Origin of the sequence: Streptomyces sp. C36, assembly GCF_040932295.1 — a bacterium.
In the GTDB taxonomy this organism is placed as follows: Bacteria; Actinomycetota; Actinomycetes; order Streptomycetales; family Streptomycetaceae; genus Streptomyces; species Streptomyces triculaminicus.
Window position 1 is genome coordinate 396462 of the sequence record NZ_JBFQGI010000005.1, and the last position, 115343, is coordinate 511804.

Below are 115343 nucleotides of genomic sequence, written 5' to 3' on the forward strand. Positions count from 1 at the left end.
GATAGCGGAGTCGTCCGGGCTGATGCCGAGGCTGACCGAGTACGTCCTGGAGACCGCGCTGTGCCAGGTCGCCAAGTGGCGTGCGATGGGCCTGGAGGTGCCGGTGGCCGTCAACGTCTCCCCGCGCGACGTTCACACTCCGGGGTTCGCGGGTTCGGTGGCCGCCCGCCTTGCCCGGCACGGCGTCCCGCCGGGGGCGCTGCAGCTGGAGATAACCGAACACGTCCTGCTCGAGGACCCGCAGCGGGCCGCCGACACCCTCGCCGGGCTCACCGGCCACGGCGTGAAGATGTCCCTCGACGACTTCGGCACGGGCTATTCGTCCCTGGTCCACCTGCGACGGCTGCCGGTGAGCGAGCTCAAGATCGATCGCTCGTTCGTCGCCCGCCTGGCGATCGACAACGAGGACGCGGAGATCGTCCGCTGCACCCTCGACCTCGCCCACTCGCTGGGGCTCCTCGTCGTCGCGGAGGGCGTGGAGGACGACGAGACCTGGGAGCGGCTGCGCGACCTGGGCTGCGACGCGGTCCAGGGCTGGCTGGTGGCCGCCGCGATGCCGCCGGACGAGACGACTGCCTGGCTGCGGCTGCGCAGCACCTCCGGCTGGCGCCGGGAGGACGAGCCGCTGCCCGCCACTGCCGACGAGCCGCTGGCCGCCACCGCCGACGAGGACGCGGACCAGCCCGTCACCTAGGCCGGCGGGAGTCGACGCAGGCAGCACGCAGGGAGCACGCAGGTGGGTGGGAGCCGTCCCCCGGCCGGGGCCGGAGGAGGGATTTGCGGCCTTCGGGAGGACCGGCCGGACCGGCGCGGGGAAACCGTTTCGCAGGCACGCTCCCCGGCGCCATAGGATTGGGGCGAAAGCCGTACACCCAATCCACCCACCCTTGAGGATCGCTGCATGCCTGGCATCACGCGCGAGGAGGTCGCTCACCTCGCCCGGCTGTCACGTCTGGAGCTGAAGGCCGAAGAGCTCGACCACTTCGCCGAACAGCTCGACGTGATCATCGGCGCGGTCGCCCGCGTTTCCGATGTGGCCGACGAGGACGTACCGCCGACCTCCCACCCGCTGCCCCTGACCAACGTCATGCGGGCGGACGAGGTCCGCCCGTCGCTGACCCCCCAGGAGGCGCTCTCCGGCGCCCCCGCACAGGAGCAGCAGCGTTTCAAGGTGCCGCAGATCCTGGGGGAGGACTGACCCGCATGAGCGACATCATCAAGCTCACCGCAGCCGAGATCGCCGCCAAGGTGGCCTCCGGCGAGATCACCGCCGTCCAGGTCGCCGAGGCCCACCTGGCCCGTATCGACGCCGTCGACGAGAAGGTGCACGCCTTCCTGCACGTCGACCGCGAGGGCGCGCTGGCCCAGGCCCGCGAGGTCGACGCCAAGCGCGAGCGCGGCGAGAAGCTCGGCCCGCTGGCCGGCGTCCCGCTGGCGCTGAAGGACATCTTCACCACCAAGGGCGTCCCGACCACCGTCGGCTCCAAGATCCTCGAAGGCTGGATCCCGCCGTACGACGCGACGCTCACCAAGCGTCTGAAGGACGCCGACGTCGTCATCCTCGGCAAGACCAACATGGACGAGTTCGCCATGGGGTCCTCCACCGAGAACAGCGCCTACGGCCCCACCGGCAACCCCTGGGACCTCACCAAGATCCCCGGCGGCTCCGGCGGCGGCTCCTCGGCCGCGCTCGCGGCCTACGAGGCCCCCCTGGCCATCGGCACGGACACCGGCGGCTCCATCCGCCAGCCCGCCGCCGTCACCGGCACGGTCGGCGTCAAGCCCACCTACGGCGCGGTCTCCCGCTACGGCATGGTGGCCTTCTCCTCCTCCCTCGACCAGGGCGGCCCCTGCGCCCGTACGGTCCTGGACGCGGCCCTGCTGCACGAGGTCATCGCCGGTCACGACCCGCTGGACTCGACCTCCATCGACGCCCCGGTCCCGCCGGTCGTCGAGGCCGCCCGCAACGGCTCCGTCGCCGGCATGCGCGTCGGTGTCGTCAAGCAGTTCCGCGGCGAGGGCTACCAGGCCGGTGTCATCCAGCGCTTCGACGAGTCCGTGGAGCTCCTCAAGGAGCTGGGCGCGGAGATCGTCGAGCTGGACTGCCCGTCCTTCGACCTGGCGCTGGCGGCGTACTACCTCATCGCGCCGTCCGAGTGCTCCTCGAACCTGGCCCGCTTCGACGCCATGCGCTACGGCCTGCGCGTCGGCGACGACGGCACCCGCTCGGCCGAGGACGTCACCGCCCTGACCCGCGAGGCCGGCTTCGGCCCCGAGGTCAAGCGCCGCGTCATGCTCGGTACGTACGCCCTGAGCTCCGGCTACTACGACGCGTACTACGGCTCGGCGCAGAAGGTCCGCACGCTCATCTCGCGCGACTTCGACAAGTCGTTCGAGCAGGTCGACGTGATCGTCTCCCCGACGACCCCGACCACCGCCTTCGCGATCGGCGAGCGTGCCGACGACCCGATGGCGATGTACCTCGCGGACCTGTGCACCATCCCGACCAACCTGGCCGGCAACTCCGCCATGTCGCTGCCCTGCGGCCTCGCGCCCGAGGACAACCTGCCGGTCGGCCTGCAGATCATCGCTCCCGCCATGAAGGACGACCGGCTCTACAAGGTCGGTGCCGCGGTCGAGGCCGCGTTCACCGAGCGCTGGGGCCACCCCCTGCTCGAGGAGGCACCGTCGCTGTGAGCACCGACAAGAAGAGCGCGCTGACCAAGGCCAAGGGCTTCAAGAAGTCCAAGGCCGGTACGTACCTGTCCATCGGCACCACGCTGTTCGGTGCGGTGAGCGTGATCAAGCAGGCGAAGAAGGCCCGTGGCGAGCAGGACACCCTCCAGCTCGTCGACGCGGTCGTCTCCGCCGCCGCCATCGCCACCGGCGTGGCCCTGCTCGTCCGCGAGCTGCGCCGCATGAACAGCGACGACGTCCTCGCGGGCTGAGCCGGGACTGAGAGGTTAGTTTTCCGTGACCGTCACTGAACTGGTGTCGTACGAGGAGGCGCTTGCCACCTACGAGCCCGTCATGGGGCTCGAGGTGCACGTCGAGCTCGGCACCAAGACCAAGATGTTCTGCGGGTGCTCCACGGAGCTGGGCGCCGAGCCCAACTCGCAGACCTGCCCCACCTGCCTCGGCATGCCCGGCTCCCTCCCGGTCGTCAACGCCGTCGGCGTCGAGTCGGCCGTGAAGATCGGTCTCGCGCTGAACTGCGAGATCGCCGAGTGGTGCCGCTTCGCCCGGAAGAACTACTTCTATCCGGACATGCCGAAGAACTTCCAGACCTCCCAGTACGACGAGCCCATCGCCTTCAACGGCTACCTGGACGTCCAGCTGGAGGACGGCGAGATCTTCCGCGTGGAGATCGAGCGCGCCCACATGGAGGAGGACACCGGCAAGTCCACGCACGTGGGCGGCGCCACCGGCCGTATCCACGGCGCGTCCCACTCCCTGCTGGACTACAACCGCGCCGGCATCCCCCTCATCGAGATCGTCACCAAGCCGATCACCGGTGCGGGCGAGCGCGCCCCCGAGGTCGCCAAGGCGTACGTCGCCGAGCTGCGCGAGCTCATCAAGGCGCTCGGCGTCTCCGAGGCCCGCATGGAGATGGGCCAGATGCGCTGCGACGTCAACCTCTCGCTGATGCCGAAGGGCGCCGAGAAGTTCGGCACCCGCAGCGAGACCAAGAACGTCAACTCGCTGCGCTCCGTCGAGCGGGCCGCCCGCTTCGAGATCCAGCGGCACGCCGCGGTGCTCAACGCCGGCGGCACGATCCTCCAGGAGACCCGGCACTTCCACGAGGAGGACGGCTCCACGACCTCCGGCCGGATCAAGGAAGAGGCCGAGGACTACCGCTACTTCCCCGAGCCGGACCTGGTGCCGGTGGCCCCCTCCCGCGAGTGGGTCGAGGAGCTGCGGGCGGGCCTGCCCGAGCTGCCGCGCGTGCGCCGCAACCGGCTGCGCGAGGAGTGGGGTGTCTCCGAGCACGACATGCAGTCGATCCTCAACGCGGGCGCGGTCGACCTGATCGTCGCCACGATCGAGGCCGGTGCCGACGCCGCGTCCGCCCGTAAGTGGTGGATGGGCGAGCTGTCCCGCCGCGCCAACGAGGCCGGCGTCGACCTCGCCGCGATGGAGATCACCCCCGAGCAGGTCGCCCGGGTGTGCGCGCTGGTCGCCGAGGGTTCCCTCAACGACAAGCTGGCCCGCCAGGTCATCGAGGGCGTGCTCGCGGGCGAGGGCGCCCCGGACGAGGTCGTCGAGAAGCGCGGCCTGAAGGTCGTCTCCGACGAGGGCGCGCTGGGCACGGCCGTGGACGAGGCCATCGCGGCCAACGCTGGCATCGCCGACAAGATCCGCTCCGGCAAGGTCGCGGCGGCGGGTGCGCTCGTCGGCGCGGTCATGAAGGCCACGCGCGGCCAGGCGGACGCGGCCCGCGTGCGCGAGCTCATCCTCGAGCGGCTCGGCGTCGAGGGCTGACCCTCCCGCGCCGTCGGTACTCGGTACGCAGCGAAGGCCGTCCCCCTTGTGGGGGGCGGCCTTCGCCGTACGTTGACGGCGAGCGGGCCCCGGTGCACCGGGACGGCCGAGATTTGCCGGTACGTACCCCATGCGGGAAAACGGTCCGGCATGATCGCGGCAGTGGGGCCTGTCAGGGTGCCCGCACACGACGTGTTGGGGGTAGCAATGCGACGGTTGAGCACAGGACTGGCCGCGCTCCTGCTCGCGGGAGCCGGCCTGCTGGCGACGGTGCCCGCGGCGCAGGCCACGCCGGCCGGGCCCGGCGCGCCGGCCGCTTCCGCGGCGGCCTGCGGCACCGGCTGGGGGAGCGTGCCGAAGGTTTCCACCGACAGCCGGTACGCGCCGCTCAGGGACATCAGGACCGGTAGCCACGGCTGCTACGACCGCATGGTTTTCGACACTCTCGGGCCGGACACCGGCGCCCCGATCGGCTACCACGTGCGGTACGTCGACCAGCTGCGGCAGGACGGCTCCGGGGACGTCATCCCGGTGAGCGGCGGGGCGATCCTCGAGGTCCGGGTCGCGGCGCCCAGCTACGACCCGCGGACCGGTCGGGCCACCTACGACGGCACGGTGCGCAAGCCCCTGCCGGAGGTGCGTCTGAACGGATACCGGACGTTCCGCGACACCCGCTTCGGCGGCAGTTTCGAGGGCGACACCCAGGTGGGCCTCGGCGTACGCGCCCGGCTGCCGTTCCGCGTGTTCCAGACCGGCAACCACATCGTGGTGGACGTGGCGCACGGCTGGAACGGCTTCGCCTGACGGGAGGGGCGCCGGATACGAAGGGTGCAGAAAGTCCCCTTTGTGGCTTAACCCACAAAGGGGACAAATGATCTTTTCCGGCTGTCACAGTGGGGCGCCAGGGAACCCCTGAGGGGTGACCTTCGCCCAGTTGCTCAGCGGTCGAAACCACGGGTCATGTCCCGGAGATCGACGCGAAACCCGGGAAGCGGCCAGATGACCTCACTCGCCCGGTGGTGCCTGCGCCGCCGATTCGCCGTCATCGTGCTGTGGCTCGTCGCCCTCGCGGGCACGACGGCCGCCGCCACACTGACGGGGGCGGCCTACTCCAACGACTACGGCGTCCCCGGCACCGAGGCCGCCCGCGCGACCGCGCTGATGGAGAAGGCGTTCCCCGGCGAGGGCGGCGACGACAAGATCGTCTGGCACACCGACCAGGGCACCGTCCGCGCCGCCGACGTCGAGGCGCGCATGACCGCCACCCTGCGCAAGGTCGAGACGCTGCCCGGCGTGAGCTCGGTCAGCGGCCCCTACGGCGCCGCCGGCGCCGCGCAGATCAGCCCCGACGGGCACACCGCCTACGCCTCGGTCGCCTTCGCGACCCAGGGCGGCGACCCCGACAAGGCCCAGGTCGCCCAGGTCGTCGAGACCGCCGGCAAGGCCGCCCGCGCCGACCTCCAGGTCGCCCTCGGCGGCAGCGGCATCGCCACCACCGAAGGCAAGAGCGGCCACCTCAGCGAGATCATCGGCATCGCCGTGGCGGCGGTCGTGCTCTTCGTGGTCTTCGGCTCGCTCGCCGCCTGCCTGCTGCCCATAGCGACCGCTCTCGTCGGCGTGGGCACCGCCGCCATGACGACGGTCCTGCTCGGCCACCTGATGAAGGTCGCCGACTTCGCCCCCATGCTGGGCACGCTCATCGGGCTCGGCGTCGGCATCGACTACGCCCTGTTCATCGTCACCCGCCACCGCAAGGGCCTGCGCCAGGGCCTGCCGGTCGCCCTCGCCGCCGAGCGGGCGGTGGCCACCACCGGGCGCGCCGTGGTCTTCGCGGGCGGCACGGTGTGCGTGGCCCTGCTCGGCATGCTCATCCTGCGGCTGAACTTCCTCACCGGCGTCGCGGTCGCCGCCTCGCTGACCGTCGTCCTGACCGTCGCCGCCTCCATCACCCTGCTGCCCGCCCTGCTGGGCCTCATCGGCTCCCGGGCGCTCAGCCGCCGCGAACGCCGCAGCCTGGCCCTGTCGGGGCCGAGCCCGGACGCCCCCACGGGCCTGGCCGCCCGCTGGTCGGCCTTCGTCGAGCGCCACCCCAGGCTGCTGGGCACCGTGGCCGCGGCCGTCATGCTGACCCTGGCCCTGCCCACCCTCTCCCTCCACCTGGGCACCTCCGACCAGGGCAACAACCCGGCGAGCTCGACCACCCGCCAGGCGTACGACATGCTCGGCCGCGGCTTCGGCCCCGGCGTCAACGGCCCGCTGACCCTCGTGGCGCCGCTCGACAGCGCCTCCGACCGGCTGGCCTTCAACCGGCTCCCCGACGCCCTGCGCCACACCCCCGGCGTCGCCGCCGCGAGCCCCTCCACGCTCAACGGCAGCGGCGACACGGGCGTCATCACCGTCGTCCCCACCACCTCGCCGCAGTCCCGCGAGACCAGCGACCTCGTCGACCGCCTGCGCGACAACGTGCTGCCCCGGGCCACCGCGGGCAGCGGCCTGGACGTCCACGTGGGCGGCATGACCGCGAGCTACGACGACTTCGCCGGCGTCATCCTCGGCAAGCTCCCGCTCTTCGTCGGCACCGTCGTGGGCCTCGGCTGCCTGCTGCTCCTGCTGGCCTTCCGCAGCATCGGCATACCGCTGAAGGCGGCGGCGATGAACATGGCCGCGGTCGCCTCCTCCTTCGGCATCGTCGTCGCGATCTTCCAGTGGGGCTGGGGGAGCGAGGCGCTGGGCCTGGGCGGGGCCGGCCCCATCGAGCCCTTCCTGCCGGTCGTGATGGTCTCGGTCCTCTTCGGGCTGTCCATGGACTACCAGGTCTTCCTGGTCAGCCGGATGTACGAGGAGTGGCTGGCGACCCGCGACAACTGCCGCGCGGTGCGGGTGGGCCTCGCGGAGACCAGCCGCGTGATCAACTCCGCGGCCGTCATCATGATCTCGGTGTTCCTGGCCTTCGTGCTCAGCGGCGACCGCGTGATCGCCATGTTCGGCATCGGCCTGGCCGCCGCCGTGGCGCTGGACGCCTTCGTGCTGCGCACGCTGCTGGTCCCCGCCCTGATGCACATGCTGGGCGGCGCCAACTGGTGGCTTCCGGCCTGGATGGACCGGGTGCTGCCGCGCATCAGCATCGAGCCGGCCGAGGAGCCGGCGGCGACGCCCGCACCCCTGCTGGAGCCGGTGGCCATACCGCTGCGGTCCCTGCCGGGGGAGCACCCGGACGTTCGTACGGGCGGGATCCCGGCGGAGGAGGTCCGCGCCGACTCGCTGGCGCGGTGACACGGCGGGCCGGGGAGCCCGCGGCCTCAGCCCTGCCCCCCGGCCTCAGCCCCTGGCGTCCCGGCCGCAGCTCTGCCCCCCGGCCTCAGCCCCTGACGTCCCGGCCGCGGCCCTGACCTGCCGGCCTCAGCCCTGCCGGGGCCGGATGACCACGTGCCCCGAGTCCAGGTCGATCGGGCCCTTGGCCGGATCCCCGTCACCGACGTCCTCGCGGGTGAACTCGAGACGGTTGCGCTCTTCCTCGGTGCGTTCCCGCCCCGGCGCGAACACCTCGTCTATCACGTTGAACATCAGGACTCCCGTCCGTCATGTCACCTTCAGGCGGAGCAGCCGGTCGTCCTGTGGCCCGGGCCTGCCCCGTCCGTCCGTGTTGCTCGTCGTCAGCCACAGTCCGCCGTCGTCTGTAGGGACAACCGTGCGAAGCCGCCCGTAGTTCCCCACGAGGAACGCCCGGGGCACCGCCACGGGCCGCGATCCCCGCAGCGGGACGCGCCACAGGCGCTCCCCGCGCAGGCCGGCCATCCACAGGGAGCCGGCAGCGTAGGCGAGGCCGCTGGGGGAGGCGTCGGAGGGGCGCCACTGCTCGACGGGGTCGACGAAGCCCGGCCTGCCCGCCTTGCCCTCGGCCCGGGGCCAGCCGTAGTCGCGGCCCGGCTCGACGAGGTTGAGCTCGTCCCACGTGTCCTGGCCGAACTCCGACGCCCACAGGCGCTTGTCCGCGTCCCACGCCAGGCCCTGCACATTGCGGTGGCCGTAGCTGTAGACGACCGAGTCGGCCCGCGGATTGCCGTGGGCCGGTTCGCCGTCGGGGGTCATGCGCAGGATCTTGCCGCCGAGGGAGGCGGGGTCCTGGGCGAGCTCGCGCCGCCCGCCCTCGCCGGTGCCGGCGTAGAGCATTCCGTCGGGGCCGAAGGCGATGCGCCCGCCATTGTGGACGGTGCCCTTGGGGATGTCGCGCAGGACGGTGTCCGGCGGCGTCAGCTGCTCGCCCGCCGGGCGCTTGTCGTTGACCAGCATGCGGGCGATGCGATTGTCGGACTCGGTGGTGAAGTACGCGTACAGCGTGCGGTCTTCGGCGAAGCGCGGAGAGACCGCCAGGCCCAGCAGCCCGCCCTCGCCCGCCGCCGCGACCCCCGGCACCGAGCCCACCTCGGTCCGCCGCCCGTTCCCGGCCGCGATCCGGACGATCCTGCCGGTGTCGCGCGAGCCCACCAGCAGGTCGCCGCCGGGCAGCGTGGTCACGCCCCAGGGGGAGGGCAGCCCGGTGGCGAGCGTACGGACGACCTCGGCCGAGCCCTTCGCGGGCGCCCCGGCGGACGCGGACGCCGTCCCCGACGGCGATATCCGGCTCTCCGGTCCGCCGCCTGGCCTCCCGCCGCCGTCCGAACAGCCCGTGGCGGCGATCAGCAGCGCGGCGGCCACGGCGGTCGGGCGGCGTCGTGAAGGGCGCACGGTGAGGGTCCTCTCGCCTCGGCGGCGTGCATCACGCGTCCTTCATACACCCCGGCCCGCTCAGTCCCAGGACCCCATCGCCCTCGGCAGGGCGGCTATCTCGGCGAAGTCCTCGCGCGTCAGCCGCAGTCCGGCGGCCTCGGCGTTCTGCACCGCCCACCGCGCCTTCTTCGTGCCCGGCACCGGCACCACATGCCGGCCCTGGGCCAGCACCCAGGCCAGGGCGACCTGGGCCGCGGTGGCGTCGTGGCGGTGTGCCACCCGGCGCAGCCCGGCGACTATCGGCTGGTTGGCGGCCATCATCTCCGCCGTGAAGCGCGGGTGCCGCGCGCGGACGTCCTCCGGCTCGAAGCCCTGGCCGGGAGTGAGGGTGCCACTGAGGAAACCATTCCCCAGGGGCATCGCGGCCAGCAGTCCCACCCCGCGCGACGCGCACCACGGCACCAGCCGGTCCAGCGGCTCCCGCGACCAGACCGACAACTCCGCCTGCACACAGCTGACGGGGAAGACCTGCTGCACCCGCTCGAGCTGGCGGATCGTCGCGTCGTACATCCCCGCGCCGGAACGCGGCCCGGAGCGCGGCCCGGAACGCGCCCCGGCGCCGGGCCTGCGCGGGGCCCGCGCGCCGATCGCGCACCACCCCAGCGCCCGCACCTTCCCGGCGGAGACCAGCTCCGCCATCGCCCCCCAGGTCTCCTCGACCGGCACCTCCGGATCCGGCCGGTGCAGCTGGTAGAGATCGATCACATCGGTCTGCAGCCTGCGCAGCGAGGCGTCGCACGCCCGCTTGACGTAGCCGGGCCGGCCGTTGGCGACGATGTGCGACTCGCCCACCAGCAGCCCGCACTTGGTCGAGACGAAGGCCTCCGACCGCCTCTCGCGCAGCACCCGCCCCAAGAGCAACTCATTGGTGAACGGCCCGTACATGTCGGCGGTGTCCAGCAGGGTGGCCCCCGCGTCGAGGGCCGCGTGGATCGTGCGCAGCGCGGTCTCGCCGTTCTGCTGGGAGGCGGTGTACGCCCAGTGCATGGGCATGCACCCGAGGCCGATCGCCCCCACTTCGAGCGCCGTCGCACCGATTGTCCTGCGGTCCACCGGCCGTACCCCTCCCGTTCCTCGCCCCCAAAGTAACCTCTGCCTCCGGGGCCCCTTCGCATAGCCTCCAGACATGAGCGCAGATCACAGCGGTTCCGCCGCCCTCCCCCTGGCCTGGCTGCCGATCGAGCCCGAGGAGATCGAGGGCCTGCCCGAGGGGCTCCGGTACGCCCACTGGAACGGCGGGCCCGACTACCCCACCGATCCGGCCGAGTGCTCGTTCTACTGCGTGCCGTACCTCAAGGGCACCGCCGTCTCCGCGCGCCCGCTGCCGGAGATGTCCCGGCTGCGGGTGGTGCAGACGCTCACCGCGGGCGTCGACGACATCCTGCCCGCCGTCCCGCAGCTGCCGTCCGGCACGCTGCTGTGCAACGCCCGCGGGCTGCACGACGCCAGCACCGCCGAGCTGGCCCTGGCGCTCACCCTCGCCGCCCTGCGCGACATCCCCGGCTTCGTCCGCGCGCAGGACGCGGGGGAGTGGCGGCAGGAGTTCCGCCCGGCGCTCGCCGACAAGTCGGTGCTCATCGTCGGCTACGGCTCGATCGGCGCGGCCATCGAGGACCGGCTCGTTCCCTTTGAGTGCGCGCGGGTGGTGCGCGTCGCGCGCTCCCCGCGCACGACAGCACGCGGCCCGGTGCATCCGGTCGCCGCCCTGCCTCAACTCCTGCCCGACGCCGACGTGGTGATCCTCGCCACCCCGCTCACGGACGAGACCCGGCACCTGGCCGACGCCGCGTTCCTCGGCCGGATGAAGGACGGCGCGCTCCTGGTCAACATCGCGCGCGGCGCCGTCGTGGACACCGAGGCCCTGCTGACCGAGCTGGAGCGGGGCCGGCTGCGCGCCGCCCTGGACGTCACCGACCCCGAGCCCCTTCCCGCCGGTCACCCGCTGTGGAAGGCACCCGGAACCCTGATCACCCCCCATGTGGGTGGACCTTCCTCGGCCTATCTGCCCCGGGCCAAGGCCCTCCTGCGCGATCAGCTGGCCAGATTCGTACTGGACGAGCCTCTGCGAAATGTCGTAGCCACCGCGTAGCCGTTCCGGGCCGCGAACGCCCCGCTACCACGTAGAGACATCATTCGGCTGCGCTCCGTATCCGTAATCCGGTAGCTAGTTACGCTATGTATATGAGCTATGTCCCTGAGTGACGAGTCTGGTGTATCGTCCCGACGGGGGCTGCGCCGCGCACCGTACGGACGCAGCGATGTACCGGCACTCGAGGGGGGCGACGGGCGATGCACGGCCAATGGACGATCTACCCGACGCGGCTCAGGCGCGGACCACGACCGCACGGCACGGCGACCCCGGTCCTGTGGCTCCCATGGCTCGGTCTGCCCCGGACGGCGGCGCGGTGAGCGCCCCCGGAGCGGCGCTGGCCCGCCGGCCCGCCCCCGCCGGAGGGCCGGGCGTGCTCTCCCAGCTCCTCCTCGCCGTGATCTGCGGCGGCTACGCCACGGGCGCCGCCTTCGGCTGGGGCTCGGCCGAGCTCGCCACCACCATGGGCGACTTCGGCCTGAGCGGCGCCGCCGGCCTCGCCGCCGTCTCCTGCTTCTGGTACGGGCACACCCGCAGCACCCGCTTCCGGCCCGCCTGGCTGCTGTTCGCCGCCTCCTCCGCGATGGCCGGCTTCGGCAACGCCGTCTGGGGCTGGTACGAGGTCGTGCTGAACCGGCCCGTGCCGAGCCCCTCCCCGGCCGACTTCTGCTTCCTGCTCTTCGCGCCGCCCGCCATCATCGGCCTGCTGGTCCTGGCCCGCCGCCCGGTGACCCGGGCCGGCTGGGTCTGCCTGGGGCTCGACTCCTGGCTCATCGGCGGCTCGCTGCTGACGCTCTCCTGGAGCCTGGCCCTCGCCCACACCGCGCACTTCGCGGGCGAGACCGTCGCCCACGCCGCGCTCTCCCTCGCCTATCCGCTGCTGGACATCGTGCTGGTGTCCATGGTGCTGGCGCTGCACTTCAGGCGCTCCTCGGCCAATCGCTCCGCCATCAACACCGCCATCGCCGCCCTGGCCCTGACCGTCCTGTGCGACGCGCTGTTCACCTCACCGCTGCTGCGTGACCACTACCGCTCCGGCCAGATCCTCGACGCCGGCTGGTTCGCGGGCTACCTGCTCATGGCGTACGCGCCCTGGGTGGCCCGCGAGGAGGGCGAGGAGACCCCCGGCAGGCGCCCGCGGCCCCTGCCGGCCTCCAGCCGGCCCATCGCCGGCTCGCTCGCCGCCCTCACCCCCTACCTCGCCGCCGCCGTCTGCACCCTGGGCATCCTGTACAACGTCCTCGACGGCCACCGCGTCGACCGCGTCGTGCTCTTCACCGGCTGCACGGTCGTCCTGGCGCTCGTCGTCCGCCAGGGCATCATGCTGCTCGACAACATCTCCCTCACCCAGGAGCTGGCCCAGAAGGAGAACCACTTCCGCTCCCTGGTGCAGGGCTCCAGCGATGTCATCATGATCGCCGCGCCCACCGGGATACTGCGCTACGTCAGCCCCGCCGCCGCCGGGGTCTACGGCCGTGACGCCGAGGAGCTCGTCGGCTCCGAGCTCGCCTCGCTGATCCACCCCGAGGACCTGGGCCGCGTCGTGCACGAGGTGCGCCGCTTCCTCGCGGCCCCGCCCGCCGAGGAGCCCACCACCCGCATCGAGTGCCGCTTCCGCTCCGGCGGCGGCGACTGGCTCAACGTCGAGTCCACCGTCAACCGCCACCACGGCGGGCTGATCTTCAACAGTCGCGACGTCACCGAACGGGTCCGCCTCCAGGCGCAGTTGCAGCACACCGCCGAGCACGACACGCTCACCGACCTGCCCAACCGCGCCCTGTTCACCCGGCGCGTCGAGCAGGCCCTCGCCGGCCGCAGAGTCACCGACGCCGGCACCGCCGTGCTCTTCATCGACCTCGACGGCTTCAAGGCCGTCAACGACACCGTCGGCCACCAGGCCGGCGACGAACTCCTGGTGCAGGCCGCCCGCCGGCTCCAGGACTCGGTACGGGCCGGGGACTCCACCGCCCGCTTCGGGGGCGACGAGTTCGCCGCGCTCATCATCGGCGACGGCACCCGCGACGCCGCCGCCCGCGAGTACCGCATCCTGGAGATCGCCGACCGGCTCCGGCTCACCCTCTCCCAGCCCTACCTCGTCGAGGGCGGCACGGAGGTCCGCGTCGCCGCCAGCATCGGCGTCGCCTTCGCCGAGCCCGGCATCACCCCCGGCACCCTCATGCGCAACGCCGACCTCGCGATGTACCGCGCCAAGCAGGCCGGAAAGGGCCGCGTGGAGCTCTACGCACCCCAGATGCAGGCCGACGTCGTACGCCGCGCGGAGCTGGCCACCCGGCTGCGCACCGCCCTGCACGACGGCGAGTTCGCGCTGCTGCACCAGCCGGTCGTCGAGCTGGCCACCGGCGGCATCACCGCCGTCTCCGCGCAGGCCCGGTGGCGCTCGGCCCAGGGCATCCTCTTCACCCCGGACGAGTTCCTGCGGGTGGCCGAGATGGACCGCGGCGACGAGAGCGCCCGCACCGCCGAGCTCGGCCGCTGGACGCTGGAGAAGGCCGCCGAGCAGGCCGGCCGGCGCCGCCGCGCGGGCCACGCCGTGCCCGTGTACGTACGGCTGCCCGCCGCCCGGCTGCTCGACAAGTCGCTGCCGCCCAAGGACATCGAGGCGATCGTCCTGCGCCACGCCCTGCCCGCCGGATCGCTCGTCCTGGAGCTGTCCGGCAGCGACCCGCGCGTCCCGCTGGACGAGCTGGAGCGACGCCTGGCCTCGCTGCGGCGCTTCGGGGTGCGCATCGCGCTCGACGGCTTCGGCAGCGGCTACGCCGCCATGAGCGCCCTGCGCCGGCTGCCCATCGACGTCCTCAAGCTCGACCGCGGCCTGGTCGACGGCGTCGTCGAGTCCCCCCGCCTGCACAAGATCACGGCGGGGCTGCTGCGGATCGCCGGGGATCTCGGCATGCAGTCCGTGGCCGACGGCGTGGACGTCCCCGAGCAGGCCCTCGCCCTGCGGGCCATGGGCTGCACCCATGGGCAGGGCGCGGCCTTCGCCGGAGCCCTCGACGAGCACCGGCTGCGGCACGCCCTCGAATGCGGTCCGTACGCACTTCCGGGCGATCCCCCGAACGGCGGAAACGAGGTGCTCGTAGGGGGTGCGCTGCCCGTACGATCCGGGGCCGTGGGCGGTGCCGGAGCGCTCGCCCATGCTCCATTGCGCTCAAATAATGAGACGCCCGTCCCACCCACTTGACACTTCAGGTGTGCCGGAGGGAGGGTCGATCCCATGCGCACCCGAATTCTCGTACTTGGAAAGCGCGTCGGCTGAAGCAGGCCGCTCATGAAGCCCCTGCTGACCACCCCGACGCGCTCCCCTCGCTTGCCTTACGGCACGAGGGGTTTTTTGTTTGCCGAACCTTCTGCCGAACCGTCGAATCCGAAGCCTTCGAGAAGAGAATGTCGATGACAGAGCAGGCCACCGGGGCCCATCATCCGCAGCCGCGGCCCCGCAGCGGCGCGGCGCACCAGCAGCCCGCCACCGTCGAGCACGTCACGGGTGCGCAGTCCCTCATCCGCTCGCTCGAGGAGGTGGGTGCCGACATCGTCTTCGGCATCCCCGGCGGCGCGATCCTCCCCGCCTACGACCCGATGATGGACTCCTCGAAGGTCCGCCACGTCCTCGTCCGCCACGAGCAGGGCGCCGGCCACGCGGCCACCGGCTACGCCCAGGCGACCGGCCGGGTCGGCGTCTGCATGGCCACCTCCGGGCCGGGCGCCACCAACCTGGTCACCCCCATCGCCGACGCCCACATGGACTCCGTCCCGCTGGTCGCCATCACCGGGCAGGTCTCCTCCAAGTCGATCGGCACGGACGCCTTCCAGGAGGCGGACATCTGTGGCATCACCATGCCGATCACCAAGCACAACTGGCTGGTCACCGACCCCGCCGAGATCCCGCGGACGATCGCCGAGGCCTTCCACGTCGCCTCCACCGGCCGCCCCGGCCCGGTGCTCGTCGACATCGCCAAGGACGCCCTGCAGGCCCGGACCACCTTCGTCTGGCCGCCGCACACCGACCTGCCCGGCTACCGGCCGGTCACCAAGCCGCACGCCAAGCAGATCCGCGAGGCCGCCAAGCTGATCGCCCAGGCCGAGCGCCCGGTGCTCTACGTCGGCGGCGGCGTGATGAAGGCCAGGGCCACCGCCGAGCTGAAGGTCTTCGCCGAGCTGACCGGCGCCCCCGTCACCACCACCCTGATGGCGCTGGGCTCGCTGCCCGACAGCCACCCCCAGCACCTGGGCATGCCCGGCATGCACGGCTCGGTCGCCGCCGTCACCGCGCTGCAGAAGGCCGACCTGATCGTCGCCCTCGGCGCGCGCTTCGACGACCGCGTCACCGGCAAGCTGGACTCCTTCGCCCCGTACGCCAAGATCGTCCACGCCGACATCGACCCGGCGGAGATCGGCAAGAACCGCGTCGCCGACGTGCCGATCGTGGGCGACGCCCGCGAGGTCATCGCCGACCTGATCGTCGCCGTCCAGGCGGAGCAGGCCGAGGGCCGGGCGGGCGAGGCCGCCCGCACCCGCTACGCGACCTGGTGGACCGACCTCGACCGCTGGCGCACCACCTACCCCCTGGGCTACGACCAGCCCGAGGACGGCAGCCTCTCCCCGCAGCAGGTCATCCAGCGCATCGGTCAGCTCGCCCCCGCGAACACCATCTACACCTCGGGCGTCGGCCAGCACCAGATGTGGGCCGCCCACTTCATCGACTACGAGCAGCCGCGGACCTGGCTCAACTCCGGCGGCGCCGGGACGATGGGCTACGCGGTGCCCGCCGCGATGGGCGCCAAGGCCGGCATGCCGGACCGTACGGTCTGGGCCATCGACGGCGACGGCTGCTTCCAGATGACCAATCAGGAACTGGTCACCTGCGCGCTGAACAACATCCCCGTCAAGGTCGCCATCATCAACAACGGCGCCCTGGGCATGGTCCGCCAGTGGCAGACCCTCTTCTACAACCAGCGCTACTCCAACACCGTGCTGCACACCGGTGACGGCGTCTCCAACGGCGGCACCGCCACCGGCCCCGGCCAGGAGCCCGCCGGCGGCACCCGGGTGCCCGACTTCGTCAAGCTCGCCGAGGCCATGGGCTGCGTGGGGCTGCGCTGCGAGGACCCCGCCGAGCTCGACGCCGTGATCGAGCGGGCCAACGCCATCAACGACCGCCCGGTCGTGGTCGACTTCATCGTCCACCAGGACGCCATGGTCTGGCCGATGGTCGCCGCCGGCACCTCCAACGACGAGATCCTGGCGGCGCGCGGCGTCCGGCCGGACTTCGACGGCATCGACGACGACTGACCCGCCGCGACGAGAAAGCCGAGAGACCGATCATGACCAAGCACACGCTCTCCGTCCTGGTGGAGAACACCCCCGGCATCCTCGCCAGAGTCGCCGCGCTGTTCTCCCGCCGAGGATTCAACATCGACTCGCTGGCCGTCGGGGTGACCGAGCACCCCGACATCTCCCGGATCACGATCGTCGTCAACGTCGAGTCGCTGCCCCTGGAACAGGTCACCAAGCAGCTCAACAAGCTCGTCAACGTGCTGAAGATCGTCGAGCTGGAGGACAGCGCGGCCATCCAGCGCGAGCTCGTCCTGGTGAAGGTCCGCGCCGACAACGAGACCCGCTCCCAGATCGTCGAGATCGTCCAGCTCTTCCGCGCCAAGACCGTCGACGTCTCCCCGGAGGCCGTCACCATCGAGGCGACCGGCGGCAGCGACAAGCTGGGCGCGATGCTCAAGATGCTGGAGCCGTTCGGCATCAAGGAGCTGGTCCAGTCCGGCACGATCGCCATAGGACGAGGCGCCCGCTCGATCACCGACCGCAGCCTGCGCGCCCTGGACCGCTCGGCCTGACCGGGCCGCCGCCCGTCGCACCCCGATCCCCCTACCCCTTCCCCCCGCCCGCCCGTCATACGGTGGGGCGTACCACCGGACACACCGGAAACAAGGAGAAATTCCACGTGGCTGCCGAGCTCTTCTACGACAACGACGCCGACCTGTCCATCATCCAGGGCCGCAAGGTCGCGGTCCTCGGTTACGGCAGCCAGGGCCACGCCCACGCGCTGTCGCTGCGCGACTCGGGCGTCGACGTCCGCGTGGGCCTGCACGAGGGCTCCAAGTCGAAGCAGAAGGCCGAGGAGCAGGGCCTGCGCGTGGTCACCCCCGCCGAGGCCGCGGCCGAGGCCGACGTCATCATGATCCTGGTTCCGGACCCGATCCAGGCCAAGGTCTACGAGGAGTCCGTCAAGGACAACCTCAAGGACGGCGACGCGCTGTTCTTCGGTCACGGCTTCAACATCCGCTTCGGCTTCATCAAGCCCCCGGCCGGCGTGGACGTCTGCATGGTCGCCCCCAAGGGCCCGGGCCACCTGGTGCGCCGTCAGTACGAGGAGGGCCGCGGCGTTCCGTGCATCGTGGCCGTCGAGCAGGACGCCTCCGGCTCCGCGTTCGCGCTGGCGCTCTCGTACGCCAAGGCGATCGGCGGCACCCGCGCCGGCGTCATCAAGACCACCTTCACCGAGGAGACCGAGACCGACCTCTTCGGCGAGCAGGCCGTGCTGTGCGGCGGCGCCTCCGCGCTGGTCAAGGCGGGCTTCGAGACCCTGGTCGAGGCCGGCTACCAGCCGGAGATCGCGTACTTCGAGTGCCTCCACGAGCTGAAGCTGATCGTGGACCTGATGTACGAGGGCGGCCTGGAGAAGATGCGCTGGTCGGTCTCCGAGACCGCCGAGTGGGGCGACTACGTCACCGGCCCGCGGATCGTCACGGACGCCACCAAGGCCGAGATGAAGAAGGTCCTGGGCGAGATCCAGGACGGCACCTTCGCCAACAACTGGATGAAGGAGTACCAGGCCGGCCTGCCGCAGTACAACGAGTACAAGAAGGCCGACGAGGACCACCTCCTGGAGACCACCGGCAAGAAGCTGCGCAAGCTGATGAGCTGGGTCGACGACAAGGAGTAGTCCGCCCGCGGCATTCGGCCGGACGAACGAACGGCACCGGGCCGGGGCGAAGGCCCCGGCCCGGCGCCGTTCCGCCGCGTCCGCCGCCGTGTCCGCCCTTATGTCCGGCGTGTCCGGCCACCGCCGGGTGACGTTTGGGCATCGGCACAGGCCGGGGCCGTGTCCACCGATACACTGCGCAGCACAACGCGTCAGGCTCACAGCGTCGTGCGTCTTCCACGCGGCTGCCCCCTTCACCGCCTTCGGCCGTCGGGACGGCCGTCCTCCCCGTGGCCTCACCGGCACGGGCGGGGCCCCACTGGACTAGTGAGGACTGAGACCCTGTGAGCATTGCTTCGTCGCGCAAGCCCGTCGTACTCATCGCCGAAGAGCTCTCGCCCGCCACCGTCGACGCGCTGGGCCCGGACTTCGAGATCCGGCACTGCAACGGCGCCGACCGCGCCGCGCTGCTGCCCGCCGTCGTCGACGCCGACGCGATCCTGGTCCGTTCGGCCACCCGGATCGACGCCGAGGCCATCGCGGCCGCCAAGCGGCTGCGGGTCGTCGCCCGCGCGGGCGTCGGCCTGGACAACGTCGACGTCTCCGCCGCCACCAAGGCCGGCGTCATGGTCGTCAACGCCCCGACCTCCAACATCATCACCGCCGCCGAGCTCGCCTGCGGCCTGCTGATCGCCACCGCCCGCAACATCCCGCAGGCCAACTCCGCCCTGAAGAACGGCGAGTGGAAGCGGTCGAAGTACACGGGCGTCGAGCTGTCCGAGAAGACCCTCGGCGTGGTGGGCCTCGGCCGGATCGGCGTGCTGGTCGCCCAGCGCATGGCGGCGTTCGGCATGAAGATCGTCGCCTACGACCCGTACGTCCAGCCCGCGCGCGCCGCGCAGATGGGCGTCAAGCTGGTCGCCCTCGACGAACTGCTCGAGGCCGCGGACTTCATCACCGTCCACCTGCCCAAGACCCCCGAGACGCTCGGCCTCATCGGCGACGAGGCGCTGCGCAAGGTCAAGCCCTCGGTCCGCATCGTCAACGCCGCCCGCGGCGGCATCGTCGACGAGGCGGCCCTGGCCGACGCGCTCAAGGAGGGCCGCGTCGCGGGCGCCGGCCTGGACGTCTACGCCTCCGAGCCGTGCACCGACTCCCCGCTCTTCGAGTTCGACAACGTGGTCGCCACCCCGCACCTGGGCGCCTCCACGGGCGAGGCCCAGGAGAAGGCGGGCATCGCGGTCGCCAAGTCCGTACGGCTGGCGCTCGCGGGCGAGCTGGTGCCGGACGCGGTCAACGTCCAGGGCGGCGTGATCGCCGAGGACGTCAAGCCCGCGCTGCCGCTGGCGGAGAAGCTCGGCCGCATCTTCACCGCGCTCGCGGGCGAGGTCGCGGTCCGGCTCGACGTCGAGGTCTACGGCGAGCTCACCCAGCACGACGTGAAGGTGCTCGAACTCTCCGCGCTCAAGGGCGTGTTCGAGGACGTCGTCGACGAGACGGTGTCCTACGTGAACGCCCCGCTGTTCGCCCAGGAGCGCGGCGTCGAGGTCCGCCTCACCACCGGCTCGGAGTCCCCCGACCACCGCAACGTGGTCACCGTGCGCGGCACCCTCTCCGGCGGCGCCGAGGTCTCCGTCTCCGGCACGCTGGCCGGCCCCAAGAACCTGCAGAAGATCGTCGCCGTCGGCGACCACGACGTCGACCTGGCGCTCGCCGACCACATGGCCTTCTTCCGCTACGCCGACCGCCCCGGCGTCGTCGGCACCCTGGGCCGCCTCCTCGGCGAGGCGAGCATCAACATCGCGGGCATGCAGGTCTCCCGCACGTTGGAGGGCGGCGAGGCCCTGGTGGCCCTCACCGTCGACGAGTCGGTCCCGGCACCGGTGCTCACCGAGATCGCCGAGGAGATCGGCGCGGCCTCGGCCCGCGCGGTGAACCTCACGGACTGACCCCCACCACGACACCACCGGGCCCGGCCGCACCCCAAGGGGACGCGGCCGGGCCCGGCGGCGTTCATGCGGCGTACGGTCCTCAGTCGTCGTCGGCCCCGTGCCGGCCGGCGGGCTAGCGCGTCGACGGGACGAAGGGGACGACGTCATCGCCCCGGGGGATCGTGATCTTCGGGTCGGCGCCGTAGCCCGAGTACTCCTCGACCGTGCGGATCTCGCCGCTGGAGGTCTGCGCGACCTCCTGGGCCTTGACGACGAGGTCGTCCTCGCCGATCCACAGGTCGATCTCGGCCTTCACATGGTGGGCCGTCTTGCGGTCGCTCGCGAAGTGGTCGCGCACGGCCTCGCTCAGGACGTCGCCCTTGTACTCCTCCATCTCCAGGGGGACGACCGTGCCCTTGAAGTGGGTGGTGGGGCGCCCGTTCACGGTCTCCTCGCCGGCCTTTTCGAGGTTCTTGGCCGTCGCGAGGGATCCGATCATGTTCGGCAGATAGCCCTCGGACCGCTTCTTGATCTCCGGGTCGACGGGGTGCCGGGCGCCGGCCGGCGGGTCGTTGTCCATCTTCACCCACTTGTCGCCCGGGACATCAGCCTTCTCCATGACGTAGAAGGCGTCCGAGGTGCGTAAGGTCCGGCTCGCGCTGGCGGGCCCGGATCTGTTCCAGTGCTTCACCTCGTTGAGCTCGGGCTTCCGCTGGAAGGCGAGCTCCTCGCGGGAGCTCGGCTCCTGTCCGGAGCCCTCCGTCGAGCGCTTCGTCCGGTACGAGTTCTGCTGCGTGGTCTTGAGCGCCGCGGCCTTCAGCGCGGCATGCGGGGTGCGCTCGCCGCCCTCGTCCGTGCCGCCGCAGGCCGTAAGGCTCAGTACGAGTGCGGCCCCTGTGGCCGCTGTGACGTAACTGCGGATCGCCTTCATGGCGTCTTCCGCCCTTCGCGGTAGGTGATGGATCGTCACCGAACGTACCCGACCGATCGTCCTGTTCTGTGGGCGGGGCCACGCGCCCCGCCCGGTCGTACTCTTCCGTCATGGGCGCATGGGGACAGCCGACGGATCCGCCCTACCGCCGGATCGCGGCCGAGCTCCGTGAGCGCATCGCGTCCGGTGAGGTGGGGGCGGGGGAGAAGGTGCCGTCCACGCGGGGGATCGCGCGGGAGTGGGGGGTGGCGACGGCCACCGCCGCCAAGGTGCTGGAGGTCCTGCGGCAGGAGGGGCTGGTGCGGGCGGTGCCCGGGGTGGGTACGGTCGTCCGCGCGCCCGGCGCGGGCCCCGAACCGGAGCCGGACTTACGCACGGCGCGACGGCGCGTCCGGCGGCGCGCGGGGGAGCCCGCGCTGTCGCGGGAGGGCGTGGTGCGTACGGCCGTCGCCATCGCCGACGCGTACGGATCGGGCGCGCTGTCCATGCGCGCTCTCGCGGCCGAACTCGGCGTCTCCACGGTGGTGCTGTACCGGCACGTACCCGGCAAGGACGAGCTGGTCGCCCTGATGGCCGACGCCGTCTTCGGCGACGTCGAGCTCCCGGCGCGCGCTCCGGCCCACTGGCGCGGGCGGCTGGAGGCGGCCGCGCGGATGAGGTGGGGGCTCTATCGCCGTCACCGCTGGCTCGCCACGACGGCCTCGCCGGCCCGGGCCGACGCCCACGCGCGGTGGGCGATGGAGCCGCTGCGTGAACTGGGCCTCGACTCGGCGGTGTTGGCGCACATCGCGGTCATGTGGTCGTCCTTCGTGCGCGGTCTCGCCGTGAATGCGGCCGTGAACCTGGAGGACGCGGTCGGCGGCCCCGGTGACGAGCCGAGCCCGGAGGCGGTGTTCGCGTTCGGGCTGGCCCGGCTGCTCGACGGCCTGGAGCCGGTCGTGGCGCGGGCGGGAGCACGGCCGCGCCCCCGCCCGGAGGGACGGGGGCGCGCCTGGCGGTGACGCGGGGTCAGTTCCGGACGGGAACCGCCGTGGCGGCCGGTTCGGCGGCGGCGGTGTCCGGGGTGCGGGCGCGCCGGCCGGAGGCCAGGGCCAGGGCGGCGGCCAGGACCAGGAGGGCCGCGCCGCCGACGGAGGCGACGACCATGCCGTGGGTGAAGGCCTCGCGGGCCGCGGTCAGGACGTTCGCGCCCGCCGCCTCCGGCAGCCGGGCGGCGACCCCCGCGGCGCCGCCCAGCGTCTCGCGCACCGCGCTCACGGCGTCGTGGGGGAGGTCCGCCGGCAGCGCGTCGGTCACGTCGCGCCGGTAGACGGCGGTGCCGAGGGAGCCGAAGACGGCCATCCCGAGGGCGTTGCCGAACTCCTGGCCGGTCTCCATCAGGGCGGCGGCCGAACCGGCCTTCTCCGGCGGGGCGGTGGCCAGCGCCATGTCCGCGGCCGGGGCCATGACGGCGACGATGCCGCAGGCGATGAGGGCGGCGCCGGTCAGGGCGGTGGCCAGGGAGTCGGTGTCCGACAGGGCCAGCACGCCGTACCCGGCGGCGCCGGCGAGGAAGCCGCAGGCGATGACGCGGGCCTTGTCGGCCTTCCGGGCGACGGTGGTGGCGAACGGGGCGACGACGCTCACCGCGAGCGAGGGGACGAGCCCCCATAGGGCGGCCTCCAGCGGGCCCATGCCGAGGACGCTCTGCAGGTACTGGGTGGTGAAGTAGGCGGATCCCATCATGCCGACGGAGGCGAGGGTGTTGAAGGCGACGCCCAGTCCGTAGGCGCGGTGGCGGAACAGCTCGCGGCTGATCATCGCGTGCCGGACGGTCCGCTGCCGGCGGACGAAGGCGTAGCCGGCCAGCAGGCCCGCCGCGACGCACGCGCCCATCGGCACGCTGAAGCCGTCGGCCGCGATCTGCTTCAGGCCGTAGATCACCGGGAGCACGGCCCCCATGGACAGCGGCACGCTCAGCAGGTCGAAGCGGCCGGGCCGCGGGTCCTTGGACTCCGGTACGAGCACGGGGGCGAGGACGAGCAGGAGCAGCATCGCGGGCACGTTGATCAGGAACACCGAGCCCCACCAGAAGTGCTCGAGCAGGACGCCGCCGACCACCGATCCGAGCGCGATGCCGCCCGCCATGGCGCCGGACCAGATGCCGATCGCCGTGCTGCGCTGCTTGTCGTCGCGGAACAGGGTGCGCACCAGCGCCATCGTGGAGGGCATCAGGGTCGCGCCCCCGATGCCGAGGACCGCGCGGGCGGCGATGAGCATGCCGGCGCTGTCGGCGTAGGCGGCCGCCACCGAGGCGGTGCCGAAGGCCGCGGCGCCGAGGAGCAGCAGCTTGCGGCGGCCGATGCGGTCGCCGAGCGAGCCCATCGTGATCAGCAGTCCGGCCAGGGCGAAGGCGTAGACGTCGAAGATCCACAGCTGCTCGGTGGCGGTGACGTCGAGCGATTCGCTGATGACGGGGACCGCGTAGAAGAGCACGGACACGTCCATCGAGACCAGGAGGAGGGGCAGCAGGAGGACGACGAAGGCCGTCCACTCCCTGCGCCCGGCGAGAGGTGCGCCGGAGTTCGTCATGGCCACGACTATACGTATGTATTAAACGCTTGTCTATGACGCTTGTATAAGACGCCTGTCATGGACGGTTGTACGGCGCAGGGTTAGGGTGCCCGCATGGGACACCGCGAAGATCTGCTCGAGGGCGCCAAGCGCTGCCTGCTGGAGAAGGGCTGGGTCGGCACGACCGCGCGCGACATCGTCGCCGCCTCCGGCGCCAACCTCGCCTCGATCGGCTACCACTACGGCTCCAAGGACGCCCTGATGCTGGAGGCGTTCATGAGGATGACCGAGGAGTGGGGCGACGAGATGGGCCGCAGCCTGGCCGCCGGTGCCGCGGGCGCCGACCCCGGGGAGCGGGTGGCCTCCGTCGTCGACGCCGTGATCGAGGGCTTCTCCGTCAATCGCCCGTTCTGGCAGGCCCAGCTGGAGGTGATGGGACAGCTGGACAAGCACCCCGAGCTCAAGAAGAGGTTCGCCGAGGTCATGCCCGCCGGCCGGGAGGGGCTCGTCGCCCTCTTCGAGGGCGTGGCCGACACCGAGGTGAGCGAGGAGGCCGCGCGGACCGCCGGTTCCCTCTACCACTCGCTCTTCATCGGTCTGTGGGTGCAGTGGCTCGTCGACCCGTCGTCCGTGCCGAGCGGCGGGGAGGTCGTCGAGGGCATGCGCCGCGCGCTCGCGGGTACGGTGCTGACGGCGGACGGCCAGGGTGGTTAGGGCGTGTCCGATGGGTCGGCACGGGCCCTGCCATCGGACACGCCCTAATACGGTTGCGCGGCGGTGAGTTGAGGGGGCGTACTGGACGTAAGCGGGATGAATTCGCTGTACTGGTTGCCCAAGGACACCAGTCCGTCCGGGAGGTTCACATGGCCGTGACCGACACCCCCTCCACCACCCCTGCCGCCCCCGTCTTTCCGCAGGACCGCACCTGTCCCTACGACCCGCCCGCCCAGTACCCCGAGCTGGCCGCCCGCGGCCCGGTGGGACGGATGACGCTCTACGACGGCCGCGAGGTCTGGGCGGTCACCGGGCATGCCGAGGCCCGCGCGCTGCTGGTGGACCCCCGTCTGTCGTCCGACCGGAAGAATCCTTCCTTCCCCGTCCTTCTGCCGCGCGCCGAGGCCCAGGCCGAGCTCGAGTTCCCGCTCATCGGCGTCGACGACCCCGAGCACGCCCGGCAGCGCCGCATGCTCATCTCGCAGTTCGGCCTCAAGCGCATCACCGCCATGCGCCCGGCGATCCAGGCCGTCGTCGACGGCCTCATCGACGCCATGCTCGAACAAGGGTCCGGCGCCGACCTCGTCGCCGCCTTCGCCCTCCCCGTGCCGTCGATGGTCATCTGCCGGCTGCTGGGTGTCCCCTACGCGGACCACGACTTCTTCGAAGGCCGCTCCCGCGCGCTGCTCACCGCCCCGACCGCCGAAGGGCTCCGGGCACCGAGGGAAGAGCTGACCGACTACCTCCACCGGCTCGTCGACGCCAAGGAGCACGGCACGGCCACCGCCGACGGCGGACTGCTCGACGAGCTCATCACCGAACGACTCGCCGAAGGCCGGCTCGACCGCGACGAACTCGTCCAGATGGCCCTCATCCTTCTTGTCGCCGGCCACGAGACCACCGCCAACATGATCTCCCTCGGTACCTACACACTCCTCGAACACCCCGACCAGCTCGCCGCCTTGCGCGCCGACCCCGCCCTGATGGCGGGCGCCGTCGAGGAGCTGCTGCGCTTCCTGTCCATCGCCGACGGCATGGTGCGCGTCGCCCTCGAGGACATCGAGCTCGCCGGCCACACCATCCGCGCGGGCGACGGCGTCCTCCTGCCCACGTCCGTCATCAACCGTGACGCCGCCGTCTACGACCACCCCGACGCCCTCGACGTCCGGCGTGTCGCCCGCCACCACGTGGCCTTCGGCTACGGGGTCCACCAGTGTCTGGGCCAGAACCTGGCCCGCGCGGAAATGGAGATCGCCCTCACCACCCTCATCACCCGCATCCCGACGCTCCGCCCGGCCCTGGCCCCCGACGAGCTGGTCGTGGGCCCCGGCGGCATCGTCAAACCCGGCAGCACCCTGCAAGGTCTCTACGCCCTCCCGGTCACCTGGTGACCGAAGAACGGAGCACGATCATGCGCGTCACCATCGATTCCGGCATCTGCATCGGATCCGGCATGTGCGCCCTCACCGCACCCGCGGTCTTCGACCAGGACGACGACGGCTACGGCAGCGTCCGTCCCGGCAGGGAGGACGGCGCGGGAGAGCCGATGGTGAAGGAGGCGGCGCGCGGCTGTCCCGTCCAGGCGATCACGATCGCCGAGGACTGACCGGCACCGACCCGGCGGCGGCGCCCTACGTCCGGGAGCGCAGGCGCGCCGCCTTGAGCGTCATGTGGAGCAGCAGACGGTCCTCGCCGTCGTCCAGATCGAGCCCGGTGAGCTGCTCCACCCGGCCCAGCCGGTAGTAGAGCGTCTGCCGGTGGACGCCGAGCGCCGCCGCCGTGCGGCCGGCCTGGCCCGCGCAGTCGAGGTACACCTCCGCCGTCCGGGCCAGCTCGGTGTGGGCCGGCTCCAGGAGCGGCAGCACGGCCTCGTCGGCCGCGTGCTCGGCCGGCAGACCGGTCAGCACCCGGTACGGGCCGATCGCCGCCCACTGGGCCACCGGCCCCAGTTTCCGGTCCGCGACCGCCGCCCGCGCGGCGGCCAGGCCCTCCGCCCAGGCGTCCGGCAGCTCGGCCAGCCCCCGCCGGGGCGTGCCGATCCCGGCCGCGGCGGTCCCCGCCGCGGCGTCGCCCCGACCCGCGCGGGGCGAGCGCAGCAGCCGGTCGGCGGCCGCCTGCGCCGGGGCGGGCGAGCTGGTGGCCCGCAGCCGGACGAGGGCGGCCAGCGCCGCCGACCCGCCGGGGAGCACGCCGGGCACCGCGCACATCGCGGCGACCCCCGACTGGGCGGCCAGCGCCGAGCCCGTACCGTCCGGGCCCGCCTGGTCGTCCCCGTCGCCGTCCGCGGCCGCGCGCCACGGCGCGACGGCGACCACGGCCAGCGGCCCGTCGGCCGCGCTCCCCAGGGCCTCCCGCAGGGCGCCGCGCGCCGCCTCGCGCCCGGCCGGCCGGGCCGTCAGCAGGTCCCGCAGCAGCTCGCCCAGCTCCGCCCCGGCCCGGGCCTCGGCCGCCAGCAGGGCGCCGATGCGCGCGGCGGTCTCCATGGCCTGGGCGAGCCGGGGATCGGCGAACGGCACCTTCAGGTCCAGCCCCGCCAGGTGCCCGTCGTCCAGCAGCCACACATAGCCGTGCACCACGCCCCGGTGCCGTACGGGCAGGCAGATGCGGCCCTTGAACACTCCCGCCGCCGGGTCCGGCGGGATCCGCAGCGGCGCCTGCGCCCGCGCGATGCCGAACGCCTCGAACCACGCCCGTACCGCCGCCGTCGACCGGCGCTGCAGGATCGAGCGCGTCCGGACGGGGTCCATCATCATCTCGAGGTCGTCGTCGCCACCGTGGGCGCCGAACGCGATCAGCCCGAAATCCCGGTCCTCCAGGGTCGCGGGAGCGCCGAGGGCCGCCGAGATCTCGTCCACCAGCTGTTGATACTCGCCACGCATGCCGCCCCGCACTCCCTTCGGTATTCACCGGTCTTCATTGTCATACATTTGTCTGAGATCCCGGCCACCGATGCGTGACAGCTGTCGATGGCCCGCGAGGTGGCGTGAACTCTACGTTTCACGATGAGTTACTTATGCCGTCTCCCCAGGTGGGAGCGGCCGTCATCGTGGAGGTGCCCCGTGCTGGGTCCCGTGATCCTCGCTGCGTCTCGCAGCGACCGCATGCGTCGTTTCGTGTCGGCCGCCCCGGGCACCAAACAGGTCGTCGACCGCTTCATCGCGGGCGAGACCGTCGATGAGGTCGTCCCGATCGTCGAGGACGCCACGGCCAAGGGCCTCGAGGTGACCCTGGACGTCGTGGGCGAGGACATCACGACGGTCGAGCAGTCCCACGCCGCCCGCGACGCCTACCTCGAGCTGATCGGTCGGCTCAAGGAGCTGGGCCTGGGCGAGCGGGCCGAGATGTCGGTCAAGCTCTCCATGTTCGGCCAGGCGCTGGAGGGCGGCCACGAGCTGGCGCTCGCCAACGTCCGTCCCGTCGTCGAGGCCGCCGCCGCCATCGGCACCACGGTCACCCTGGACGCCGAGGACCACACCACCCTCGACTCGATGTTCGCCATCCACGAGGAGCTGCGGAAGGACTTCCCGCAGACCGGCTGCGTCATCCAGGCGTACCTCTTCCGCACCGAGGACGACGCCCGCCGCCTCGCCGCCGCCGGCAGCCGGGTGCGTATCGTGAAGGGTGCGTACAAGGAGCCCGCCTCCGTCGCGTACCAGGACAAGGCCGAGATCGACAAGGCGTTCGTCCGGATCGTCAAGATCCTCATGGGCGGCCTGGGCTATCCGATGATCGGATCGCACGACCCGCGTCTGATCGCGATCACCCAGGACCTGGCCCGGCAGGCAGGGCGCAAACTGGACGAGTACGAGTTCCAGATGCTGTACGGCATCCGCAGCGACGAGCACGTCCGCCTGGCGGCCGAGGGCCACCGGATGCGCGTCTACACGGCGTACGGCACCGACTGGTACGGCTACTTCATGCGCCGCCTGGCCGAGAAGCCCGCGAACCTGCTGTTCTTCGCCCGCTCCATCCTCACCAAGGGCTGAGCCCCCCTCTCCCGACCACCCTCGAAAAGCCCCGAAGGAGACACGGAACCCATGGACGCCGTGACCCAGGTCCCCGCGCCGGTCAACGAGCCGGTGCACAGCTACGCCCCCGGCTCCCCCGAGCGCGCCCGTCTCGAGGCCAAGCTCAAGGAGCTGGCGGCGAACCCGATCGACCTGCCGATGACGATCAACGGCGAGAAGCGGATGGGCGGTGGCGAGCCGTTCAAGGTCGTCCAGCCGCACAACCACGCCGCCGTCCTCGGCACGTTCAACAACGCCACGCAGAAGGACGCCCAGGACGCGATCGACGCGGCCCTCGCCGCCGCCCCGGCGTGGCGCGCGATGTCCTTCGACGACCGCGCCGCGATCATCCTGCGCGCCGCCGAGCTGCTGTCCGGCCCCTGGCGCGAGACGCTGGCCGCCTCCACCATGCTGGGTCAGTCCAAGACCGCCCAGCAGGCCGAGATCGACACGCCCTGCGAGCTCGTCGACTTCTGGCGCTTCAACGTGCACTTCGCGCGCCAGATCCTGGCCGAGCAGCCGGTCGCCAACTCCGCCGGCGTGTGGAACCGCAGCGACCACCGCCCGCTCGAGGGCTTCGTCTACGCGATCACGCCCTTCAATTTCACCGCCATCGCCGGCAACCTGCCGACCGCCCCCGCCCTCATGGGCAACGTGGTCGTCTGGAAGCCGTCTCCCACCCAGACCCACTCCGCCGTGCTGCTCATGCAGCTGCTGGAGGAGGCGGGCCTGCCCAAGGGCGTCATCAACCTGGTGACCGGCGACGGCATCGCCGTCTCGGACGTGGCCCTGAACCACCCCGAGCTGGCCGGCATCCACTTCACCGGCTCGACCAAGACCTTCCAGTACCTGTGGAAGACGGTCGGCAACAACATCGAGAAGTACAGGTCCTACCCGCGCCTGGTCGGCGAGACCGGCGGCAAGGACTTCGTGGTGGCCCACCCGAGCGCCGACCCGGCGATCCTGAAGACCGCTCTGACCCGCGGTTCCTTCGAGTTCCAGGGCCAGAAGTGCTCGGCCTCCTCCCGCGCCTACGTCCCCCGCTCCATCTGGGAGAACGGCTTCAAGGAGGAGTTCGCGGCCGAGGTCGACGGCATCACCATGGGTGACGTCACCGACCTGTCGCACTTCATCGGCGCCGTCATCGACGACCGCTCGTTCGCCAAGAACAAGGCGGCCATCGACCGCGCCAAGGCCGACCCGACCTGCACCATCGTCGCGGGCGGCAGCTACGACGACTCGGTCGGCTACTTCGTGCGCCCGACCGTCATCGAGTGCACCGACCCGGAGAACGAGGTCTTCACGACCGAGTACTTCGGCCCGATCCTGGCCGTCCACGTCTACGAGGACGCCGACTTCGACGCGATGCTGGCCCAGATGGAGTCCGTCTCGGCGTACGCCCTGACCGGCTCGATCATCGCCCAGGACCGCTACGCGGCGGCCGACGCGATGGAGAAGCTCCGCTTCGCCGCGGGCAACTTCTACATCAACGACAAGTCGACCGGCGCCGTCGTCGGCCAGCAGCCCTTCGGTGGCGGCCGCGCCTCGGGCACCAACGACAAGGCGGGTGCCGCGAGCAACCTGCAGCGCTGGGTGTCGACCCGGTCGATCAAGGAGACCCTGGTCCCGCCGACCGACTACACCTACCCCCACATGGGCTGATCAGCCCTCAGGTGAACCCCGCCCCCGACCGGCCCCTCAGCCGGCCGGGGGCGGCGTCGTTCCCGCGGGCCGCGTCGGCCGCCTCGGCCCGCCGCTCAGGCAGTGCGGCGGGATGACGCCGGCGTGGCCCCGGAGACGGCCTCATGGCGGGTTTATCGCGTTCCTGCCACGAGCGGATTCACCCGGTCGTCTCAGATAGTAGGAAGTCCGAGTAATCCTGCAGACATTCACGGCGCCCCTGTCCTAGCGTGGACATCAGCCGAACCCTCCGCTCCATCGAGCGACGCGGTCGCGGCCCGTGCGACGAGCGCAGGTGACCCCTGCGGCACCGGCCCCCGCCTCTTTCCTCCGGCTGTTCGACCGACCCTCCCGGGACACCACAGGACCTCCATCGCACCCGCGCGCCCGCGCGCGCTTCACCACGAGGAGACGTGACCGCCATGGCCGACACCGCCGTCCGCAGGATCCGCCGCGCCGCCCGTACGTCCGCCGGCGCCGAGCGCAAGGCCGACCGGGCGAACGCCGCCGCCGCGCTCCAGCGCGCCCTCGACCGTCGCGACAACGGCGGCGTGACTGGTCACTGACCCGCGGCCCCACCGGTCCGCGGCCCGGCGGCACCGGGCTCCGGCCCGGCCTCCCCGCCGGTGGGCGTTCCGGGCTCCGGCCCGGGACCCGCACGCCGCCCGGAGCGGACGACCGTGAAGTGGTCGATGCGCGCCCCGCTCTCCGCCAGCGCCGTCACCCGCAGCCGGGGACGGCGCCCCGGCTCGGACTCGACGGCCAGGAACGAGTAGCCGGTGTAGCGCACCCGCGACCACTCCACCCGCTCCGGGCTCTTGACGCGCCCCTTGGCCCAGAAATAGCTGGGCACGCTCTCGACGCTCCTGACGTGCCCCTCGTAGCTGTCGGCGGCGGGGAAGTCGTACAGCGTCTTCCCCGCGCCGCCCGCGGTGACGTACACGATGCCGTCGTGGGCGGGGTCCACGCTCTCGCCGATGGGCACCTCCTTGCCCACGCGCGTTCCCTTTATCGCGTCGGTGCGCTCGTAGACGTGGTTGTGGCCGTTGATGACGAGGTCCACCTGATGCTTCTCGAACAGCGGCAGCCACGCGGCGCGCACCCCGCCGTCCGAGGCGTGGCCGCGCGTGGTGGAGAAGGCGCAGTGGTGGAAGAAGACCACCAGGAAGTCGATGTCCGGCAGCTCGCGCAGCTCCCGCAGCCGGCGGTCGAGCCAGGCGGTCTGCCGGCCGCGGCTGTAGCCGGCGTTGGCGGCGATCTCGTACGAGACGTCGTTGGCGTCCAGCGCGACGACGCCGACGTTGCCGTAGGCGAAGGAGTAGACGCCCGGCGCGTGCCGCGGGTCGAAGCCGTTGTCCGGCAGCGCCCAGCGGGCGCTCTGCCCCCCGTAGCCGTTGGGGGAGTACCACGCCTCCATGTCGTGGTTGCCGGTGGTCACCATCCAGGGCACCCGGGCCGCCACCGATTCGGTCTGGGCCAGGAACTGGTCCCACACCCGCGCGTCGTAGACGTCCGTGGGCTTGCCCGCGCCGCTGTCGTCGGCGTAGCAGATGTCGCCGGCGTGGAGGTGGAAGGCCGGGTTCTGGCCCAGGATCAGCTGGTCGTTGGCGAGGGCGTGGTAGCTCACGCCCTGGTCGCCGAAGGCGGTGAACACGAACGGCTCGGGGCGTGAGGGGGCCGTGGTGAAGGTGCCGAGGGCGGCGAAGCGCCGGGGGTCGGCGGGGTCGTGGCCTTCGTGGCCGACGCCGTAGTAGTAGGTCTGGCCGGGCCGGAGGTCGTCCAGGGCCACGTGCAGATAGACCTGGTCGACGGCCGGCAGCTTCTTCGTCAGGGCCGGGGTGTGCAGGTCGCGCACCTCGGCGGGGATCCGTTCGCCGAGCTCCCAGGGCCGCACCCCCACGCGCACGTGCGGGTGCCGGACCGCGAACGGCACCTGCCAGGAGATCCTCATCTGGGTGCGCGGGTCGGCGCCGAAGGCCAGATGGCGGCCGAAGGGCGCGACGAGCGAGCCGTCGACCCTCGCCGTGGCGGGGGCGGTGACCAGGGTGGGGGACGGCGTCCGGGCGTACGCGGCCGTACCGGCGCCCAGCAGGCCGGTGCCCGTGACGGCGCCCGCCGTGGCCGCGCCGGCGCGCAGCATTCCGCGCCGGGTGAGCCTGGTGCGCAGATACTCGTGCTGTTCCGCCATCGTCATCCGGCTCGCCAGCCGGTCGGGGATTCCTACCCGTGGTGTGTCCATGCCGGGAAGGTCCCAGGAAACCCCGCCGGGGACACCCGCTTCGGCCGAACGTGGCCTGTCCGGATGGCATCGTGTCCGCGATATGGACGGTACGTGTCATCCATCGGGACGAGGGAGTACGGTCCCGGTATGTCTCGCAGCATTCGTCTCGCAGTGATCCCCGGTGACGGCATCGGCCCCGAAGTCGTGGCCCAGGGCCTCAAGGTCCTCGGCTCCGTGCTCCCTTCGGACGTCAAGCTCGAGACCAGGGAGTACGACCTCGGAGCCCGCCGCTGGCACGCCACCGGCGAGACCCTCACGGGCGTCGAGCTCGACTCCCTCAAGCAGCACGACGCGATCCTCCTCGGCGCGGTCGGCGACCCCTCCGTGCCGTCCGGCGTGCTCGAGCGCGGGCTGCTGCTCAAGCTGCGGTTCGCCTTCGACCACTACGTCAACCTGCGCCCCGCGAAGCTGTTCCCCAATACGGCTACCCCGCTCGCCGGCCGGCCCGACATCGACTTCGTCGTCATCCGCGAGGGCACCGAGGGCCCCTACGTCGGCAACGGCGGCACGATGCGCACCGGCACCCCCCACGAGGTCGCCACCGAGGTCAGCGTCAACACCGCCCTCGGCGTGGAGCGCGTGGTCCGCGACGCCTACGAGCGCGCCCGGTCCCGCCCCCGCCGCAAGCTGACGCTCGTTCACAAGAACAACGTCCTCGTCCACGCCGGCCACCTGTGGAAGAACATCTTCGACCGGGTGGGCCAGGAGTACCCCGAGGTCACCACCGACTACCTGCACGTCGACGCCGCGACGATCTTCTTCGTCACCGACCCCGGCCGCTTCGACGTGATCGTCACCGACAACCTCTTCGGCGACATCCTCACCGACCTCGCCGCGGCCGTCACCGGCGGCATCGGCCTCGCCGCCTCGGGCAACATCAACCCCGACGGCACCTTCCCCTCGATGTTCGAGCCGGTCCACGGCTCCGCGCCCGACATCGCCGGCACCGGGAAGGCCGACCCGACGGCCACCGTGCTGTCCGTGGCGCTGCTGCTGCGCCACCTCGGCTTCGAGGCCGAGGCGGCCCGTGTCGAGACGGCCGTGGCCGAGGACGTCACCGCGCGGGACGGCTCGTTCCGCACGACGGACCAGATCGGCGACGCGCTCGTATCGCGCGTACTCGCCGCCTCCGTAACCGGCTGATCCGTCCGCCCGCACGTCTCCCGTCGCCACCCGTGGAAGAGCGGCACCCGCCGCCTTCCACGGGCGTGCCGTCGCGCGGACCGGATGCCACCATCGATTCCCGGCCGCGCATACACATTTTCCGTCGGGCCCCTCACGAGCGATAATCGAACGTGGGGCCGCGATATGAGGCGAAGCTCGGACGTCCTCGTACATACGGGACGGAGTGAGCGCGGTCCGCCACACACCAAGGTGAAGGACACGCATTCATGACGACGCCCACGATCGAGCTCAAGCCCTCCTCGCACCCGCTGTCCGCCGCGGAGCGGGAGAAGATCCTGGCCAGCCCCGGCTTCGGCCGCCACTTCACCGATCACATGGTGACCATCAAGTGGACCGAGGGCCGCGGCTGGCACGACGCCCAGCTCGTTCCGTACGCGCCGCTGTCGATCGACCCGGCGAACATGACGCTCCACTACGCCCAGGAGATCTTCGAGGGGCTCAAGGCCTACCGCCGCCCCGACGGCTCCGTCGCCACCTTCCGGCCCGAGGCCAACGCCCGGCGCTTCCAGTCGTCCGCACGCCGGCTGGCCATGCCGGAGCTGCCGGAGGAGCTGTTCATCGAGGCCTGTGACGTCCTCGTCCGCCAGGACGAGGCCTGGGTGCCCGCGCACGGCGGCGAGGAGTCCCTCTACCTGCGCCCGTTCATGATCGCGACCGAGGTGGGCCTGGGCGTGAAGCCCGCCAACGAGTACCTCTTCATCGTGATCGCCTCCCCGGCGGGCGCCTACTTCCCCGGTGGCGTCAAGCCCGTCTCCGTCTGGCTCTCCGAGAACTACGTCCGCGCCGTCCCCGGCGGCATGGGCTTCGCCAAGACCGGCGGCAACTACGCGGCCTCGCTGCTCGCCCAGGCCGAGGCGGCCGAGAAGGGCTGCGACCAGGTGGTCTGGCTCGACGCGCTCGAGCACAAGTGGGTCGAGGAGATGGGCGGCATGAACCTGTACTTCGTGTACGGGGACAAGATTGTCACGCCCGAGCTGACCGGCTCGCTGCTGGCCGGCGTCACCCGTGACTCGCTGCTCACGATCGCCAGGGACCTCGGCTACACCTCCGAGGAGGGCCGGATCTCCACCGAGCAGTGGAAGCGCGACACCGAGAACGGCGCCCTCACCGAGGTCTTCGCCTGCGGCACGGCCGCGGTGATCACCCCGGTCGGCTCGGTGAAGTCCGCGGGCGCCGAGTGGACCCAGGCCGACGGGCAGCCCGGCGAGGTGACCCTGAAGCTCCGCAAGGCGCTGCTGGACGTCCAGACCGGTGCGGCCGAGGACGCCCACGGCTGGATGCACCCGCTGGGCTAGCGGACGGACGCCATGACAGCCGTTCATGAACGGCCGCGGTGAGCGGCCGTCATGAGCGGCTCTCATGTGGGGTGGACCACGGCGGGCGGCGTGTCGGCCGTGCGCCGGCCGTGCGCCTGCCGCGTGATCGCTGTGTGCTGCCGTGAGCTTGTCTTGAGCTTGTCGTGAACACAACGCACGCAAGTACGCGTGATCGTTGCCGTCCACACCCTTGTCCGAAACCCGGCCGTTCCGCCACCGTGATCGACCATGGGACAGGGACAGCCACAGGCGCAGTCGCAGCATTGGAAGAAGATCTGGGTCGGCTCGGCCGGCAACATGGTCGAGTGGTTCGACTGGTTCGTCTACGCCAGCTTCGCCACGTACTTCGCGGGATCCTTCTTCCCCGAGGGCAATGACACCGCCAAGCTCATGAACACCGCCGGCATCTTCGCCGTCGGCTTCTTCATGCGGCCCGTCGGCGGCTGGCTGCTGGGCCGCGTCGGCGACCGGCGCGGCCGCAAGGCGGCGCTGACGCTGACCGTCAGCCTGATGTCCGCCTCCGCGGTGCTGATCGCCGTCGCCCCCACCTACGCGGTCGCGGGCTACGGCGGCGTCGCCGTCCTGCTCGTCGCCCGGCTGCTGCAGGGGCTGTCGGTGGGCGGCGAGTACGCGGCCAGCGCCACGTACCTCACCGAGGCCTCCGCACCGGGCCGCCGCGGCTTCGCCTCCAGCTTCCAGTACGTGTCGATGACCGCGGGCCAGATCCTGGGCCTGGGCATCCAGATCATCCTGCAGCGCACCCTCACCAGCGGCGAGCTGCACAGCTGGGGCTGGCGCATCCCGTTCGTCGTGGGCGCCCTGGGCGCGGCCGTCATCTTCTACCTGCGGCGCAACATGCTCGAGACCGAGGCCTTCGAGGAGGAGACGGACGAGGAGAGCGACGCCCAGGCCTCGGAGCGCGGGACGATCCGGGCGCTGCTGCGGCACAAGCGCGAGGCGTTCCTGGTGATCGCGCTGACCATGGGCGGCACGGTGGCGTACTACACGTACACCACCTACCTGACGAAGTACCTCTCGAACTCCGCGGGCCTGCCCAAGCAGACGGCGACGCTCGTCAGCTTCTGCGCGCTGATCGTCTTCGCCTGCCTGCAGCCGCTGGCCGGCGCGCTGTCGGACCGGATCGGACGCCGCCCGCTGCTGATCACCTTCGCCGTCGGCTCGACCTTCCTCACCGTGCCGATCATGACGATGCTCCGGCAGGCGGGGTCGTTCTGGCCCGCCCTGGGGCTGTCGCTGCTGGCGCTGGTGGTGGTCACCGGTTACACGTCGATCAACGCCTGTGTGAAGGCGGAGCTGTTCCCGACGGGCGTACGGTCCCTCGGCGTGGCCCTGCCGTACGCGATCGCCAACGCGCTGTTCGGCGGGACGGCGGAGTACGTGGCCCTGTGGTTCAAGAAGTCCGGTCTCGAGTCGGGCTTCTACTGGTACGTGGCCGGCTGCGCGGCGGTGTCGCTGGTCGTCTACCTCACCATGCGCGAGACGCGTGACATCGACCTGAAGCGGGTGGGAGGCATGCCCGACGGGCGCCCGGACGCGGACAAAGTGCCCGCATCCTGAGACTCGCCCTCATCGGGGGCCGGACCTGTGCCAGCATGCCCTCATGCTCCCGTTCGCCACGATTATTGGCAGCAGGCGCGCCGGTCCGCAGTGACCGCTTCGCACCACCCCGTACGAAGCGGACACCGTCGTCCCAGACCCGCGCGCAGACCTCTCGCACCCGCGAGAGGTTTTTGCGTTTCCGGACCACCCGCACCGGAGGCGCAGGGCGAGGGATCATAGGGGGACGGTGGAACCGGTCATTCCGGTAGACCGACATCCTCACAGGAGTCAGAGCAGCATGATGGACGCAACCGACGAACGCGACGAGCGCCTCGATCACGGCCGCGACAACGGCCGCGACAGCGGTCTCGGCGCCGGTCTCGATGCCGGCCTCGACGACGCTTTCCATGTCTTCGACACCACGCTGCGCGACGGCGCCCAGCGCGAGGGCATCAACCTCACCGTCGCGGACAAGCTGACCATCGCCCGCCACCTGGACGACTTCGGCGTCGGCTTCATCGAGGGCGGCTGGCCCGGCGCCAACCCCCGGGACACCGAGTTCTTCCGGCGCGCCCGCGAAGAGATCGACTTCCGGCACGCGCGGCTCGTGGCGTTCGGCGCCACCCGCAAGGCGGGTGTGCGCGTCGAGGACGACGCGCAGGTGGCCGGGCTGCTCGACTCGCAGGCCCCCGTCGTCACCCTGGTGGCCAAGTCCCACGACCGGCACGTCGAACTCGCCCTGCGCACCACGCTCGAGGAGAACCTCGCGATGGTGCGCGACACGGTCGCCTACCTGCGTGGGAAGGGCCGCCGCGTCTTCGTCGACTGCGAGCACTTCTTCGACGGCTACCGCGCCAACCCCGGCTACGCCACCGAGGTCGTCCGCGCCGCCCACGAGGCCGGAGCCGACGTCGTCGTGCTGTGCGACACCAACGGCGGCATGCTGCCCGCCCAGGTCGAGGCGGTCGTCCGCACGGTGCTCGACAACACCGGCGCCCGCCTCGGCATCCACGCCCAGGACGACACCGGCTGCGCCGTGGCCAACACCCTCGCCGCCGTGGACGCGGGCGCCACGCACGTGCAGTGCACCGCTAACGGCTACGGCGAGCGCGTCGGCAACTCCAACCTCTTCCCGGTCGTGGCCGCACTGGAGATCAAGTACGGACGCCGGGTGCTGCCCGCGGGCAAGCTCGCCGAGATGACCCGGATCTCGCACGCCATCGCCGAGGTCGTCAACCTCACGCCCGCCACCCATCAGCCGTACGTGGGAGTCTCCGCCTTCGCCCACAAGGCGGGGCTGCACGCCTCCGCCATCAAGGTGGACCCGGACCTCTACCAGCACATCGACCCGGAGCGGGTCGGCAACACCATGCGGATGCTCGTCTCCGACATGGCCGGCCGGGCCTCCGTCGAGCTCAAGGGCAAGGAACTCGGCATCGACCTGGGCGGCGACCGCGAGCTGATCGGCCGCGTCGTCGAGCGGGTCAAGGAACGCGAGCTGGCCGGCTACACCTACGAGGCCGCCGACGCCTCCTTCGAGCTGCTGCTCCGCGCCGAGGTCGAGGGCAGGGCGCGCCGCTACTACCGCGTGGAGTCCTGGCGCGCCATCGTCGAGGACCGCCCCGACGGCACCCACGCCAACGAGGCGACGGTAAAACTGTGGGCCAAGGGCGAGCGCATCGTCGCCACCGCGGAGGGCAACGGACCCGTCAACGCACTCGACCGCGCACTGCGCGTCGCCCTGGAGCGCATCTACCCCCAGCTCGCCCCCCTGAAGCTGACGGACTACAAGGTCCGCATCCTCGAGGGCAGCCTGGGCACCGGCTCCACCACCCGGGTCCTGGTCTCCACCAGCGACGAAAACGGCGAATGGTCGACGGTGGGCGTAGCCGAGAACGTCATCGCGGCATCGTGGCAAGCGCTGGACGACGCGTACGCGTACGGACTGAGGCGCGCGGGAGTGGAACCGCAGGAGTAGGTCTTGGCGGGGTCCGGGGCGAAGCCCCGGTTACGGGAAGGGGCGGGGTGGGGGGAGACGAACCCCGGCTCACCTACCGGTCGAACTCCGCCCCGAACCCGGCCCCCAACAGGTCATACGCCCGGTCCGCATCCGCATGCGCCTCGAGCAACGCCTCGCCGGCCCCCCGCCCGTCCGCCAGCTTCCGCCAGTTCTCCCGCGCCAGCCGCTGATGCACGGTGATGATCTGCGCCGCCGCCAGCCCGGCCGTCAGCGCGTCGCTTCCGCTCGCCTCGACCAGCGCCCCGGCCAGCAGCTCCTCGTCGCGGCCGGAGTAGCGGACCAGGCGCGCGAGGAGGCTGGGGGTTGTGTAGACCATGTCGTTGAAGGCGCGCACCGTGGCGTTGTCGTTGAGGCCCGTGATCGGGTCGTGGGCCTCGAGGCGCTCGTGGAAGTGCGCGCGGAGCGCGCCCAGCGGGGACTGGCCGGCCGTCCTGCCGCTCACGACGCGCGCGGCCTCGCCCTGGTGGTCCGCGATGCGGTGCAGGACCAGGTCCTCCTTGGCCGGGAAGTAGCGGAACAGCGTCGGCTTGGACACCTCGACGGCCGCCGCGACGTCCGCGACGGAGACCTGGTCGAAGCCGCGCTTGAGGAACAGCTCGACGGCGGTGTCCGACAGCGCCTGGCGCGTGCGCTGCTTCTTGCGTTCCCGTAGCCCTGGCTCGTCACTCACACCTTCACTCTAGCAGGTGACGTTACCCAGAATCTTTTGTTACTCGGTTGCGTTTTCGGCGGGGCGGGTCTTTCATGGGTGCATGACTTCCACCGACGCGATGACCGACATGTCGACCCATGAGCCGATCGACGAACTGACCGGCGTACGCGCCGACGGATCCGCCGACGCATCCGCCAACGCATCCGCCGACGCGCGGACCGACGTGCTGATCGTGGGCGCGGGGCCCACCGGGCTCACCCTCGCCTGCACGCTCGCCCGGGCCGGAGCGGCTGTTCGGATCATCGACAAGTCCACCGCGTTCCACCGCACTTCGCGGGGCAAGGGACTCAACCAGCGCAGCCGCGAGCTCTTCCACGACCTCGGGGTGGAGGAGCGGGCGGCGGCCTTCGGCGTCGAGCGCATCGCCCTGCGCAAGTACCGCGGCGGCGTCGCGGTCGCCGACTCCGTCCCGTTCGCGGACCGGGTGGCCACGCCCGACGCCCCCTACGCCGGCGGGCTGCTCATTCCCCAGTGGCGCACCGAGCAGGTCCTGCGCGACCGGCTCGCCGAATTCGGCGTCGAGGTCGAACTGGGCTGTGAGCTCACGGGATTTACCCAGGACGGGGACGGGGTCGTCGCGACGCTCGCCGACGGGCGGCGCGTCACGGCCGCGTATCTGGCGGGCTGCGACGGCGGCCGCAGCCCGGTGCGCAAGGCGCTGGGCGTGGGGTTCGAGGGGGAGACCGACGCCGAGGAGTGCATGGTGATCGGAGACGTCCGGGCCGACGGGCTCGACCCCGCCTACTGGCACCAGTGGTTCGACGAGGACGCGGCGATCATGCTCTGCCCGTTCAAGGGCACCTCGCACTGGCAGTTGCAGGGCGCGCCCGAGCGCGACGCCGAGGGGCGGCCCCTGCCGCCGTCGCTGGAGAGCTTCCAGCGGCTCTTCGACCAGTGCGCGCGGATGCCCGGAGTGCGGCTGTCCGACCCCACGTGGTTCTCCACCTACCGCATCAACGTCCGCATGGCCGACCGCTTTCGCGTCGGGCGGGTCTTCCTCGCCGGCGACGCCGCGCACGTCCACTCGATAGCCGGCGGCCTGGGCATGAACACCGGCATCCAGGACGCCTTCAACCTGGGCTGGAAGCTGGCGCTCGTGGTGCGCGGTCTGGCCGGGGCCGGGCTGCTGGACACCTACGAGGAGGAGCGGCTGCCGGTCGCCGCGTGGACGCTCGACGTCACGAACGAGCGGCTGCGCGCGGTGCTCGAGGGGGTGCGGGAGGCCGGCGTGGGAACGGAGGTCGGGCTCACGGACGACGTCACCACGCTGGGGGTCGGCTACGGCTGGGGCGACCTGGCGTGGGGCGGTCCGAAGGCGGGGGAGCGTGCGCCCGACGCGCCCTGCCGGGACGCCGCGACCGGCGAGGACATACGGCTCTTCGACGTCTTCGCCGGCCCGGAGTTCACTCTGCTCGGCGTCGGCCCGGACAGCGCCAAGGCCCTGGCGGAGGCGGAGGAGAAGTGCGCGGGCCTGCTGGCCACGCGCCTCGTCGACGACCATGAGGGCCATGTGCGACGCGGGTACGGCATGGACGGTGACGGGCTCGTGCTCGTACGGCCCGACAACCATGTCGCGCTGAGCGCGGGTGTGGACCGAGGCGCTGAGGTCGTCGACCGTCTGCTGCGCCTCGGCCGCTGACACCGCATGGATCAGGCCTGGGGGGCGGTCTTGACGGCGGAGATGTCGAAGGTGAGCTTCACCTTGTCGCTGACCATCACGCCACCGGCCTCCAGGGCCGCGTTCCAGGTGAGTCCCCAGTCGGAGCGCAGGATCTCCGTGCCGCCCTCGAAGCCGACGCGCTCGTTGCCGTAGACGTCGGTGGCCGAGCCGTTGAACTCGAGGTCGATGCTCAGCGGCCGGGTGACGTCCTTGATGGTGAGGTCGCCCCTCAGGCGGTAGCGGTCGCCGCCCAGCTGCTCGGCGGAGGTGGAGCGGAACGACATCAGGGGGAAGGCCGCGGCGTCGAAGAAGTCGTCGCCGCGCAGGTGGGCGTCGCGGTCCTTGATGCCGGTGTCGACGCTGTCGATCGTGACGTCGATGGTGGCGGTGGAGCGGTGGGGGGCGGAGCCGTCGAGGCGGAGCGCGCCCTTGTAGTCGGTGAAGGAGCCCTTGACGTTGGTGACCATCGCGTGACGCACGGTGAAGCCGATGCTGCTGTGGGCCGGGTCGATGGCGTAGTCGCCGGTCAGGGCGGCCAGTGCGGGGTCCACGTCGAGGACGGCGGCGGGGGCCGCGGTCTCGACGGTCTCGACGGTGTTCTGCTTGCGGGAGAAGAAGCCCATGACATGCTCCAGGTCGGGTTGTAGTTCAACTTTCAACGAGATTGAGCATAGGGCTATCTCGTTCAACTTTCAACATGTTCGGTGGCGGGGCTTCCCGGCGCCGGGATATTCGGCCGGATCTCCCCGTCGGAGGTCATTGCCACCCCCGGGGCCGCGTGCCAGCGTGTGCGCCGTGCCGTCGCCCTTCCCCTCCGGTACCACCCGCCGCGGCTTCCTCGCCGCCTCCGTCGTGAGCGCGCTCGGCCTCACCCCCACCCTCTCGCCCGCCCGGGCGGACGACGGGGACGACGAGTTCGCGGTGCTCCGCCGCCGCTGGCGTGACCTCGTGCTCGGCAGTGCCTTCGACCCGGCCGCCGAGCCCTACGCCACCGCCCTGCGCCGCACCGGCGAGCTCGCCCGCGCCCACCGCGCGGGCATGCGCCCCGCCCCCGCTTCGCTCTGGCCCGACGCCCCCTTCGACCCGCCGGCCGGCATCACCCAGAGCTACGCCCGCCTGTTCACCATGGCCCAGGCCCACGCCCAGCCCGGCACCGGCCTGACCGGCGACCCGGGCATCGCCGCCGACGTCCTCGCCGGGCTCGACCACCTCCACGAGCGCGTCTACCACCCCGGCACCACCCGCTACGGCAACTGGTGGGAGTGGCAGATCGGCAGCCCCCGCCTGCTCCTGGACACCCTCGCCCTCCTCCACGACGCCGCCGGCCCGGAGCGGCGCGCCCGCGGCCTCGCCGCCGTCGACCACTTCGTCCCCGACTCCCTGCTCGGCGCCTACACGGGCACGAGCACCGGCGCCAACCGCGTCGACCTGTGCCGGGTCGTCGCCCTGCGCGGCGTGCTCGGCGCGGCCCCCGCCAAGATCGCCCTCGCCCGGGACGCCCTCTCGCCCGTCTTCCCCCACGTCACCCGGGGCGACGGCCTCTACGCCGACGGCTCCTTCGTCCAGCACACGACGGTCGCCTACACCGGTACGTACGGCTGTGTGCTGCTCGACGGCCTCGGCCGGCTCTTCGCGCTGCTGCGGGGGTCGGGCTGGGAGGTCACCGACCCGCTCCGGCGGATCGTCCACGACAGCGTCGAGCGGGCCTACGCACCACTGATCCACAACGGCCTGGTCATGGACAGCGTCTCCGGCCGTGCCGTCAGCCGGGGCGTGCAGGGCGACGACCCGCGGCCGCTGCCGCAGAGCGACCACCAGCGCGGCCACGCCCTGATCGCCGCCATCGCCCTGCTCGCGGCCGGCGCGACCGCGGCCGAGCGGGACCGCTGGCACGCGATGATCAAAGGATGGGCCGCCCGGGACGCCGGCGGCCCGGCACACACCGATCCCCGGTTCCCGGTCGCCGACCTGGCCCGCCTCGCCGCGGTCCAGGCCGCCCCCGTCCCCCCGGCGCCCGAGCCCGTGGGCCACCGCCTGTTCCCGGCCATGGACCGGGCCGTCCACCGGCGCCCCGGGTGGGCCGCGAACATCGCCATGGCCTCCGACCGCATCACGTACTACGAGAACGGCAACGGCGAGAACCCGCGCGGCTGGCACACCGGCGCCGGAATGCTCTACTGGTGGCCCGCCCACGGCGACGGCCAGTACAGCGACGCCTTCTGGCCCACCGTCGACCCCCACCGCCTGCCCGGCACCACCGTCTCGGCGCTCCCGCTCGCCGACAACGAGGGCGGCGGCTGGGGCGCCCCCCGGCCTGAGGTGCGCTGGGTGGGCGGAGCGACGGACGGCACGTACGCGGCCGTCGGGCAGCACCTCAAGGGGCTCGGCTCCACGCTCGAGGCGCGCAAGTCATGGTTCTGCGCGGCCGACGCGATCGTCTGCCTCGGCGCGGGCATCACGGCGCGGGACGGGCAGGAGGTGGAGACGATCGTCGACAACCGCGCGCTCGGCGCCGAGGCCACGGCCCCGCTCACGGTCGACGGAGAGCCGCAGCCGGCCGGCGACGGCTGGCAGCGGTCCTGGGAGAGCGCCGGCTGGGCGCACCTGGCCGGGCACGGCGGCTATGTCTTCCCCGGCGGCGCCGCACTGGAAGCCCTGCGCGAGGCGCGCACCGGATCCTGGCGGGACATCAACGCCGGCGGCTCGCCCACCCCCCTCACCCGGCACTACCTCACCCTCTGGCACCCGCACGGCACCGATCCCGACGACGCCTCCTACGCCTACGTCCTGATGCCCGGCGCCACCCGGCGGGCCGTCGCGGCCCGGGCCGCCGAGACGGATTGGCTCGCCGTCCTGGCCAACACCCGCGACCGCCAGGCCGTCCACATCCCCTCGCTCGGCCTGACCGCCGCCAACCTCTGGCAGCCCGGCACCGCCGGCCCCCTCACCGTCACCGCGCCCGCCTCCGTGCTCGTACGCCGCCACGGCCGTACGGCCACCCTCCACCTCGCCGAACCCCCGCGCACCGGCGCCCCCCTCGAGCTCACCTGGCACCACCCCGTGCGGCGCGTCACCGCCCACGACGCCTCGGTGCGGGTGCTCGCCACCGGCTCCCGGCTGCGGCTGGGCATCGCACCGGGCACCGCCTGCGCCACACACGCCTGCGCCGTGGAGCTGGGGGAGTAGGTCGCGAGGGCCGCCCGGTCACCCGGACGGCGGTACCTGGTCAAGCCATATATACGCCGCCTTGGACGGTCCGGATTTGTGGAGTGCCCACAGCGTGGGACGGCCGGTCGAACGCGGGGAACTGATAAGGGTGCAGTGCGCTTCTGTCTCGCCTGCCCACGAAATCGCGCAGTACGTTGTGTGGAACCGACATGATGTTCCGGGACTCCCGCCGCGTACCGTCATTCCATGAGCAATCTCGAAGGTGCGCCCGTAGAGGCGAGTGACGTCCGTGGGCGCGTCGCCGAGCTGCATGCCATTCGCGAGCAGGTTCGGCGTGGTCCGAGTGAGCGGGCTACCGAGGCCCAGAAGGCCAAGGGGAAGCTGACCGCCCGCGAGCGCATAGATCTGCTGCTGGACGAGGGCTCCTTCAACGAGGTGGAGCCCCTGCGCCGGCACCGGGCGACCGGGTTCGGCCTGGAGGCCAAGCGCCCCTACACCGATGGTGTGATCACCGGTTGGGGCACGGTGCACGGACGGACGGTGTTCGTCTACGCCCATGACTTCCGTATCTTCGGCGGCGCGCTGGGCGAGGCCCACGCCACGAAGATCCACAAGATCATGGACATGGCCATCGCGGCCGGCGCGCCCCTGGTGTCGCTGAACGACGGCGCCGGCGCCCGTATCCAGGAAGGCGTCTCGGCGCTCGCCGGGTACGGCGGGATCTTCCAGCGCAACACCAAGGCCTCGGGCGTCATCCCGCAGATCAGCGTGATGCTCGGCCCCTGCGCCGGCGGTGCCGCGTACAGCCCGGCCCTGACGGACTTCGTGTTCATGGTCCGTGAGACGTCGCAGATGTTCATCACCGGCCCGGACGTGGTGCGCGCCGTCACCGGCGAGGAGATCACCCAGAACGGCCTCGGCGGCGCGGATGTGCACGCCGAGACCTCCGGTGTGGCCCACTTCGCCTACGACGACGAGGAGACGTGCCTGGAGGAGGTCCGTTACCTCCTGTCGCTGCTGCCGCAGAACAACCGGGAGAACCCTCCGCGCGTGGCGTCGGAGGACCCGGCCGACCGCGTCGGCGAGGCCCTGCTCGACCTGGTCCCGGCCGACGGCAACCGCCCGTACGACATGCGCAAGGTCATCGAGGAGCTCGTCGACGACGGCGACCACCTCGAGATCCACGAGCGCTGGGCCACCAACATCATCTGTGCCCTGTCCCGTCTCGACGGGCAGGTCGTCGGCATCGTGGCGAACCAGCCGCAGTCCCTCGCCGGCGTCCTGGACATCGAGGCCTCGGAGAAGGCCGCGCGCTTCATCCAGATGTGCGACGCCTTCAATATTCCGATCATCACTCTTCTGGACGTGCCCGGCTTCCTGCCGGGCGTCGACCAGGAGCACGGCGGAATCATCCGCCACGGCGCGAAACTGCTCTACGCCTACTGCAACGCGACCGTGCCGCGGATCTCGGTGATCCTGCGCAAGGCCTACGGCGGCGCCTACATCGTCATGGACTCCCAGTCCATCGGCGCCGACCTGACCTACGCCTGGCCCACCAACGAGATCGCGGTCATGGGCGCCGAGGGCGCCGCCAACGTGATCTTCCGCAAGCAGATCGCCGAGGCGGACGACCCCGAGGCCATGCGCGCCCGCATGGTCAAGGAGTACAAGTCCGAGCTCATGCACCCGTACTACGCGGCCGAGCGCGGTCTGGTCGACGACGTGATCGACCCCGTCGAGACCCGGTCGGTGCTGATCCGGTCGCTGGCGATGCTCGCCACCAAGCACGCCGACCTGCCGTCGCGCAAGCACGGCAACCCGCCTCAGTAACGCACGCCCAGTACTTCACCCATCGGAGATACGCATGAACGACACGCTCGTACGCGTCGAGAAGGGCCTCGCGGACGCCGAGGAACTGGCAGCCGTGACCGCCGTACTCCTCGCCCGTGCCGCCGGCCGCGAGAACGCCGCCGAGGCCCCCCGCCCGCGCCGCACCACGGCCGGCTGGCGCCGACTGGAGCGCAGCTCCGGCTTCCGCGCACCGCACAGCTGGCAGGGCTGAGCACCTCCCGTACATGAGGAAGGGCCCCGAGCGTTTCGCTCGGGGCCCTTCCTCATGCGCGTCACCGCGCGGGAACGCGAAGAGGTCCCCGCACTCCCGAGGAGTGCGGGGACCTCTTCGCATCCGTGCTAGCGCAGGCGCGCCATGAGGGCGTGCTCGACGAGCGTGATGAGGGCGCTCTTCGCCTCGTTGCGGTGGCGGGCGTCCGTGGTGATGATCGGCGCGTCGGGGCCGATCTGGAGGGCCTCGCGGACCTCCTCCGGGTTGTAGGGCTGGTGCCCGTCGAAGCCGTTGAGGGCGATGACGAAGGGCAGGCCGCTGTTCTCGAAGTAGTCGACGGCCGGGAAGCAGTCGGCGAGACGGCGGGTGTCGACGAGGACGACGGCGCCGATGGCACCGCGGACCAGGTCGTCCCACATGAACCAGAAACGGTCCTGACCCGGCGTACCGAAGAGGTACAGGATCAGGTCCTGGTCCAGGGTGATACGGCCGAAGTCCATGGCCACGGTCGTCGTGGTCTTGTCCGGCGCGTGGGTGAGGTCGTCGATGCCCGCCGAGGCGGAGGTCATGACGGCTTCGGTGCGCAGCGGGTTGATCTCCGAGACCGCGCCGACGAACGTGGTCTTGCCCACGCCGAAGCCACCCGCGACGACGATCTTCGCGGAGGTGGTGGAGCGGGCTGCCTCGCCGCTAGAGGTTCCGAAGTCCACTGAGCACCCTTTCGAGCAGTGTCACGTCAGGCTGACCGCCGGCGGACGCATCGCCGCCGGGCTGATGAATGGCGACGAGTCCGGCCTCCGCCAGGTCGGCTACGAGGATCCGGGCGACGCCGAGCGGAATGGAAAGAAGCGCCGAGATCTCGGCGACCGATTTGATCTCGGTGCACAGGTGGCAGATGCGCTGGTGTTCCGGCAACTGCCCTTGAAGCTGGGACGGCTGGGCCGTGGTGTGCACCAGTGCCTCGATGGCGAGCTGGTACCGCGGCCTGGTCCGGCCGCCGGTCATCGCATAGGGGCGGACCAGCGGGTTGTTCCTGGCACCGCCGCCGGAAGGGGCGGCCGCGCGCCGGTGTTGCTGAGGCTGGGCAGGCACATGCGGAGGTCGCTGCTCCGGCATGGACCCGTAGCCCTGTGAGGATGGTGAGGAGGGGAAGTTGTAGCGGTTCAACGGCTGTTGAGCCTGCTGATCATTGCCATACGGGTAACCGCCTGGGGGCGTTGCCACGTCTCCTCCTCCAACTTGCCTGTCTACTGCCGGTCGCGCCACCGCACCCTATGGCGCGGTGGCGCGAAACGCACTGTCTCTTTGCTAGTTGAGAAGGCTCCCCTGCAGTTCCGCCCGCAGGTCGGGCGTCAGGACATTGCCGGCGCGGTCCACGAGAAGGGCCATCTCGTAGCCCACGAGGCCGATGTCGCACTCGGGGTGCGCCAGCACGGCCAGCGAAGAACCGTCCGAGACGGACATGATGAAGAGGAAGCCGCGCTCCATCTCCACCACGGTCTGGGTGACCGTGCCGCCCTCGAAGATGCGGGAGGCACCGGCGGTCAGTGAGGTCAGGCCGGAGGCGACCGCCGCCAGCTGGTCGGCGCGGTCCCGCGGAAAGCCTTCGGACATCGCCAGAAGGAGTCCGTCGGCGGAGACCACGACGGTGTGGGACACCCCTGAGGTGTTGTCCACGAAACTGGTGATCAACCAGTTCAGGTTTTGCGCCGCCTGGCTCATCGGGCTCAACTAACGCTCCTGATCGTAGGTGCCGCCGGGGCCGAAGCCCTGGTCGTTTTGCTCATGCTGGTCGTGCGCGGAAGACTCCGGGAAGTCGCCCCCCGCGTTGCGCCCCTGCTGGATGCCGCGGCGCAGGTTGGCGAGCCTGCCACGGACGTCCTCCGGTGCGCGGGAGATCTGTGGGCCCCCCTGGGGGGTCTGCTCCGCCTTGCCCTCGACCAGATTGGCCTTGGGAACCCGGCGGGGGAGACCGGAGGAGGTCACGCCGCCGGCCTTCGGCTCCCGGAGCTGTCCGGCACGCTGCCAGCGCTCGTCGTTCGCCGACCGCCATCCGGAGTCGTCACCCTCCTGAGGCTGCTGTGGGACCTCCTGCTGGGACTGCTCCCGTTCTCCGCCGTCCCTCGTGGCCTCCTCGCCCGTCTCGGGTTGCTGCCACCGCGTGTTGTCGCGGCGCGGCAGACCGGACCCGGTCAGCGAGGGGGATCCGCTCGAGGCGGGGCCCGGACGGTCGAACTCTACGCGCTCGGGCTGGGCTGTGTCAGCGGACGGCTGGGATTCCGATTCCGCTCCGTAACCCTGTCCGTACGCTTGCTGGTACGGACCTGGCTCGGGCCACTCACCTTGGTGGGCGGGCGCGTTGTAGTCGCCGTAGGTCTGCGAGTCGTCAACGGCCGGGTCCGCGTAGGCGGATTCCGCGTAGCCGTTCTCCGCTTCCGCGTAGCCGTTCTCCGCGTACTGTCCCTCACCGTACGCGTAGCCGCCGTCGGCCGGAGCCGCGCCGGTCTGCGCCTGCGGGGGTATGTGCTCCTGCGGCTGTGCGTGCGGCTGCTCGAACTGCTGCGGGGCCACCTCGTCGCGGAACAGCGGGCGGTTGTCGGAGGACAACGACGCCCGGCGCTCCTCGCGCATCAGCGACCGGCCGACCGGGTCCATCGTCGCGCCGGAGCCGGGGGCGTCGGGGCGCGCGTCGTAGCGGGAGTCGTCGAAGCCGAGCTCGGCCGCGGTACGGGCCTGGGCCACCGGCTGCTGCTGGAACTGCTGCTGGCCCTGCTGGTCGGGGACCATCTGGGAGACGGTGAAGTCGTCCTGGGCGAGGTCCTCGGCGCCACCGCCGTGCGTGATCACGTCCGGGAGCATCACCAGCGAGGTGGTGCCCGCCTGCTCGCCCGAGGGGCGCAGCTGGACGCGGATGCCGTGCCGGGTCGCCAGCCGACCGACCACGAACAGACCCATGCGCTGGGAGATCGCGGCGTCCACGGTCGGCGGGTTGGCCAGCTTGTGGTTGATGTCCGCGAAGTCCTCGGCGGTCAGGCCGATGCCCTTGTCGTGGATCTCGACCATGACGCGGCCGTCGGGCAGTCGCGTCGCGGTGACGCGCACCTTGGTGTGCGGGGAGGAGAACGAGGTGGCGTTCTCCAGCAGCTCGGCGAGCAGGTGCACGAGGTCGGTCACGGCCAGGCCGTGGATCTCGGCCTCCGGGAGACCGCTCAGCTCGATGCGCTCGTACGCCTCCACCTCGGAGGTGGCGGCACGGAGCACGTCCACCAGCGGGATCGGCTGGTCCCAGCGGCGGCCCGGCTCCTCGCCCGCGAGGATGAGGAGGTTCTCGCCGTTGCGGCGCATGCGGGTGGCCAGGTGGTCCAGGCGGAAGAGGTTCTCCAGCTGGTCCGGGTCGGCCTCGTTGTTCTCGAGGTCCGTGATCAGGTTCAGCTGGCCCTCGATCAGCGCCTGGTTGCGCCGGGAGAGGTTGGTGAAGATCGCGTTGACGTTGCCCCGGAGCAGTGCCTGCTCGGAGGCGAGTCGCACGGCCTCACGGTGCACCTGGTCGAAGGCGCGGGCGACCTCGCCGATCTCGTCCTTGGTGTCGATCGGGATGGGCTGGACACGGGTGTCCACGCGGCCCGGGTCGGTCCGCGACAGCTGGGCGACCAGCGTCGGCAGGCGCTGCTCGGCCACGTCGAAGGCGGCGGTGCGCAGGCGGCTCATGTTGCGGCTCATCGAGGTGGCCATCTTGCCCGCCACGAGGAACGCGATCAGGAGCGCCAGGATCATGATCGAGGAGTTGACGATCGCCTCGCGCTGGGCGTCCGAGGCGATGGAGTCGGCCTCGTCCACCGCCTGGTCGGCCAGGCGCTCCTCGATGGTCCGGTAGGCACCGAACTTCGCCGTGGAGGCGGCCAGCCAGGAGTCGGCGGTGATGCCCTTGGCCTTGAGCTGGGGGGCGGTGGCGCCGGACATGATGACGAGGGCCATCTTGTCCGTGTCCTCGATCTGCGCGTCGGCGGCGAAGGCGTTGTTGAGGCGCTTGATGTCGTCCTCGGTACCACCGGCCTCGTACTCGCCGCGGGCGACGTACTCGAGGAAGTTGTACGAGGAGAAGGCCGTCAGCAGCGTCTCGCGGTTCTTGGCCGTGCCCGGGTCGATGAGCAGGTGGGTACCGATGGAACGCTGCAGCGACTCGGCGGCCTTCGCCAGGGAGGCGGCGTAGACCATGCGGCCGTAGGCGGTGACGTTGCCGGTGCCCAGGCCCAGCTCGTTGGTGAACGCCATGAGGGGACGCTGGATGGCGCCGTAGCCGTCCTCCGTCTTGGCCCCGTCCAGGACAGGCGTGTACGCGACCTGGCGCAGCTTGGTCAGCGCGGGCTCGGCGTCGCGCACCAGCTTCAGACGGCGCTTGAGGCCCGGGGTGTCGGGCATCTCCTTGACGCGCTTGTCGAACGCGGCGCGGGCGGTGTCGGTGGCCTCCCGGGCCTTCTTCACGTTCGCGTCGTCGCGGTTGCCCTCGAGCAACGGCTTGGCCGACAGGTCGCGCTCGTCGATGACGGCGTGCGCGTAAGCGGTCGCGGCCTGCACCAGACGCGCGGTGTCGGCCGCGTCCTGGGCCTCGAGCCAGGTGTCGACGGACTGCTTGACGTTCAGGCCGCCGAACACGAGGGCGATGATCACCGGGATCATCAGGATCGCGTTCAGTCGCAGGCGCACACGCCAGTTGCGGGGCGAGAATCTGCCGCCACGGCCCGTCTCGGGGGCCGCGGGGGGCTCGGGCATGTCGGAAGGCGGCACCGCTGTGCGCGACGGCGGGGTGAAGTTGCCCCGCGCGTCTCGCGCCTGCTGCGCGGCGCCCGTCTTTCTTCGCCTCACTCGACCAACAACCTCTCGGCGTCTGCACCTGTGCTGTGCCGTTTATCCGTATGAGCCATGACGACTCAGTCCGGGAATTCCAGCACGCCGGGCAGGTGCATTCCAAACAACGGACAGAGCCCCTGAAGGCCGCGATTTGCCTGACATAAAACGGGCATTAAGGCCGAGCCACGCCAAATGACCGGGTGGTTGATCGCAGAACGAAGTCGGCCGGACGCGCCCAGTGGTCGCGTCCGGCCAATTCTCTGTCGAAACGTTATGAACGCCGAAGGGCGTCGTGGTCAATGCCACAACTTACTCACCGTCACGGCATTCGGTCGAACAACACTATTTCAGCCGCGCCATGAGCGCGTGTTCGACGAGCGTGATGAGGGCGCTCTTCGTTTCGTTGCGGTGACGCGCGTCGGTCGTGATGATCGGTGCGTCGGGGCCGATCTGGAGGGCCTCGCGGACCTCTTCGGGGGTGTACGGCTGGTGTCCGTCGAAGCCGTTGAGGGCGATGACGAAGGGCAGGCCGCTGTTCTCGAAGTAGTCGACCGCGGGGAAGCAGTCGGCGAGACGGCGGGTGTCGACGAGGACGACGGCGCCGATGGCACCGCGGACCAGGTCGTCCCACATGAACCAGAAACGGTCCTGACCCGGCGTACCGAACAGGTAGAGGATCAGGTCGTCATCAAGGGTGATACGGCCGAAATCCATCGCCACGGTCGTCGTGGTCTTGCCCTGAACATGGCTCAGGTCGTCGATGCCCGCCGAGGCGGACGTCATCACGGCCTCGGTGCGCAGCGGACTGATCTCCGAGACCGCACCGACGAACGTGGTCTTGCCGACGCCGAAGCCACCGGCCACCACGATCTTCGCGGAAGTGGTCGAGCGGCCAGAACCGGCCGCGCTCCCGCTAGAGCTTCCGAAGTCCACTGAGCACCCTTTCGAGCAATGTCACATCCGGCGTGCCACCGGCCTCGGTGCCGCCGCCCGGCTGGTGGATCGCCACCATGCCGGCCTCCGCCAGGTCCGCCACCAGGATCCGTGCCACACCCAGCGGCATGTTCAGCAGCGCGGAGACCTCCGCGACCGACTTGACCTCGGTGCACAGGTGGCAGATCCGCTGGTGCTCCGGAAGCAGCCCCCCGAGGTGGGCCGGGTCGGCCGTTGAGCTGACCAGCGCCTCGATGGCGAGCTGGTAGCGCGGCCGGGTGCGACCCCCCGTCATGGCATAGGGGCGGACCAGCGGCTGGTCGCCTTCATCCCCGTACGGCGCGTGATGAGAAGCGCCGTACGGGCCGGGCGAGGCGGGCGGGGTCATGAATCCTCCGGACGGGACAGCAGGAAGGCAATAATGCCGTCGAGCGGGGGCCGGTGGGGGGGTTTCGGCCGTACGGTCGGACGGGATATGCGGTGTGTGTCGGTCAGTTCAGCAGGCTGCCCTGGAGCTCGGCGCGCAGGTCGGGCGTCAGGACGTTGCCGGCGCGGTCCACGAGAAGGGCCATCTCGTAGCCCACGAGGCCGATGTCGCACTCGGGGTGCGCCAGTACGGCGAGGGACGAGCCGTCCGAGACGGACATGATGAAGAGGAACCCCCGCTCCATCTCCACCACGGTCTGGGTGACCGTGCCGCCCTCGAAGATGCGGGACGCGCCGGCCGTCAGCGACGTCAGCCCGGAGGCCACCGCCGCCAGCTGGTCGGCACGGTCCCGCGGGAAACCTTCGGACATCGCCAGAAGGAGTCCGTCGGCGGACACCACCACCGTGTGCGACACCCCCGGGGTGTTGTCCACGAAGTTGGTGATCAACCAGTTCAGATTTTGCGCCGCCTGGCTCATCGGACTCAACTAACGCTCCTGCTGGTGAGTGGGGCCAACGTTGTGACTGCCGGTGGTCGAGCCGTTGCCGGCCTGACGTCCCTGCTGGATGCCCCGGCGGAGATTGGTCAGTCGGCCGCGTACGTCGTCGGGCGCACGCGAGACCTGCGGACCGGTCGGAAGGGACTGCGTCTGCGTCTCGGCGGTTCCCTCGACGAGGTTGGCACGCGGCACGCGCCGCGGCAGCCCGGACGAGGTCTTTCCACCCGCGGCCGGCTCGCGGACCTGTTCGGCCCGGCGCCAGCGCTCGTCATTGGGGGAGCCCGGCCACGCGTCCTGCGACGGGCTCCGGTCGGTACCGGAGGGCTGCGGGCCGCCGGTCAGCGGACCGCCGCTCTGCGGGCCGGCCTGCGAGCCGTTCTGCGGCGCCGGGGCGGGCGTACGGCCCGTGGCGCGGCGCGGCATCGGGCGCGCGGAGTCGGCGGGCTGCTGCGGCACGCCGGCCTGCGGCACGCCGCCCTGCGGCTCGTCGCGGAACCAGTGCGACTCCAGCTCCGAGAACAGCGGCGTGCCGGTGCCCTCGCCACCGGGGGCGGGGCGGTCCGTGCGGCCGCCGGCGGCGGGACCGCCGGGCAGCTCGAACCGGTTGTTCGCGGGAGCGTTGTCCCGCGCACCGCCGGCGTCGGGCTGCGCGAAGCGGCCCGTGGCCTCGTTCTGCGGACCGCCGTGCGGGGCGGGCCGGTCGTACTGGCCGGTGGCCGAGGGGCCGCCGGGCAGCTCGAAGGAGCCCGTCCGCGCGTTCGGCGCCTCGCCCGCGGCGGGCACCGGCGGGAACTGCGCGGTGTCACCGGCGCCGGGCCGCGGGAAGCCACCCGTGGCCGCCGGCGGCTGCTCGGTCGCGGGGACCGGCGGGAACTGCGCCGTGTCGCCGGGGCCGCCGCTGAGCTGCGCGCCGCCGGCGGGCTGGCCGCCCTTCTTCCGCTTGTGCTTGTTCCCCGGGGCCGCGGGGCGGCCGCCGGACGTGTCCGTCTCCTCGTGGCCGCGCGGGGCGTCCTGACCGGAGCGGGCGGAGCCGCTGTCGGCCATCGGCCAGTCGTCGGCCGGGGCGCCCGGGCCCTTGCGGCCGGCGTTGCCGGCCGGGGCCTGCGCGTTGCCCCAGGCCGGAGCCTGGCGGCCGGCGTCACCGGCGGCGGGGGCGGAGCCGCCCGCGTTACGGGCCGGCAGCTGCGGGCGCCCGCCGGCACCGGCCGGCGGCGGCACCGCGGCGGGGCCGGAGTTGCCGCGCACGGGCAGGCCGGGGCCGCCCTTGTCGCGCGGGGAGGCGTCGAAGAGGCTGCCCGCGGCGGCACCGCCGCTGGGGCCGGGGCCCTGGGCGGGCCGGCCGGGCAGGCCGCCGCCCGGAGCGCTGCCGCGCGGCACGATCGCCGGGCGACGCTGCTGCTGACCGGGACCGGCCGCGGGGGCTCCCTGACCGCCGGGGGCGCCGGCACCGGCACCCGCGCCGGCGGCACCACCCGGGGCCGGCTTCTTGTGGCCCTGGGCGACGTCGACGGGAAGCATGACGAGCGCGGTCGTGCCGCCCGAGTCGGACGGACGGAGCTGGATGCGGATGCCGTGTCGCAGGGACAGACGGCCGACCACGAACAGACCCATGCGTCGGGAGACCGACACGTCCACGGTGGGCGGGCTGGCGAGCCGCTCGTTGATCGCCGCGAGGTCCTCGGGCGAGAGGCCGATGCCGGTGTCGTGGATCTCGACCAGCACTCGCCCGTCGGGCAGCGCGTGACCGGTGACCTTGACCTTGGTCTGCGGCGAGGAGAAGGACGTCGCGTTCTCGAGCAGCTCGGCGAGGAGGTGCACGAGGTCGTTGACGACGCGGCCGGCGACCTCGGTCGGCGGCACGCCGCTGAGCTCGATGCGCTCGTACTGCTCCACCTCGGACGCGGCGGCACGCAGGACGTCGACGAGCGGCACGGGACGGGTCCACCGTCGGCCGGGCTCCTCACCCGCGAGGACGAGGAGGTTCTCACCGTTACGGCGCATACGGGTCGCGAGGTGGTCCAGGCGGAACAGCGAGGACAGCTGGTCCGGGTCGGCCTCGCGGCTCTCGAGCTCGGAGATGAGCGAGAGCTGACGCTGGATGAGGCCCTGGCTGCGGCGCGAGAGGTTGGTGAACATCGCGTTGACGTTGCCTCGCAGAAGGGCCTGCTCGGCGGCGAGACGGACCGCTTCCTGGTGCACCTCGTCGAACGCCGCGGCCACCTTTCCGATCTCGTCCCGGCTGTGCACACCGACGGACTCCACGGACGTGTCCACGTCCTGCGGGTCGGTCTCGGACAGCTGCTTGACGAGCTCGGGCAGACGTTCCTGGGCGACCTTCTGGGCGGTGTCCTGCAGTCGCCGCAGCGACCGCACCATGGACCGGGCCACGACGAAGGCGCCGACGAGCGAGATGCCGAGGACGAGGATGATCAGGACACCGTTGAGGATCGCGTCCTGGTTGGCCTCGTCGCGCAGCTCCGCGGCCTTCTGCTCCATCTGGTTGAGCAGGGTCGTCTCGACCTTCACCATCTCGGTGATCTTGACGGTGTCCTGGTCGTACCAGTCCCTGTAGCTGGTCTTCTCGTCCTTGAACGAGTTGGTGTTGCCGAAGGCGCGCGTGGCGAAGGTGTTCGCGGCCGTGATGTCCGTGATGCCGCCGTTGAGCGACTTCAGGAGCTCGGCGGAGTCGCCGGAGCGGATGGCCGTGAAGCGGATGAGGGCCTGTTCCTCGCTGGACAGCGCGCTCTGGCCGTACTGCAGGTCGTTGGCGCTCAGGTGCGCGCCCTTGACCGGGGCGAGGCCGGCGCTGAGGACGGCTCGCTGGATGGAGGCGTACTCCTTGGCCGCGGAGAACGTCGCCAGGGCGCGCGTCGCGGTGATCATGTCGCTGTTGCTGGTGGCCTGGGCCATGTCCTGGGACAGGGACAGCAGCGAGGTGATCAGGGTGTTGTAGTTGCCTACGGTCTTCGCGATGTACTCGGAGTCCTTGTAGGCGCTCTCGCGGACCTTCTGGATCTTCTTGAGTTCGCGCGAGATGTCGACAAGGGTGGACTGCACACCGACCATCGTCGGGTCGTCCGGGCGCGCCTTCTTCGTGGTCTCGGTGAAGGCCTCGATGTTGCGGTCGGTGCGCTGGCGCGAGGAGACGACCGCGTCGTCCTTGGAGTTGCGGTCGCGGATCAGCGGGCCGGCGGACTTGTCGCGCTCCTCCTGAAGGGCGTTGGCCAGCGCGGTGGCCTTGCCCGTCATGTCGGTGAGGAGCTTCATGTGGTCGAGCTGGTCGACGTTCTCGAGCGAGGTCTCGATACGCAGGGCACCCAGCGTCGTCGCCGCGACGACGGGCAGGGCGAGCAGGGAGACCAGGCGGGTACTAATGCGCCAGTTGCGCAGGGCTATTCGTGAGCCCGTGCTGTTGGCACTCTTTCCCTTCGGTCGTTCGGTGGGCTCGCCACCGTTCGGTGCGTCGACGGGCGTGCCGCGGTCGGTCGCACCGCGCGGCTCCGGCTCCGCCGCAGCGCTGCCATCCCTCTTGAAACGTCCCTGCACTAGCGTCGCAACCTCTGGACCAGGCGTCCCGCCGGATGAGCGGAGGGACGGTGTCGAGTCGTGGGGGGACCGCGGTGCCCCCCAGGCGGTCCCCGGAATTCCAGCACAGTGCCGGATCCTCCAACAAGGCCGGTGCCTGCGGTGAGAAAAAGGGTGACGCTGGGTAAGGGGCATCGTGACGGACCGTAGAAGAACCCGCCCTTTATGCCGGATTTAACGCCATGAGTCGCATGGCCCACCAGGGGACTTCCCGGGTGTCCCAGTCGCCATGATCAGGAGCGGAACGTGTGATTCAGCCCTGCAATGTCCGTTTCGTGGACCCCCGAACGCCGCCCGGTATGTCGCATTTTTCTGTTCAGTCGTGAGGAAACTCACAGGAGGCCCAGGACTTGTGCGGCGCGCGTCTGGGGATAGGGGCGCCTTAGCCTGGTTCTTTGCACCGGCCCGGAACAGGCCCCGAAGAGCGCCCGAGAACAGCGCCACCACCGACTACGCGAGGCACCTCCAGTGAAGACGACCATGCCGTCCCGCAAGACCGCCAACCCGCGCCGCACCACGCTCGCGCACCTGAAGGACGCCACCGCCCTCCTCGGCGCCTCCGTCGAGCGCCCGGAGCACGCGGTCGAGCTGCCGGGGGCCACCGCCAACCCGCGCCGCACGGTTCTGATGGTCGCGCCGCAGACCCAGCTGCCCCAGGACTAAACGCGAGAGCGCACGGGCCGCGCACGCCCCCCGCGATAGCCTGAGGTGGTCAGACTCCGGCCAATCAGACAAGGGGCGCGAGCTTCCCGTGCGCATCGCAAGGTTCTCCATCGACGGAAACGTCGCCTTCGGCGTCGTAGAGGGGGACGCCTCGACCGAGGGCGGTCCCGTCCTCGACATCATCAAGGGGCACCCCTTCGCGGAATTCGAGCGCTCGGGGCAGAAGATCCCGCTGAGCAAGGTGCGGCTGCTGCCGCCCGTTCTGCCCAACAAGGTCGTCGCCGTCGCCCGCAACTACGCCGAGCACGCCGCGGAACTGGGCAACGAGCTCCCCGAGGGGCCCGTCACCTTCTTCAAGCCCTCCACCGCCGTCATCGGCCCGGGCGACCCCATCGCCTACCCCTCCTTCTCCGAAGAGCTCCACCACGAGGCGGAGCTCGCCGTCGTCATCGGCCGCATGTGCCGCGAGGTCCCGCGCGAGCGCGTCAAGGACGTCATCCTCGGCTACACCTGCGCCAACGACGTCACCGCGCGCGACATCCAGCGCCGCGAGAAGCAGTGGGCCCGCGCCAAGGGCTTCGACACCTCCTGCCCCCTCGGCCCCTGGGTCGAGACCGAGCTCGACCCCTCCGACCTCGGCATCATGTGCACCGTGAACGGCGAACAGCGCCAGCTGGGCCGCACGGCCGAGATGGTGCACTCCATCGAGGACCTGATCGTCAACATCACCGAGGCGATGACGCTGCTCCCCGGCGACGTCGTCCTCACCGGCACCCCGGCCGGAGTCGGACCGCTCAACGTCGGCGACGAGGTCGCCGTCACCATCGAAGGCATCGGCACTCTCACCAACAAGGTGATCAAGCGTGGCTAACGCGAACGTCCGCGTACGTTTCTGTCCCTCGCCGACCGGCAACCCCCATGTGGGCCTGGTCCGCACCGCCCTGTTCAACTGGGCGTTCGCCCGCCATCACGGCGGCACCCTGGTCTTCCGCATCGAGGACACCGACGCGGCGCGCGACTCGGAGGAGTCGTACCAGCAGCTGCTGGACGCCATGCGCTGGCTGGGCCTGGACTGGGACGAGGGCCCCGAGGTGGGCGGCCCCCACGCGCCGTACCGGCAGTCGCAGCGCATGGACCTCTACAAGGACGTCGCGAAGAAGCTGCTCGAGGCCGGGCACGCCTACTACTGCTACTGCACCACCGAGGAGCTCGACGAGCGCCGCGACGCCGCCCGCGCGGCCGGCCGGCCCTCCGGCTACGACGGCACGTGCCGCGAGCTCGGCGACGAGCAGAAGGCGGAGTACGAGCGCCAGGGCCGCGAGCCCATCGTCCGCTTCCGGATGCCCGACGAGCCGATCACCTTCACCGACCTGGTACGCGGCGAGATGACCTTCACCCCGGAGAACGTTCCGGACTACGGCATCGTGCGGGCCAACGGCGCCCCCCTCTACACGCTCGTCAACCCCGTCGACGACGCACTGATGGAGATCACGCACGTGCTGCGCGGAGAGGACCTGCTCTCCTCCACCCCGCGCCAGATCGCCCTCTACCGCGCTCTCGCGGAGATCGGCGTCGGCAACGGCACCACCCCGGACTTCGGCCACCTGCCGTATGTGATGGGCGAGGGCAACAAGAAGCTCTCCAAGCGCGACCCGCAGTCCTCCCTCAACCTCTACCGGGAGCGCGGCTTCCTCCGCGAGGGCCTGCTGAACTACCTCTCGCTGCTCGGCTGGTCCCTCTCGGCCGACCAGGACCTCTTCACGATGGACGAGATGGTCGCCGCGTTCGACGTCAAGGACGTCAACGCCAACCCGGCCCGCTTCGACCTCAAGAAGTGCGAGGCGATCAACGCCGACCACATCCGCCGGCTCGACCCGAAGGCGTTCATCGACGCCTGCACCCCCTGGCTGCGCGCGCCGCACGCCAACTGGGCGGAGGAGAAGTTCGACCAGGCCGCCTGGGAGGCGATCGCCCCGCACGCCCAGACCCGGCTCACGGTGCTCTCCGACATCACCGCGAACGTCGACTTCCTCTTCCTGGACGAGCCCGTCGAGGACGAGGCGTCCTGGGCCAAGGCCATGAAGGAGGGCTCGGACGCCCTGCTGCGCACGGCCCGCGCCAAGCTCGCGGAGGCCGACTGGAACGCCGACGCGCTCAAGGCCGCCGTCGTCGCCGCGGGCGAGGAGCACGGCCTGAAGCTGGGCAAGGCCCAGGCGCCCGTCCGCGTGGCCGTCACCGGCCGTACGGTCGGCCTGCCGCTCTTCGAGTCCCTCGAGATCCTCGGCCGCGAGCGCACCCTGGCGCGCGTCGACGCCACCCTGGCGAAGCTCGGCGCCTGACGCCCGCGCACGTCCCGCCGTACGGGGCCCGGCAGCCTTCCCGAAGGCCGCCGGGCCCCGGTGCGTACGGCCGCCCGGAGACCAGGCGGGTTATCGATTTTGGACCCCAGTCCACCTTCGGGTAATGTTCTTCCTGCGCCGCCCGAGAGGGCCGAGAGGCCGGAGCGGAAGGCGCAAGCCGAGACAAGACCCCTTCCGGGGGGTCGAGTTACGGTGGGGTATGGTGTAATTGGCAGCACGAGGGTTTCTGGTTCCCTTAGTCTAGGTTCGAGTCCTGGTACCCCAGCAAGAGAAAATCCCGGTGGAAATTCTCTCGCAAAACTACTGATAAAGTAGAAACCGCGCGAAAGCGCAAAGCGAAGTGCAAGCCCCCGTTGTGTAGCGGCCTAGCACGCCGCCCTCTCAAGGCGGTAGCGCCGGTTCGAATCCGGTCGGGGGTACTGATTCCTCAGAGGGTGACCTCGAAGGGGATCGCTAGGGCCCCCGTTGTGTAGCGGCCTAGCACGCCGCCCTCTCAAGGCGGTAGCGCCGGTTCGAATCCGGTCGGGGGTACTGGTTAATAACCACCATGGGGTATGGTGTAATTGGCAGCACGAGGGTTTCTGGTTCCCTTAGTCTAGGTTCGAGTCCTGGTACCCCAGCGCAGATTGCTTTTTGAGTCTGCTGAGCAAAACCAAAAGCAGGCCCCCGTTGTGTAGCGGCCTAGCACGCCGCCCTCTCAAGGCGGTAGCGCCGGTTCGAATCCGGTCGGGGGTACAAAAAAGAAAGAATGCCTTTCGCTTCGGCGGAGGGCATTTTTTCATGCGTCCTTCCCCCGTCTCCCGGGCGGCGGGATAATCCCCGCATGGTCCAACCCCACGGCGTGCGCCGCCGGGTCCACGTCGGAGAGCTGCAACCCGGCGACCACGCGTGCCTGCTCTTCGAGTCGGACGAGGAGCGGGCCTCGATCCTGCGGGACTTCGTGCTCGGGGGACTGGACGCGCAGGACAAGATCCTCTATCTCAGCGGCGAGGACGACCCGCCCGGCCCCGGTGCCCTGCTGGACGAGTGCCGGCTCGACGGCACCCTCACCGCGCTGGACGGCCGCGTCGAGGTCGTACGCCTGGCGGAATTCCGCTCCGGTCAGGGCCGGTTGGAGGCCGCCGCCCTGCTGCGCCGGCTGCGCGGCGCCGCCCGCCGCTCGCGCGAGGAGGGCTATCGCGCGCTGCGCGTCGCGGGAGAGCCGTGCGCCGCCCTGCGCGGCGGGCACGGCCTGCCCGACGTTCCCCGGTTGCTGCGCTACGAGGCACTCCTCGCCGAGGAGTTCAGCTCCGACGAGACGCTCGCCGTCTGCCAGTACGACATCCGCCGCTGCGATCCGGCCGCGCTGGACGCGTGCGAGTCGGCGCACGCCCGCAGCGTGGAGGCCGACCCGCTGGTGCGGACGGCGGAGCTGGTCGTCGCCCGCACGTACCGCCCGCAGGGGCTGCGCATCGAGGGAGTGGTCGACGCGGGCTCCCACCGCCGGCTGCGGGACGCGCTGGGATCGGTCGCGGCGGTGCGCGGCGAGGTGTGCCTGGAGATGTCCGGGGTGGAGTTCCTCGACCTCGGCGGGCTGCGGCTGCTGATGACCTTCGCCCGCGCCCGCGCCGCCCGCCACCGCACCGTGGAGCTGAGCGGGCTGCCACGGCATCTGCTGCAGGTCATCACCGTCGTCGGCTGGGACCGGACACCCGGGCTCCGGCTGGGGGCCGTGCATGCCTGCTGAGCACGGGGCGGAGGGCGGCTTCGTCCACCACGCCTGCCTGTACGGGAGCGACGCGGAGTTCCTGGCGATGGCGGTGCCCTTCGTGCGCGAGGGGCTGGCGGCCGGCGAGCCCGTCCTGGCCGCGACGACGCCCGCCAACATCGAGCTGCTGCGGGACGCGCTGGGGGAGCGGGCCCACGCGCTGGACACCGCCGAGACCGCCTACTTCGGCCGCCGGCCCGTCGAGCGCGTCTCCGCGTTCCTGGGCTACCACGACCGCCGTGCCCGCCCCGGGCTGCGGATGCGGATGATCGCCGAGCCGGTGTGGTGCGGGAAGAGCGCCCGCCAGGTCGCGGAGTGGAAGCGCATGGAGTCCGGGCTCAACGTGCTGCTGGCCGGGCTGCCGCTGTGGATGATCTGCCCGTACGACACCAGGACGGCGCCCCGTGACGTGGCCAGGGCGGCCTGCGCCACACATCCCGCCCGGCTGGACGGGCAGCGGCTGATCCCCTGCGCGACCTACGCCGACCCCGCGGCGTACGCGGCGGCGATGCCGCTGCCCCGCTCCCCGGCGCCCCCCGGGGCGTCCCGCACGGGCCCCACGGACCGGCTCGGCGTGGTGCGCGGCTTCGCCCGGGAGCGGGCCGCGGCGGCCGGTCTGAGCGGGGAGCGGCTGGCCCTGGCCGTCCTGGCCGTGAGCGAGGCGGCGGGCTATCTGCTGTCGGGGGAGGGCGCCCGGCTCGCCCTGCGGGCCTGGCCGGAGCCGGGGGCGGTGGCGTACGAGCTGCTGCGCACCCAGCCGGTGGCCGCGGCCGAGGCCGTTCCCGCCTTCGCGGGCTTCCGCCCGCCGGGCCGGGCCGCGGCCCCCGAGGACGGCCTGTGGCTGGCCCGCACCCTCAGTGAGTGCCTGGACGTCCGCACAAAGGGCCCGCTGACGCGCCTGACGCTGCGCGTAGCGGGCCCCGGGGACGCCGAGCGGTGGTGAGGAGGTCCCTCAGCCGTTGCGCCGCAGCGCCTCCGTGAGGCGGAGGGCGGCGTCCAGCACCGCCTGGGCGTGCATGCGCCCGGGGTGGCGGGTGAGGCGCTCGATGGGGCCGGAGACCGAGACGGCGGCCACCACACGGTTGGAGGGGCCGCGCACGGGCGCCGAGACCGAGGCCACGCCCGGCTCCCGCTCGCCGATCGACTGGGCCCAGCCCCGCCGCCGTACGCCCGAGAGCGCCGTCGCCGTGAAGCGCGCCCCCTGCAGGCCGCGGTGCAGCCGCTCCGGCTCCTCCCAGGCCATGAGCACCTGGGCCGCCGAGCCGGCCTTCATCGGCAGCGTGGAGCCCACCGGCACGGTGTCCCGCAGGCCCGACAGCCGCTCCGCGGCCGCCACACAGATCCGCATGTCGCCCTGCCGGCGGTAGAGCTGCGCGCTCTCGCCCGTCACGTCCCGTAGGTGGGTGAGCACGGGGCCCGCCGTGGCCAGCAGCCGGTCCTCCCCGGCCGCGGCCGCGAGCTCGCTCAGCCGGGGCCCGAGTATGAACCGGCCCTGCATGTCGCGCGCCACCATCCGGTGGTGCTCCAGCGCCACCGCGAGCCGGTGCGCCGTGGGGCGCGCCAGGCCCGTCGCCGCGACCAGCCCGGCGAGGGTCGCCGGGCCGGACTCCAGAGCGCTCAGTACCAGAGCCGCCTTGTCGAGAACGCCCACACCGCTTGAGGCGCCACCAGAGTTGTCCATGCAACGATACTCCCGTCTCAAAGTATGAAACGCAAGTTCAAATTTTCCCGAGACGCTGCAACCTGGAACGCACAGCACCATCCGGCAACGAGTTGCCCGGCAGAGCCGCCGGCGAAAGGGACAGCGATGGGACGGACACTCGCGGAGAAGGTCTGGGACGACCACGTCGTCACGCGCGCCGAAGGCGAGCCCGACCTCCTCTTCATCGACCTGCACCTGCTCCACGAGGTCACCAGCCCGCAGGCCTTCGACGGTCTGCGCAAGGCCGGTCGTACGGTCCGCCGCACGGACCTGACCATCGCCACCGAGGACCACAACACCCCCACCCTCGACATCGACAAGCCCATCGCGGACCCGGTCTCCCGCACCCAGCTGGAGACCCTGCGCCGCAACTGCGCCGAGTTCGGCGTCCGCCTGCACCCGCTGGGCGATGTCGAGCAGGGCGTCGTCCACGTGGTGGGACCGCAGCTGGGCCTCACCCAGCCCGGCACGACCGTCGTCTGCGGTGACAGCCACACCTCCACCCACGGTGCGTTCGGCGCGCTGGCGTTCGGCATCGGCACCAGCCAGGTCGAGCACGTCCTGGCCACCCAGACGCTGCCGCTGTCGCCGTTCAAGACGATGGCGATCACCGTCGAGGGTGAGCTGCCGGAGGGCGTCACCGCCAAGGACCTGATCCTCGCGATCATCGCCAGGATCGGCACCGGCGGTGGTCAGGGCTACGTCATCGAGTACCGCGGCTCCGCCATCGAGAACCTGTCGATGGAAGCACGGATGACCGTGTGCAACATGTCCATCGAGGCGGGCGCCCGGGCCGGCATGATCGCCCCCGACGAGACCACCTTCGCCTACCTCAAGGACCGTCCCCACGCGCCCGCCGGCGCCGACTGGGACGCGGCCGTGGAGTACTGGCGCACCCTGCGCACCGCCGACGACGCCGTCTTCGACCGCGAGGTGGTCATCGACGCCACCGAGCTCTCCCCGTTCGTCACCTGGGGCACCAACCCGGGCCAGGGCGCGCCCCTGTCCTCGGCCGTGCCCGACCCGGCCTCCTACGAGGACGCCTCCGAGCGTCTCGCCGCCGAAAAGGCCCTGGAATACATGGGGTTGACGGCGGGTCAGGCGCTGCGGGACATCCGCGTGGACACCGTCTTCGTGGGCTCGTGCACCAACGGCCGGATCGAGGACCTGCGGGCCGCCGCGTCCGTCATCGAGGGCCGCGGCGTCGCCGACGGCGTCCGGATGCTGGTCGTCCCCGGCTCCGTGCGGGTGGCGCTGCAGGCCGTCGAGGAGGGGCTGGACAAGGTGTTCACCGCGGCCGGCGCCGAGTGGCGGCACGCCGGCTGCTCGATGTGTCTGGGCATGAACCCCGACCAACTCGCGCCCGGCGAGCGGTCCGCGTCGACCTCCAACCGCAACTTCGAGGGCAGGCAGGGCAAGGGCGGCCGCACCCACCTGGTCTCCCCGCAGGTCGCCGCCGCCACCGCCGTCCTGGGACACCTGGCCTCCCCGGCCGACCTGACCGACGCCACCGCACACCGCACCCCCCTGGAGGTCTGAGCCATGGAAGCCTTCACCACGCACACCGGCCGGGCCGTCCCGCTGCGCCGGAGCAACGTCGACACCGACCAGATCATCCCGGCGCACTGGCTGAAGAAGGTGACCCGCGACGGCTTCGAGGACGGGCTCTTCGAGGCCTGGCGCAAGGACCCGGAGTTCGTGCTGAACCGTCCCGAGCGCGCCGGCGCCTCGGTCCTGGTGGCCGGCCCCGACTTCGGTACCGGCTCCTCCCGGGAGCACGCGGTCTGGGCGCTGCAGAACTACGGCTTCAAGGCCGTCGTATCGTCCCGGTTCGCCGACATCTTCCGTGGCAACTCGCTCAAGAACGGGCTGCTGACGGTGGTCCTGCCGCAGGAGACCGTGGAGGCGCTGTGGGAGCTGACCGAGAACGATCCCTCAGTCGAGGTGACGGTCGATCTCGTGGCCCGGGAGGTACGGGCCGAGGGGGTAACGGCCGGATTCGACCTTGACGAGAACGCCCGCTGGCGTCTGCTGGAGGGGCTGGACGACATCGGTCTGACCCTCCGGCACGAGGCGGACATCGTCGCCTACGAGTCCCGCAGGCCCTCTTTCAAGCCCTCCACTACCCTGATCTGAGGGTCGATTCCGGCTCGTTTGGCCCAGTGTCACACGGGTCGGAACGGCTTACCGAGGCCCCGGATTTTCGCTGCTCACCCAGGGTTTGGCATGATGCGCCCCCTGTCTTCGGACAGGGGGCGCGTTGCTTTGTTGAGGGCCCGTGAAGCGACAACTCGCCTCAGATGGCACAATCGGTGCATGGAACGCGACAGCCAACTCGAGCTTTACCGGCTTGTCGCCGACCAACTGAAGGAAGCGCACACGAAAGTGCGCACACTGCAAGTCCCGGAGGGCGTACGGATGGCGCTGTCCCGGCAGCTGCTGGCCATCACGGCCTCGGCGAAGCACGATCTCTCAGGTGCGGCAAGGCGCCTGGACCGGCTGATGAACGACCTCGACGAGGGCCGTTTCCCCCAAGAGCCCGACACCGACGGAACTCCGTGATGGGTCGAGTTCGTTGCGGCACAAGGGTGATTAGACCGTTTCGTGTTTGATTTGCGGTATATATCTGCCTAACGTGCGAAAAAGCTGGAGCACATTCCAGCCAATGTCTCCGAAGGGGAAGACGTGAACAAGGCGCAGCTCGTTGAAGCGATTGCCGACAAGCTCGGCGGCCGTCAGCAGGCCGCGGACGCCGTCGACGCTGTTCTCGACGCGATGGTCCGTGCGGTTGTCGCCGGTGACCGGGTCTCGGTGACCGGTTTCGGCTCGTTCGAGAAGGTCGACCGTCCTGCCCGTTACGCCCGTAACCCGCAGACGGGTGAGCGGGTCCGGGTCAAGAAGACCTCGGTGCCGCGCTTCCGCGCCGGTCAGGGCTTCAAGGACCTGGTGGCCGGTACGAAGAAGCTGCCGAAGGGCGGCGAGGTCTCCGTCAAGAAGGCGCCCAAGGGCAGCCTTTCGGGCGGCAAGGTGACCGCCAAGGCCGCGGCCAAGAAGGCCACCGCCAAGAAGGCCACCGCCGCGAAGAAGACCACGGCCGCCAAGAAGGCGACCGCGGTCAAGGCCACGCCGGCGAAGAAGACCACCGCCGTCGCGAAGAAGGCGACCACGGCCAAGAAGGCCACCACCGCCAAGAAGGCGGCTCCCGCCACCAAGGCGGCCGCGGCCAAGAAGACCACCGCCGCGAAGAAGACCACCGCCGTCGCGAAGAAGGCGGCCCCGGCCAAGAAGGCGGCCGCCGCGAAGAAGACCGCGCCCGCCAAGAAGGCCACCACGCGCACCACCACCGCGCGCAAGACCACCGCCAAGAAGACCACCGCCAAGAAGAAGTAAGGCGGCGACCACGGCGTCACGCGCCGGGCCGGGCTCCCTCCGGGGAGCCCGGCCCGCGGTGCGTCAGGGCCCGTGCGGGCCGGGCGCTCAGAACGTCTGCAGCGTCACCAAGGTCACACGGCGCTCCGCCACCGGGCCCGCGTCGCCCTCCGCGAACTCGATCCGCACCCGCTGTCCCGGCCGCAGCAGCCGCAGGCCCCCTGCGTCGAACGCCGCCGTGTCGAAGGGCACGGGCGTGCCGTCGTCCAGGAGAACGCTCCCGGAGCGGGTCGAAGGGTCGAAGGTGTACGCGGTGGCCTGCATGGTCAGCAGCCTAGTCCGCCGCCCGGGCGGCCAGCGGCACGCCGCCGGTGACGGCCGCCGTGCGGGGCCCCACGCCCAGCGCCAGGGCCGCCCGTAAATCCTCCGCCGTGTCCACGTCCCGGCGCACGGAATCCACGCCCGTCAGGGCTATCTCATGCGCTCCCGAGGCGTGATGACGGGCACGCGAACGCCCCTCGAACGCCGGACCCAATTCCATTCCGGGCGCCGCCGAGAGCAGTGTCGTACCGATTCCCGCGGCATCCGCGAGAAATGCGCGCGGGAATTCCGTGGCGAAATCGAGCACCCGCCCGAGTTCCGGTGTGCGCAGCGCCGGGAGATCCGCGTTCAGCGTCGCCACCGCCGCGTCCGGACGGTGGGCGCGTACCGCTCGCGCACCGTGCTCCAGCGCCGCGTTGAGCCCCCCGGCCCCCGGCGGCTCGGGCAGCACCCGGGCGCCCAGCGCGGCCAGCTCCGCCCCGGCCAGCGGGTCGCGGGTGACGACCGCCACATCCCGCACCGACCGGCACTCCAGCGCCGCGGCCACCGTGTCCAGGGCGAAGGCCAGCGCGAGCGCCGGGCCGGGCAGCCGCCCGGGGTCCGCCCGCAGCCGGCTCTTGGCCATGGCCAGCGGCTTCAGCGGCACCACCAGCGTCCAGACCACATCCGCCCCCTCTCTTCGCTTCGGCCCCATTGTCACCCGCTGCCGCCGCCATGACCGGAACGCGGGGTTACGGTGTTCTCGACAGACCGGGTACCTGGGGCGACACTTGTCCGGCCCCCGGGTGAGCAGCACGACCCGCAGCAGCTTCCAGGTCCCAACAGAAGGGTGTCCGAGTGTCCCGCCGCAGAATCGGCTTCTGGTACCGCTTTACGGCGGTGTTGGCGAAACCGCCGCTCGTGGTTCTGTTCAAGCGGGACTGGCAGGGAATGGAGCACATTCCGGCCGACGGCGGATTCATCACCGCGGTCAACCACAACTCCTATCTGGACCCGTTGTCGTACGCCCACTTCCAGTACAACACCGGGCGCGTCCCCCGCTTCCTGGCCAAGGCCGGCCTCTTCAAGGGCAGCTTCGTCGGCACCATCCTGCGCGGCACCGGGCAGATTCCCGTCTACCGCGAATCCGCCGACGCCGCCGCGGCCTTCCGGGCCGCCGTGGACGCCATCAACAAGGGCGAGTGCGTGGCCTTCTACCCCGAGGGCACCCTCACCCGCGATCCGGACATGTGGCCCATGGAGGGCAAGACCGGCGCCGCCCGCGTCGCGCTGCTCACCAAGGCGCCCGTCATCCCGGTCGCCCAGTGGGGCGCCAACGAGGCGATGCCGCCGTACGCCAAGGAGAACAAGCTCCGGCTGTTCCCCCGCAAGACCCTCAAGGTGCTCGCGGGCCCGCCCGTCGACCTCTCCGCCTACTACGGCAAGGAACCCACCGCCGAGGTCCTGCGGGAGGTCACCGACGTCATCATGCGGGCGATCACCGAGCTCCTCGCCGAACTCCGCGGCGAGCCCGCCCCCGCCGAGCCGTACAACCACAAGAAGGCCCGCACCGCCGCCCGCCGGCAGCGGACGGCCACCGGCACAGCGGCTTCGGCCGAGGAGGACAGCAAGTGACGCGCGTCGCCGTCTACGGCACCGGATCCTGGGGCACCGCCTTCGCGATGGTCCTCGCCGACGCCGGCTGCGAGGTGACCATGTGGGGCCGCCGCGCCGCCCTCGTGGACGCCGTCAACACCGGCCGCACCAACCCCGACTACCTCCCCGGCGTCGAGCTCCCCGCGGCCGTACGGGCCACCACCGACCCCGCCGAGGCGGCCGACGGCGCGGCGTTCACCGTCCTCGCCGTCCCCTCGCAGACCGTGCGCGGCAACCTCACCGAGTGGGCGCCCCTGCTGCCGGCCGACACCGTGCTCGTATCCCTGATGAAGGGCATCGAACTGGGCACCGCCAAGCGGATGAGCGAGGTCATCGAGGAGGTCGCCAAGGTCTCCCCGGACCGTGTCGCCGTCCTCACCGGCCCCAACCTGGCCAAGGAGATCGCGGCCCGGCAGCCCGCCGCCGCCGTCGTGGCCTGCCGCGACGAGTCCGTCGCCAAGCGCCTGCAGGCGGCCTGCCACACCCCTTACTTCCGCCCCTACACCAACACCGACGTCGTCGGCTGCGAACTGGGCGGCGCCGTCAAGAACGTCATCGCCCTGGCCGTGGGCATCGCCGACGGCATGGGGCTCGGCGACAACGCCAAGGCCTCCCTCATCACCCGCGGCCTGGCCGAGACGACGCGCCTGGGCCTGGCCATGGGGGCCGACGCCCACACCTTCGCCGGCCTCGCGGGCATGGGCGACCTCGTCGCCACCTGCTCCTCGCCGCTGTCCCGCAACCACACCTTCGGCGCCAACCTCGGCCGGGGCATGACCCTCGCCGAGACCATCGCGGTCACCAAGCAGACCGCCGAGGGCGTCAAGTCCTGTGAGTCCGTGCTCGATCTGGCCGGTCGTCATGATGTCGACATGCCGATCACGGAGACGGTCGTGGACATCGTGCACGAGGGCAAGCCGCCCCTGGTGGCCCTCAAGGAGCTCATGTCGCGCAGCGCCAAGCCCGAGCGGCACTGACGCACCCGCCGTCAGCAGGTACTCTCGACGCGATATGAGCAGCGAGACCTCCACCCAGAGCCCTGACCGGAAGCCGCGTGTCGCGGTCGTCTTCGGCGGCCGCAGTTCCGAACACGCCATCTCCGTGGTCACCGCGGGCGCCGTCCTGCGCGCCATCGACCGCACCAAGTACGAGGTGCTGCCGATCGGTATCACCACCGACGGCCGTTGGGTCCTGACCGCCGACGACCCCGATCGGATGGCCATCGCCGGGCGCGAGCTGCCCGCCGTCGAGGACCTCACCGAGTCGGCCGACGGCGGCGTCCTGCTGCCCGTCACCCCCGCCAGCCGCGAGGTCGTCTACACCGAGCCGGGCGCCGTGCCCAAGGTGCTGGGCGAGGTCGACGTCGTCTTCCCCGTGCTGCACGGCCCCTACGGCGAGGACGGCACCCTCCAGGGCCTGCTGGAGCTGGCCGGCATTCCTTACGTCGGCGCGGGCGTCCTCGCCTCCGCCGTCGGCCAGGACAAGGAGTACATGAAGCGGGTCTTCCTCTCCTTCGGGCTGCCCGTCGGCCCGTACGAGGTGATCCGCCCCCGCGAGTGGCAGGCCGACCCGGCCGCCGCCCGTAAGAAGATCGTGGACTTCGCCGGCGAGCACGGCTGGCCGCTCTTCGTGAAGCCCGCCCGGGCCGGCTCCTCCATGGGCATCACCAAGGTCGACGACGTCTCGGGCCTGGACGAGGCCATCGCCGAGGCGCAGCGCCACGACCCGAAGATCCTGGTCGAATCGTTGCTGCGCGGCCGTGAGATCGAGTGCGGCGTGCTCGAGTTCGAGGAGGGCCCGCGCGCCAGCGTGCCCGCCGAGATCCCCCCGGTCAGCGCGCACGACTTCTACGACTTCGAGGCCAAGTACATCGACTCGGCCTCCGGCATCGTGCCCGCCCCGCTGAGCGAGGACGAGACCCGCCGGGTCCAGGAGCTGGCCGTGGAGGCCTTCGAGGCCGCCTCCTGCGAGGGCCTGGTCCGCGCGGACTTCTTCCTCACCGAGGACGGCGAGTTCGTGATCAACGAGATCAACACCATGCCCGGTTTCACGCCCATCTCCATGTACCCGCGCATGTGGCAGGAGACCGGCGTGGAGTACCCCGAGCTGGTCGACCGCCTCGTGCAGGCCGCCCTGCGCCGCCCCACGGGCCTGCGCTAGCGCCGCGACCCGGACCGGGCCCGCGAACACGGGCCCGGGTCCGGACCCTGTGACCAGGGGCCGGGGATCAGGGCAGGACGCCCACCGGGATCGTCTTGCGGACGGCGTCGGCGAGATCGGTCAGCGCACTGATGTCGCCGGCCTCGCCCACCACCTTCTTCGGCAGCGTGACCTCGACCCACGCCTGCCGCAGCGTCGTGGTGCAGCGGACGCTGCCGTCCGGCTGCCGCTCGGGCAGCCAGCCGACGCCGTCGATCTCCACCGAATCGGCCGTGGGGTTGTAGTGTTCGGTGCCGGGCGTAAGGATCTTGGGACGTCCCACCCCGCAGCGCAGCGAGATCGCCGGGTCACCCCACACGGCGGTGAGGTCGGAGACCGGATCGGCGGCACGCCGCTTTCGCCCGTCCACGGTTTCGGGCAACTCCTTGTGCAGCGCCCGGCAGAGTTCGGCCTGCCGCGCCGGCGGCGTGGGCACCGCCGGGCTCGCCTTGCCGTCCGGGGCCGAACAGGCCACGGACGCGCACAGCAGGGCGAGAGCGGGCAGGCCGAGGGGCCGGCGAAGCGAAGTCTTCACCGGCCGAGCATACGGGGGAGCTAGATATGGACGACCGGGCAGGTCAGGGTGCGGGTGATGCCCTCGACCTTCTGGACCTTGGCGACCACCATCCGGCCGAGTTCGTCCACGGTGTCCGCCTGGGCGCGCACGATCACGTCGTACGGCCCGGTGACGTCCTCGGCCTGAATCACTCCCTCGATCTTTCCGATGACTTCGGCCACGGTCGACGCCTTGCCGACCTCGGTCTGGATCAGGATGTACGCCTGTACCACGGAACCTCCAGGGCGGCTACGAGGATCATGTGGGGAGAAGAGACGCCACGGTACCGCGTCGTCGCACGGTGCGGGGAGACCCGCGCGGCCTGCGCGGCGTGGAACACGTCACGAACAGGGCAACCGACACTCCGAGGAGGAGCTCAGTGAAAGGCACCGTGGGCGAGTTGGGGGAGTTCGGGCTCATCAGAGAGCTGACCTCCCGTCTCACCACCACCCCGGCGGTCCGTCTCGGGCCGGGTGACGACGCCGCGGTGGTCGCCGCGCCCGACCGGCGGGTCGTGGCCAGTACGGACGTGCTCCTGGAGGGCCGGCACTTCCGTCGCGACTGGTCCACCGCCTACGACGTCGGCCGCAAGGCCGCGGCCCAGAACCTCGCCGACATCGCCGCCATGGGCGCCGTCCCCACGGCCGTCCTGCTCGCCCTCGTCGTCCCCGCCGAGCTCCCCGCCACCTGGCCGACCGAGCTGATGGACGGCATCCGCGACGAGTGCCAGGTCGCCGGAGCGGCCGTGGTCGGCGGGGACGTGGTCCGCGGCGAGACGATCACCGTGGCCATCACGGCCCTCGGCGACCTGCGCAACCACGAGCCGGTCACCCGCTCCGGGGCCCGGGCCGGCGACGTCGTCGCCGTCACCGGCTGGCTGGGCTGGTCCGCGGCCGGCCTCGCCGTGCTCTCCCGGGGCTTCCGCTCGCCGCGCGCCTTCGTCGAGGCCCACCGCCGGCCCGAACCGCCCTACCACGCGGGTCCGGCCGCCGCCGCGCTCGGCGCCACCGCCATGACCGACGTCAGCGACGGCCTCATCGCCGACCTCGGGCACATCGCCGAGGCCAGCAAGGTCCGTATCGACCTGCGTACGGCCGCCATCGACGTGCCCACGCAGATGTACGACATCGGCCAGGCCGTCGGCGTCGACCCCCTGCAGTGGGTGCTCACCGGGGGAGAGGACCACGCCATCGTCGCCACCTTCCCGTCGGACGTGAAGCTGCCCGCGCGCTGGAAGATCATCGGCGAGGTGGTCAACCCCTCCGCGCTGCCCCAGGTCACCGTCGACGGCGCGCCCTGGGACAAGGCGGGCGGCTGGGACCACTTCGGGGACCTCGACCCCGAGGAGTAGCGCCCGGGCCCCTCGCCCACGGCGGGAGGATCACGGCGGGTAGATTCGGCGCCATGCCGATACCCCCACGCGTGCTGACCGTCGCCGGCTCCGACTCCGGCGGCGGTGCGGGCGTCCAGGCGGACCTGAAGACGATGCTCGCCCTCGGCACCCACGGCATGAGCGTGATCACCGCCGTCACCGCCCAGAACTCCCTGGGCGTCCAAGGCGCCTGGGAACTGCCCGCGGAGGCGGTCCGGGCGCAGTTCCGCAGTGTCGTCGACGACATCGGCGTCCAGGCCGTCAAGACCGGCATGCTGGCCTCGGCCGAGCTGGTGGAGACCGTGGCCGGCCTCCTCGCCGGCGTACGGGCCCCGGTGGTCGTCGACCCGGTCGGCGTCTCCAAGCACGGCGACGCCCTGCTGGCCGCCTCCGCTCTCGATGCGGTCCGTACGCGCCTGCTGCCCGCCGCCACGGTCGCCACCCCCAACCTGGACGAGGTCGCCTGGCTGACGGGCGTGAGGGTGACCCGCGAGGCCGATCTGCGGACGGCCGCCGAGGCGGTCCTCTCGTACGGCCCGCGCTGGGCGCTCATCAAGGGCGGCCACCTCGACGGGGACGCGGTCGACCTGCTCACCGACGGCACCGAGGAGCACTGGCTGCGCGCGCCGCGCCACGACAACCGCCACACCCACGGCACGGGCTGCACCCTGGCCTCCGCCATCGCCGCGGGCCTGGCCAAGGGGGCGTCGGTGCCGGACGCCGTCGCGGCCGCCAAGGAGTACGTGACCGGCGCGATCGCGGCGGGCTTCGCGCTCGGGGGCGGCATCGGGCCGGTGGACCACGGCTGGGCCTTCCGCCGCTGACCCGTGACCGGACCGTGGCCGGCCCGTAAGGGCCGGAGCCCTTTTCGGGCATGCAAAAAGCCGGCCACCAGAAGGTGACCGGCTTTCAAGGTGCGGCGAGGCTGCCGCGCTACTAGCTAGTTAGCGCGAGACCTTGCCGGCCTTGATGCACGAGGTGCAGACATTGAGGCGCTTCGGCGTCCGACCGACCACGGCACGCACACGCTGGATGTTCGGGTTCCAGCGACGGGACGTACGGCGGTGCGAGTGCGAAATGTTGTTGCCGAAGCCCGGCCCCTTGCCGCAGACGTCGCAGTTGGCAGCCACGGGTCACTCCAAAGACTTCAGATGCACTTACGGGAAATCCCGGCGTGCCGGGTCGTAGGTGACTGGCTTGCCAGGGGGATTGGCCTGATTCTCATCAGGCAACCGGAGCAGCATACAACGACCGCTCCTGGACAACGAAACTACCATGACCGGCCCGGACCCCGCCCGGGACGCCCTCCGGAACCCGGCGCGGGACTACTCTGCTCCAGCATCGCCCACAGCCCCGAGGAGGACCCACGTGCCGCAACCTCCCCCAGACTCCGTCCGGGGGTGCCCCCTCGACGCCGATGCGGTACGGACCTGGTGCGCGCTGGCGCTCGACGCCCTGGGCCGGGCCCGCGAGGAGATCGACGCGATCAACGTCTATCCCGTGGCGGACGGCGACACCGGCACCAACCTCTACCTGACCGTCGAGTCCGCCGCCCGCGCCGTCGACGCGGTCTTCGACGGCCACGCCACCACCGGCCCGGGCTCCCGCCCCGGCCTCGCCGAGGCCGTCCGGGCCATGGCCCACGGCGCGCTCATAGGCGCCCGCGGCAACTCCGGCACCATCCTCGCCCAGCTGCTGCGCGGCATGGCCGAGGTCCTCGCGGCGGCGGGTGACGAAGAGCACCGCGAAGCCGGCGCCGCACTCCTGGGACGGGCCCTTCGCCGCGCCGTGGAGTCCGCGTACGAAGGCGTGGCCCGGCCCGTCGAGGGCACCGTCCTGACCGTCGCCGCCGCTGCCGCCGACGCCGCCTCGACCGTCGCCGGGGACGCCGCCGCCGTCGCCCGCGCCGCCCACGAGCGGGCCCGCACGGCCCTTCAGGACACCCCCGGCCAGCTGGAGGTCCTGGGCAGGGCCGGCGTGGTCGACGCGGGCGGCAAGGGCCTGGTGGAGGTCCTGGGGGCGCTCGCCGCCGCCCTGTCCGGCGCGACCACCGGCCGCGATGCGGCGGCCGGCGCGCCGCGCGCCACGCGCGTGTGGCAGGCCGAAGGCTGCCCCGCCGACCTCGGCGACACCCCGTCGGCCGGCGGTGGGCCCGCCTTCGAGGTGATCTACCTGCTGGACGCCGACGACGACGCCGTCGCCCGCCTGCGCACCCGGCTCGACGCGCTGGGCGAGTCGCTCGTGGTGGTCGGCGGCGACGGCCTGTGGAACGTCCACGTGCACGTGGACGACGCCGGAGCCGCCGTCGAGGCGGGCATCGAGGCCGGACGCCCGCACCGCGTCCGCATCACCCACTTCGGCGGCGCCGGCGAGGAACGCACCCGTGTGCCCGAGCCGGCGCAGCGGGCCGTCGTCGCGCTCGTCCCCGGCGAGGGACTGGCCACCCTGTGCGCCGAGGCCGGGGCGACCGTCGTGGCCGTACGGCCGGGGGAGCAGCCGGCCGGCGGGGAGCTGGTGGAGGCGATCCGGCGGGCGCACGCGCGCGAGGTCGTCCTGCTGCCCAACGACGCCGACCTGCGGCACACCGCCGCCGCGGCCGCCGAGCAGGCCCGCGCCGAGGGCGTGCGCGTCGCCCTGATCCCCACCCGGTCCCCGGTGCAGGGCATCGCCGCCCTCGCCGTCCACGAGAACGCCCGGCGCTTCGACGAGGACGTCGTCGCCATGACCTCCGCCGCCGGTGCTACCCGCTACGCCGAGCTGACCGTCGCCGAACGCCAGTCCTGGACCATGGCGGGCGTCTGCCAGGCCGGGGACGTGCTCGGCCTGATCGACGGCGACGTGGCCGTCATCGGGACCGACCTGGCCGCCACCGCCCGGACCGTGCTGGACCGCATGCTGGCCGCGGGCGGCGAGATGGTCACCTTGGTCCTCGGCGAGGGCGTTCCCGACGCCGTCGCCGACGGCCTGCGCCGGCACGTGCGCCGCGGTCACCTCGCCGTGGACACGGTGGTCTACCACGGCGGACAGCGCTCCGCGCCGCTGCTCATCGGCATCGAATAGGCCGCGTTGTCAGCGGCGTGGTGTGCAATGGACCCGTGCCCGCGCTCCAGGAACCTCTGAAGAAGACGCTCGGCGGCAACACCGCGAAGGTGCTGGCCGAGCACCTCGACCTGCACACGGTCGGCGATCTGCTGCACCACTACCCGCGCCGCTACGCCGAGCGCGGCGAGCTGACCCGCCTCGCGGACCTGCCGCTGGACGAACACGTCACCGTCGTCGCCCAGGTCTCCGACGCCCGTGTGCACAAGTTCAACAACGGCAGGGGCCAGCGCCTGGAGGTGACGCTCACCGACGGCAGCGGCCGGCTCCAGCTGGTCTTCTTCGGCCGGTCGATCTACCACCACCAGAAGGAGCTCGTGCCCGGCCGCCGCGGCATGTTCGCGGGCAAGGTCGGCACCTTCCGCACCACCCGGCAGCTGTCCCACCCCGCGTACGAGATGCTCGGCAAGGACAGCGGCGCGGACGCCGTCGAGGCCTGGGCCAACCAGCTGATCCCGCTCTACCCCGCCTGCTCCCAGATGGAGTCCTGGAAGATCTCCAACTGCCTCGACGTCGTGCTGGCCTCCATGGAGGCCGCGGGCTGGGCCGAGGTGGTGGACCCGCTGCCGGGCGCGCTGCGCGAGGGCCGTGGCCTGCTGCCGCTGCCCGAGGCGTTCCGCAAAGTCCACCGGCCGCGCACCAAGGCGGACATCGAGGACGCCCGGCAGCGGCTGAAGTGGGACGAGGCGTTCGTCCTGCAGGTCGCCCTCGCCCGCCGCCGGCACGCCGACTCCCAGCTGCCGGCCGTGCCGCGCAAGCCCGCCGCCGACGGCCTGCTGGACGCCTTCGACGCCCGGCTGCCCTTCACCCTCACCGACGGCCAGCGGAAGGTCTCCGCCGAGATCTTCGACGACCTGGCCACCGAACACCCCATGCACCGCCTGCTGCAGGGCGAGGTGGGCTCCGGCAAGACCATGGTCGCCCTGCGCGCCATGCTCGGCGTCGTGGACGCCGGTGGCCAGGCCGCGATGCTCGCCCCCACCGAGGTGCTCGCTCAGCAGCACCACCGGTCGATCACCGAGATGATGGGCGACCTCGCCGAGGGCGGCATGCTCGGCGGCGCCGACCTGGGCACCAAGGTGGTGCTGCTCACCGGCTCCATGGGCACGGCGGCCCGCCGGCAGGCGCTGCTGGACCTCGTCACGGGCGAGGCGGGCATCGTCGTCGGCACCCACGCCCTCATCGAGGACAAGGTGCGGTTCCACGATCTGGGCCTGGTCGTCGTCGACGAACAGCACCGCTTCGGCGTCGAGCAGCGCGACGCCCTGCGCTCGAAGGGCAAGCAGCCGCCCCACCTGCTGGTGATGACGGCGACGCCGATCCCGCGCACGGTCGCGATGACCGTCTTCGGCGACCTCGAGACGTCCGTGCTGGACCAGCTCCCCGCCGGCCGCTCGCCCATCGCCACCCATGTGGTGCCCGCCAGGGACAAGCCGCACTTCCTCGCCCGCACCTGGGAGCGGGTCCGCGAGGAGGTCGAGGGCGGCCACCAGGCGTACGTGGTCTGCCCGCGCATCGGTGACGAGGAGGACGCCCCCAAGGCCCGGAAGAAGTCCGCCGCGCAGGAGGCGGAGGGCGAGGGCGAGCGGCGGCCGCCGCTCGCCGTCGTGGAGGTCGCCGGGCAGCTCACCGCGGGCCCGCTGGCCGGGCTGCGGGTCGAGGTGCTGCACGGGCGGATGCAGCCCGAGGCCAAGGACGACGTCATGCGCCGCTTCGCGGCCGGCGAGGTGGACGTCCTGGTCGCCACGACCGTCATCGAGGTGGGCGTGAACGTGCCCAACTCCACCGTGATGGTGATCATGGATGCCGACCGGTTCGGCGTCTCCCAGCTGCACCAGCTGCGCGGCCGGGTGGGCCGGGGCTCGGCCCCGGGGCTGTGCCTGCTGGTCACCGAGGCGTTCGAGGCGTCGCCCGCGCGGGCCCGCCTCGGCGCGGTCGCCGCGACCCTCGACGGCTTCGAGCTCTCCCGCATCGACCTCGAGCAGCGCCGCGAGGGCGACGTGCTCGGCCAGGCGCAGTCCGGCGTGCGCTCCAGCCTGCGCATGCTCGCCGTCATCGACGACGAGGACGTCATCGTGGCGGCCCGCGAGGAGGCCACGGCGGTCGTCGCCGCCGACCCCGAGCTGGAGCGGCTGCCCGACCTGCGCACCGCGCTGGACGCGCTGCTGGACAAGGAGCGGGAGGAGTTCCTGGACAAGGGCTGAAGGCCCGCCCGCGGGGACGGCGCGCCGCCGACGTCATACGCTTTCCGGGGGGCGGCCCCGCCGCCCTCGTCCCACCACACCGCGAAGGACTCCGAGACCCATGACCCGCGTGATCGCCGGCACCGCCGGCGGACGCCGCCTGGCCGTTCCGCCCGGCACCGGCACCCGCCCCACCTCCGACCGGGCGCGCGAGGGCCTGTTCTCCACCTGGGAGTCCTTCCTGGGCACGCTGCAGGGCGCCCGCGTCCTGGACCTCTACGGCGGCTCGGGCGCGGTCGGCCTGGAGGCGCTCTCCCGCGGCGCCGGGCACGTGCTGCTGGTGGAGGCCGACGCCCGCGCGGTGCGGGTCATCCGCGACAACGTGCGCGCGGTGGGCCTGCCGGGCGCGGAGGTGCGTACGGGCAAGGCGGAGCAGGTCATCACGGGGGCGCCGCCGGCCGGCCCCTACGACGTGGTCTTCCTCGACCCGCCCTACGTCGTCGGAGACGACGCTCTCCGCGAGATCCTGCTCACACTGCGCACCCGGGGCTGGCTCGCCGACGAGGCGTTGGTCACCGTGGAGAGGAGCACCCGCGGCGGCGAATTCGGCTGGCCGGAGGGCTTCGACGCACTGAGGGCCCGTCGTTACGGCGAGGGCACGCTTTGGTACGGTCGCGCCGCCTCGGCGTGCACCGCCTGATCGGGATGGGGCACGTCATGAATGGACCGGAGAGCGAGGAACCACCGTTGCGCCGCGCCGTCTGTCCGGGGTCGTTCGACCCCGTCACCAATGGACACCTCGACATCATCGCCCGCGCGTCCCGCCTGTACGACGTCGTGCATGTCGCGGTGATGATCAATAAGTCGAAGCAGGGCCTGTTCACCGTCGAGGAGCGGATAGAGCTGCTGCGGCAGGTCACCGCCGAGTACGGCAACGTGGAGGTCGAGTCCTTCCGCGGCCTGCTCGTCGACTTCTGCAAGCAGCGCGACATCCCGGCGATCGTCAAGGGCCTGCGGGCGGTCAGCGACTTCGACTACGAGCTGCAGATGGCCCAGATGAACAATGGCCTCTCGGGCGTCGAGACGCTGTTCGTGCCCACCAACCCCACCTACAGCTTCCTGTCCTCGAGCCTGGTCAAGGAGGTCGCGGCCTGGGGCGGCGACGTCGCCCACCTGGTGCCGCCGCTGGTGCTCGAGGCGCTCAACGAGAGGCTCGAGAAGCGGTAGCCGACTGACGGATCGTCAGTTGCTGCCGGGCGCGGCCCGCCGGCCCTACAGTCGTCCCGTTCGTGCCGTCGGCCCCGAGAGAGTGGCGAGCGTCACCGTGGACGTCCAGAAGAAGCTCGACGAGATCGTCACGACCGTCGCCGCTGCCCGCGCCCTGCCCATGTCGGCCTCCTGCGTCCTCAACCGCGCCGAGCTGCTCGCCCGGCTGGGGGAGGTGCGGGCCGCCCTGCCCGGCTCCCTGGCCCGGGCGGAGGAGGTCATCGGCGGCCGGGAGCGGATGGTCGCCGACGCCCGGGCCGAGGCCGAGCGGATCCTGGGGGCCGCCCGGGCCCAGCGCGGCTCGCTGATCTCCGACACGGAGGTCGCCCGCGAGGCCCAGGAGGAGGCCGGGCGCATCCTCGAGGACGCGCGCCGCGAGGCCGCCGCGATCCGCGCGGGGGCCGACGACTACGTCGACGGCAAGCTCGCCGACTTCGAGGTCGTCCTCACCAAGACCATCGCCTCCGTCGACCGCGGCCGCGAGAAGCTGCTCGGCCTGACGCCCGCCGACCCGGCGTCCGGCCACCCCGCGGACGACGCCCCCGCACGCGCCGCCGACCCCGCACGCCGCCGGCGCGACGCCGACGCGTACGTGGACGCCAAGCTCGCGACCGTCTCGGCCGTCCTGGCGAGCACGCTGGAGGCGGCCGGCCGCGGCCGGGAGAAGCTGCTCGCCGGCCGCCCCGTGGACGAGCTGGCGGCGCACATGGCCGCCCAGGAGCGCCTGCCCGGCGGGCGCCCCGCCGACGACGCCGACTTCCTCGCGGGCCTCGCCGCCCCCCAGGAGCCCGCCGAGCCGCCTCAGGAGGACCGGGCCGCCGGCTGGGGCGAGTACGCGACGCCGGCCGGGGAGTACGACGGGCGGGACCCCTACGGCGCGCCCCAGCCGTACCCGCCGCAGCTGGACCCCTACGCGGTGCCCGGCGGCTATCCCCAGCAGCCCGACCCGTACGCCTGGCCCGCCCAGGACCCCGCGCAGCACCAGCGGTACCCGGAGCGGCCGCAGGGGGCCGCGCTCGACGGGACGAGCCTCTTCGACACCGGCGCTATCGACCTCGACCGGCTCCGGCAGTACGACCAGGGGCGCTGAACGCCGGCGTTTTCCGGCGTTGTCTTCGTCGTCGTTCCGTCGTCGGTCCGTCGTTCCACCCGGCCACGGGGGGTGCGGATTGGGACCACGGCGGCCCGTCCAGTATCCTGGCTCTTCGGTCGCGTGTACGTCCGCGATCCAGGCTGCCCGCCGCGCTCCTCGAGCACGCCGGGCGCCGTCACCGCAGCGTAGAAAGCAGGAAGCCCTGAACGCCCGCCTTGATCCCCGTAACCCTCTCGTGTTCGACACACGCGAGCTGGGCCGGCGACCCGGCGCGCTGAAGCGGGTCTCCCGTTCCGTCCCGGCCCCTGCGGACCTCGGTATCGAGGTCATCGGCGTGCCCGAGAACGCCGCGGTGGAGCTCGATCTCCGCCTCGAGTCGGTCATGGAAGGGGTGCTTGTCACAGGCACCGCCCGTGCGCCGCTCACCGGGGAGTGCGTAAGGTGTCTGGAGCCGCTGGAGCGTGAGCTCGACGCGGACTTCCAGGAGATGTACTCCTACCCCGACGCCGACGCCCGGGGCCGCATCGCGGCCGCGGACGACGACGCCGAGGACGACGAGGAGGAGATGCTCTTCCTCGAGGACGACATGTTCGACCTCGAACCCGTGCTGCGGGACGCGGTGGTGCTCTCACTGCCGCTGCAGCCGGTGTGCCAGGAAGACTGCCCGGGCCTGTGCTCCGACTGCGGAGCGCGGCTGGCGGACGACCCGGACCACCACCACGACGCCGTCGACATCCGTTGGGCGGCACTGCAGGGACTCGCCGGTTCCGACCAGGACGGCGAGAAGGACAACGCACCCCGTTCCGACGGGGATGACTCACAGGAGAAGTAGCCGTGGCTGTTCCGAAGCGGAAGATGTCGCGCAGCAACACGCGCCACCGCCGGTCGCAGTGGAAGGCTGCGGTCACCCCCCTGGTGGCGTGCGAGCGCTGCCACGAGCCGAAGCAGCAGCACATCGCGTGCCCGAGCTGCGGCACCTACAACAAGCGCCAGGTCCTCGCGGTCTGATCGGCGGGTGACAGGCTTCATGTCAGACGCCAGTACGCCGTCCCGCAACCGCGGGCAAGAACCGGCGGCGACGGACACGGCCTCGTCTCACACGCTTCTGGAAGGGCGGCTCGGGTACAAACTCGAGACCGCCCTTCTGGTGCGTGCGCTGACGCACCGGTCCTTCGCGTACGAGAACGGCGGCCTGCCCACCAACGAGCGGCTGGAGTTCCTCGGGGACTCCGTGCTCGGCCTGGTGGTCACCGACACGCTCTACCGCATCCACCCCGACCTGCCCGAGGGCCAGCTCGCCAAGCTGCGCGCCGCGGTGGTCAACTCCCGTGCGCTGGCCGAGGTCGGCCGGGGCCTGGACCTGGGTGCCTTCATCCGGCTCGGCCGGGGCGAAGAGGGGACGGGCGGCCGCGACAAGGCGTCCATCCTCGCGGACACCCTGGAAGCCGTCATCGGCGCGGTCTACCTCGACCAGGGCCTGGAGGCGGCGGGGGAGCTGGTGCACCGGCTCTTCGACCCGCTGATCGAGAAGTCCTCCAACCTCGGCGCGGGCCTGGACTGGAAGACCAGTCTCCAGGAGCTCACCGCCACCGAGGGCCTCGGCGTTCCGGAATACCTGGTCTCCGAGACCGGTCCGGACCACGAGAAGACCTTCACGGCTGCTGCCCGCGTCGGTGGTGTCGCGTACGGCACCGGCACCGGCCGCAGCAAGAAGGAAGCGGAGCAGCAGGCGGCCGAGTCCGCCTGGCGCTCCATCAACAGCGCCGCGGAGGCGCGCGCGGCGGCCGCGAAGGCGGACGCCGAGGGCGCCGGCAAAGCGCAGGGCGCGTCCCACTGACGCTCCCGTTCATCCACGACGTCCGGGCGGTCCCGCACAGCGGGCCCGCCCGGACGTCGTAGCCAACCCGGAGGAGTGCGGTGCCCGAGCTGCCCGAGGTCGAGGTCGTCCGCAGCGGCCTGGAGCGCTGGATCCGCGACCGCACGGTCGCCGAGGTCGAGGTGCTGCACCCCAGGGCCGTCCGACGGCACCTCGCCGGCCCCGGCGACTTCGCCGCACAGCTCGTCGGCCACCGGCTGGGCGCGGCCCGGCGCCGCGGCAAGTACCTGTGGCTGCCCGTCGAGCCCCTCGGCGACACCACCGCCCCGGACCGCGCGGTCCTCGCCCACCTGGGCATGAGCGGCCAGCTGCTCGTCCAGCCCCAGGGTTCCCCCGACGAGAAGCACCTGCGCGTCCGCGTGCGCTTCGCCGACGCCCAGGCCACCGAGCTGCGCTTCGTGGACCAGCGCACCTTCGGCGGCCTCTCGCTGCACGAGACGGTGCCCGGCGACCCCGACGGACTCCCGGACGTCATCGCCCACATCGCCCGCGACCCGCTCGATGCGGCCTTCGACGACGACGCCTTCCACACCGCGCTGCGCCGCCGCCGCACGACGATCAAGCGCGCCCTGCTCGACCAGTCGCTGATCAGCGGCGTCGGCAACATCTACGCCGACGAGGCGCTGTGGCGCACGCGGCTGCACTACGACCGCCCCACCGCCTCGCTGACCCGCCCGCGCACCGCCGAGCTGCTGCTGCACATCCGCGAGGTCATGAACGAGGCACTCGCCGCCGGCGGCACCAGCTTCGACAGCCTCTACGTCAACGTGAACGGCGAATCCGGCTATTTCGAGCGCTCGCTGGACGCCTACGGGCGCGAGGACGAGCCCTGCCGGCGCTGCGGCACGGCCATGCGCCGCCGCCCCTGGATGAACCGCTCCAGCTACTTCTGCCCGCGCTGCCAGCGCCCGCCGCGCACCACGTCATAGGCCCCGCGGCCGCTTCCCCGCCGGGCGCCACCATCCGGTCCTACGGGCCGGTCAGGCCTGCTCGGCGTCGTAGGCCCGACGTGCCGTCAGCACGTCGGGCATCCGCGCCTCGACGAGCTCGATCAGCCCCATCAACCGCTCGGTGATCTCCTGCCCCAGAGGGGTCAGGCGGTAGTCCACGCGGGGCGGGTTGGTGGGCTGGGCCTCGCGGTGCACCAGCCCGTCGCGCTCGAGCGCGTGGAGGGTCTGGGACAGCATCTTCTCGCTGACGCCGTCGACGCGGCGGCGCAGCTCGTTGAAGCGCAGCGTGTCCTCGCTGAGCGCGCCGAGCGTCAGCGCGCCCCAGCGTCCCGTGACATGCCCGAGGATCTCGCGCGACGGACAGCTGCGCGCGAAGACGTCGAAGGGCAACTGCTCGTCCGCGCCGCCGTCGCAGGCTTCCTCTGCCGTGCCGTGGGTTGTCATGCCAACACCATACTCCTGGACAGCGCTCACCCCGGGATTGCGCTTTCCAAAAGTTAGTGCTTTCCTTTGGTCATCGCCCTGCCCCACCGGCTCTCCGAGGAGTTACCCGCCGTGACCACTCCCGTCGTCTCCATCGCCTACCACTCCGGCTTCGGCCACACCGCCGTCCTCGCCGAGGCCGTCCGCGACGGCGCCACCGACGCCGGCGCCACCGTCCACCTGATCAACGTCGCCGAGATCACCGACGCGCAGTGGGAGCAGCTCGACGCCTCCGACGCCATCGTCTTCGGCTCGCCCACCTACATGGGCACCGCCTCCGGCGCCTTCCACGTCTTCGCCGAGTCGACCTCCGGTCGCTGGTACACCCGCGCCTGGCAGGACAAGCTGGCGGCCGGCTTCACCAACTCCGCCTCCAAGAGCGGCGACAAGCTGCACACCCTGCAGTTCTTCACCGTCCTCGCCGCCCAGCACGGCATGCACTGGGTCGGCCTCGGCGCGCTGCCGGGCTGGAACAGCTCCGTGGCCTCCGAGAACGACATCAACCGCCTCGGCTTCTTCCTGGGCGCCGGCGCCCAGACCAACAACGACCAGGGCCCCGAGGGCGTGCACAAGGCCGACATCGCGACCGCCGAACTGCTCGGCCGCCGCATCACCGAGCAGGCCCGTATCTACGTCGCGGGCCGCGCCGCCGCCTGACGGACGCCGCCACGTGGCCCGGCCGGGTCCCACCCAGGAGGTGAGGCCCGGCCGGCCGCGTTTCAGTAGCCGAAGTCCTGCGTCCACCACGGGCCGTTGCCGCCGTGGTGCACGCCGACGCCCATGCTGCGGTAGTCGCAGTTGAGGATGTTGGCGCGGTGACCGCTGCTGCGCATCCACGCGTCCATCACCGTGCGCGCGTCCGGGTGGCCGCGCGCGATGTTCTCTCCGCCCAGGTTCTTGATGCCGCGCCGGGCGGCCCGGTCCCAGGGGGTGCGGCCGTCCGGATCGGTGTGGTCGAAGAAGCCCCGCCGGGCCATGTCGTCGCTGAAGGACTGGGCGAGCCGGTTCAGCTGGGAGCTGGCCCGCAGCGGACGGCAGCCCGCCTTCGCCCGTTCCGCGTTGACCAGGGCCAGCACCAGATGCGCGGTGGAGGAGCGGGTGTCGGCGAGCGTGCCGGCCGCAGACGCCGCGTGCTCGCCGTCCACGACCGCCGTACGCCGCCGCTCGGCGGTCGTACGGGCCGCGGTGACCCGCTCGCGGGCCGTGGTGACGGCGGCCTGGGCGGGCCGCTGCCCGGGGGACGCCGCGGAGGGGGGCGCGGACAGCGCCGAGGCCGGCGGGCGCTCGGCGCCCCGGGACGCGCGGAGGTCCGCCTCCTGGACGCCCCTGGCGCCTGCTGCGCCCGCAGGGCCCTGCCGCTCGTCCGCTTGCCGTTCGTCCGCCCGCGTCCGGCTCACCGCCTGCTCCGCCCGGCCGGCGCCGGCCCGTTGCCGGCCCCGCTCGTCACCGCGCGCCCGGTCGGCCTGGGGCGCGGCCGGGGGCCGGGAATCCTGAGCGGGGGCCTCGACCGGGCCGTCGGCCCGGACCTGTCCGCTGGTGCCGGCGCCGGGGGAGGAGGCGTCGCCACCCGTGAGCCCACCGCCGGGGAGCAGTCCGGAGACCATGGCGACCGCGCCCATCGCCACGGCGGCCGAGGCGCCGAGCAGCCCCGCCCGTCGCGCGGGCGGAGCCGCCTTGATCACCTTGGGCGCGCCCGCCGTCCGGCCCGCTCCGGCCGCACCGCCGCGCCGTCTGCCGCGGCGCGGGCCACGGTGCCGTCCGGGGCCGGCGGGGCCGGTGCGGACGATGGGGATGGGCTGGGTGACCGCCTCGGCCGGATCCTCGGGCTCGTACGCGTCGGCCGACTCGCCCGTCAGGGGAGCCCGGGCTTTCCGGGCGTTCGCCACCTCCTCATCGGCGGTCGCGCGGGCAGAGCGTCGATGGCGACCCATCCGCTGCCTTCCTCACGTGTTCGGCGTCAAAGTGCGTCACTCGTCCGGGGGAGTCCTTATTCGGCGGCGACTGTACGGCACCGGGAACCGGGCCGAAGTGCTGCTTATGTAATTGGCCGGTTAACGTGCAGACATGAACGAGAATGTCCGTCTCACGGCGTGGGTCCGTGGGCATGTGCAGGGTGTCGGCTTTCGTTGGTTCACCCGGGCCAACGCATTGCGGATCGGTGACCTGATCGGCTTCGCCTCCAACCTCTCCGACGGCCGGGTGCAGGTGGTGGCCGAGGGGCCCCGCCCGAACTGCGAACAGTTGCTCGAGTGGCTGCGCAACGGCGACACGCCCGGCCGCGTGGACGGTGTCACCGAGATCTGGGACGTGCCCAGGGGTGGTTACGACGGCTTCGAGACCCGTTGACAGGATGACGGGAAAATCGGATTGGGGCTCGGTTTCGCAGGGCCATGAGGGGGATGATCGTCGGATTCATATGACATTGGCATATGCGGACCACGGAAATTGCCTGATGGTTGCCAACTCGGCCGCAGCGTGCAAGGCTGCCTCTCAACGGATGATCTCTACGCCCCTCGGGCTCCGGGTGCGGAATGCGGCGCGGAATATCCCCGCGCACACCCCCGGGACGCCCGCCGATACGGGGTGTGATCGTGTTGACCGTCAAACCATTTGGTGAGACGCTGGAAGCCCCGCGCACCTTAGCTGTTTGGCATTGAAAGACCGCAGTAGTGATGGCAGACACCGCGGGTGCGAATCCCTCACGACCCACACCGCTTCGGTCGGTCACTCAGTGTGGAGGACCATCCATCATGGCAAAGGCGCTTCTCGGTTACGTCGGCGGCTCCGACCCCCGAGTCCTCTCCGAGATGCGACGGCTTCAGCAGCGTGTCCAGGACCTCGAATCCGAGCTCATTCGGATGCAGGCCGAGAACGACGCGCTGACTGCCGCCGCTCATGGCGACTCGCTGCTCGACAGCATCGACGTATCCCACGCGGAGCCTGCGCTTGCCTGACCCGTGCCCTGCCCCGGGGGCCGGTCGGGCTGCACTGTCAGCCGCTTGAGAGTTGCAAGGGACGCTTCGGCGTCCCTTCGTCGTTTCCCGGCTGGTCACGACGTCTTCTCCCCGTCCTCTCCCAAGTGATCTGCCCGGCCTCTTCACAGGTGAAACCAGCGGGTGAAGCCCGGGAAAAGAGGCGGCGCGCCCACGGCTCCCGCACGCCGGGAGGGTGCACCGGCGCGCGGTAGAGTCCTTCCGCGTGCACCTCAAGAGCCTGACCCTGCGCGGGTTCAAATCCTTCGCCTCCGCCACCACCCTGCGCTTCGAGCCCGGCATCACCTGTGTCGTGGGCCCCAACGGCTCCGGAAAGTCCAATGTCGTCGACGCGCTTTCCTGGGTCATGGGAGAGCAGGGCGCCAAGTCCCTGCGCGGCGGCAAGATGGAGGACGTCATCTTCGCCGGGACGACCGGCCGCCCCCCGCTGGGCCGCGCCGAGGTCTCCCTCACCATCGACAACTCCGACGGTGCCCTGCCCATCGACTACGCCGAGGTCACCATCACGCGGATCATGTTCCGCAACGGCGGCAGCGAATACCAGCTCAACGGCGACACCTGCCGCCTCCTCGACATCCAGGAACTGCTCTCCGACTCCGGCATCGGCCGCGAGATGCACGTCATCGTCGGACAGGGCCAGCTCGACTCCGTCCTGCACGCCGACCCCATGGGCCGTCGCGCCTTCATCGAGGAGGCCGCCGGCGTCCTCAAGCACCGCAAGCGCAAGGAGAAGGCGCTGCGGAAGCTCGACGCGATGAAGGCGAACCTCGCCCGAGTCCAGGACCTCACCGACGAACTGCGCCGCCAGCTCAAGCCCCTCGGCCGCCAGGCCGCCGTCGCCCGCCGGGCCGCCGTCATCCAGGCCGACCTGCGCGACGCCCGGCTGCGCCTGCTCGCCGACGACCTGGTCACCCTGCGCGAGGCCCTGCGCGCGGAGATCGCCGACGAGGCCGCCCTCAAGACCCGCAAGGAGGCCGCCGAGACGGAGCTGCGCGCGGCCGCCCAGCGGGAGGCGGCCCTCGAGGAACAGGTGCGCGAACTGACGCCGCGCCTGGCCGCGGCCCAGCAGACCTGGTACGAACTCTCCCGCCTCGCCGAACGCGTACGCGGCACCATTTCCCTCGCGGACGCCCGCGTCACCAGCGCCACCGCCGCCCCCGCCGAGGAGCGCCGCGGCCGCGACCCCGAGGACCTCGAACGCGAGGCCGCCCGCGTCCGCGAGCAGGAGGCCGAACTCGACGCCGCCCTCGAGGCCGCGAGCCGCGCCCTGGAGGACACCGCCGAACACCGCGCCGGCCTCGAACGCCGCCTGGCCGAGGAGGAACGCCGCCTGCGCGACGCCGCCCGCGCCATCGCCGACCGCCGCGAGCAGCTCGCCCGCCTGCACGGTCAGGTCACCGCCGCCCGCGGCCGCGCCGCCTCGGCCGAGGCCGAGATCGGCCGCCTGGCCGCCGCCCGCGACGAGGCCCGCGAACGGGCCGCCGCCGCACAGGAGGAGTACGAACGTCACCAGGCCGAGGCCGACGGCGCCGACGCGGACGACGCCGAACTCGCCGCCCGCCACGACCGGGCCAAGGCGGACCTCGCCGCCGCCGACACCGCCCTCAACGCCGCCCGCGAGGCGACCACCGAGGCCGAACGCCGCCGCGCCGCGATCACCGCCCGCCGCGACGCCCTCGCCCTGGGCCTGCGGCGCAAGGACGGCACGGGCGCCCTGCTGGCGGCGAAGGAACGATTGGGCGGACTCCTCGGCCCGGCCGCCGGACTCCTGTCGGTCACCCCCGGCCACGAACTCGCCGTCGCCACCGCCTTCGGCGCCGCGGCCGACGCCGTCGCCGTGACCGGCCCCGCCGCCGCGGCCGAGGCACTGCGCCTACTGAAGAAGGAGGACGCCGGCCGGGCCGTGCTCCTGTTGAGCGGAGCCCCCTGCGACGACGCCGCCCCGGCCGCCCCCGCCCCCCACCTCGCCGCGGCCGACCTCGTCCGCGCCCCCCTGGACCTGCTGCCCGCCGTGCGCAGACTCCTGCGCGACATCGTCGTCGTCGACACCCTCGAGGACGCCGAACACCTCGTCACCACCCATCCCGGCCTGACCGCCGTCACCGCCGAGGGCGACCTGCTCGGCGCGCACATCGCCCAGGGCGGCTCCGGCGGCGCACCCAGCCTCATCGAGACCCAGGCCGCGGTCGACGAGGCCACCGCGGAGCTCACCGAGCTCGACGCGCGCTGCGCCGAGCTGACCGCGGCACGCGAGGAAGCCCAGGAACAGCGCGCCCACCACGCCGCGCTCGTGGAGGAGCTGGCCGTCCGGCGCAGCGCCGCCGACCGGGAGAAGTCGCAGGCCGCACAAACCCTGGGACGCCTCGCCGGGCAGGCCCGCGCCGCGGCCGGCGAGGCCGAGCGGACGACGGCCGCCGCCGAGCGGGCGCAGGAGGCGCTCCGACGCGCCACCGAGGAGGCCGAGGAACTCGCCGAGCGCCTGGCCGCGGCCCAGGAGCGAGCCCTGGGCGACGACGGCACCGACGAACCCGACACCTCCGTACGGGACCGCCTCGCCGCCGACGGCGCGAACGCCCGGCAGACCGAGATGGAGGCGCGCCTCCAGGTCCGTACGCACGAGGAGCGCATGAAGGCCCTCGCCGGGCGGGCCGACGGCCTCGACCGCGCGGCCCGCGCCGAGCGCGAGGCACGGGCCCGCGCGGAGCAGCGGCAGGCGCGGCTGCACCACGAGGCCCGGGTCGCCTCGGCGGTGGCGGCCGGGGCCCGGCAACTGCTGGCGCACGTCGAGCTCTCGCTCGTACGGGCCGACGAGGAGCGCCGGGCGGCCGAGGCCGCGAAGGCCGAGCGCGAACGCGAGCTGACCGAGGGCCGCGACCGGGCGCGCGAGCTGAAGACGGAGCTGGACAAGCTCACCGACTCGGTCCACCGGGGCGAGGTGCTGGGCGCCGAGAAGCGGCTGCGCATCGAGCAGCTGGAGGCGAAGGCCCTGGAGGAGCTGGGCGTGGAGCCCACGGCCCTGGCCGCGGAGTACGGCCCCGACCAGCCCGTACCCCCCTCGCCGCCGGCCGAGGGCGAGGAGCTCCCCGACGACCCGGACCACCCCCGCAACCAGCCCGTCCCCTACGTCCGCGGCGAGCAGGAGAAGCGCCTGAGGGCGGCCGAGCGGGCCTATCAGCAGCTGGGCAAGGTCAACCCCCTCGCCCTCGAGGAGTTCGCGGCGCTGGAGGAGCGCCACCAGTTCCTCTCCGAGCAGCTCGAGGACCTCAAGAAGACCCGCGCGGACCTCCTGCAGGTGGTGAAGGACGTCGACCGGCGGGTGGAGGAGGTCTTCACGGCGGCGTACCACGACACGGCCCGGGAGTTCGAGGGCGTCTTCTCCCGGCTCTTCCCCGGCGGCGAGGGCCGTCTGATCCTCACCGACCCGGACGACATGCTGGCCACGGGCGTGGACGTGGAGGCCAGGCCACCCGGCAAGAAGGTGAAGCGGCTGTCCCTGCTGTCGGGCGGCGAGCGCTCCCTGACCGCGGTCGCCCTGCTCGTGGCGATCTTCAAGGCCCGCCCGAGCCCGTTCTACGTCATGGACGAGGTCGAGGCGGCGCTGGACGACACCAACCTCCAGCGCCTGATCAGGATCATGAAGGAGCTCCAGGAGAGCTCCCAGCTGATCGTGATCACACACCAGAAACGCACGATGGAAGTGGCCGACGCCCTCTACGGAGTGTCGATGCAGGGCGACGGAGTGTCGAAGGTGATCAGCCAACGCCTCCGTTAGCTTCAACTATTGAACTCAACACCTGGAAAACTCTGGGGAAACATCTTGGTCACAACCTATTGACTTAGAAAATTGAAGACATAGGGTCTCCCACGTTGCTTACGCCTTCAAGTGGTGGTCACTTCGATCTTGTGCGCCACTGGAAAGGCCCCCCCACCCCGGCAACGTGGCCGGGTTCCAGGAGTACACGTTGACCAGCACTGCGCCGGCGCAGGCGTCCGAGGGCCGCAAGGCCCAACCGGACCACCTCGGCCACGTCATCTTCATCACCGCGGCCGCGGCCATGGGTGGTTTCCTCTTCGGCTACGACAGCTCCGTGATCAACGGCGCTGTCGAGGGCATCCGGGGGAAGTACGACATCGGTTCGGCCGCCCTCGCCCAGGTCATCGCCATCGCCCTGATCGGCTGCGCCATCGGCGCCGCCACCGCGGGCCGCGTCGCCGACCGCATCGGCCGCATCCGCGTCATGCAGATCTCGGCCACGCTGTTCACCATCAGCGCCGTGGGCTCGGCCCTGCCCTTCGCCCTGTGGGACCTCGCCTTCTGGCGCGTCCTCGGCGGCATCGCCATCGGCATGGCCTCCGTCATCGGCCCGGCCTACATCGCCGAGGTCTCCCCGCCGGCCTACCGCGGCCGCCTCGGCGCGTTCCAGCAGGCCGCGATCGTCATCGGCATCGCCGTCTCGCAGCTGGTCAACTGGGGCATCCTCAACGTCGCCGACGGCGACCAGCGCGGCAAGGTCATGGGCATCGAGGCCTGGCAGCTCATGCTCGGCGTCATGGTCGTCCCGGCCGTCCTCTACGGCCTGCTCTCCTTCGCCATCCCCGAGTCCCCCCGCTTCCTGATCTCGGTCGGCAAGACCGACAAGGCCAAGAAGGTCCTGGCCGACGTCGAGGGTCACACCGTCGACCTCGACAAGCGCGTCGCCGAGATCGAGCACGCCATGAAGAGCGAGCAGAAGTCCTCCTTCAAGGACCTGCTCGGCGGCCGCTTCGGCTTCCTGCCGATCGTCTGGGTCGGCATCGGCCTCTCGGTCTTCCAGCAGTTCGTCGGCATCAACGTCGCGTTCTACTACTCCTCGACGCTGTGGCAGTCGGTGGGCGTGAACCCGGAGAGCTCGTTCTTCTACAGCTTCACGACGTCGATCATCAACATCGTCGGCACCGTGATCGCGATGGTCCTCGTCGACCGCATCGGCCGCAAGCCGCTCGCCCTCGTCGGCTCCGTCGGCATGGCGCTCTCCCTCGCCCTCGAGGCCTGGGCCTTCGCCTCCAAGACGGCGGACGGCACCCTGCCGACCACCCAGGGCACCGTGGCCCTGATCGCCGCCCACGCCTTCGTCCTCTTCTTCGCCCTCTCCTGGGGCGTCGTGGTCTGGGTCTTCCTGGGCGAGATGTTCCCCAACCGCATCCGCGCCGCCGCGCTCGGCGTGGCCGCGTCCGCCCAGTGGATCGCGAACTGGGCCATCACGGCCAGCTTCCCGAGCCTGGCGGACTGGAACCTCTCCGGTGCGTATGTGATCTACGCGGTCTTCGCCGTGCTCTCGATCCCCTTCGTACTCAAGTACGTCAAGGAGACGAAGGGCAAGGCGTTGGAGGAGATGGGCTAACCCCCCCCGCCGCCCCTCTCCTCGAAAGGGCGTTGCCCCGGCAAGATGCCGGGGCAACGCCCTTTTTGCTTACGCGGCCGTGAAGGTGACCCGGAGCCGGGGGCACGGCGGGTGGGTGCGGCCCGGCGGGCCGGGTTTGCGCCCACCCTCCCCCAGCTACCGCTGGAAGGTGCCCCCAGCCCCAGCGGAACGACTGCCCACAAACAGGCCGGCGGGGCGACTGCCCGCCCACCGGCCTGCGGTCGACTGACGGCGGGAGGGGCCGGGGTGGGATGGGGCGGGCCCTGGAAGGGGCGTCAGGGTTATTTGCGGCCCAAGTGCGGGGCATGGCATCCGGTTGGGGGCTCCGGGCCGTAAATAATCCAGCACCGGAAGGGCCCGCTCCATCCCACCCCGGCCCCGCCCCCCCAACCCGCACAACGCAAAGAGGGCCCCCGAAGGGGCCCTCAAACCGCTCAAGCGACTACGCCGAGACCTTCTCGCGCTCACCCTCCGGGCGAACGGCCGCGGAGACGCCAGTCTCCCGCGGCACCGGCAGCACCGCCATCAGCACCGCCGAGATCACGATCGTCGCCGCCCATCCCAGCCCGTACTTGCCGACGAACGTCGACGCGAACGGCCCGGTGAACCAGTCGCACTTCGTGAAGCAGACGCCCGCGATCAGCGCCACGGCCCACGCCGTCATCGCCTGCCAGCAGAAGCCGCCCACGTACCAGTACCGGCTCGTACGACCCGTGTCCATCAGCGCCTCCGCGTCATAGCGCACGGCGCGCACCCGGCGCCGCGCCATGTCGACCGCGTACACGCCGATCCACGCCGAGAAGGAGACGGCCAGCAGGATCAGGAAGGTGATGAAGGAGCTCAGGAAGCTCTTGGCGACCAGCATCAGCATCAGACCGCCGATGAGCGAGATCGCCGCGTTGATGCTCACGGCCATCGCGCGCGGCAGCTTCACGCCCATGGTCTGGGCGGTGAAGCCGGCCGAGTACATCGAGAGGCTGTTGATCAGCAGCATGCCGACGATCGCGGTGGCCAGGTACGGCACGGCCAGCCACGTCGGGAGGATGTCACCGAGGAAGGAGACGGGGTCCGGGGCGTCGGCGAGCTTGGGCGTGGAGACGGCCATCACGGCGCCCATGAGCACCATCGGCACCATGACCAGACCCGCACCGGACACCGTGACGCCGACGATCTTCTTGCCCGACGCGGCGTGCGGCAGGTACCGCGTGAAGTCCGGCCCGGTGGGCACCCAGCTGATGCCGCCGGCGGCGATGGTCCCGACGCCGGCGATCACCATGGCGGTCGTGCCCGCGGGCTTGGAGAAGACGTCGTCCCACGAGATGTTCATGATCAGGTAGCCGAGGACCAGCACGCTGAAGAGGCCGAACAGGTACGTCGACCAGGTGTTGCAGACGTTGAGCGCCTTGCGCCCCATGCCGCTGACCAGGAACGTGCAGGCCACGAACACGAACAGGGTGACGACGATCAGCACCGTGTTGCTCTTCACGCCGAAGAGCAGGTCGAGAACGGTGAGCACGGCGTACGCGCCGGTGACCGCGTTGATCGTCTCCCAGCCGAAGCGGGCGACCCACAGGATCGCGCCCGGGAAGAGGTTGCCGCGCACGCCGAACGTGGCCCGGGAGAGCATCGCGCCGGGGGCGCCGCCCCACTTGCCGGACACGGACAGCACGCCGACCAGGCCGAACGAGACGAGCGCGGCGCACGCCGCGACGATCAGGACCTGCCAGAAGTTCAGGGCGTTGAAGACGACCAGCGCCGCACCCATGGTGAGCAGCAGCACACTGATGTTCGCGGCGACCCAGGTCGGGAAGAGCTCCCGGACCCGGCCGTGCCGCTCGTGGTCGGGTACGGGCTCGATGCCGCGGGTCTCGATGGCGCTCTCGGCGCTGGACACGTTGGCGCCGTCGGCAGCGTTGTCCATGGTGGGGGCCATAGTTGGGGGCTCCGTGCGGGGTGTGACAGGGCGGGGCCTGGGCAGAAAGGGACGTTGGGACTCTACGCGCGTCACGCGAGCCCACGCCATCGTACTTTGATCTAACTTTGTGCAGTTAGGGTCATTCGTCCTTGTGGAAAACCACAAGGACGCCACGCGCCGAGGCGCCGCAGCGCCCGCACCCGTCGGTGTCCGATACTGGGTGCGTTATGGACATCGTCATCCTTGCTGTACTCATCGCTGTGGTCGCGCTCGGCGCGATCAGCGGGCTCGTGGTCAGCAGCCGCAAGAAGAAGCAGCTGCCGCCCGCTCCTCCGAGCAGCCCGTCCGTCACCGCGCCGCCCGCCGAGCCGCACGTCGGCGAGGAGGCCGAACCCTCCACCGCGCAGCCGCGCCGCACCATCGAAGAGGTCGAGCTCCCCACGGCCCCCGCCCCGGCGGAGGAGAGCGCACCGGTCGTCGAGCCGGAGGCCGCGGTCGAAGCCGCGGCACCGGCCGCACCCGAGATCGAGATTCCCGAGCCCACGGCCGGCCGCCTCGTGCGCCTGCGCGCCCGGCTGTCCCGCTCGCAGAACTCCCTCGGCAAGGGTCTGCTGACCCTGCTCTCCCGTGAGCACCTCGACGAGGACACCTGGGAGGAGATCGAGGACACCCTGCTCGTCGCCGACGTCGGCGTCACCCCCACCCAGGAGCTGGTGGAGCGGCTGCGCGAGCGCGTGAAGGTGCTCGGCACCCGCACCCCCGAGGAACTGCGCACCCTGCTCCGCGAGGAGCTGCTCACCCTCATCGGCACCGAGGCCGACCGCTCCGTCCACACCGAGCCCGGTGTCGGCGTGAACGGCGAGGAGAAGCCCGGCGTCGTGATGGTCGTCGGCGTCAACGGCGTCGGCAAGACCACCACCACCGGCAAGCTCGCGCGCGTGCTCGTCGCCGACGGCAAGTCCGTCGTGCTCGGCGCGGCGGACACCTTCCGCGCCGCCGCCGCCGACCAGCTGCAGACCTGGGGCGAGCGCGTCGGCGCCCGCACCGTCCGCGGCCCGGAGGCCGGCGACCCGGCGTCGATCGCCTTCGACGCGGTCAAGGAGGGCATCGCCGAGAACGCGGACGTCGTCCTCGTCGACACCGCCGGCCGGCTGCACACCAAGACCGGGCTCATGGACGAGCTCGGCAAGGTCAAGCGCGTCCTGGAGAAGCACGGCTCGGTCGACGAGGTGCTGCTCGTCCTCGACGCCACCACCGGTCAGAACGGCCTGGTGCAGGCGCGCGTCTTCGCCGAGGTCGTGGACATCACCGGCATCGTGCTGACCAAGCTGGACGGCACCGCCAAGGGCGGCATCGTCGTCGCCGTCCAGCGCGAGCTGGGCGTACCGGTGAAGCTGGTCGGCCTGGGCGAGGGCGCGGACGACCTGGCGCCGTTCGAGCCGGAGGCGTTCGTGGACGCCCTGATCGGCGAGTAGACCCGCGAGAAACGCGACAGAACGGAAGGGGCCCCGAGACGCGAGAGCGTCTCGGGGCCCCTTCCGTTCTCCGTCACACCCCGCCCGACCGATGGCAGACGTACGCCAGCGTTCCCAGCAGCAGGCGGGCCTCCGGCGGTCGTCCCGCCGTGTCCAGCGTGGGCGGCAGCAGCCATCGCATCGGCCCCATCCCGGCATGGTCGGACGGCGGGGCGGTGATGTGATCGCCGAGCCCCAGCCCCCGCAGGTCCAGGCGGGCGTCGTCCCACCCCATGCGGTAGAGGAGCTGGGGGAGTTCGGCGGCGGCGCCCGGGGCGACGAAGAACAGCGCGCGGCCGTGCGGCGCGAGGGCGACCGGGCCCAGCGGCACCCCCATGCGCTCCAGCCGCGCCAACGCGTGCCGGCCCGCCGCCTCGGCGACCTCCAGGACGTCGAAGGACCGTCCCACGGGCAGCAGCACGGCCGCGCCCGGCACGTCGGCCCAGGCGGTCGCGGCCTCGTCCAGCGTGGCGCCGGCCGGGACCGAGGGAGCGAACGAGAGTGGATGGGCGCCGGGGGAGGGGCAGTCGGCGGCGTCGCACGAGCACGTCACGTGACCGCCGCGGGTGGCCCGGGCCCCGGGGACGACGTCCCACCCCCACAGACCCGTGTACTCCGCGACCGTCATCACGGATTCCGACGCGCGGCCTCGGCGCCGAGAGCTCGAGCGCCGGTCCCGGATGCCGCCGATTGTGAAGCCCATGCCCCCTCCAACGGGTCGTGCTCGCGGATGGTTACGTGTCGGAGTGTCTCGGACACGCACGGTCGCGGACCTCTGCTCTGTGACGGCGTGACGGTGTGCGGGGGGTGGTGCGGAGTGGGCCGCACGCCGTGGCGCACAACAGTCCACCTCTTTACGGGTTTTGCTGTCGATGTCCGGTGTCAAGTCAATCGCGATGCGGGAGGAAGGGGTTCATACGTTGGGGTGGCGAATGGTGGCGTTTACTGGACTGCCCTCGCGTGAGCGGTGATCGTAGGATTACTTTCGGTACATGAAACCCGCCGGACAAGCGGCCCCGACGAGCGGCAGGCTGTTGGGGGTTCACGCGCGGCCGCTCCGAGCGGCGCGTCGGACGCGCTGGATTGCGGACGCGGTGGATGCGGCAGTGGATGCAGCGGTAGATGCAGGTATGCAGAATTTCTCGGATGGGGGCGTTCCCGTGGGCGGCAATGTCAGCGGTACCGGCGGTGCCGACAAGGCCGACAAGGCCGAGAAGCGCCCCAACGAGCAGCTGAATTCATGGTTCCTGCGCAGCGGCTGGTCGAAGGGCGAGCTGGCCCGGCAAGTGAACCGAAGGGCGCGCCAGTTGGGCGCTCACCACATCAGCACGGACACCTCGAGGGTGCGCCGCTGGCTGGACGGCGAGCAGCCGCGCGAGCCCATTCCGAAGATTCTCTCCGAGCTGTTCTCCGAACGCTTCGGCTGCGTCGTCGGCGTCGAGGACATCGGGCTGCGGGCCGCGCACCAGTCGCCGTCCGTGTCGGGCGTGGACCTGCCCTGGGCGGGCCCCCAGACCGTCGAGCTGCTCAGCGAGTTCTCCCGCAGCGACCTGATGCTGGCGCGGCGGGGCTTCCTCGGGACCTCGCTGGCGCTCTCCGCGGGGCCCGCCCTGATCGAGCCAATGCAGCGCTGGCTCGTGCCCGGCAGCGCCGGCCGGGAGGGCGGCGGCGCCGACCGCGACCGGGCGCGCAGGTCCCGGCTCTCGGGTCCCGAGCTGGAGCTCCTGGAGTCCACGACGGTGATGTTCCGTCAGTGGGACGCCCAGTGCGGCGGCGGGCTGCGCCGCAAGGCCGTCGTCGGCCAGCTCCACGAGGTCACCGACCTGCTCCAGGAGCCCCAGCCCGCCGAGACCGCCCAGCGCCTGTTCACCGTCGCCGCCGAGCTGGCCCAGCTGGCCGGGTGGATGAGCTACGACATCGGGCTCCACCCCACGGCCCAGAAGTACTTCGTGCTCGCCCTGCACGCCGCGAAGGAGGCCGGGGACCGCCCCCTGGGTTCGTACATCCTCTCCAGCATGAGCCGCCAGATGATCCACCTCGGGCGGCCCGACGACGCCCTCGAGCTGATCCACCTCGGGCAGTACGGCTCCCGGGAGACGGCCACCCCCCGGACGCAGGCCATGTTGTATGCGATGGAGGGCCGCGCCTACGCCAACATGGGCCAGCCCGCCAAGGTCAAGCGCGCCGTGAGCATGGCCGAGGACTGCTTCTCCGACTGCGGGGGCGGCGACGGCGACCCCGACTGGATCCGGTTCTTCTCGGAGGCCGAGCTCAACGCCGAGAACGCCCACTCCTACCGCGACCTCGCCTACGTCGCCGGGCGCAGCCCGACCTACGCCTCGCTGGCGCGGCCCAAGATGGAGCGGGCCGTCGAGCTGTTCGCGCAGGACAGCGAGCACCAGCGCTCGTACGCCCTCAACCTCATCGGCATGGCCACCGTGCACCTCATGGAACGCGAGCCCGAGGAGTCGACGATCCTCGCCGGCAAGGCGCTCAGGATCGCCAAGCAGGTCCGCTCGGAGCGGGTGAACAACCGCCTGCGCAAGACCGTCGACAACGCCGCGCGCGAATTCGGCGACGTCGCCGAGGTGGTCGACCTGACCGACCAGCTCGCCGTCCATCTGCCGGAACCTGCCGAGGCCGCCCAGGCGGTCTGAGCCCGCCCGGCCCCCTTTACCCGGCCGCGGCGACCTCCCGTACACCCGACTCGGCTCCCCCATCGCCAGGTCACCCCGGGCAGGTCGTCGCGGCCGGCCCACACTCCGGGCCGGATGTCCGCCCGTTCACCCCGGCGTAACACCCCCACACCCATCGTCACGCACGCGAAACAACCGGCGGCGCCCGCCGAAACGGCGCTGCGCGAGCCTCGAGGCGACACCGGCCCATGGGAAGCACCAGCCCATACGGGGGCAGGGCCGCCGCCGCGAGGAGACATCGACATTGAATGGCGCAGATACCGCGTTCGTATTGATCAGTGCCGCGCTCGTGATGCTGATGACACCGGCCCTGGCCTTCTTCTACGGGGGCATGGTGCGGGTCAAGAGCGCGCTCAACATGCTGATGATGTCGTTCATCTCGCTCGGCATCGTCACCGTCCTGTGGGTGCTGTTCGGCTACTCCCTCGCGTTCGGCGATGACATCGGGGCCGGACTGCTGGGCGACCTCGGCCACATCGGCCTCAAGGGCATCGCCCCCGACACCCTCACCGGCGGTAAGGAAGGCATCCCGGTCCTCGCCTTCGCCCTCTTCCAGCTGATGTTCGCCGTGATCACCCCGGCCCTGATGAGCGGCGCCCTCGCGGACCGCGTGAAGTTCAGCGCCTGGGCCCTGTTCATCACCCTGTGGGTCACGGTCGTCTACTTCCCCGTCGCGCACTGGGTCTGGCACGCCGACGGCTGGCTCTTCAAGCTCAAGGTGATCGACTTCGCCGGCGGCACCGCCGTGCACATCAACGCGGGCATCGGAGCCCTGGCCGCCGTCCTCGTCGTCGGCAAGCGCGTCGGCTTCGCCAAGGACCCCATGCGCCCCCACAGCCTCCCCCTGGTGATGCTCGGCGCGGGACTGCTGTGGTTCGGCTGGTTCGGCTTCAACGCCGGCTCTGCCCTCGCCGCCAACGGCACCGCCGCCAACATGGCCATGAACACCCAGGTCGCCACCGGCGCCGCCATGCTCGGCTGGCTCGCCTACGAGCGCATCCGGCACGGCGCGTTCACCACCCTCGGCGCCGCCTCCGGCGCCGTCGCCGGACTGGTCGCCATCACGCCCTCCGGCGCCGCCGTCAACGCCTTCGGCGCGATCCTCATCGGTCTCGTCGCCGGAGCCGTCTGCTCCTGGGCCGTCGGCCTCAAGTTCAAGCTCGGCTTCGACGACTCCCTCGACGTCGTCGGCGTCCACCTCGTCGGCGGCGTCATCGGCACCCTGCTGGTCGGCCTCCTCGCCACCGACGGCGTCGGCGGCCTCACCCAGCTCGGCCGGCAGGCCGCCGGCGCCTTCTCCGTGATGGCCTACTCCTTCGTCGTCTCCTGGCTCCTGGCCAAACTCGTCGACAAACTGATGGGCTTCAGGGCCGACGAGGAGGACGAGATCAGCGGCGTCGACCAGGCCTACCACGCCGAATCCGCCTACGACCTCAGCGCGGTGGGCGGCGCCCCCGCCTCCCGGGCCGGCTCGCCCGCGCCCGCACCGCAGCACCCGACCAGGAAAGTGGACGCATGAAGCTCATCACCGCCGTCATCAAGACCCACCAGCTCGACGCGGTCAAGGACGCGCTGCAGACCTTCGGCGTCCACGGCCTGACCGTCACCGAGGCCAGGGGCTACGGACGCCAGCGCGGCCACACCGAGGTCTACCGGGGCGCCGAGTACACCGTCGACTTCGTGCCCAAGGCCCGCATAGAGGTCCTCGCCGAGGACGTCGACGCCGAGGACATCGTCGACGTCATCGTGAAGGCCGCCCGCACCGGAAAGATCGGCGACGGCAAGGTCTGGGTCGTCGACGCCGGCACCGTCGTCCGCGTCCGCACCGGCGAGCGCGGCCCGGACGCGCTCTGAACGACAGGGAGCCCCACGTGACGCCCCACCGTCAGGCCGCCGAGGAACCCACCGGCTACGCGGCGGCCCGGCTGCGGCTCCTGCACGAGGAGCCGCCGCCCGGCCCGGCCCTGCGGGCCGGGCTCGCCCGCCTCACCGACCGCTGGCTGGCCTCGCTCCTGGGCGGCGGCACCCAGGGCGTCGCGCTCGTCGCCGTCGGCGGCTACGGGCGCGGCGAGCTCTCCCCGCGCAGCGACCTCGACGTGCTCCTCCTGCACGACGGCACCGCCGGAGCCACCGGCATCGCCGCCGTCGCCGACCGCGTCTGGTACCCCGTATGGGACATGGGCCTCGCCCTCGACCACTCCGTACGCACCCCCGCCGAGGCCCGCAGGACCGCGGCCGGCGACCTCAAGGTCCACCTCGGCCTCCTCGACGCCCGCCACCTCGCCGGCGACCCCGGGCTCACCGCCCGGCTGCGCACCACCGCCTACGAGGACTGGCGCGCCCAGGCCCCCGCCCGCCTGCCCGAACTGCGCGAGCTGTGCGAGGAACGCGCCAGACGCCAGGGCGAACTGCGCTTCCTCCTCGAACCCGACCTCAAGGAGGCCCGCGGCGGACTCCGCGACGCCACCGCCCTGCGGGCCGTCGCCGCGTCCTGGCTCGCCGACGCGCCCCGCGAAGGACTCGAGGCGGCCCGCACGCTGCTCCTCGACACCCGCGACGCCCTCCACCTGGCCACCGGCCGCGCCACCGACCGGCTCACCCTCCAGGAACAGGACCAGGTCGCCGCCGGCCTCGGCCTCCCCGACGCCGACGCCCTCCTGCGCGGCGTCTACGAAGCCGCCCACACCGTCGCCTACGCCGGCGAGGTCACCTGGCGCGAGGTGGGCCGGGTGCTGAAGTCCCGCTCCGGCCGGCCCCGGCTGCGCCGCATCCTCGGCGGGCGGGGCGGCCGCGGCGGCTTCGTCGAGCCCGAGCGCGTCCCGCTCGCCGAGGGCGTCGTCGAGCAGGACGGCGAGGTCGTGCTCGCCCGCACCGCGCGCCCCGACCGCGACCCCGTGCTCCCCCTGCGCGCCGCGGCCGCCGCCGCGCAGGCCGGACTGCCGCTGTCCCGGCACGCCGTGCGGCGCATGACGGCCGCGGGCCCCCTGCCCGCGCCATGGCCGGCCGAGGCCCGCGAGCAGCTCGTCACCCTCCTCGGCGCCGGCGAGCCCACCGTGGCCGTCTGGGAGGCCCTCGAGGCGGAGGGAATCGTCTCCCGGCTCCTGCCCGAGTGGGAGCACGTGCGCTGCCGTCCCCAGCGCAACCCCGTCCACCGCTGGACCGTCGACCGCCACCTCGTCGAGACGGCCGTCGAGGCCTCCGCCCTCACCCGCCGCGTCGGCCGCCCCGACCTGCTGCTCGTCGCCGCCCTCCTGCACGACATGGGCAAGGGGTACCCCGGCGACCACTCCGAGGCGGGCGCCGCCCTGGTCCCGGACATCGCGGCCCGCCTCGGCTTCGACGCCGACGACACCGCCGTCCTCACCACGCTCGTACGCCACCACCTGCTGCTCGCCGAGACCGCCACCCGCCGCGACCTCGGCGACCCCGCGACGGTCCGTACAGTCACGGACGCCGTCTCGCGCACCGGCACGCTGGAACTGCTGCACGCCCTGACCGAGGCCGACGCCCGTGCCACGGGCCCGGCGACCTGGAGCGACTGGCGGGCCACGCTGGTCGCCGACCTGGTCCGGCGCGCCGCCGCCGCGCTCGCCGGCGAACCCGTCGCCGGCCGCCCGGAGCCGGCGCCGACGGACGAGGAGGAACGGCTGGCGAAGGAGGCCCTGCGCACGGCCGGACCGGTGATCGTCCTCGGTGCGCCGAGCGACGGTCTCGTCGCGGACACCGTGCGGCTGACCGTCGCCGTCCCCGACCGGCCCGGCATCCTGCCCGCCACGGCCGGCGTTCTGGCCCTGCACCGCCTCACGGTCCGCGCGGCGGACCTGCGGTCCGTCTCCGGCGCCCTCCTGCTGAACTGGCGCGTGGCCGCCGAGTACGGCTCCCTCCCGGACGCCGCCCGCCTGCGCGGTGACCTCGTACGGGCCCTGGACGGCTCCCTGCGCGTGGAGGACCGCCTCGCGGAGCGGGAGGCCGCCTACGCCAAGCGCCGCCGGGGCGTGCCCCACGCCCCGCCCCGCGTCACCGTCGCGACCGGCGGCTCGCACGCCGCCACGGTCCTGGAGGTCCGCGCCCAGGACGCCCCCGGCCTGCTCCACCGCATCGGGCGGGCGCTGGAGGACGCCGGGGTGTGGGTGCGGAGTGCCCACGTGAGCACGTTGGGGGCGAGCGTGGTGGACGCGTTCTATGTGACGGGAGTGGAGGGGGCGCCGCTGGGGGAGGGGGAGGCGGCGGCTCTGGCGAGGGCGTTGGAGAAAGCCCTGCGGTGAGGGATGACCCTGTCGCGTAGTGGAGCGTTGCAGGGGAGTGTGCTCTCCGCTGATGCGGAGGTGAGCCGCAGGTCAAGGACCGGGCGCTCGGCTCCGAGGTCCGCTCCCCGCGCAGGCGGGGGTTCCGCCCGTGCCGGTCGAATTTGACCGGCACGGGCAGCTTGGTCTCCGGGCCGGATACTCTTGAGGGCGATTGACCCTGCCCCCTGATGTTGAGGACCGACGAGCGCCGTGTTCGACACTCTCTCCGACCGCTTGGCGAATACCTTCAAGTCCCTCCGGGGCAAAGGAAGGCTCACCGAGGCGGACATCGACGCCACGGCGCGTGAGATCCGGATCGCCCTGCTCGAGGCCGACGTGGCCCTGCCGGTCGTGCGCTCCTTCATCCGGCAGGTCAAGGAACGTTCGCTTGGCGCCGAGGTCTCCAAGGCTCTCAACCCTGCCCAGCAGATCGTGAAGATCGTCAACGAGGAACTGATCACGATCCTCGGCGGCGAGACCCGCCGGCTGCGGTTCGCCAAGACCGGCCCGACCGTGATCATGCTCGCCGGTCTGCAGGGTGCCGGTAAGACCACGCTCGCCGGAAAGCTCGGCAGCTGGCTGCAGAAGCAGGGCCACGCGCCCCTGCTCGTCGCCTGTGACCTGCAGCGTCCCAACGCCGTCAACCAGCTCGGCGTCGTCGCCGAGCGCGCCGGTGTGGCGATCTTCGCGCCGGAGCCGGGCAACGGCGTCGGCGACCCGGTGCAGGTGGCGAAGGACTCCGTCGAGTTCGCCCGGTCCAAGCAGCACGACGTCGTCATCGTCGACACCGCCGGCCGCCTCGGCATCGACGCCGAGCTGATGCAGCAGGCCGCGGACATCCGTGATGCGGTGCAGCCGCAGGAGATCCTCTTCGTCGTCGACGCCATGATCGGCCAGGACGCGGTCAACACCGCCGAGGCCTTCCGCGACGGCGTCGGCTTCGACGGCGTGGTGCTCTCCAAGCTCGACGGCGACGCCCGCGGTGGTGCCGCGCTGTCGGTCGCGCACGTGACCGGCAAGCAGATCATGTTCGCCTCGAACGGCGAGAAGCTGGACGACTTCGACGCGTTCCACCCGGACCGCATGGCGTCCCGCATCCTCGGTATGGGCGACATGCTCAGCCTCATCGAGAAGGCCGAGCAGACGTTCAGCCAGGACGAGGCCGAGAAGATGGCGGCCAAGCTGGCGAAGGGCCCCAAGGAGTTCACGCTCGACGACTTCCTGTCCCAGATGGAACAGGTCCGCAAAATGGGCTCGATCAGCAAGCTCCTCGGGATGCTCCCGGGCATGGGCCAGATCAAGGACCAGATCAACAACCTCGACGAGCGCGACGTCGACCGCACCGCCGCGATCATCAAGTCGATGACCCCGGCCGAGCGCCAGGACCCGACGATCATCAACGGCTCGCGCCGGGCCCGTATCGCCAAGGGTTCGGGCGTGGACGTCAGCGCCGTCAAGAACCTGGTCGAGCGTTTCTTCGACGCCCGCAAGATGATGTCGCGCATGGCGCAGGGCGGTGGCATGCCGGGAATGCCGGGCCTGCCGGGCATGGGCGGCGGTGCGGCCCGTAAGAAGAAGCAGCAGAAGCAGTCCAAGGGCAAGCGCCAGTCCGGTAACCCGATGAAGCGCAAGGCCGAGGAGCAGGCCGCCGCCGCGCGGCGCGAGGCGGCGCAGGCGGACAATCCGCTGGGCCTGCCGGCCGGCGAGAGCGCGCAGAACTTCGAACTCCCCGACGAGTTCAAGAAGTTCATGGGCTGATCCGCGACAGCGGTCACGGCCGCGGTCACGGTCACGGTCGTAGGAAAGCCCCCTGGCGGACGCCGGGGGGCTTTTCGCGTATCGCGGCGGCCGCCCGGCTACACCCTGGCTATCAGGTAGCGGAACACGTTGGGCATCCACACCGTGCCGTCGCGCCGCAGATGCGGATGGAGCGCCTCGATGAGTTCCTTGGTGACCTGTTCCTCGTCCGTGGCCCGTACCGCCGCGTCGAAGGCGCCGGTCGACAGCAGGCCGCGGACGGCGCTGGCCATGTCGGCGTAGCCGTACGGGCAGGAGACGCGGCCCGAGCCGTCGGGGGTGAGGCCGGCCCGGAGGGCGAGGTTCTCCAGGTCGTCGCGGCCGCTGGGGCGCCAGCGGGCGGGTGCGCACATGGGGTCGGCCAGGCGGGCGGCGACGCGCAGCGCGCCGGAGGCGGCGCAGCGTTCCTGCGGGCCCCAGCCGGCCAGGACGACGGGGGCGCCCTGGGCGGCCTTGTCGGCGGCGAGGGAGAGGGCGTCGGCGAGGGCTTGGGCGTCGCCGGCGGCGGTCAGGAGCGGCTCGAAGGCGGTGATGAGGGTGAACGGGCCGTCCGTGGGTTCCTGGACGGCTTCGGGGCCGCCGAGGTGGAGCCGGGCGTCGTCCTCGGGGGCGCCGTCGGGCAGGAGTCGTTCGCGGGCGAGCTCGAGCCGGCGGCCGTCGTGGTCGACGCCGCAGACGGTGGCGCCGCGGGCGGCGGCCATGAGCAGGGAGAGTCCGGAGCCGCAGCCCAGGCCCAGGAGCCGGGTATCGGGGCCGACCTCGAGGCGTTCGTAGACCGCTTCGTAGAGCGGTACCAGCATCCGTTCCTGGATTTCCGCCCAGTCGCGGGCCCGTGACGCGGGCGAGGTCGGGGACGGCCGGTGCCGCCGTACGAGCGTAGGTGTCATCGAATGCGCCCCAATCCGCCGGGTGACGTGTCCTTGTGCCCTGGTCCGTCGTTCCGCCCCCATGAGTGCCCGCTGTCCGTGCGAGTGCCGCTGTCCGTGCGTTGTGGTGAAGAACCCCCCGATGCCAGAGAACTCCGCTTCCGCCGTCGAGTCCAGGGGGTGGCGCGAGAACGTTCCCGTATGCCCACGATGGCATGTGCCGGGGCTCGTCGCACGAAATGGCGGGGTGGCCGGATACGGAAACGGAAGGCGAACACGGGCACGGTGCGGCCGGGAAGGCGGGGTGGCCGGCGGACGGATTCACACTCGGCGTGGTGAGCCCCGTACCATTCGCAGCATGGCAAAGGCTCCCATTCTCACCCCCCAGGCGGAAGACTTCCCGCGCTGGTACCAGGACTTGATCAACAAGGCCGAGCTGGCCGACAACGGCCCGGTGCGCGGCACCATGGTCATCCGCCCGTACGGGTACGGGCTCTGGGAGCGCATGCAGCAGGAGATGGACGCCCGGATCAAGGACGCGGGCGCCTCCAACGCGTACTTCCCGATGTTCATCCCGCAGTCGTACCTGACGCGGGAGGCCGAGCACGTCGAGGGCTTCGCGCCCGAGCTCGCGGTCGTCACGCACGGCGGCGGCAAGGAGCTCGAGGAGCCGGTCGTGGTCCGGCCCACGTCCGAGACGATCATCAACGAGTACTTCTCCAAGTGGGTGCAGAGCTACCGCGACCTGCCCCTGCTGATCAACCAGTGGGCGAACGTGGTGCGTTGGGAGATGCGTCCGCGCGTCTTCCTGCGGACGAGCGAGTTCCTGTGGCAGGAGGGGCACACCGCCCACGCCACGTACGAGGACGCCCGCGACTACGCGGCCCGGATCCACCGTGACGTCTACTACGACTTCATGGTCAACGTCCTGGGCATCGACGTAGTCCTCGGTCGCAAGACGCCCAAGGAGCGTTTCGCGGGCGCGATCAACACCCTCACCCTCGAGGGCATGATGGGCGACGGCAAGGCGCTGCAGCTGGGTACGAGCCATGAGCTGGGCCAGAACTTCGCCAAGGCGTTCAACACCTCGTACCTGTCCAAGGGCGGGCAGCAGGAGCTGGTCTGGCAGACCTCGTGGGGCGTGTCGACCCGCATGGTCGGCGGTCTGATCATGTCGCACGGCGACGACAGCGGTCTGCGCGTGCCGCCGCGTCTGGCGTCGGTCCAGGCCGTGGTCCTGGCGATCAAGGGTGACGAGGCCGTGCTGGCCAAGGTCCGCGAGATCGGCGACGTGCTCAAGGCCGCGGGCGTGCGGGTGCAGGTCGACGACCGCACCGACACCCCCTTCGGCCGCCGGGCCGTGGACTGGGAGCTCAAGGGCGTTCCGGTCCGCATCGAGATCGGCCCGCGCGACCTGGAGAACGGCACGGCCATGCTGGCCCGTCGTATTCCGGGCGGCAAGGAGCCGGTGCGCATCGAGGAGCTGGCCGCGCTGCTGCCGAAGGTCCTGGAGGAGGACCAGGAGCTGCTGCTGCGCCAGTCGCGCGAGCGCCGTGAGTCCCGCACGACGGACGTGAAGACCATCGAGGAGGCGGCCGAGGTCGCTGTCGCCGGTGGCTGGGCCCGTATTCCGTGGGCGACGCTGGGCGCGGAGGGCGAGGCCAAGCTGGCCGAGCAGGCCGTGACGGTGCGCTGCCTGGTGGCGGAGGACGGCTCGGTGCCGGACTCCGACGACGCCCCGGGCGCCGTGGCGATCGTCGCCCGCGCCTACTGATCCACCTCGTCCTCGGGCGCGCGCTTCCCAGCGCGCGCCCGAGGCGTTTGCGCCGGGTCGTGTTCCTTACTGATGAGTCAGTACGTCCCACCTTGCGAACTGGTGCACGGCTCATCCGCCTTCTCCGTAGTTCTGCGCACCCGCCCTCCTCAGGACGTATGAGGCGGGAAACTGACTGGTACGTGCAAATTATTTGGGATGGCCCGGTATCGGAACACCGGGCCGTCCCGGCTCGTTGTCACGACGTGAGCACGACACCACCTGTTCTCGCCGCAGAGCTGGCGCAGGCGTGGGCCGACATTCAGCGGTTCCACCCCGAGCTGCCGGATCTAGCCGCGCCCGAATCGTTGATCGGGGAGTCGTCGTCCGCCTGTGGCGCCGAGCTCTCCTTCGAAAGGCTGCTGCACGAGGCAGTGCACGGCATCGCGGCCGCCCGCGGTGTCCGCGACACCTCTCGTGCCGGCCGCTACCACAACCGCCGGTTCCTGGCGATCGCCGAGGAGCTGGGGCTCGATCACAGCGATGAGCCGCATCCCAGCAGCGGCTTCTCCCTGGTCGTGCTCAACCCCGAGGCGCGCAAGCGCTACCGCTCCACCATCGACAGACTCCAGCGCGCGCTCAAGGCGCACACGGTCGCCACGGCCGCCGACACCTCGCGCACCTTCCGGGGCCCGGCCGCGCGCCACGGCTCCTCCGGCGGCGGGGTGCGGGTGAAGGCGGTCTGCCAGTGCGGGCGCAACGTCCGGGTCGTACCGTCCGTGCTCGCCCAGGCGCCGATCATGTGCGGCGGCTGCGGCCAGCCGTTCCGCATTCCCGAGGCGGTCTCGGTCGGCTGACGCCGGTGGTCCGCGCCGACGGCCCGCGTCGGTGGCCTGCGTCGGTGGATTACGTAGGACGGCCGAGTCGGTGACGTCCCGGGGTGCGGCCCGGGCCCGTCCGCGTCGGCAGGTGTCGCGGCCGGCGGGTTCGTGGTCGGTTCGGGGTCGCAGGTTCCCGGTCGGCAGGTGCGCGAGGGTGTGGCACAATGGGTCGCTGTACTCGACAGTCGCATAGGACCCCTCTCTCCTCCGGCTGACGCGTCCATCGGGCACCCCGAGTACCGCAAACCCCACGTGGCATCTCGTTGTGCCCAACCACGTCAAGACCAGGAGACACCACTCCAGTGGCAGTCAAGATCAAGCTGAAGCGTCTGGGCAAGATCCGTTCGCCTCACTACCGCATCGTCGTCGCCGACTCCCGTACCCGCCGTGACGGCCGGGCCATCGAGGAGATCGGTCTGTACCACCCGGTGCAGAACCCCTCGCGCATCGAGGTCAACAGCGAGCGCGCCCAGTACTGGCTGAGCGTCGGCGCCCAGCCGACCGAGCCCGTTCTGGCCATCCTCAAGGTCACCGGCGACTGGCAGAAGTTCAAGGGCCTGCCGGCCCCGGCCCCGATGCTCGTGGCCGAGCCGAAGAAGGACGTCAGCGGCCTCTTCGAGTCCGCCGTGAGCGCCGCCGACGCGTCGAAGGGTGAGGCCATCACCCCCAAGGCGAAGAAGTCGGAGAAGAAGGACGAGGCCGAGGCCGAGTCCGCTGAGTCGACCGAGGCCTGAGCGTGCTCGAGGAGGCCCTCGAGCACCTCGTAAAGGGCATCGTCGACAACCCCGACGAAGTGCAGGTCGCCTCGCGCAACCTGCGTCGCGGGCGCGTGCTGGAGGTCCGGGTTCACCCCGATGACCTCGGCAAGGTGATCGGCCGCAACGGCCGCACCGCGCGCGCACTGCGCACCGTCGTGGGCGCCATCGGCGGCCGTGGCATCCGCGTCGACCTGGTCGACGTGGACGACGTCCGCTGAGCAGCGATAGAGCACTGGCACGGGCCGGGAAGGAATCTCCTTCCCGGCCCGTTGTCGCGTTCGTACGACCGCGTGCATCGAACGTACGACCGCGTGCATCGAAGAACATGCGAGAAGGATTGAGACTGTGCAGCTCGTAGTTGGCAGGATCGGCCGCGCCCACGGCATCAAGGGCGAGGTCACCGTTGAGGTGCGTACGGACGAGCCCGAGCTGCGGCTCGGTCCGGGCGCCGTGCTGGCCACGGACCCCGCGGGCGTGGGGCCGCTGACCATCGAGACCGGCCGGGTGCACAGCGGCCGGCTGCTGCTGCGCTTCGCGGGTGTCGGCGACCGCACCGCCGCCGAGGCGCTGCGCAACACCCTGCTGATCGCCGAGGTGGACCCGGACGAGACTCCCGAGGACCCCGAGGAGTTCTACGACCACCAGCTGATGGACCTCGACGTCATCACCGTCGACGGCACGGCCGTCGGCCGGATCGCGGAGATCTCCCACCTGCCGTCGCAGGACCTGTTCATCGTCGAGCGGCCCGACGGCAGCGAGGTGATGATCCCCTTCGTCTCCGAGATCGTCACGAAGATCGACCTCGAGGGCCAGGTGGCCGTCATCGACCCGCCGCGCGGGCTGATCGACGCCGACGAGGCCGAGGTCGCGAGCTCCCGCGACGCCCAGCAGGGCGAGGGCGACGAGGGTGACAAGAGCGCGGGGGGCGACGCCTGATGCGCCTCGACGTCGTCACGATCTTTCCCGAGTACCTCGAGCCGCTGAACGTCTCCCTGGTCGGCAAGGCCCGGGCCCGCGGTCAGCTGGACGTCCGCATCCACGACCTGCGCGACTGGACGCACGACAAGCACAACACCGTCGACGACACCCCGTACGGCGGCGGACCCGGCATGGTCATGAAGCCGGAGCCGTGGGGCGAGGCCCTCGACGCGGTCGTCGAGTCCGGCGAGGGGCGGCCCACGATCGTGGTGCCCACCCCGAGCGGGCGCCCCTTCACCCAGGAGCTCGCCGTCGAGCTCTCCGAGAAGCCGTGGCTGGTCTTCACCCCCGCCCGCTACGAGGGCATCGACCGCCGCGTCATCGAGGAGTACGCCGAGCGGTGCGACGTCCGCGAGGTCTCCATCGGCGACTACGTGCTCGCCGGCGGCGAGGCCCCGGTGCTGGTCATGGTCGAGGCCATCGCCCGGCTGCTGCCCGGAGTCCTCGGCAACGCCGAGTCGCACCGCGACGACTCGTTCGCCCCCGGAGCCATGGCCGACCTGCTCGAGGGCCCCGTCTACACCAAGCCGCCGGAGTGGCGCGGCCGGGGCATTCCGGACGTCCTGCTCAGCGGCCACCACGGCAAGATCGCCCGTTGGCGCCGGGACGAGGCGTTCCGGCGGACGACCGGCAACCGGCCGGACCTGATCGAGCGCGCCGACCCGGCGGCGTTCGACAAGAAGGACCGCGAGATGCTCTCGATCCTGGGCTGGGCGCCGGGCGAACACGGTCGATTTGGGCGAGTGGCCGAGGACGTGGAAGAATAAGCCGTTGCCTTGCGTCCGGCGCGCGCCCCTGCCACAGGGGGAACGACGTCCGCCCGGCGTTTCGGCAGCACTCCATCCTTCAGCACGATTCCGCTGATGACCTGTGGCATCAGCGAGGAAGCAGACATTCATGTCCACCCTGCTTTCCGGCGTCGACGCCGCTTCCCTGCGCACCGACCTCCCGGCCTTCCGCCCCGGCGACACCGTGAACGTCCACGTTCGCGTCATCGAGGGCAACCGCTCCCGCATCCAGCAGTTCAAGGGTGTCGTCATCCGCCGCCAGGGCGCGGGCGTCAGCGAGACCTTCACGGTCCGCAAGGTCTCCTTCTCCGTCGGCGTCGAGCGCACCTTCCCGGTGCACAGCCCGATCTTCGAGAAGGTCGAGCTCATCACCCGCGGTGACGTCCGTCGCGCCAAGCTGTACTACCTCCGTGAGCTCCGCGGCAAGGCCGCGAAGATCAAGGAGAAGCGCGACAAGTAAGCTTTCCGCCGGCGTCCCGGCCGGGCCGGATAGGCTCTCGGCCGATGGACACCGACGAACAGCTCGCACAGCTTCCGGAGCGCGACCGCTCTCCCGGCCCCGTACAGGGCCGGGAGCAGGGGTCGCGCTCCGCGCGTTTTCCGGCCGTCGCGCGCTCCTGGGACCACGCCCGGCGGTGGCCGACCGGTGGCGGGCCGCTGCGCCGGGCCGGGCTGCTGCTGTTCACCTGCATGATCTTCCTGCTTCTGGTCAGCAGCTATGTCGTGCAGCCCTTCGTGATTCCCAGCGGATCGATGAGGAACACCCTCGCGGTCGGCGACCGGGTTCTGGTCAACAAGCTCGCCTACCGCTTCGGGGACGAGCCCCGGCGCGGCGACGTGATCGTCTTCGACGGTACCGACTCCTTCACCCAGGGCGCGCCCGAGGAGAACGCGGTGCGCGCGCTGGTGCGCGAGGGCGCGTCGTCCGTGGGGCTCATGCGGTCCGCGCGGAGCGACTACATCAAGCGGGTGGTGGGCGTCGGCGGCGACCGGGTCCGGTGCTGCGACCGCGCCGGCCGGCTGGAGGTCAACGGCCATCCGGTGCTCGAGGAATACCTCTACCCGGGCGACTCGCCTTCGCAGGTGCCGTTCGACATCGTGGTGCCGGAGGGCAAGCTATGGGTCATGGGTGACCATCGCAGTGACTCCCGTGATTCACGTGACCATTTGGGCGAGCCCGGTGGCGGCACCGTTCCGGTGGGCCGCGTCCTGGGGCGGGCCGACTGGATCGGCTGGCCGATGGGCCGTATGACCTCGCTGAAACGGTCCGGTGCCTTCGCGGACGTACCCGATCCGGGTGCGGGCGGCGCGGCGGGCCACGGCGGTGGCCCGCATGGGTAGCCGCGGGCGCCCCAGCGGGCGTACGGCCCTGGCCGGGCGGGCGGCCCCGGACGGGCGCACGCGTACGGGTGAGCGTACGACGGGCGCGGGCGGCTACGCGGGGCCGGTGGAAGTGGAGACGGAAGCTGGTGCTCCGGCGGGGTCCGGCGCCGCGCCGCCGGTGACCGGTGGCCGCGCCGAGCGGCGGAAGGCCGCCCAGCGGCTGAAGCGTCGGCGGCGCAGATCCGTGATCAAGGAGGTGCCCGTCCTCATAGGTGTGGCGCTGCTGATCGCCCTGGTCCTCAAGACGTTTCTCGTGCAGGCGTTCGTGATCCCGTCCGGCTCGATGGAGCAGACCATCCGGATCGGCGACCGGGTGCTCGTCGACAAGCTGACGCCGTGGTTCGGCACCCGGCCGGAGCGCGGGGACGTGGTGGTCTTCAAGGACCCGGGCGGCTGGCTGGACGGGGACCAGACGTACTCCGGCGGGCCGGACCCGGTGGGGATCAAGCAGGCGAAGCAGGCCCTGACGTTCATCGGGCTGCTGCCGTCCGCCGACGAGCGGGATCTGATCAAGCGCGTGATCGGGGTCGGCGGCGACACGGTCAAGTGCTGCGACAAGGACGGCAAGGTCACGGTCAACGGAAAGCCGCTCGAGGAGCCGTACATCCATCCCGGCGACGCGCCCTCGAAGCTGACGTTCGAGGTGAAGGTGCCGCCGGGCCGGCTCTTCGTCATGGGCGACCACCGCTCCGATTCGGCCGATTCCCGCTACCACCTGAGCGAGCCGGGACACGGCACGGTCGGCGAGGACCTGGTGGTGGGGCGTGCGGCGGTCATCGCCTGGCCGTTCGGACACTGGCGACGGCTGTAGCCGACGCTCTCTCGCACCGTCCGTATCTCCCGCATCTCCCGTATCTCCCGCAGCGCCTCGCGCAGCACCTCGCGAAGGGGCGAATCGGGTGAATTCGACGCGCCGGACAGGGGTGTGTATGGGGACGAACCGACTCATAACGTGTCCTCACGGATCGCGAGGGATTGACCCGACTCCCGACCCCTGTGGAACTTCCGCTCGTTAGGGGAGTGGTGGGCCTGCGTCACAGATGCGGCAGGCGGCGGTGTGGAGTGAGGAGTGGATGTGGGGGACTTGGCGGTCGGCGCGCGGTCCGGTCACGGCGAGCCCGAGAGGCGGCCCGGGGACGAGGGACACCCGGGGGAGACGCCCCGGAACCCCGGCGGCCGGCCTGAGCCGCGGGGCGAGGCCGGCCCCCCGGCCGGCGACGACCCGGGAGGCCGCCCCCCGGCGGACGCCGGAAACCCGGACGAGGCGCCGCGCACGGACGCCGGACGGAGTGACGGCGGGCAGCCGCCCGGCCCCGGAGGGGATCCGGAGCCGGCCCGGCGCGAGCCCTCGAGGTCGCGCTCCTTCTGGAAGGAGCTGCCGCTCCTCATCGGCATCGCCCTGCTGCTCGCGCTGGTGATCAAGACGTTCCTGGTGCAGGCCTTCTCGATCCCCTCCGAGTCGATGCAGAACACCCTCCAGCGCGGCGACCGGGTGCTGGTGGACAAGCTGACGCCGTGGTTCGGGTCGAAACCCGAGCGGGGCGAGGTTGTGGTCTTCCACGATCCCGGCGGCTGGCTCGGCGAGACCCCCGCCGCGAACAACGGGCCGATCGGCGGCGGCATCCAGAAGGTGCTCAGCTTCGTCGGTCTGATGCCCTCGGCCGAGGAGAAGGACCTGATCAAGCGGGTCATCGCGACCGGCGGGGACACCGTGGAGTGCAAGGGCGACAACCAGCCGGTGGTCGTCAACGGCAAGCCGCTGGACGAGCCGTACATCTACCCCGGCAACACTCCCTGCAGCGACAAGCCGTTCGGACCGGTCAAGGTGCCCGAGGGCCGGATCTGGGTGATGGGCGACCACCGCCAGGACTCCCTCGACTCGCGCTGGCACATGGAGGGCGACAGGTTCCAGGGCACGGTCTCGGAGGACGACGTCGTCGGCCGCGCGGTCGCCGTCGCCTGGCCGCTGAACCGGCTCGACTTCCTGTCGGTGCCCAAGACCTTCGACCAGCCGGGGCTGAACGCGGCGGGTGCCGCCGTGCCGCCGGCGCTCGGGCTGGCGGGTGCGCTGCCGGTGGTGCTGTGGCGCCGGCGCCGGATCGTGCGCGCCGCCGCGGCCGGTGAGATCGTGGCCGCGGCTGCGGCCGGTGAGCGGGTCGTCGGGGCCGGTAGGCGGGGCATTCGGGCCCGCCGGAGGGGCTGACTGGCGGCCGTACCCCCGGGTAGTGTGCGATTCCGTGCCCCAGGGCATGCGGAATCCGATCTTCCACGAGGCGTCGGCCCCGTGGTCCTGACGCGGGGGCGCGACGCGATGAGCACAGCGGGACGTGACGGGGACGGCCAGAGCCGCACGGGCAGAGCGCTGTCCGGGCTGGCCGTGGCCCTCGGGCTGGTCCTCTTCATAGGCGGCTTCGCCTGGGCCGCCGTGCAGTACCGGCCGTACACCGTCCCCACCGACTCGATGGCCCCCACGATCGGCGTCGGCGACCGGGTCCTCGCCCAGCGTGTGCACGGCGACGCCGTGCGCCGCGGGGACGTCGTCGTCTTCCAGGACAAGGTCTGGGGCAACATGCCCATGATCAAGCGGGTCGTGGGCACCAGCGGGGACCGGATCGAGTGCTGCGACCGGCAGGGCCGCCTGATGATCAACGGCAAGCCGCTGGAGGAGCCCTATCTGGCCCCGGCGGACGGCCCGGCCTCGCCCACCCCCTTCACCGCCACCGTGCCGGAGGGCCGGCTCTTCCTCCTCGGCGACCACCGCACCGACTCGGTGGACTCCCGCACCCACCTGGCCGACGGCGGCCAGGGCGCGGTCCCGCGCGACGCCGTCCGGGCGCGGGTGGACGCCACGGCCTGGCCGATGGCCGGCTGGGGCATGATCGACCGGCCCGGCGCCTTCGCCGACCTGCCCGGCGGCACCTCCCGTCCCGGGCCGCTGCCCCTGATGGTCACGTGTGTGATCGCGGGCGCCGTGCTCATCCTGGGAGGTGCGGCGTACGGACCGCTGGCCCGGCGGTCGGCGGGCCGCGGGAAGGTGGCGGTGCCCCATGGCTGAACCGGCCGGGGAGGGCACGGCCCCGCGCCGGGCGGCGCGGGTGATCCTGCTCGACCCCGACGACCGGGTGCTGCTCATCCATGGCTTCGAGCCCGACGATCCCTCGGTGACCTGGTGGTTCACCCCGGGCGGCGGCCTCGAGGGCGAGGAGAGCTGGGAGGAGGCGGCCCATCGGGAGGTGGCCGAGGAGACCGGGATCACAGAGATCGAACTGGGCCCGGTGCTGTGGCTGCGGACCTGCTCCTTCCCCTTCGCCGGACGGCGCTGGGACCAGGACGAGCGCTACTTCCTGGCCCGCACCCGGCAGCGGGAGCCCGCCCTGCGCACCGGCGGGCACACGGAGCTGGAACGCCGCAGTACCAGCGGGCTGCGGTGGTGGACCTGCGAGGAACTCCTCGCGGCCCATGAGACGGTGTATCCGAACAGGCTCGCCGAGCTGCTGCGTACGCTGCTCGACGAGGGGCCCCCGAGTACGCCCGTGCTCCTGGAGACTGAGCGCGCCTGACGCACAATGGGGGGACGCACGGCTGAAGGGGAACATGCCATGAGCGCCGAGGACCTCGAGAAGTACGAGACCGAGATGGAGCTGAAGCTCTACCGGGAGTACCGCGACGTCGTCGGTCTGTTCAAATACGTGATCGAAACCGAGCGGCGCTTCTACCTCACCAACGACTACGAGATGCAGGTGCACTCCGTCCAGGGCGAGGTCTTCTTCGAGGTCTCGATGGCGGACGCGTGGGTGTGGGACATGTACCGCCCGGCCCGCTTCGTGAAGCAGGTGCGGGTGCTCACGTTCAAGGACGTGAACATCGAGGAGCTCAACAAGAGCGATCTCGACCTTCCGGGGACGTGAGGCGGGGGCCGGGCCTCGTAGGTGCCTGAACTGCTCGTTCGGGTGGCGGGGTTTTCCACAACCCGTCGGTTATCCACCAAGATCCAACAGGGGGCGGCGGGGGCTTCATAGTCGGCACCGGAGGTGGTGCCGATGAACGCCCGAGGGGGACTCGGAAGGTACGGGGAGGACCTGGCCGCGCGCCGG

103 protein-coding genes, 5 tRNA genes and 2 pseudogenes (2 of these 110 cut by a window edge) are annotated in these 115343 nt (G+C 71.7%); 82 read left to right on the top strand and 28 right to left on the bottom strand.

What is annotated here, in order from left to right; all coding sequences use genetic code 11:
• From AB4K12_RS18150 to AB4K12_RS18180, 7 genes are all read left to right on the top strand, one after another.
• Window positions 1-694, top strand: the 3' end of a protein-coding gene (locus AB4K12_RS18150; RefSeq protein ID WP_368435144.1) for a putative bifunctional diguanylate cyclase/phosphodiesterase. The gene continues 1424 nt to the left of window position 1, outside the view; only the last 694 of its 2118 coding nucleotides appear in the window; its start codon lies beyond the left edge, outside the window; its stop codon occupies window positions 692-694.
• Between the two features lie 207 nt (window positions 695-901).
• Window positions 902-1198, top strand: a complete 297-nt coding sequence (gene gatC / locus AB4K12_RS18155) for an Asp-tRNA(Asn)/Glu-tRNA(Gln) amidotransferase subunit GatC (RefSeq protein WP_086568054.1) — start codon at window positions 902-904, stop codon at window positions 1196-1198.
• Between the two features lie 5 nt (window positions 1199-1203).
• Entirely contained in the window at window positions 1204-2697 is a 1494-nt protein-coding gene (gene gatA, locus AB4K12_RS18160) for an Asp-tRNA(Asn)/Glu-tRNA(Gln) amidotransferase subunit GatA (RefSeq protein WP_368435145.1), read from the top strand.
• Window positions 2694-2948, top strand: coding sequence for a hypothetical protein (locus AB4K12_RS18165; protein WP_086568050.1), 255 nt, complete (start codon window positions 2694-2696; stop codon window positions 2946-2948). Before gatA ends, AB4K12_RS18165 begins: the two co-directional genes overlap by 4 nt.
• A gap of 25 nt (window positions 2949-2973) precedes the next feature.
• On the top strand, window positions 2974-4482 hold the full coding sequence (gene gatB, locus AB4K12_RS18170) for an Asp-tRNA(Asn)/Glu-tRNA(Gln) amidotransferase subunit GatB (protein ID WP_368435146.1): 1509 nt from the start codon (window positions 2974-2976) through the stop codon (window positions 4480-4482).
• A 207-nt stretch (window positions 4483-4689) separates the two neighbouring features.
• The gene (locus AB4K12_RS18175; protein ID WP_368435147.1) at window positions 4690-5286 is read left to right on the top strand and encodes a hypothetical protein; all 597 of its coding nucleotides are present in this window, start codon (window positions 4690-4692) and stop codon (window positions 5284-5286) included.
• A 195-nt stretch (window positions 5287-5481) separates the two neighbouring features.
• A complete protein-coding gene (locus tag AB4K12_RS18180; protein WP_368435148.1) occupies window positions 5482-7755 on the top strand; it encodes an MMPL family transporter in 2274 nt (757 codons plus the stop codon).
• Window positions 7756-7881: 126 nt separating this feature from the next.
• Here the strand turns inward: AB4K12_RS18180 and AB4K12_RS18185 are convergent, their stop codons facing one another.
• The 3 genes from AB4K12_RS18185 to AB4K12_RS18195 are packed head-to-tail and all read right to left on the bottom strand — an operon-like array spanning window position 7882 to window position 10302.
• Window positions 7882-8046: a DUF6191 domain-containing protein gene (locus AB4K12_RS18185; protein ID WP_179198823.1), complete on the bottom strand. Its 165-nt coding sequence runs from the start codon at window positions 8044-8046 to the stop codon at window positions 7882-7884.
• Between the two features lie 15 nt (window positions 8047-8061).
• Complete coding sequence (locus AB4K12_RS18190; protein WP_368435149.1) at window positions 8062-9207, bottom strand: sorbosone dehydrogenase family protein; 1146 nt, start codon at window positions 9205-9207, stop codon at window positions 8062-8064.
• A gap of 60 nt (window positions 9208-9267) precedes the next feature.
• Window positions 9268-10302, bottom strand: a complete 1035-nt coding sequence (locus tag AB4K12_RS18195) for an aldo/keto reductase (RefSeq protein ID WP_368435150.1) — start codon at window positions 10300-10302, stop codon at window positions 9268-9270.
• Between the two features lie 73 nt (window positions 10303-10375).
• On the opposite strand from AB4K12_RS18195, the gene AB4K12_RS18200 reads away from it, so the two are divergent.
• The 6 genes from AB4K12_RS18200 to serA all read left to right on the top strand — a co-directional run bounded on the left by AB4K12_RS18200 (window position 10376) and on the right by serA (window position 20242).
• Entirely contained in the window at window positions 10376-11338 is a 963-nt protein-coding gene (locus AB4K12_RS18200; RefSeq protein ID WP_368435151.1) for a 2-hydroxyacid dehydrogenase, read from the top strand.
• 316 nt (window positions 11339-11654) lie between these two features.
• Window positions 11655-14540, top strand: a complete 2886-nt coding sequence (locus AB4K12_RS18205) for a putative bifunctional diguanylate cyclase/phosphodiesterase (protein ID WP_368435290.1) — start codon at window positions 11655-11657, stop codon at window positions 14538-14540.
• Window positions 14541-14743: 203 nt separating this feature from the next.
• Window positions 14744-16648: an acetolactate synthase large subunit gene (locus tag AB4K12_RS18210; protein WP_368435152.1), complete on the top strand. Its 1905-nt coding sequence runs from the start codon at window positions 14744-14746 to the stop codon at window positions 16646-16648.
• A 32-nt stretch (window positions 16649-16680) separates the two neighbouring features.
• Window positions 16681-17205, top strand: coding sequence for an acetolactate synthase small subunit (ilvN, locus tag AB4K12_RS18215; RefSeq protein ID WP_189451234.1), 525 nt, complete (start codon window positions 16681-16683; stop codon window positions 17203-17205).
• A gap of 107 nt (window positions 17206-17312) precedes the next feature.
• The gene (ilvC, locus tag AB4K12_RS18220) at window positions 17313-18314 is read left to right on the top strand and encodes a ketol-acid reductoisomerase (RefSeq protein WP_086571419.1); all 1002 of its coding nucleotides are present in this window, start codon (window positions 17313-17315) and stop codon (window positions 18312-18314) included.
• Window positions 18315-18637: 323 nt separating this feature from the next.
• Window positions 18638-20242: a phosphoglycerate dehydrogenase gene (serA, locus tag AB4K12_RS18225; protein WP_362250435.1), complete on the top strand. Its 1605-nt coding sequence runs from the start codon at window positions 18638-18640 to the stop codon at window positions 20240-20242.
• A gap of 115 nt (window positions 20243-20357) precedes the next feature.
• On the opposite strand, the gene AB4K12_RS18230 is transcribed toward serA, so the two are convergent.
• On the bottom strand, window positions 20358-21155 hold the full coding sequence (locus AB4K12_RS18230; RefSeq protein ID WP_368435153.1) for a hypothetical protein: 798 nt from the start codon (window positions 21153-21155) through the stop codon (window positions 20358-20360).
• Between the two features lie 110 nt (window positions 21156-21265).
• Between AB4K12_RS18230 and AB4K12_RS18235 the strand changes: the two genes are divergently transcribed.
• The gene (locus AB4K12_RS18235) at window positions 21266-22156 is read left to right on the top strand and encodes a GntR family transcriptional regulator (RefSeq protein WP_368435154.1); all 891 of its coding nucleotides are present in this window, start codon (window positions 21266-21268) and stop codon (window positions 22154-22156) included.
• Between the two features lie 7 nt (window positions 22157-22163).
• On the opposite strand, the gene AB4K12_RS18240 is transcribed toward AB4K12_RS18235, so the two are convergent.
• Complete coding sequence (locus AB4K12_RS18240) at window positions 22164-23726, bottom strand: MFS transporter (RefSeq protein WP_368435155.1); 1563 nt, start codon at window positions 23724-23726, stop codon at window positions 22164-22166.
• A 96-nt stretch (window positions 23727-23822) separates the two neighbouring features.
• Between AB4K12_RS18240 and AB4K12_RS18245 the strand changes: the two genes are divergently transcribed.
• The 3 genes from AB4K12_RS18245 to AB4K12_RS18255 all read left to right on the top strand — a co-directional run bounded on the left by AB4K12_RS18245 (window position 23823) and on the right by AB4K12_RS18255 (window position 26028).
• Window positions 23823-24422 carry a TetR/AcrR family transcriptional regulator gene (locus AB4K12_RS18245; RefSeq protein ID WP_368435156.1) on the top strand — a complete coding sequence of 200 codons (600 nt, stop codon included), beginning with the start codon at window positions 23823-23825 and terminating at the stop codon, window positions 24420-24422.
• Window positions 24423-24571: 149 nt separating this feature from the next.
• The gene (locus AB4K12_RS18250) at window positions 24572-25813 is read left to right on the top strand and encodes a cytochrome P450 (protein ID WP_368435157.1); all 1242 of its coding nucleotides are present in this window, start codon (window positions 24572-24574) and stop codon (window positions 25811-25813) included.
• 20 nt (window positions 25814-25833) lie between these two features.
• Entirely contained in the window at window positions 25834-26028 is a 195-nt protein-coding gene (locus tag AB4K12_RS18255) for a ferredoxin (RefSeq protein WP_368435158.1), read from the top strand.
• 25 nt (window positions 26029-26053) lie between these two features.
• Here the strand turns inward: AB4K12_RS18255 and AB4K12_RS18260 are convergent, their stop codons facing one another.
• A complete protein-coding gene (locus tag AB4K12_RS18260) occupies window positions 26054-27301 on the bottom strand; it encodes a PucR family transcriptional regulator (RefSeq protein WP_368435159.1) in 1248 nt (415 codons plus the stop codon).
• 180 nt (window positions 27302-27481) lie between these two features.
• Between AB4K12_RS18260 and AB4K12_RS18265 the strand changes: the two genes are divergently transcribed.
• The 3 genes from AB4K12_RS18265 (at window position 27482) to AB4K12_RS18275 (ending at window position 30675) form a co-directional block, all read left to right on the top strand.
• Window positions 27482-28408 carry a proline dehydrogenase family protein gene (locus AB4K12_RS18265; protein ID WP_362250413.1) on the top strand — a complete coding sequence of 309 codons (927 nt, stop codon included), beginning with the start codon at window positions 27482-27484 and terminating at the stop codon, window positions 28406-28408.
• 51 nt (window positions 28409-28459) lie between these two features.
• Entirely contained in the window at window positions 28460-30091 is a 1632-nt protein-coding gene (pruA, locus tag AB4K12_RS18270; RefSeq protein WP_368435160.1) for an L-glutamate gamma-semialdehyde dehydrogenase, read from the top strand.
• 440 nt (window positions 30092-30531) lie between these two features.
• Window positions 30532-30675, top strand: a complete 144-nt coding sequence (locus AB4K12_RS18275; protein ID WP_362250407.1) for a hypothetical protein — start codon at window positions 30532-30534, stop codon at window positions 30673-30675.
• On the opposite strand, the gene AB4K12_RS18280 is transcribed toward AB4K12_RS18275, so the two are convergent.
• Window positions 30669-32348: a purple acid phosphatase family protein gene (locus AB4K12_RS18280; RefSeq protein ID WP_368435161.1), complete on the bottom strand. Its 1680-nt coding sequence runs from the start codon at window positions 32346-32348 to the stop codon at window positions 30669-30671. The genes AB4K12_RS18275 and AB4K12_RS18280 overlap by 7 nt on opposite strands.
• Before the next feature lie 129 nt (window positions 32349-32477).
• Here AB4K12_RS18280 and AB4K12_RS18285 point away from each other — a divergent pair, with 129 nt between their 5' ends.
• From AB4K12_RS18285 to cimA, 4 genes are all read left to right on the top strand, one after another.
• Entirely contained in the window at window positions 32478-33533 is a 1056-nt protein-coding gene (locus AB4K12_RS18285) for a 3-isopropylmalate dehydrogenase (RefSeq protein WP_368435162.1), read from the top strand.
• 248 nt (window positions 33534-33781) lie between these two features.
• Complete coding sequence (locus tag AB4K12_RS18290; RefSeq protein ID WP_368435163.1) at window positions 33782-34870, top strand: branched-chain amino acid aminotransferase; 1089 nt, start codon at window positions 33782-33784, stop codon at window positions 34868-34870.
• 249 nt (window positions 34871-35119) lie between these two features.
• Complete coding sequence (locus tag AB4K12_RS18295) at window positions 35120-36469, top strand: MFS transporter (RefSeq protein WP_368435164.1); 1350 nt, start codon at window positions 35120-35122, stop codon at window positions 36467-36469.
• A gap of 280 nt (window positions 36470-36749) precedes the next feature.
• On the top strand, window positions 36750-38429 hold the full coding sequence (gene cimA, locus AB4K12_RS18300) for a citramalate synthase (RefSeq protein WP_368435165.1): 1680 nt from the start codon (window positions 36750-36752) through the stop codon (window positions 38427-38429).
• 73 nt (window positions 38430-38502) lie between these two features.
• Here the strand turns inward: cimA and AB4K12_RS18305 are convergent, their stop codons facing one another.
• Window positions 38503-39141, bottom strand: coding sequence for a TetR/AcrR family transcriptional regulator (locus tag AB4K12_RS18305; protein ID WP_368435166.1), 639 nt, complete (start codon window positions 39139-39141; stop codon window positions 38503-38505).
• An 82-nt stretch (window positions 39142-39223) separates the two neighbouring features.
• On the opposite strand from AB4K12_RS18305, the gene AB4K12_RS18310 reads away from it, so the two are divergent.
• Window positions 39224-40822, top strand: a complete 1599-nt coding sequence (locus AB4K12_RS18310; RefSeq protein WP_368435167.1) for an FAD-dependent monooxygenase — start codon at window positions 39224-39226, stop codon at window positions 40820-40822.
• 11 nt (window positions 40823-40833) lie between these two features.
• Here AB4K12_RS18310 and AB4K12_RS18315 read toward each other — a convergent pair whose 3' ends face one another.
• The gene (locus AB4K12_RS18315; RefSeq protein WP_368435168.1) at window positions 40834-41466 is read right to left on the bottom strand and encodes a YceI family protein; all 633 of its coding nucleotides are present in this window, start codon (window positions 41464-41466) and stop codon (window positions 40834-40836) included.
• A gap of 172 nt (window positions 41467-41638) precedes the next feature.
• On the opposite strand from AB4K12_RS18315, the gene AB4K12_RS18320 reads away from it, so the two are divergent.
• From AB4K12_RS18320 to AB4K12_RS18330, 3 genes are all read left to right on the top strand, one after another.
• Entirely contained in the window at window positions 41639-44029 is a 2391-nt protein-coding gene (locus AB4K12_RS18320; protein ID WP_368435169.1) for a polysaccharide lyase family 8 super-sandwich domain-containing protein, read from the top strand.
• Between the two features lie 228 nt (window positions 44030-44257).
• Entirely contained in the window at window positions 44258-45841 is a 1584-nt protein-coding gene (locus AB4K12_RS18325; RefSeq protein ID WP_368435170.1) for an acyl-CoA carboxylase subunit beta, read from the top strand.
• Between the two features lie 34 nt (window positions 45842-45875).
• A complete protein-coding gene (locus tag AB4K12_RS18330) occupies window positions 45876-46073 on the top strand; it encodes an acyl-CoA carboxylase subunit epsilon (RefSeq protein ID WP_207247995.1) in 198 nt (65 codons plus the stop codon).
• Window positions 46074-46201: 128 nt separating this feature from the next.
• On the opposite strand, the gene AB4K12_RS18335 is transcribed toward AB4K12_RS18330, so the two are convergent.
• The 8 genes from AB4K12_RS18335 to AB4K12_RS18370 form a co-directional block, all read right to left on the bottom strand.
• A complete protein-coding gene (locus tag AB4K12_RS18335; protein WP_130880090.1) occupies window positions 46202-46783 on the bottom strand; it encodes an ATP/GTP-binding protein in 582 nt (193 codons plus the stop codon).
• The gene (locus tag AB4K12_RS18340; RefSeq protein ID WP_368435171.1) at window positions 46764-47297 is read right to left on the bottom strand and encodes a DUF742 domain-containing protein; all 534 of its coding nucleotides are present in this window, start codon (window positions 47295-47297) and stop codon (window positions 46764-46766) included. Before AB4K12_RS18340 ends, AB4K12_RS18335 begins: the two co-directional genes overlap by 20 nt.
• A gap of 84 nt (window positions 47298-47381) precedes the next feature.
• Entirely contained in the window at window positions 47382-47795 is a 414-nt protein-coding gene (locus AB4K12_RS18345) for a roadblock/LC7 domain-containing protein (RefSeq protein WP_368435291.1), read from the bottom strand.
• A gap of 9 nt (window positions 47796-47804) precedes the next feature.
• Window positions 47805-50843, bottom strand: a complete 3039-nt coding sequence (locus AB4K12_RS18350; RefSeq protein WP_368435172.1) for a nitrate- and nitrite sensing domain-containing protein — start codon at window positions 50841-50843, stop codon at window positions 47805-47807.
• Window positions 50844-51263: 420 nt separating this feature from the next.
• Window positions 51264-51854: an ATP/GTP-binding protein gene (locus tag AB4K12_RS18355; RefSeq protein ID WP_207247998.1), complete on the bottom strand. Its 591-nt coding sequence runs from the start codon at window positions 51852-51854 to the stop codon at window positions 51264-51266.
• Window positions 51835-52242 carry a DUF742 domain-containing protein gene (locus AB4K12_RS18360; protein WP_207247999.1) on the bottom strand — a complete coding sequence of 136 codons (408 nt, stop codon included), beginning with the start codon at window positions 52240-52242 and terminating at the stop codon, window positions 51835-51837. The genes AB4K12_RS18355 and AB4K12_RS18360 overlap by 20 nt, the downstream gene beginning before the upstream one ends.
• A gap of 103 nt (window positions 52243-52345) precedes the next feature.
• Complete coding sequence (locus AB4K12_RS18365) at window positions 52346-52759, bottom strand: roadblock/LC7 domain-containing protein (protein ID WP_207248166.1); 414 nt, start codon at window positions 52757-52759, stop codon at window positions 52346-52348.
• 9 nt (window positions 52760-52768) lie between these two features.
• Complete coding sequence (locus AB4K12_RS18370; RefSeq protein ID WP_368435173.1) at window positions 52769-56326, bottom strand: nitrate- and nitrite sensing domain-containing protein; 3558 nt, start codon at window positions 56324-56326, stop codon at window positions 52769-52771.
• Window positions 56327-56833: 507 nt separating this feature from the next.
• On the opposite strand from AB4K12_RS18370, the gene AB4K12_RS18375 reads away from it, so the two are divergent.
• The 10 genes from AB4K12_RS18375 to AB4K12_RS18420 all read left to right on the top strand — a co-directional run bounded on the left by AB4K12_RS18375 (window position 56834) and on the right by AB4K12_RS18420 (window position 62078).
• On the top strand, window positions 56834-57028 hold the full coding sequence (locus tag AB4K12_RS18375) for a hypothetical protein (protein ID WP_086571984.1): 195 nt from the start codon (window positions 56834-56836) through the stop codon (window positions 57026-57028).
• A gap of 88 nt (window positions 57029-57116) precedes the next feature.
• Entirely contained in the window at window positions 57117-57899 is a 783-nt protein-coding gene (locus tag AB4K12_RS18380; RefSeq protein WP_362250369.1) for a fumarylacetoacetate hydrolase family protein, read from the top strand.
• Window positions 57892-59367: a glutamate--tRNA ligase gene (gene gltX / locus AB4K12_RS18385; RefSeq protein WP_368435174.1), complete on the top strand. Its 1476-nt coding sequence runs from the start codon at window positions 57892-57894 to the stop codon at window positions 59365-59367. The genes AB4K12_RS18380 and gltX overlap by 8 nt, the downstream gene beginning before the upstream one ends.
• A gap of 214 nt (window positions 59368-59581) precedes the next feature.
• A tRNA-Gln gene (locus AB4K12_RS18390) sits at window positions 59582-59653 on the top strand.
• A gap of 81 nt (window positions 59654-59734) precedes the next feature.
• Window positions 59735-59807, top strand: a tRNA-Glu gene (locus AB4K12_RS18395).
• A 39-nt stretch (window positions 59808-59846) separates the two neighbouring features.
• A tRNA-Glu gene (locus AB4K12_RS18400) sits at window positions 59847-59919 on the top strand.
• 17 nt (window positions 59920-59936) lie between these two features.
• A tRNA-Gln gene (locus AB4K12_RS18405) sits at window positions 59937-60008 on the top strand.
• A 42-nt stretch (window positions 60009-60050) separates the two neighbouring features.
• Window positions 60051-60123 (top strand) — tRNA-Glu (locus tag AB4K12_RS18410).
• An 88-nt stretch (window positions 60124-60211) separates the two neighbouring features.
• The gene (locus tag AB4K12_RS18415; protein ID WP_368435175.1) at window positions 60212-61114 is read left to right on the top strand and encodes an MEDS domain-containing protein; all 903 of its coding nucleotides are present in this window, start codon (window positions 60212-60214) and stop codon (window positions 61112-61114) included.
• Window positions 61104-62078, top strand: a complete 975-nt coding sequence (locus AB4K12_RS18420; protein WP_368435176.1) for an anti-sigma factor RsbA family regulatory protein — start codon at window positions 61104-61106, stop codon at window positions 62076-62078. Before AB4K12_RS18415 ends, AB4K12_RS18420 begins: the two co-directional genes overlap by 11 nt.
• A 9-nt stretch (window positions 62079-62087) precedes the next feature.
• Here the strand turns inward: AB4K12_RS18420 and ndgR are convergent, their stop codons facing one another.
• Window positions 62088-62816, bottom strand: coding sequence for an IclR family transcriptional regulator NdgR (gene ndgR / locus AB4K12_RS18425; protein ID WP_086571975.1), 729 nt, complete (start codon window positions 62814-62816; stop codon window positions 62088-62090).
• A gap of 126 nt (window positions 62817-62942) precedes the next feature.
• Between ndgR and leuC the strand changes: the two genes are divergently transcribed.
• The 4 genes from leuC (at window position 62943) to AB4K12_RS18445 (ending at window position 66227) form a co-directional block, all read left to right on the top strand.
• Window positions 62943-64376: a 3-isopropylmalate dehydratase large subunit gene (gene leuC / locus AB4K12_RS18430; RefSeq protein ID WP_368435177.1), complete on the top strand. Its 1434-nt coding sequence runs from the start codon at window positions 62943-62945 to the stop codon at window positions 64374-64376.
• Between the two features lie 3 nt (window positions 64377-64379).
• Window positions 64380-64973 (top strand): 3-isopropylmalate dehydratase small subunit, encoded by a 594-nt coding sequence (gene leuD / locus AB4K12_RS18435; RefSeq protein WP_368435178.1) that lies wholly within the window; start codon window positions 64380-64382, stop codon window positions 64971-64973.
• 180 nt (window positions 64974-65153) lie between these two features.
• On the top strand, window positions 65154-65399 hold the full coding sequence (locus tag AB4K12_RS18440; protein ID WP_086571969.1) for a hypothetical protein: 246 nt from the start codon (window positions 65154-65156) through the stop codon (window positions 65397-65399).
• 123 nt (window positions 65400-65522) lie between these two features.
• On the top strand, window positions 65523-66227 hold the full coding sequence (locus AB4K12_RS18445; protein WP_368435179.1) for an HU family DNA-binding protein: 705 nt from the start codon (window positions 65523-65525) through the stop codon (window positions 66225-66227).
• Window positions 66228-66314: 87 nt separating this feature from the next.
• On the opposite strand, the gene AB4K12_RS18450 is transcribed toward AB4K12_RS18445, so the two are convergent.
• Both AB4K12_RS18450 and cofC read right to left on the bottom strand, forming a co-directional pair.
• The gene (locus AB4K12_RS18450; RefSeq protein WP_362250348.1) at window positions 66315-66530 is read right to left on the bottom strand and encodes a hypothetical protein; all 216 of its coding nucleotides are present in this window, start codon (window positions 66528-66530) and stop codon (window positions 66315-66317) included.
• A gap of 10 nt (window positions 66531-66540) precedes the next feature.
• On the bottom strand, window positions 66541-67191 hold the full coding sequence (gene cofC / locus AB4K12_RS18455; protein ID WP_368435180.1) for a 2-phospho-L-lactate guanylyltransferase: 651 nt from the start codon (window positions 67189-67191) through the stop codon (window positions 66541-66543).
• Between the two features lie 173 nt (window positions 67192-67364).
• Here cofC and AB4K12_RS18460 point away from each other — a divergent pair, with 173 nt between their 5' ends.
• From AB4K12_RS18460 to AB4K12_RS18470, 3 genes are read left to right on the top strand one after another with little or no spacing between them, the layout of a single operon-like run.
• Window positions 67365-68141: a lysophospholipid acyltransferase family protein gene (locus tag AB4K12_RS18460; protein ID WP_368435181.1), complete on the top strand. Its 777-nt coding sequence runs from the start codon at window positions 67365-67367 to the stop codon at window positions 68139-68141.
• On the top strand, window positions 68138-69139 hold the full coding sequence (locus AB4K12_RS18465) for an NAD(P)H-dependent glycerol-3-phosphate dehydrogenase (RefSeq protein WP_362250342.1): 1002 nt from the start codon (window positions 68138-68140) through the stop codon (window positions 69137-69139). Before AB4K12_RS18460 ends, AB4K12_RS18465 begins: the two co-directional genes overlap by 4 nt.
• 34 nt (window positions 69140-69173) lie before the next feature.
• On the top strand, window positions 69174-70322 hold the full coding sequence (locus tag AB4K12_RS18470; protein WP_368435182.1) for a D-alanine--D-alanine ligase family protein: 1149 nt from the start codon (window positions 69174-69176) through the stop codon (window positions 70320-70322).
• Window positions 70323-70389: 67 nt separating this feature from the next.
• On the opposite strand, the gene AB4K12_RS18475 is transcribed toward AB4K12_RS18470, so the two are convergent.
• Window positions 70390-70896 (bottom strand): DUF3515 domain-containing protein, encoded by a 507-nt coding sequence (locus AB4K12_RS18475; protein WP_368435183.1) that lies wholly within the window; start codon window positions 70894-70896, stop codon window positions 70390-70392.
• 20 nt (window positions 70897-70916) lie between these two features.
• The gene (locus tag AB4K12_RS18480) at window positions 70917-71150 is read right to left on the bottom strand and encodes an Lrp/AsnC ligand binding domain-containing protein (protein WP_190063090.1); all 234 of its coding nucleotides are present in this window, start codon (window positions 71148-71150) and stop codon (window positions 70917-70919) included.
• Window positions 71151-71296: 146 nt separating this feature from the next.
• Between AB4K12_RS18480 and AB4K12_RS18485 the strand changes: the two genes are divergently transcribed.
• Both AB4K12_RS18485 and thiD read left to right on the top strand, forming a co-directional pair.
• Window positions 71297-72268 (top strand): thiamine-phosphate kinase, encoded by a 972-nt coding sequence (locus tag AB4K12_RS18485; protein WP_086571950.1) that lies wholly within the window; start codon window positions 71297-71299, stop codon window positions 72266-72268.
• Between the two features lie 53 nt (window positions 72269-72321).
• A complete protein-coding gene (gene thiD, locus AB4K12_RS18490) occupies window positions 72322-73113 on the top strand; it encodes a bifunctional hydroxymethylpyrimidine kinase/phosphomethylpyrimidine kinase (RefSeq protein WP_368435184.1) in 792 nt (263 codons plus the stop codon).
• Between the two features lie 120 nt (window positions 73114-73233).
• Here the strand turns inward: thiD and rpmB are convergent, their stop codons facing one another.
• On the bottom strand, window positions 73234-73419 hold the full coding sequence (gene rpmB, locus AB4K12_RS18495; protein WP_003957616.1) for a 50S ribosomal protein L28: 186 nt from the start codon (window positions 73417-73419) through the stop codon (window positions 73234-73236).
• A 238-nt stretch (window positions 73420-73657) separates the two neighbouring features.
• Here rpmB and AB4K12_RS18500 point away from each other — a divergent pair, with 238 nt between their 5' ends.
• From AB4K12_RS18500 to mutM, 9 genes are all read left to right on the top strand, one after another.
• Window positions 73658-75349 carry a DAK2 domain-containing protein gene (locus AB4K12_RS18500; protein ID WP_368435185.1) on the top strand — a complete coding sequence of 564 codons (1692 nt, stop codon included), beginning with the start codon at window positions 73658-73660 and terminating at the stop codon, window positions 75347-75349.
• A gap of 35 nt (window positions 75350-75384) precedes the next feature.
• Window positions 75385-77592: an ATP-dependent DNA helicase RecG gene (gene recG / locus AB4K12_RS18505; RefSeq protein WP_368435186.1), complete on the top strand. Its 2208-nt coding sequence runs from the start codon at window positions 75385-75387 to the stop codon at window positions 77590-77592.
• Between the two features lie 100 nt (window positions 77593-77692).
• Window positions 77693-78271, top strand: coding sequence for a 16S rRNA (guanine(966)-N(2))-methyltransferase RsmD (rsmD, locus tag AB4K12_RS18510; protein ID WP_086571942.1), 579 nt, complete (start codon window positions 77693-77695; stop codon window positions 78269-78271).
• Between the two features lie 47 nt (window positions 78272-78318).
• On the top strand, window positions 78319-78798 hold the full coding sequence (gene coaD, locus AB4K12_RS18515) for a pantetheine-phosphate adenylyltransferase (RefSeq protein WP_368435292.1): 480 nt from the start codon (window positions 78319-78321) through the stop codon (window positions 78796-78798).
• A gap of 97 nt (window positions 78799-78895) precedes the next feature.
• Window positions 78896-79927, top strand: a complete 1032-nt coding sequence (locus tag AB4K12_RS18520; protein ID WP_368435293.1) for a cell division initiation protein — start codon at window positions 78896-78898, stop codon at window positions 79925-79927.
• A gap of 238 nt (window positions 79928-80165) precedes the next feature.
• Window positions 80166-80762, top strand: a complete 597-nt coding sequence (locus AB4K12_RS18525; protein ID WP_368435187.1) for a DUF177 domain-containing protein — start codon at window positions 80166-80168, stop codon at window positions 80760-80762.
• A 2-nt stretch (window positions 80763-80764) separates the two neighbouring features.
• A complete protein-coding gene (gene rpmF, locus AB4K12_RS18530) occupies window positions 80765-80938 on the top strand; it encodes a 50S ribosomal protein L32 (RefSeq protein ID WP_086575354.1) in 174 nt (57 codons plus the stop codon).
• A gap of 19 nt (window positions 80939-80957) precedes the next feature.
• Window positions 80958-81767, top strand: a complete 810-nt coding sequence (gene rnc / locus AB4K12_RS18535; RefSeq protein ID WP_368435188.1) for a ribonuclease III — start codon at window positions 80958-80960, stop codon at window positions 81765-81767.
• A gap of 80 nt (window positions 81768-81847) precedes the next feature.
• Window positions 81848-82735 carry a bifunctional DNA-formamidopyrimidine glycosylase/DNA-(apurinic or apyrimidinic site) lyase gene (gene mutM / locus AB4K12_RS18540; RefSeq protein ID WP_368435189.1) on the top strand — a complete coding sequence of 296 codons (888 nt, stop codon included), beginning with the start codon at window positions 81848-81850 and terminating at the stop codon, window positions 82733-82735.
• A 51-nt stretch (window positions 82736-82786) separates the two neighbouring features.
• Here the strand turns inward: mutM and AB4K12_RS18545 are convergent, their stop codons facing one another.
• Window positions 82787-83200, bottom strand: coding sequence for a winged helix-turn-helix transcriptional regulator (locus tag AB4K12_RS18545; protein ID WP_368435190.1), 414 nt, complete (start codon window positions 83198-83200; stop codon window positions 82787-82789).
• Between the two features lie 111 nt (window positions 83201-83311).
• Between AB4K12_RS18545 and AB4K12_RS18550 the strand changes: the two genes are divergently transcribed.
• Complete coding sequence (locus tag AB4K12_RS18550; protein WP_368435191.1) at window positions 83312-83896, top strand: flavodoxin family protein; 585 nt, start codon at window positions 83312-83314, stop codon at window positions 83894-83896.
• A gap of 62 nt (window positions 83897-83958) precedes the next feature.
• On the opposite strand, the gene AB4K12_RS18555 is transcribed toward AB4K12_RS18550, so the two are convergent.
• On the bottom strand, window positions 83959-85170 hold the full coding sequence (locus AB4K12_RS18555) for a CAP domain-containing protein (RefSeq protein ID WP_368435192.1): 1212 nt from the start codon (window positions 85168-85170) through the stop codon (window positions 83959-83961).
• A gap of 133 nt (window positions 85171-85303) precedes the next feature.
• On the opposite strand from AB4K12_RS18555, the gene AB4K12_RS18560 reads away from it, so the two are divergent.
• The 4 genes from AB4K12_RS18560 to AB4K12_RS18575 all read left to right on the top strand — a co-directional run bounded on the left by AB4K12_RS18560 (window position 85304) and on the right by AB4K12_RS18575 (window position 91613).
• Window positions 85304-85585, top strand: coding sequence for an acylphosphatase (locus AB4K12_RS18560; protein ID WP_368435193.1), 282 nt, complete (start codon window positions 85304-85306; stop codon window positions 85583-85585).
• Between the two features lie 404 nt (window positions 85586-85989).
• Window positions 85990-86193, top strand: coding sequence for a hypothetical protein (locus tag AB4K12_RS18565; protein WP_086574568.1), 204 nt, complete (start codon window positions 85990-85992; stop codon window positions 86191-86193).
• A gap of 244 nt (window positions 86194-86437) precedes the next feature.
• Complete coding sequence (gene smc, locus AB4K12_RS18570; RefSeq protein ID WP_368435194.1) at window positions 86438-90004, top strand: chromosome segregation protein SMC; 3567 nt, start codon at window positions 86438-86440, stop codon at window positions 90002-90004.
• A 190-nt stretch (window positions 90005-90194) separates the two neighbouring features.
• The gene (locus tag AB4K12_RS18575) at window positions 90195-91613 is read left to right on the top strand and encodes a sugar porter family MFS transporter (RefSeq protein WP_362250302.1); all 1419 of its coding nucleotides are present in this window, start codon (window positions 90195-90197) and stop codon (window positions 91611-91613) included.
• A gap of 463 nt (window positions 91614-92076) precedes the next feature.
• Here AB4K12_RS18575 and AB4K12_RS18580 read toward each other — a convergent pair whose 3' ends face one another.
• Window positions 92077-93555, bottom strand: a complete 1479-nt coding sequence (locus AB4K12_RS18580) for a cytosine permease (RefSeq protein ID WP_368435195.1) — start codon at window positions 93553-93555, stop codon at window positions 92077-92079.
• Window positions 93556-93776: 221 nt separating this feature from the next.
• On the opposite strand from AB4K12_RS18580, the gene ftsY reads away from it, so the two are divergent.
• On the top strand, window positions 93777-95024 hold the full coding sequence (gene ftsY, locus AB4K12_RS18585; protein WP_368435196.1) for a signal recognition particle-docking protein FtsY: 1248 nt from the start codon (window positions 93777-93779) through the stop codon (window positions 95022-95024).
• Window positions 95025-95097: 73 nt separating this feature from the next.
• On the opposite strand, the gene AB4K12_RS18590 is transcribed toward ftsY, so the two are convergent.
• The gene (locus AB4K12_RS18590) at window positions 95098-95766 is read right to left on the bottom strand and encodes a bifunctional DNA primase/polymerase (RefSeq protein WP_368435197.1); all 669 of its coding nucleotides are present in this window, start codon (window positions 95764-95766) and stop codon (window positions 95098-95100) included.
• Window positions 95767-96193: 427 nt separating this feature from the next.
• On the opposite strand from AB4K12_RS18590, the gene AB4K12_RS18595 reads away from it, so the two are divergent.
• The 5 genes from AB4K12_RS18595 (at window position 96194) to ffh (ending at window position 103803) form a co-directional block, all read left to right on the top strand.
• Window positions 96194-97720 (top strand): hypothetical protein, encoded by a 1527-nt coding sequence (locus tag AB4K12_RS18595; protein WP_368435198.1) that lies wholly within the window; start codon window positions 96194-96196, stop codon window positions 97718-97720.
• Between the two features lie 283 nt (window positions 97721-98003).
• Window positions 98004-99278, top strand: coding sequence for an ammonium transporter (locus AB4K12_RS18600; protein WP_368435199.1), 1275 nt, complete (start codon window positions 98004-98006; stop codon window positions 99276-99278).
• The gene (locus AB4K12_RS18605; RefSeq protein WP_086566034.1) at window positions 99275-99613 is read left to right on the top strand and encodes a P-II family nitrogen regulator; all 339 of its coding nucleotides are present in this window, start codon (window positions 99275-99277) and stop codon (window positions 99611-99613) included. The genes AB4K12_RS18600 and AB4K12_RS18605 overlap by 4 nt, the downstream gene beginning before the upstream one ends.
• Window positions 99614-99630: 17 nt before the next feature.
• Complete coding sequence (locus tag AB4K12_RS18610; RefSeq protein ID WP_368435200.1) at window positions 99631-102024, top strand: [protein-PII] uridylyltransferase; 2394 nt, start codon at window positions 99631-99633, stop codon at window positions 102022-102024.
• A 231-nt stretch (window positions 102025-102255) separates the two neighbouring features.
• On the top strand, window positions 102256-103803 hold the full coding sequence (ffh, locus tag AB4K12_RS18615; protein ID WP_368435201.1) for a signal recognition particle protein: 1548 nt from the start codon (window positions 102256-102258) through the stop codon (window positions 103801-103803).
• Window positions 103804-103901: 98 nt separating this feature from the next.
• Here ffh and AB4K12_RS18620 read toward each other — a convergent pair whose 3' ends face one another.
• The gene (locus AB4K12_RS18620; RefSeq protein ID WP_368435202.1) at window positions 103902-104729 is read right to left on the bottom strand and encodes a methyltransferase domain-containing protein; all 828 of its coding nucleotides are present in this window, start codon (window positions 104727-104729) and stop codon (window positions 103902-103904) included.
• A 337-nt stretch (window positions 104730-105066) separates the two neighbouring features.
• Between AB4K12_RS18620 and proS the strand changes: the two genes are divergently transcribed.
• From proS to AB4K12_RS18695, 15 genes and pseudogenes are all read left to right on the top strand, one after another.
• Complete coding sequence (proS, locus tag AB4K12_RS18625; RefSeq protein ID WP_086566030.1) at window positions 105067-106482, top strand: proline--tRNA ligase; 1416 nt, start codon at window positions 105067-105069, stop codon at window positions 106480-106482.
• Window positions 106483-106727: 245 nt separating this feature from the next.
• On the top strand, window positions 106728-107318 hold the full coding sequence (locus AB4K12_RS18630) for a hypothetical protein (protein ID WP_086566029.1): 591 nt from the start codon (window positions 106728-106730) through the stop codon (window positions 107316-107318).
• A gap of 326 nt (window positions 107319-107644) precedes the next feature.
• Complete coding sequence (rpsP, locus tag AB4K12_RS18635) at window positions 107645-108076, top strand: 30S ribosomal protein S16 (protein WP_362250278.1); 432 nt, start codon at window positions 107645-107647, stop codon at window positions 108074-108076.
• A gap of 2 nt (window positions 108077-108078) precedes the next feature.
• Window positions 108079-108318 carry an RNA-binding protein gene (locus tag AB4K12_RS18640; RefSeq protein WP_368435203.1) on the top strand — a complete coding sequence of 80 codons (240 nt, stop codon included), beginning with the start codon at window positions 108079-108081 and terminating at the stop codon, window positions 108316-108318.
• 127 nt (window positions 108319-108445) lie between these two features.
• A complete protein-coding gene (gene rimM, locus AB4K12_RS18645) occupies window positions 108446-109036 on the top strand; it encodes a ribosome maturation factor RimM (protein ID WP_368435204.1) in 591 nt (196 codons plus the stop codon).
• Complete coding sequence (gene trmD / locus AB4K12_RS18650) at window positions 109036-109845, top strand: tRNA (guanosine(37)-N1)-methyltransferase TrmD (protein WP_368435205.1); 810 nt, start codon at window positions 109036-109038, stop codon at window positions 109843-109845. The genes rimM and trmD overlap by 1 nt, the downstream gene beginning before the upstream one ends.
• 130 nt (window positions 109846-109975) lie before the next feature.
• Window positions 109976-110326, top strand: coding sequence for a 50S ribosomal protein L19 (rplS, locus tag AB4K12_RS18655; RefSeq protein ID WP_086566024.1), 351 nt, complete (start codon window positions 109976-109978; stop codon window positions 110324-110326).
• 44 nt (window positions 110327-110370) lie between these two features.
• A complete protein-coding gene (gene lepB / locus AB4K12_RS18660) occupies window positions 110371-111207 on the top strand; it encodes a signal peptidase I (protein WP_368435206.1) in 837 nt (278 codons plus the stop codon).
• A pseudogene (lepB, locus tag AB4K12_RS18665) lies at window positions 111200-112057 on the top strand (signal peptidase I); the annotation flags it as partial. The gene lepB (AB4K12_RS18660) and the pseudogene lepB (AB4K12_RS18665), both read left to right, overlap by 8 nt.
• A 155-nt stretch (window positions 112058-112212) precedes the next feature.
• Window positions 112213-112434, top strand: a pseudogene (locus tag AB4K12_RS18670) (signal peptidase I); the annotation flags it as partial.
• Window positions 112334-113452, top strand: coding sequence for a signal peptidase I (gene lepB / locus AB4K12_RS18675; RefSeq protein WP_368435294.1), 1119 nt, complete (start codon window positions 112334-112336; stop codon window positions 113450-113452). The pseudogene AB4K12_RS18670 and the gene lepB (AB4K12_RS18675), both read left to right, overlap by 101 nt.
• A gap of 108 nt (window positions 113453-113560) precedes the next feature.
• On the top strand, window positions 113561-114304 hold the full coding sequence (lepB, locus tag AB4K12_RS18680; protein WP_368435207.1) for a signal peptidase I: 744 nt from the start codon (window positions 113561-113563) through the stop codon (window positions 114302-114304).
• Window positions 114297-114809, top strand: coding sequence for an NUDIX hydrolase (locus AB4K12_RS18685; RefSeq protein ID WP_368435208.1), 513 nt, complete (start codon window positions 114297-114299; stop codon window positions 114807-114809). The genes lepB (AB4K12_RS18680) and AB4K12_RS18685 overlap by 8 nt, the downstream gene beginning before the upstream one ends.
• A 39-nt stretch (window positions 114810-114848) precedes the next feature.
• On the top strand, window positions 114849-115157 hold the full coding sequence (locus tag AB4K12_RS18690) for a DUF2469 domain-containing protein (RefSeq protein WP_071965846.1): 309 nt from the start codon (window positions 114849-114851) through the stop codon (window positions 115155-115157).
• Between the two features lie 132 nt (window positions 115158-115289).
• Window positions 115290-115343: the start of a YraN family protein gene (locus AB4K12_RS18695; protein WP_368435209.1), read on the top strand. 309 nt of this gene lie beyond the right edge of the window; only the first 54 of its 363 coding nucleotides appear in the window; its start codon is at window positions 115290-115292; the stop codon falls past the right edge of the window.

Coding starts and splice junctions, on each gene's coding strand:
- gatC (WP_086568054.1), top strand. CDS start 902: ATGCCTGGCATCACGCGCGAGGAGGTCGCTCACCTCGCCCGGCTGTCA.
- gatA (WP_368435145.1), top strand. CDS start 1,204: ATGAGCGACATCATCAAGCTCACCGCAGCCGAGATCGCCGCCAAGGTG.
- AB4K12_RS18175 (WP_368435147.1), top strand. CDS start 4,690: ATGCGACGGTTGAGCACAGGACTGGCCGCGCTCCTGCTCGCGGGAGCC.
- AB4K12_RS18180 (WP_368435148.1), top strand. CDS start 5,482: ATGACCTCACTCGCCCGGTGGTGCCTGCGCCGCCGATTCGCCGTCATC.
- AB4K12_RS18185 (WP_179198823.1), bottom strand. CDS start 8,046: ATGTTCAACGTGATAGACGAGGTGTTCGCGCCGGGGCGGGAACGCACC.
- AB4K12_RS18200 (WP_368435151.1), top strand. CDS start 10,376: ATGAGCGCAGATCACAGCGGTTCCGCCGCCCTCCCCCTGGCCTGGCTG.
- AB4K12_RS18210 (WP_368435152.1), top strand. CDS start 14,744: ATGTCGATGACAGAGCAGGCCACCGGGGCCCATCATCCGCAGCCGCGG.
- ilvN (WP_189451234.1), top strand. CDS start 16,681: ATGACCAAGCACACGCTCTCCGTCCTGGTGGAGAACACCCCCGGCATC.
- AB4K12_RS18230 (WP_368435153.1), bottom strand. CDS start 21,155: ATGAAGGCGATCCGCAGTTACGTCACAGCGGCCACAGGGGCCGCACTC.
- AB4K12_RS18235 (WP_368435154.1), top strand. CDS start 21,266: ATGGGCGCATGGGGACAGCCGACGGATCCGCCCTACCGCCGGATCGCG.
- AB4K12_RS18240 (WP_368435155.1), bottom strand. CDS start 23,726: ATGACGAACTCCGGCGCACCTCTCGCCGGGCGCAGGGAGTGGACGGCC.
- AB4K12_RS18245 (WP_368435156.1), top strand. CDS start 23,823: ATGGGACACCGCGAAGATCTGCTCGAGGGCGCCAAGCGCTGCCTGCTG.
- AB4K12_RS18250 (WP_368435157.1), top strand. CDS start 24,572: ATGGCCGTGACCGACACCCCCTCCACCACCCCTGCCGCCCCCGTCTTT.
- AB4K12_RS18255 (WP_368435158.1), top strand. CDS start 25,834: ATGCGCGTCACCATCGATTCCGGCATCTGCATCGGATCCGGCATGTGC.
- AB4K12_RS18260 (WP_368435159.1), bottom strand. CDS start 27,301: ATGCGTGGCGAGTATCAACAGCTGGTGGACGAGATCTCGGCGGCCCTC.
- pruA (WP_368435160.1), top strand. CDS start 28,460: ATGGACGCCGTGACCCAGGTCCCCGCGCCGGTCAACGAGCCGGTGCAC.
- AB4K12_RS18275 (WP_362250407.1), top strand. CDS start 30,532: ATGGCCGACACCGCCGTCCGCAGGATCCGCCGCGCCGCCCGTACGTCC.
- AB4K12_RS18280 (WP_368435161.1), bottom strand. CDS start 32,348: ATGGACACACCACGGGTAGGAATCCCCGACCGGCTGGCGAGCCGGATG.
- AB4K12_RS18285 (WP_368435162.1), top strand. CDS start 32,478: ATGTCTCGCAGCATTCGTCTCGCAGTGATCCCCGGTGACGGCATCGGC.
- AB4K12_RS18290 (WP_368435163.1), top strand. CDS start 33,782: ATGACGACGCCCACGATCGAGCTCAAGCCCTCCTCGCACCCGCTGTCC.
- AB4K12_RS18295 (WP_368435164.1), top strand. CDS start 35,120: ATGGGACAGGGACAGCCACAGGCGCAGTCGCAGCATTGGAAGAAGATC.
- cimA (WP_368435165.1), top strand. CDS start 36,750: ATGATGGACGCAACCGACGAACGCGACGAGCGCCTCGATCACGGCCGC.
- AB4K12_RS18310 (WP_368435167.1), top strand. CDS start 39,224: ATGACTTCCACCGACGCGATGACCGACATGTCGACCCATGAGCCGATC.
- AB4K12_RS18315 (WP_368435168.1), bottom strand. CDS start 41,466: ATGGGCTTCTTCTCCCGCAAGCAGAACACCGTCGAGACCGTCGAGACC.
- AB4K12_RS18325 (WP_368435170.1), top strand. CDS start 44,258: ATGAGCAATCTCGAAGGTGCGCCCGTAGAGGCGAGTGACGTCCGTGGG.
- AB4K12_RS18330 (WP_207247995.1), top strand. CDS start 45,876: ATGAACGACACGCTCGTACGCGTCGAGAAGGGCCTCGCGGACGCCGAG.
- AB4K12_RS18345 (WP_368435291.1), bottom strand. CDS start 47,795: ATGAGCCAGGCGGCGCAAAACCTGAACTGGTTGATCACCAGTTTCGTG.
- AB4K12_RS18350 (WP_368435172.1), bottom strand. CDS start 50,843: ATGCCCGAGCCCCCCGCGGCCCCCGAGACGGGCCGTGGCGGCAGATTC.
- AB4K12_RS18360 (WP_207247999.1), bottom strand. CDS start 52,242: ATGACCCCGCCCGCCTCGCCCGGCCCGTACGGCGCTTCTCATCACGCG.
- AB4K12_RS18365 (WP_207248166.1), bottom strand. CDS start 52,759: ATGAGCCAGGCGGCGCAAAATCTGAACTGGTTGATCACCAACTTCGTG.
- AB4K12_RS18415 (WP_368435175.1), top strand. CDS start 60,212: ATGGTCCAACCCCACGGCGTGCGCCGCCGGGTCCACGTCGGAGAGCTG.
- AB4K12_RS18420 (WP_368435176.1), top strand. CDS start 61,104: ATGCCTGCTGAGCACGGGGCGGAGGGCGGCTTCGTCCACCACGCCTGC.
- ndgR (WP_086571975.1), bottom strand. CDS start 62,816: ATGGACAACTCTGGTGGCGCCTCAAGCGGTGTGGGCGTTCTCGACAAG.
- leuC (WP_368435177.1), top strand. CDS start 62,943: ATGGGACGGACACTCGCGGAGAAGGTCTGGGACGACCACGTCGTCACG.
- leuD (WP_368435178.1), top strand. CDS start 64,380: ATGGAAGCCTTCACCACGCACACCGGCCGGGCCGTCCCGCTGCGCCGG.
- AB4K12_RS18440 (WP_086571969.1), top strand. CDS start 65,154: ATGGAACGCGACAGCCAACTCGAGCTTTACCGGCTTGTCGCCGACCAA.
- AB4K12_RS18450 (WP_362250348.1), bottom strand. CDS start 66,530: ATGCAGGCCACCGCGTACACCTTCGACCCTTCGACCCGCTCCGGGAGC.
- AB4K12_RS18470 (WP_368435182.1), top strand. CDS start 69,174: ATGAGCAGCGAGACCTCCACCCAGAGCCCTGACCGGAAGCCGCGTGTC.
- thiD (WP_368435184.1), top strand. CDS start 72,322: ATGCCGATACCCCCACGCGTGCTGACCGTCGCCGGCTCCGACTCCGGC.
- rsmD (WP_086571942.1), top strand. CDS start 77,693: ATGACCCGCGTGATCGCCGGCACCGCCGGCGGACGCCGCCTGGCCGTT.
- rnc (WP_368435188.1), top strand. CDS start 80,958: ATGTCAGACGCCAGTACGCCGTCCCGCAACCGCGGGCAAGAACCGGCG.
- AB4K12_RS18545 (WP_368435190.1), bottom strand. CDS start 83,200: ATGACAACCCACGGCACGGCAGAGGAAGCCTGCGACGGCGGCGCGGAC.
- AB4K12_RS18555 (WP_368435192.1), bottom strand. CDS start 85,170: ATGGGTCGCCATCGACGCTCTGCCCGCGCGACCGCCGATGAGGAGGTG.
- AB4K12_RS18560 (WP_368435193.1), top strand. CDS start 85,304: ATGAACGAGAATGTCCGTCTCACGGCGTGGGTCCGTGGGCATGTGCAG.
- AB4K12_RS18565 (WP_086574568.1), top strand. CDS start 85,990: ATGGCAAAGGCGCTTCTCGGTTACGTCGGCGGCTCCGACCCCCGAGTC.
- AB4K12_RS18580 (WP_368435195.1), bottom strand. CDS start 93,555: ATGGACAACGCTGCCGACGGCGCCAACGTGTCCAGCGCCGAGAGCGCC.
- ftsY (WP_368435196.1), top strand. CDS start 93,777: ATGGACATCGTCATCCTTGCTGTACTCATCGCTGTGGTCGCGCTCGGC.
- AB4K12_RS18590 (WP_368435197.1), bottom strand. CDS start 95,766: ATGGGCTTCACAATCGGCGGCATCCGGGACCGGCGCTCGAGCTCTCGG.
- AB4K12_RS18595 (WP_368435198.1), top strand. CDS start 96,194: ATGCAGAATTTCTCGGATGGGGGCGTTCCCGTGGGCGGCAATGTCAGC.
- AB4K12_RS18605 (WP_086566034.1), top strand. CDS start 99,275: ATGAAGCTCATCACCGCCGTCATCAAGACCCACCAGCTCGACGCGGTC.
- AB4K12_RS18620 (WP_368435202.1), bottom strand. CDS start 104,729: ATGACACCTACGCTCGTACGGCGGCACCGGCCGTCCCCGACCTCGCCC.
- proS (WP_086566030.1), top strand. CDS start 105,067: ATGGCAAAGGCTCCCATTCTCACCCCCCAGGCGGAAGACTTCCCGCGC.
- trmD (WP_368435205.1), top strand. CDS start 109,036: ATGCGCCTCGACGTCGTCACGATCTTTCCCGAGTACCTCGAGCCGCTG.
- rplS (WP_086566024.1), top strand. CDS start 109,976: ATGTCCACCCTGCTTTCCGGCGTCGACGCCGCTTCCCTGCGCACCGAC.
- lepB (WP_368435206.1), top strand. CDS start 110,371: ATGGACACCGACGAACAGCTCGCACAGCTTCCGGAGCGCGACCGCTCT.
- lepB (WP_368435207.1), top strand. CDS start 113,561: ATGAGCACAGCGGGACGTGACGGGGACGGCCAGAGCCGCACGGGCAGA.
- AB4K12_RS18685 (WP_368435208.1), top strand. CDS start 114,297: ATGGCTGAACCGGCCGGGGAGGGCACGGCCCCGCGCCGGGCGGCGCGG.
- AB4K12_RS18690 (WP_071965846.1), top strand. CDS start 114,849: ATGAGCGCCGAGGACCTCGAGAAGTACGAGACCGAGATGGAGCTGAAG.